This window comes from Kitasatospora sp. NPDC101183, from assembly GCF_044767945.1.
Taxonomy (GTDB): Bacteria; Actinomycetota; Actinomycetes; order Streptomycetales; family Streptomycetaceae; genus Kitasatospora.
This window is the reverse complement of record NZ_JBIWOW010000029.1, coordinates 1-104,788: the sequence shown is the minus strand read 5'-3', so window position 1 is coordinate 104,788 and position 104,788 is coordinate 1. Positions and strand designations below refer to the sequence as shown.

Annotated in this window: 97 protein-coding genes and 1 pseudogene; 55 read left to right on the top strand and 43 right to left on the bottom strand. The window is 73.2% G+C overall.

Annotation, left to right across the window (positions count from 1 at the left end):
- Window positions 1–97: 97 nt before the first annotated feature.
- The 3 genes from ACIRRS_RS31900 to ACIRRS_RS31890 form a co-directional block, all read right to left on the bottom strand.
- Window positions 98–2,041 (bottom strand): SpoIIE family protein phosphatase, encoded by a 1,944-nt coding sequence (locus ACIRRS_RS31900; protein ID WP_402978199.1) that lies wholly within the window; start codon window positions 2,039–2,041, stop codon window positions 98–100.
- A gap of 112 nt (window positions 2,042–2,153) precedes the next feature.
- Window positions 2,154–2,909 carry a methyltransferase domain-containing protein gene (locus tag ACIRRS_RS31895; RefSeq protein ID WP_402978196.1) on the bottom strand — a complete coding sequence of 252 codons (756 nt, stop codon included), beginning with the start codon at window positions 2,907–2,909 and terminating at the stop codon, window positions 2,154–2,156.
- A gap of 417 nt (window positions 2,910–3,326) precedes the next feature.
- Window positions 3,327–6,290 carry an AfsR/SARP family transcriptional regulator gene (locus tag ACIRRS_RS31890; protein WP_402978193.1) on the bottom strand — a complete coding sequence of 988 codons (2,964 nt, stop codon included), beginning with the start codon at window positions 6,288–6,290 and terminating at the stop codon, window positions 3,327–3,329.
- 215 nt (window positions 6,291–6,505) lie between these two features.
- Between ACIRRS_RS31890 and ACIRRS_RS31885 the strand changes: the two genes are divergently transcribed.
- The gene (locus tag ACIRRS_RS31885; RefSeq protein ID WP_402978190.1) at window positions 6,506–6,781 is read left to right on the top strand and encodes a hypothetical protein; all 276 of its coding nucleotides are present in this window, start codon (window positions 6,506–6,508) and stop codon (window positions 6,779–6,781) included.
- A gap of 235 nt (window positions 6,782–7,016) precedes the next feature.
- On the opposite strand, the gene ACIRRS_RS31880 is transcribed toward ACIRRS_RS31885, so the two are convergent.
- Window positions 7,017–7,244: a hypothetical protein gene (locus ACIRRS_RS31880; RefSeq protein WP_402978187.1), complete on the bottom strand. Its 228-nt coding sequence runs from the start codon at window positions 7,242–7,244 to the stop codon at window positions 7,017–7,019.
- A gap of 140 nt (window positions 7,245–7,384) precedes the next feature.
- On the opposite strand from ACIRRS_RS31880, the gene ACIRRS_RS31875 reads away from it, so the two are divergent.
- A complete protein-coding gene (locus ACIRRS_RS31875; protein WP_402978184.1) occupies window positions 7,385–8,143 on the top strand; it encodes a GntR family transcriptional regulator in 759 nt (252 codons plus the stop codon).
- A gap of 73 nt (window positions 8,144–8,216) precedes the next feature.
- Here ACIRRS_RS31875 and ACIRRS_RS31870 read toward each other — a convergent pair whose 3' ends face one another.
- Window positions 8,217–9,884 carry a fumarate hydratase gene (locus ACIRRS_RS31870; protein ID WP_402978181.1) on the bottom strand — a complete coding sequence of 556 codons (1,668 nt, stop codon included), beginning with the start codon at window positions 9,882–9,884 and terminating at the stop codon, window positions 8,217–8,219.
- A 206-nt stretch (window positions 9,885–10,090) separates the two neighbouring features.
- Here ACIRRS_RS31870 and ACIRRS_RS31865 point away from each other — a divergent pair, with 206 nt between their 5' ends.
- Window positions 10,091–10,831 (top strand): DUF1707 domain-containing protein, encoded by a 741-nt coding sequence (locus ACIRRS_RS31865; protein ID WP_402978216.1) that lies wholly within the window; start codon window positions 10,091–10,093, stop codon window positions 10,829–10,831.
- Window positions 10,832–11,149: 318 nt separating this feature from the next.
- Window positions 11,150–11,530 carry a WhiB family transcriptional regulator gene (locus ACIRRS_RS31860; protein ID WP_402978213.1) on the top strand — a complete coding sequence of 127 codons (381 nt, stop codon included), beginning with the start codon at window positions 11,150–11,152 and terminating at the stop codon, window positions 11,528–11,530.
- Between the two features lie 82 nt (window positions 11,531–11,612).
- Here ACIRRS_RS31860 and glpX read toward each other — a convergent pair whose 3' ends face one another.
- Window positions 11,613–12,653, bottom strand: a complete 1,041-nt coding sequence (gene glpX / locus ACIRRS_RS31855) for a class II fructose-bisphosphatase (RefSeq protein WP_402978178.1) — start codon at window positions 12,651–12,653, stop codon at window positions 11,613–11,615.
- A gap of 236 nt (window positions 12,654–12,889) precedes the next feature.
- Between glpX and ACIRRS_RS31850 the strand changes: the two genes are divergently transcribed.
- Window positions 12,890–13,405 carry a DUF4245 domain-containing protein gene (locus ACIRRS_RS31850; protein ID WP_402978175.1) on the top strand — a complete coding sequence of 172 codons (516 nt, stop codon included), beginning with the start codon at window positions 12,890–12,892 and terminating at the stop codon, window positions 13,403–13,405.
- A 71-nt stretch (window positions 13,406–13,476) separates the two neighbouring features.
- Here the strand turns inward: ACIRRS_RS31850 and ACIRRS_RS31845 are convergent, their stop codons facing one another.
- Both ACIRRS_RS31845 and ACIRRS_RS31840 read right to left on the bottom strand, forming a co-directional pair.
- The gene (locus ACIRRS_RS31845) at window positions 13,477–14,079 is read right to left on the bottom strand and encodes a malonic semialdehyde reductase (RefSeq protein ID WP_402978172.1); all 603 of its coding nucleotides are present in this window, start codon (window positions 14,077–14,079) and stop codon (window positions 13,477–13,479) included.
- Window positions 14,080–14,191: 112 nt separating this feature from the next.
- Window positions 14,192–14,449, bottom strand: a complete 258-nt coding sequence (locus ACIRRS_RS31840; protein WP_402978169.1) for an exodeoxyribonuclease VII small subunit — start codon at window positions 14,447–14,449, stop codon at window positions 14,192–14,194.
- Between the two features lie 84 nt (window positions 14,450–14,533).
- On the opposite strand from ACIRRS_RS31840, the gene ACIRRS_RS31835 reads away from it, so the two are divergent.
- Window positions 14,534–15,022: a GNAT family N-acetyltransferase gene (locus ACIRRS_RS31835; protein WP_402978166.1), complete on the top strand. Its 489-nt coding sequence runs from the start codon at window positions 14,534–14,536 to the stop codon at window positions 15,020–15,022.
- Between the two features lie 35 nt (window positions 15,023–15,057).
- Here ACIRRS_RS31835 and xseA read toward each other — a convergent pair whose 3' ends face one another.
- The gene (xseA, locus tag ACIRRS_RS31830; RefSeq protein ID WP_402978163.1) at window positions 15,058–16,278 is read right to left on the bottom strand and encodes an exodeoxyribonuclease VII large subunit; all 1,221 of its coding nucleotides are present in this window, start codon (window positions 16,276–16,278) and stop codon (window positions 15,058–15,060) included.
- Between the two features lie 38 nt (window positions 16,279–16,316).
- A complete protein-coding gene (locus ACIRRS_RS31825; protein WP_402978160.1) occupies window positions 16,317–17,669 on the bottom strand; it encodes an APC family permease in 1,353 nt (450 codons plus the stop codon).
- A 120-nt stretch (window positions 17,670–17,789) separates the two neighbouring features.
- Between ACIRRS_RS31825 and ACIRRS_RS31820 the strand changes: the two genes are divergently transcribed.
- Entirely contained in the window at window positions 17,790–18,764 is a 975-nt protein-coding gene (locus tag ACIRRS_RS31820; protein WP_402978157.1) for a 4-hydroxy-3-methylbut-2-enyl diphosphate reductase, read from the top strand.
- Between the two features lie 174 nt (window positions 18,765–18,938).
- Window positions 18,939–19,682, top strand: a complete 744-nt coding sequence (gene ppgK / locus ACIRRS_RS31815) for a polyphosphate--glucose phosphotransferase (RefSeq protein WP_402978154.1) — start codon at window positions 18,939–18,941, stop codon at window positions 19,680–19,682.
- A gap of 18 nt (window positions 19,683–19,700) precedes the next feature.
- Here ppgK and ACIRRS_RS31810 read toward each other — a convergent pair whose 3' ends face one another.
- Window positions 19,701–20,324, bottom strand: coding sequence for a DUF6542 domain-containing protein (locus ACIRRS_RS31810; protein WP_402978151.1), 624 nt, complete (start codon window positions 20,322–20,324; stop codon window positions 19,701–19,703).
- Between the two features lie 174 nt (window positions 20,325–20,498).
- Between ACIRRS_RS31810 and ACIRRS_RS31805 the strand changes: the two genes are divergently transcribed.
- From ACIRRS_RS31805 to ACIRRS_RS31790, 4 genes are all read left to right on the top strand, one after another.
- A complete protein-coding gene (locus tag ACIRRS_RS31805) occupies window positions 20,499–20,891 on the top strand; it encodes a glyoxalase (protein ID WP_402978148.1) in 393 nt (130 codons plus the stop codon).
- 84 nt (window positions 20,892–20,975) lie between these two features.
- The gene (gene ychF, locus ACIRRS_RS31800; RefSeq protein ID WP_402978145.1) at window positions 20,976–22,049 is read left to right on the top strand and encodes a redox-regulated ATPase YchF; all 1,074 of its coding nucleotides are present in this window, start codon (window positions 20,976–20,978) and stop codon (window positions 22,047–22,049) included.
- A 197-nt stretch (window positions 22,050–22,246) separates the two neighbouring features.
- Window positions 22,247–22,528 carry a type II toxin-antitoxin system prevent-host-death family antitoxin gene (locus tag ACIRRS_RS31795; protein WP_329927349.1) on the top strand — a complete coding sequence of 94 codons (282 nt, stop codon included), beginning with the start codon at window positions 22,247–22,249 and terminating at the stop codon, window positions 22,526–22,528.
- A complete protein-coding gene (locus tag ACIRRS_RS31790; protein WP_402978142.1) occupies window positions 22,525–22,779 on the top strand; it encodes a Txe/YoeB family addiction module toxin in 255 nt (84 codons plus the stop codon). The genes ACIRRS_RS31795 and ACIRRS_RS31790 overlap by 4 nt, the downstream gene beginning before the upstream one ends.
- A gap of 208 nt (window positions 22,780–22,987) precedes the next feature.
- Here the strand turns inward: ACIRRS_RS31790 and ACIRRS_RS31785 are convergent, their stop codons facing one another.
- The 4 genes and pseudogenes from ACIRRS_RS31785 to ACIRRS_RS31770 form a co-directional block, all read right to left on the bottom strand.
- Window positions 22,988–23,248 carry a Txe/YoeB family addiction module toxin gene (locus ACIRRS_RS31785; RefSeq protein ID WP_402978139.1) on the bottom strand — a complete coding sequence of 87 codons (261 nt, stop codon included), beginning with the start codon at window positions 23,246–23,248 and terminating at the stop codon, window positions 22,988–22,990.
- A complete protein-coding gene (locus ACIRRS_RS31780; RefSeq protein WP_402978136.1) occupies window positions 23,245–23,502 on the bottom strand; it encodes a type II toxin-antitoxin system Phd/YefM family antitoxin in 258 nt (85 codons plus the stop codon). The genes ACIRRS_RS31785 and ACIRRS_RS31780 overlap by 4 nt, the downstream gene beginning before the upstream one ends.
- A gap of 77 nt (window positions 23,503–23,579) precedes the next feature.
- On the bottom strand, window positions 23,580–24,248 hold the full coding sequence (locus tag ACIRRS_RS31775) for an HAD-IA family hydrolase (RefSeq protein WP_402978133.1): 669 nt from the start codon (window positions 24,246–24,248) through the stop codon (window positions 23,580–23,582).
- 70 nt (window positions 24,249–24,318) lie between these two features.
- Window positions 24,319–25,457 (bottom strand): annotated as a pseudogene (locus ACIRRS_RS31770) (dihydrofolate reductase family protein).
- 162 nt (window positions 25,458–25,619) lie between these two features.
- Between ACIRRS_RS31770 and ACIRRS_RS31765 the strand changes: the two are divergent.
- From ACIRRS_RS31765 to ACIRRS_RS31735, 7 genes are all read left to right on the top strand, one after another.
- Window positions 25,620–26,420 (top strand): methyltransferase domain-containing protein, encoded by an 801-nt coding sequence (locus tag ACIRRS_RS31765; protein WP_402978130.1) that lies wholly within the window; start codon window positions 25,620–25,622, stop codon window positions 26,418–26,420.
- Window positions 26,421–26,646: 226 nt separating this feature from the next.
- Complete coding sequence (locus ACIRRS_RS31760) at window positions 26,647–28,119, top strand: DUF4190 domain-containing protein (protein ID WP_402978127.1); 1,473 nt, start codon at window positions 26,647–26,649, stop codon at window positions 28,117–28,119.
- A 186-nt stretch (window positions 28,120–28,305) separates the two neighbouring features.
- Entirely contained in the window at window positions 28,306–28,473 is a 168-nt protein-coding gene (locus ACIRRS_RS31755) for an SPOR domain-containing protein (RefSeq protein ID WP_402978124.1), read from the top strand.
- A gap of 43 nt (window positions 28,474–28,516) precedes the next feature.
- Entirely contained in the window at window positions 28,517–28,945 is a 429-nt protein-coding gene (locus tag ACIRRS_RS31750) for a (deoxy)nucleoside triphosphate pyrophosphohydrolase (protein WP_402978122.1), read from the top strand.
- A 236-nt stretch (window positions 28,946–29,181) separates the two neighbouring features.
- The gene (locus ACIRRS_RS31745; RefSeq protein ID WP_402978119.1) at window positions 29,182–31,977 is read left to right on the top strand and encodes a SpoIIE family protein phosphatase; all 2,796 of its coding nucleotides are present in this window, start codon (window positions 29,182–29,184) and stop codon (window positions 31,975–31,977) included.
- 229 nt (window positions 31,978–32,206) lie between these two features.
- On the top strand, window positions 32,207–34,816 hold the full coding sequence (locus tag ACIRRS_RS31740) for a SpoIIE family protein phosphatase (RefSeq protein WP_402978116.1): 2,610 nt from the start codon (window positions 32,207–32,209) through the stop codon (window positions 34,814–34,816).
- 76 nt (window positions 34,817–34,892) lie between these two features.
- Entirely contained in the window at window positions 34,893–36,620 is a 1,728-nt protein-coding gene (locus tag ACIRRS_RS31735) for an ABC transporter family substrate-binding protein (RefSeq protein ID WP_402978113.1), read from the top strand.
- Here the strand turns inward: ACIRRS_RS31735 and ACIRRS_RS31730 are convergent.
- Window positions 36,617–37,723 (bottom strand): hypothetical protein, encoded by a 1,107-nt coding sequence (locus ACIRRS_RS31730; protein WP_402978110.1) that lies wholly within the window; start codon window positions 37,721–37,723, stop codon window positions 36,617–36,619. The two genes, ACIRRS_RS31735 and ACIRRS_RS31730, sit on opposite strands and share 4 nt — an antisense overlap.
- 264 nt (window positions 37,724–37,987) lie before the next feature.
- Here ACIRRS_RS31730 and typA point away from each other — a divergent pair, with 264 nt between their 5' ends.
- From typA to ACIRRS_RS31670, 12 genes are all read left to right on the top strand, one after another.
- On the top strand, window positions 37,988–39,895 hold the full coding sequence (gene typA, locus ACIRRS_RS31725; protein WP_402978107.1) for a translational GTPase TypA: 1,908 nt from the start codon (window positions 37,988–37,990) through the stop codon (window positions 39,893–39,895).
- Window positions 39,896–40,324: 429 nt separating this feature from the next.
- Window positions 40,325–41,977: an ABC transporter substrate-binding protein gene (locus tag ACIRRS_RS31720; RefSeq protein WP_402978104.1), complete on the top strand. Its 1,653-nt coding sequence runs from the start codon at window positions 40,325–40,327 to the stop codon at window positions 41,975–41,977.
- Window positions 41,978–42,114: 137 nt separating this feature from the next.
- Entirely contained in the window at window positions 42,115–43,044 is a 930-nt protein-coding gene (locus ACIRRS_RS31715; protein WP_402978101.1) for an ABC transporter permease, read from the top strand.
- Complete coding sequence (locus tag ACIRRS_RS31710) at window positions 43,037–43,984, top strand: ABC transporter permease (protein ID WP_402978099.1); 948 nt, start codon at window positions 43,037–43,039, stop codon at window positions 43,982–43,984. The genes ACIRRS_RS31715 and ACIRRS_RS31710 overlap by 8 nt, the downstream gene beginning before the upstream one ends.
- 19 nt (window positions 43,985–44,003) lie before the next feature.
- Window positions 44,004–45,056: an ABC transporter ATP-binding protein gene (locus ACIRRS_RS31705; protein ID WP_402978097.1), complete on the top strand. Its 1,053-nt coding sequence runs from the start codon at window positions 44,004–44,006 to the stop codon at window positions 45,054–45,056.
- The gene (locus ACIRRS_RS31700; protein WP_402978095.1) at window positions 45,049–46,065 is read left to right on the top strand and encodes an ABC transporter ATP-binding protein; all 1,017 of its coding nucleotides are present in this window, start codon (window positions 45,049–45,051) and stop codon (window positions 46,063–46,065) included. Before ACIRRS_RS31705 ends, ACIRRS_RS31700 begins: the two co-directional genes overlap by 8 nt.
- A gap of 189 nt (window positions 46,066–46,254) precedes the next feature.
- Window positions 46,255–47,877, top strand: a complete 1,623-nt coding sequence (locus ACIRRS_RS31695; protein WP_402978093.1) for an ABC transporter substrate-binding protein — start codon at window positions 46,255–46,257, stop codon at window positions 47,875–47,877.
- A 96-nt stretch (window positions 47,878–47,973) separates the two neighbouring features.
- Window positions 47,974–48,900 (top strand): ABC transporter permease, encoded by a 927-nt coding sequence (locus ACIRRS_RS31690; protein ID WP_402978090.1) that lies wholly within the window; start codon window positions 47,974–47,976, stop codon window positions 48,898–48,900.
- Window positions 48,893–49,891: an ABC transporter permease gene (locus tag ACIRRS_RS31685; RefSeq protein ID WP_402978087.1), complete on the top strand. Its 999-nt coding sequence runs from the start codon at window positions 48,893–48,895 to the stop codon at window positions 49,889–49,891. The genes ACIRRS_RS31690 and ACIRRS_RS31685 overlap by 8 nt, the downstream gene beginning before the upstream one ends.
- A gap of 17 nt (window positions 49,892–49,908) precedes the next feature.
- Window positions 49,909–50,964 carry an ABC transporter ATP-binding protein gene (locus tag ACIRRS_RS31680; RefSeq protein ID WP_402978084.1) on the top strand — a complete coding sequence of 352 codons (1,056 nt, stop codon included), beginning with the start codon at window positions 49,909–49,911 and terminating at the stop codon, window positions 50,962–50,964.
- Window positions 50,954–52,039 (top strand): ABC transporter ATP-binding protein, encoded by a 1,086-nt coding sequence (locus ACIRRS_RS31675; RefSeq protein ID WP_402978081.1) that lies wholly within the window; start codon window positions 50,954–50,956, stop codon window positions 52,037–52,039. Before ACIRRS_RS31680 ends, ACIRRS_RS31675 begins: the two co-directional genes overlap by 11 nt.
- Window positions 52,040–52,196: 157 nt before the next feature.
- Window positions 52,197–53,243, top strand: a complete 1,047-nt coding sequence (locus tag ACIRRS_RS31670) for an ABC transporter ATP-binding protein (RefSeq protein WP_402978078.1) — start codon at window positions 52,197–52,199, stop codon at window positions 53,241–53,243.
- Between the two features lie 18 nt (window positions 53,244–53,261).
- On the opposite strand, the gene ACIRRS_RS31665 is transcribed toward ACIRRS_RS31670, so the two are convergent.
- The 5 genes from ACIRRS_RS31665 to ACIRRS_RS31645 form a co-directional block, all read right to left on the bottom strand.
- Window positions 53,262–54,977, bottom strand: a complete 1,716-nt coding sequence (locus tag ACIRRS_RS31665) for an ABC transporter family substrate-binding protein (RefSeq protein ID WP_402978076.1) — start codon at window positions 54,975–54,977, stop codon at window positions 53,262–53,264.
- 136 nt (window positions 54,978–55,113) lie between these two features.
- Complete coding sequence (locus tag ACIRRS_RS31660; RefSeq protein ID WP_402978073.1) at window positions 55,114–57,393, bottom strand: peptidoglycan binding domain-containing protein; 2,280 nt, start codon at window positions 57,391–57,393, stop codon at window positions 55,114–55,116.
- A 265-nt stretch (window positions 57,394–57,658) separates the two neighbouring features.
- Window positions 57,659–58,141 carry a DUF6113 family protein gene (locus tag ACIRRS_RS31655; RefSeq protein ID WP_402978070.1) on the bottom strand — a complete coding sequence of 161 codons (483 nt, stop codon included), beginning with the start codon at window positions 58,139–58,141 and terminating at the stop codon, window positions 57,659–57,661.
- Window positions 58,138–59,040, bottom strand: a complete 903-nt coding sequence (gene mshB, locus ACIRRS_RS31650; protein ID WP_402978067.1) for an N-acetyl-1-D-myo-inositol-2-amino-2-deoxy-alpha-D-glucopyranoside deacetylase — start codon at window positions 59,038–59,040, stop codon at window positions 58,138–58,140. The genes ACIRRS_RS31655 and mshB overlap by 4 nt, the downstream gene beginning before the upstream one ends.
- Window positions 59,041–59,071: 31 nt before the next feature.
- On the bottom strand, window positions 59,072–59,266 hold the full coding sequence (locus ACIRRS_RS31645) for a DUF2304 family protein (RefSeq protein WP_031070925.1): 195 nt from the start codon (window positions 59,264–59,266) through the stop codon (window positions 59,072–59,074).
- A 310-nt stretch (window positions 59,267–59,576) separates the two neighbouring features.
- Between ACIRRS_RS31645 and ACIRRS_RS31640 the strand changes: the two genes are divergently transcribed.
- From ACIRRS_RS31640 to ACIRRS_RS31625, 4 genes are all read left to right on the top strand, one after another.
- Window positions 59,577–61,730 carry a prolyl oligopeptidase family serine peptidase gene (locus ACIRRS_RS31640; RefSeq protein WP_402978063.1) on the top strand — a complete coding sequence of 718 codons (2,154 nt, stop codon included), beginning with the start codon at window positions 59,577–59,579 and terminating at the stop codon, window positions 61,728–61,730.
- Window positions 61,731–61,900: 170 nt separating this feature from the next.
- On the top strand, window positions 61,901–62,845 hold the full coding sequence (locus ACIRRS_RS31635) for an ABC transporter ATP-binding protein (RefSeq protein ID WP_402978060.1): 945 nt from the start codon (window positions 61,901–61,903) through the stop codon (window positions 62,843–62,845).
- Complete coding sequence (locus ACIRRS_RS31630) at window positions 62,842–63,564, top strand: ABC transporter permease (RefSeq protein WP_402978057.1); 723 nt, start codon at window positions 62,842–62,844, stop codon at window positions 63,562–63,564. The genes ACIRRS_RS31635 and ACIRRS_RS31630 overlap by 4 nt, the downstream gene beginning before the upstream one ends.
- An 8-nt stretch (window positions 63,565–63,572) precedes the next feature.
- Window positions 63,573–64,835, top strand: a complete 1,263-nt coding sequence (locus tag ACIRRS_RS31625; protein WP_402978054.1) for a sensor histidine kinase — start codon at window positions 63,573–63,575, stop codon at window positions 64,833–64,835.
- 59 nt (window positions 64,836–64,894) lie between these two features.
- On the opposite strand, the gene ACIRRS_RS31620 is transcribed toward ACIRRS_RS31625, so the two are convergent.
- Window positions 64,895–65,368, bottom strand: a complete 474-nt coding sequence (locus ACIRRS_RS31620; protein WP_402978051.1) for a GNAT family N-acetyltransferase — start codon at window positions 65,366–65,368, stop codon at window positions 64,895–64,897.
- Window positions 65,362–66,300: a MerR family transcriptional regulator gene (locus tag ACIRRS_RS31615; protein WP_402978048.1), complete on the bottom strand. Its 939-nt coding sequence runs from the start codon at window positions 66,298–66,300 to the stop codon at window positions 65,362–65,364. Before ACIRRS_RS31615 ends, ACIRRS_RS31620 begins: the two co-directional genes overlap by 7 nt.
- 110 nt (window positions 66,301–66,410) lie before the next feature.
- Between ACIRRS_RS31615 and ACIRRS_RS31610 the strand changes: the two genes are divergently transcribed.
- Window positions 66,411–67,040 (top strand): response regulator transcription factor, encoded by a 630-nt coding sequence (locus ACIRRS_RS31610; protein WP_402978045.1) that lies wholly within the window; start codon window positions 66,411–66,413, stop codon window positions 67,038–67,040.
- A 16-nt stretch (window positions 67,041–67,056) separates the two neighbouring features.
- Here ACIRRS_RS31610 and ACIRRS_RS31605 read toward each other — a convergent pair whose 3' ends face one another.
- Window positions 67,057–67,908 (bottom strand): transglutaminase family protein, encoded by an 852-nt coding sequence (locus ACIRRS_RS31605; RefSeq protein ID WP_402978042.1) that lies wholly within the window; start codon window positions 67,906–67,908, stop codon window positions 67,057–67,059.
- A gap of 103 nt (window positions 67,909–68,011) precedes the next feature.
- Window positions 68,012–68,881, bottom strand: a complete 870-nt coding sequence (locus ACIRRS_RS31600; protein ID WP_402978039.1) for a GNAT family N-acetyltransferase — start codon at window positions 68,879–68,881, stop codon at window positions 68,012–68,014.
- Between the two features lie 265 nt (window positions 68,882–69,146).
- Here ACIRRS_RS31600 and fdxA point away from each other — a divergent pair, with 265 nt between their 5' ends.
- Window positions 69,147–69,473: a ferredoxin gene (fdxA, locus tag ACIRRS_RS31595; RefSeq protein ID WP_030061559.1), complete on the top strand. Its 327-nt coding sequence runs from the start codon at window positions 69,147–69,149 to the stop codon at window positions 69,471–69,473.
- Window positions 69,474–69,568: 95 nt separating this feature from the next.
- On the top strand, window positions 69,569–70,660 hold the full coding sequence (gene dapC / locus ACIRRS_RS31590) for a succinyldiaminopimelate transaminase (RefSeq protein ID WP_402978210.1): 1,092 nt from the start codon (window positions 69,569–69,571) through the stop codon (window positions 70,658–70,660).
- A 98-nt stretch (window positions 70,661–70,758) separates the two neighbouring features.
- Here dapC and ACIRRS_RS31585 read toward each other — a convergent pair whose 3' ends face one another.
- Together ACIRRS_RS31585 and ACIRRS_RS31580 are read right to left on the bottom strand one after the other, a co-directional pair.
- Entirely contained in the window at window positions 70,759–71,541 is a 783-nt protein-coding gene (locus tag ACIRRS_RS31585) for a hypothetical protein (protein WP_402978036.1), read from the bottom strand.
- A gap of 302 nt (window positions 71,542–71,843) precedes the next feature.
- Entirely contained in the window at window positions 71,844–72,908 is a 1,065-nt protein-coding gene (locus tag ACIRRS_RS31580) for a hypothetical protein (protein WP_402978034.1), read from the bottom strand.
- A 145-nt stretch (window positions 72,909–73,053) separates the two neighbouring features.
- Here ACIRRS_RS31580 and dapE point away from each other — a divergent pair, with 145 nt between their 5' ends.
- The gene (gene dapE, locus ACIRRS_RS31575; protein ID WP_402978031.1) at window positions 73,054–74,130 is read left to right on the top strand and encodes a succinyl-diaminopimelate desuccinylase; all 1,077 of its coding nucleotides are present in this window, start codon (window positions 73,054–73,056) and stop codon (window positions 74,128–74,130) included.
- 90 nt (window positions 74,131–74,220) lie between these two features.
- Entirely contained in the window at window positions 74,221–75,033 is an 813-nt protein-coding gene (locus tag ACIRRS_RS31570; RefSeq protein WP_402978028.1) for a TIGR00730 family Rossman fold protein, read from the top strand.
- A gap of 138 nt (window positions 75,034–75,171) precedes the next feature.
- On the opposite strand, the gene folP is transcribed toward ACIRRS_RS31570, so the two are convergent.
- Window positions 75,172–75,984, bottom strand: coding sequence for a dihydropteroate synthase (gene folP / locus ACIRRS_RS31565; protein WP_402978207.1), 813 nt, complete (start codon window positions 75,982–75,984; stop codon window positions 75,172–75,174).
- 179 nt (window positions 75,985–76,163) lie between these two features.
- On the opposite strand from folP, the gene ACIRRS_RS31560 reads away from it, so the two are divergent.
- Window positions 76,164–76,580, top strand: coding sequence for a DivIVA domain-containing protein (locus ACIRRS_RS31560; protein ID WP_402978025.1), 417 nt, complete (start codon window positions 76,164–76,166; stop codon window positions 76,578–76,580).
- The gene (locus tag ACIRRS_RS31555) at window positions 76,577–77,161 is read left to right on the top strand and encodes a DNA-3-methyladenine glycosylase I (protein WP_402978022.1); all 585 of its coding nucleotides are present in this window, start codon (window positions 76,577–76,579) and stop codon (window positions 77,159–77,161) included. The genes ACIRRS_RS31560 and ACIRRS_RS31555 overlap by 4 nt, the downstream gene beginning before the upstream one ends.
- Here ACIRRS_RS31555 and ACIRRS_RS31550 read toward each other — a convergent pair.
- Complete coding sequence (locus ACIRRS_RS31550; protein ID WP_402978019.1) at window positions 77,158–77,958, bottom strand: enoyl-CoA hydratase-related protein; 801 nt, start codon at window positions 77,956–77,958, stop codon at window positions 77,158–77,160. The two genes, ACIRRS_RS31555 and ACIRRS_RS31550, sit on opposite strands and share 4 nt — an antisense overlap.
- Before the next feature lie 303 nt (window positions 77,959–78,261).
- Between ACIRRS_RS31550 and ACIRRS_RS31545 the strand changes: the two genes are divergently transcribed.
- A complete protein-coding gene (locus ACIRRS_RS31545) occupies window positions 78,262–78,429 on the top strand; it encodes a DUF3117 domain-containing protein (RefSeq protein ID WP_402978016.1) in 168 nt (55 codons plus the stop codon).
- An 89-nt stretch (window positions 78,430–78,518) separates the two neighbouring features.
- Here ACIRRS_RS31545 and ACIRRS_RS31540 read toward each other — a convergent pair whose 3' ends face one another.
- A complete protein-coding gene (locus ACIRRS_RS31540) occupies window positions 78,519–79,151 on the bottom strand; it encodes an O-methyltransferase (protein ID WP_402978205.1) in 633 nt (210 codons plus the stop codon).
- A 173-nt stretch (window positions 79,152–79,324) separates the two neighbouring features.
- Between ACIRRS_RS31540 and sigE the strand changes: the two genes are divergently transcribed.
- The 4 genes from sigE to ACIRRS_RS31520 all read left to right on the top strand — a co-directional run bounded on the left by sigE (window position 79,325) and on the right by ACIRRS_RS31520 (window position 82,630).
- The gene (gene sigE, locus ACIRRS_RS31535; protein WP_402978013.1) at window positions 79,325–80,176 is read left to right on the top strand and encodes an RNA polymerase sigma factor SigE; all 852 of its coding nucleotides are present in this window, start codon (window positions 79,325–79,327) and stop codon (window positions 80,174–80,176) included.
- Entirely contained in the window at window positions 80,173–81,177 is a 1,005-nt protein-coding gene (locus tag ACIRRS_RS31530) for a zf-HC2 domain-containing protein (protein ID WP_402978010.1), read from the top strand. The genes sigE and ACIRRS_RS31530 overlap by 4 nt, the downstream gene beginning before the upstream one ends.
- Before the next feature lie 134 nt (window positions 81,178–81,311).
- Window positions 81,312–81,746 (top strand): sec-independent translocase, encoded by a 435-nt coding sequence (locus ACIRRS_RS31525; RefSeq protein WP_402978007.1) that lies wholly within the window; start codon window positions 81,312–81,314, stop codon window positions 81,744–81,746.
- A gap of 203 nt (window positions 81,747–81,949) precedes the next feature.
- Window positions 81,950–82,630 (top strand): hypothetical protein, encoded by a 681-nt coding sequence (locus ACIRRS_RS31520; RefSeq protein WP_402978004.1) that lies wholly within the window; start codon window positions 81,950–81,952, stop codon window positions 82,628–82,630.
- Window positions 82,631–82,685: 55 nt separating this feature from the next.
- Here the strand turns inward: ACIRRS_RS31520 and ACIRRS_RS31515 are convergent, their stop codons facing one another.
- The 4 genes from ACIRRS_RS31515 to ACIRRS_RS31500 form a co-directional block, all read right to left on the bottom strand.
- A complete protein-coding gene (locus ACIRRS_RS31515; RefSeq protein WP_402978001.1) occupies window positions 82,686–83,846 on the bottom strand; it encodes an Mrp/NBP35 family ATP-binding protein in 1,161 nt (386 codons plus the stop codon).
- Between the two features lie 67 nt (window positions 83,847–83,913).
- Window positions 83,914–84,429, bottom strand: a complete 516-nt coding sequence (locus tag ACIRRS_RS31510; protein ID WP_402978202.1) for a DUF1003 domain-containing protein — start codon at window positions 84,427–84,429, stop codon at window positions 83,914–83,916.
- 115 nt (window positions 84,430–84,544) lie between these two features.
- The gene (locus ACIRRS_RS31505) at window positions 84,545–85,852 is read right to left on the bottom strand and encodes a magnesium transporter MgtE N-terminal domain-containing protein (RefSeq protein WP_402977998.1); all 1,308 of its coding nucleotides are present in this window, start codon (window positions 85,850–85,852) and stop codon (window positions 84,545–84,547) included.
- A 129-nt stretch (window positions 85,853–85,981) separates the two neighbouring features.
- Window positions 85,982–86,518 carry a hypothetical protein gene (locus ACIRRS_RS31500; RefSeq protein ID WP_402977995.1) on the bottom strand — a complete coding sequence of 179 codons (537 nt, stop codon included), beginning with the start codon at window positions 86,516–86,518 and terminating at the stop codon, window positions 85,982–85,984.
- Between the two features lie 110 nt (window positions 86,519–86,628).
- On the opposite strand from ACIRRS_RS31500, the gene ACIRRS_RS31495 reads away from it, so the two are divergent.
- Window positions 86,629–87,567, top strand: coding sequence for a DMT family transporter (locus ACIRRS_RS31495; protein ID WP_402977992.1), 939 nt, complete (start codon window positions 86,629–86,631; stop codon window positions 87,565–87,567).
- Here ACIRRS_RS31495 and corA read toward each other — a convergent pair.
- Entirely contained in the window at window positions 87,564–88,679 is a 1,116-nt protein-coding gene (gene corA / locus ACIRRS_RS31490; protein WP_402977989.1) for a magnesium/cobalt transporter CorA, read from the bottom strand. The two genes, ACIRRS_RS31495 and corA, sit on opposite strands and share 4 nt — an antisense overlap.
- A 377-nt stretch (window positions 88,680–89,056) precedes the next feature.
- Between corA and ACIRRS_RS31485 the strand changes: the two genes are divergently transcribed.
- The gene (locus tag ACIRRS_RS31485) at window positions 89,057–89,695 is read left to right on the top strand and encodes a suppressor of fused domain protein (protein WP_402977986.1); all 639 of its coding nucleotides are present in this window, start codon (window positions 89,057–89,059) and stop codon (window positions 89,693–89,695) included.
- Window positions 89,696–89,703: 8 nt separating this feature from the next.
- On the opposite strand, the gene ACIRRS_RS31480 is transcribed toward ACIRRS_RS31485, so the two are convergent.
- The 5 genes from ACIRRS_RS31480 to ACIRRS_RS31460 all read right to left on the bottom strand — a co-directional run bounded on the left by ACIRRS_RS31480 (window position 89,704) and on the right by ACIRRS_RS31460 (window position 95,083).
- Window positions 89,704–90,564, bottom strand: coding sequence for a PHP domain-containing protein (locus ACIRRS_RS31480; protein ID WP_402977984.1), 861 nt, complete (start codon window positions 90,562–90,564; stop codon window positions 89,704–89,706).
- A gap of 49 nt (window positions 90,565–90,613) precedes the next feature.
- Window positions 90,614–91,252 (bottom strand): DUF6758 family protein, encoded by a 639-nt coding sequence (locus ACIRRS_RS31475; RefSeq protein WP_402977982.1) that lies wholly within the window; start codon window positions 91,250–91,252, stop codon window positions 90,614–90,616.
- 318 nt (window positions 91,253–91,570) lie between these two features.
- Window positions 91,571–91,729, bottom strand: coding sequence for a hypothetical protein (locus tag ACIRRS_RS31470; protein ID WP_402977980.1), 159 nt, complete (start codon window positions 91,727–91,729; stop codon window positions 91,571–91,573).
- A 383-nt stretch (window positions 91,730–92,112) separates the two neighbouring features.
- Window positions 92,113–92,994, bottom strand: coding sequence for an alpha/beta fold hydrolase (locus tag ACIRRS_RS31465; protein ID WP_402977977.1), 882 nt, complete (start codon window positions 92,992–92,994; stop codon window positions 92,113–92,115).
- A gap of 178 nt (window positions 92,995–93,172) precedes the next feature.
- Window positions 93,173–95,083 (bottom strand): DEAD/DEAH box helicase, encoded by a 1,911-nt coding sequence (locus tag ACIRRS_RS31460; RefSeq protein ID WP_402977974.1) that lies wholly within the window; start codon window positions 95,081–95,083, stop codon window positions 93,173–93,175.
- Between the two features lie 693 nt (window positions 95,084–95,776).
- On the opposite strand from ACIRRS_RS31460, the gene ACIRRS_RS31455 reads away from it, so the two are divergent.
- Window positions 95,777–96,505 carry a ferritin-like fold-containing protein gene (locus ACIRRS_RS31455; RefSeq protein WP_402977971.1) on the top strand — a complete coding sequence of 243 codons (729 nt, stop codon included), beginning with the start codon at window positions 95,777–95,779 and terminating at the stop codon, window positions 96,503–96,505.
- A gap of 4 nt (window positions 96,506–96,509) precedes the next feature.
- On the opposite strand, the gene ACIRRS_RS31450 is transcribed toward ACIRRS_RS31455, so the two are convergent.
- The 3 genes from ACIRRS_RS31450 to ACIRRS_RS31440 form a co-directional block, all read right to left on the bottom strand.
- A complete protein-coding gene (locus ACIRRS_RS31450) occupies window positions 96,510–96,827 on the bottom strand; it encodes a hypothetical protein (RefSeq protein WP_402977968.1) in 318 nt (105 codons plus the stop codon).
- A gap of 138 nt (window positions 96,828–96,965) precedes the next feature.
- Entirely contained in the window at window positions 96,966–97,193 is a 228-nt protein-coding gene (locus ACIRRS_RS31445; RefSeq protein ID WP_402977965.1) for a DUF3107 domain-containing protein, read from the bottom strand.
- Window positions 97,194–97,321: 128 nt separating this feature from the next.
- On the bottom strand, window positions 97,322–97,984 hold the full coding sequence (locus tag ACIRRS_RS31440; RefSeq protein ID WP_402977962.1) for a TetR/AcrR family transcriptional regulator: 663 nt from the start codon (window positions 97,982–97,984) through the stop codon (window positions 97,322–97,324).
- Between the two features lie 221 nt (window positions 97,985–98,205).
- On the opposite strand from ACIRRS_RS31440, the gene ACIRRS_RS31435 reads away from it, so the two are divergent.
- The 5 genes from ACIRRS_RS31435 (at window position 98,206) to moeZ (ending at window position 104,597) form a co-directional block, all read left to right on the top strand.
- Window positions 98,206–99,108 carry an alpha/beta fold hydrolase gene (locus ACIRRS_RS31435; RefSeq protein WP_402977959.1) on the top strand — a complete coding sequence of 301 codons (903 nt, stop codon included), beginning with the start codon at window positions 98,206–98,208 and terminating at the stop codon, window positions 99,106–99,108.
- 278 nt (window positions 99,109–99,386) lie between these two features.
- The gene (locus ACIRRS_RS31430; RefSeq protein WP_402977957.1) at window positions 99,387–100,979 is read left to right on the top strand and encodes a DUF3492 domain-containing protein; all 1,593 of its coding nucleotides are present in this window, start codon (window positions 99,387–99,389) and stop codon (window positions 100,977–100,979) included.
- Window positions 100,979–102,076 carry a hypothetical protein gene (locus ACIRRS_RS31425; protein ID WP_402977954.1) on the top strand — a complete coding sequence of 366 codons (1,098 nt, stop codon included), beginning with the start codon at window positions 100,979–100,981 and terminating at the stop codon, window positions 102,074–102,076. The genes ACIRRS_RS31430 and ACIRRS_RS31425 overlap by 1 nt, the downstream gene beginning before the upstream one ends.
- A 92-nt stretch (window positions 102,077–102,168) precedes the next feature.
- Window positions 102,169–103,191 (top strand): NAD-dependent epimerase/dehydratase family protein, encoded by a 1,023-nt coding sequence (locus ACIRRS_RS31420; protein WP_402977952.1) that lies wholly within the window; start codon window positions 102,169–102,171, stop codon window positions 103,189–103,191.
- 227 nt (window positions 103,192–103,418) lie between these two features.
- A complete protein-coding gene (moeZ, locus tag ACIRRS_RS31415) occupies window positions 103,419–104,597 on the top strand; it encodes an adenylyltransferase/sulfurtransferase MoeZ (RefSeq protein WP_402977949.1) in 1,179 nt (392 codons plus the stop codon).
- The last annotated feature ends 191 nt before the right edge of the window (window positions 104,598–104,788 follow it).

Here is a 104,788-nt window from a genome sequence, read left to right as displayed (position 1 = left end):
GGTCCGACAACCGCTCACCCGCAGGCGCCTTGACCTGCCCCACCCTCGCCACACCACAACCAACGAGGCTCAGGCACCAAAGTCACCGGCATTGGGTCTAGGTCTGGTTCGGCAGCGGCAGCCGCTGTTCGAACCAGACCACCTTGCCCGTGCCCAGCCTGGTCGCACCCCAGCGCTCCGCGCACCGGGCCACTATCTGCAGCCCGCGCCCGCGTTCGTCCTCCGGGCCGGTGCGGCGCGGGCGCGGCAGCAGCGGGCTGTCGTCCCCGACCTCGCAGCGCAGCCGGGTGGTGCGCACCAGGCTCAGGGTGACGGGGCGGGTCGCGTGCTGGACGGCGTTGGTCACCAGCTCGCTGACCATCAGCTCGGTGGCCTCGCTCAGCTCGTCCAGCCCCCAGCGGCGCAGCGTGTGCGCGGCCAGCCGGCGGGCCCGCCCGGGGGTCTCGTTGCGCGGCTGCAGGTACCAGTGCGCGACGTCCCCCGCCGGGATGCCGTCGAAGCAGGCGCCCAGCAGCGCGATGTCGTCGCCCCGGTCGCCGGGCGGCAGGATGCGCAGGGCCTCCTGGCACAACTGCTCGGGGGAGCGCCAGCGGGCGCTCTCGATCCTGGCGCGCAGCAGCTCCAGGCCCTCGCCGAGCGGGCGACTGCGGGTCTCCACCAGGCCGTCGGTGAACAGCAGCAGCGCCGAGCCGGGCGGGGCGGCCAGCTCCACCGAGTTGAAGTCCACCCCGCCGACCCCGATCGGGGCCCCGGAGTCCAGCTCCACCAACTCGGCCGTGCCGTCCGGCCGTACGAGCACCGGCGGGACGTGACCGGCGTTGGCCAGCACCAGCCGGTTGGCGATCGGGTCGTACACCGCGTACACGCAGGTCGCCAGGTGCTGCTCGCGGCCGAGCCGCTGCGCCTGCTCGTCCAGGTGGTAGAGCACCTCGTGCGGCGGAAGGTCGAGGGCGGCCAACGTCTGGGCGCTGGTGCGCAGTTGGCCCATGATGGCGGCCGAGGTGAGCGAGTGGCCCATCACGTCGCCGACGATCAGGGCGACGCGGTTGCCGGGCAGCGGGACGGCGTCGTACCAGTCCCCGCCGACCTGCGCGCCGCGCTCCCCGGGCAGGTACCGCTGGGCGAGGCGGACGCCGTGCGGCTGCGGCAGGCGCAACGGCAGCATGCTGCGCTGGAGTTCGTTGGCGATCTCCCACTCGCGGGCGTACCGCAGCGCGGTGTCCACGGCCAGCCCGGCCTGGGTCGCCAGCAGGGCGGCCGTCGCGGTGTCGGCGGCGTCGAACGCCGGACGGCCGGTGCGTTCAGGGGGCCGGCGTATCAGCACCAGCAGCCCGAGGACGGCCTTGCGGCCGCGCAGCGGCAGGGCGATCACCGAGGTGCCGGGCGCCAGCCGGGCCGGGCCCCGGGTGCCGTACAGCTCGCGCAGCAGGGCGGCGGTGCGCTCGGAGCCGGGGCTTCCGAGGACGGCGGCCTCGGCGGGGCGGCGGCTCAGCAGGGCGTGGGCGAGGGCGCCGCCGCGGGTGACCGGGGTGGCGGGGCCGGCGTCGGCGGAGGAGCGGGAGCCGTACCGGTGGCGGTTGCGGTCGTCCGGGCTGTTGCGCCGGCCGCGGCGGCCGATCCGGGTGCCGGCGCTGTGGTGGATGCGCAGCTCCTCCGGGAAGCCGGGCTCGCGCTCGACGTTGGGCAGCGGGTCGCGCAGGTGGATCACGGCGGCGTCGGCGAGGGTCGGCACCAGCACCCGGCCGATGTTGCGCAGGGTCGCGGCCAGGTCGAGGGCGGTGTTGATCCGGCGGGTGGCGGAGTCGAGGTAGGCGAGGCGGTCCGCCACCTCGGCGCGGGCCGGCTCGGGCCGCAGGTTCCCGACGCCGGGCGTGGCGGCGAGGGGCTTCCCGGCGCGGGGTTCCCCGGTGCCGCGTTCCTCGGTGCCGCGTTCCTCGGGGCCGGGTGCTTCGGCGTCCGGCGTCGCCGGTGCCGGGGGACGACGACGCGGGCCCGGGACGGCGGGCGGCTGCCCCGCCTCGGTCTTGAGCTGGTCGCGCACGGCTGCCTGTCCTGGAATCGGTGTGGTCGATGGGTCGTTCGGTGGTGCTCGTCCCTGCTGAGGTGCTGCTCCCGGCTGCCGTCCGCCACCGGCCGCCGTGGGTCGGCCGTGGTCAGCCGACGCGCCGACAGCACAGGAACAGCTGTTCCTCCGGCGGCAGCGCGGTACTGGCCGGAGCGTACGGGTGCCCCGAGCACTCCTCGACGGTGAAACCCGCGGCGACCAGAACCCGCTCCAAATCCTCCCTCAGATAACCACTGATCCGCAGCTCTCTGCCAAGGAACGGAAGCGGAACGTGATCCAAGTCGGTCTCGACCGTGCCGAGGGCCAGCAGTCCGCCCGGCCGCAGCAGGGTCCGCAGCCTGGTCAGGACGGTCGGGATGTCGTCCTGCGGCAGCATGATGAGCGAGAAGAAGGCGGTGACGGCGGCGAAGGAGCCGGCGCCCGCCGGGCCGAGGGCGGGGGCGTTCCAGGCGTCGGCGGCCCGCTCGGTGGCCAGATCGTAGAGGTCGATCCGATGGAATGCGGGCGGGTGCTCGCCCGGGTGCCCCGCCGTACGGGCCAGCTCCAGCATCCCGTCCGAGAGGTCCACACCGGTGACCCGCAGCCCGCCGGCCGTCAGCTGCCGGACCGTCGGGTCCCCGCTGCCGCAGCCGACGTCCAGGACGCGGGCGCCGGGCTCCAGCTCCTCCAGGAGACGCCGCCCGCAGGCCAGTTGGCCGTCCTTCGCGGGGAAGGCCTCGCCGTATCCGGCGCCGATCGAGTCGAATTCGGCGGCCTGCAGGGCCCGTGCGGCCCGGCGGTCGCGCTGGTCGGCGCCCTCGCCCTCGTCGACGGGGAACGCGTCGGATATCCGTCCGGTCGTCACGATGAGAGGCACCCTTCCACCCGTGGCCTCCGCCCGCACCGGCCCCGCCGGGGTGTTGCCGACAGACACTCGTGTGTGCACTGGCATCCGAGAATATGCGTGATCACTGCGCCATGGGGTCCCTTTCCGGCCAACTCGTCATGCTTGGACGGATGTGGGCGGGCTTGCGGAAGCACACGGTTGCGGCCAGGGTGGTGCGCCGGACCACGCGCGCCGGATGGCGCGCCGGGGTGGCGTTGCTGACCTGCGGAAATATGCGGTCCGCAGGCTGACAATAGGACGTTTATCGAACGTCAATCGGCGAGGTGCACAGTGATGTCAGCGCCGGGGAAGCGTTGAGGGCGCTCCCGCAGCCGGGGGGCTGCGGGAGCGCCGACACGCGAATCGGGGGAGGTGCTCCGTCGGGGGACGGAGGCCTCACGGCGCGGGGGGAGATGAGGGAGGCTCGGTGTGCTGCCGGGTGATGAGGTCCGCCACGGGGGAGGCCTCAGGCACACCGAGCCGCGTGAAGATCGCGTGGGCCTCCGAGAGGCACGCGAGTCCTCGGGCCGGCTGGGCGAGGGCCAGCAGTGCTTCGCCGAGCGCGGCGTTGGCGAGGCCCTGGCAGTAGGCGGAGTCGATCTCCTGGCCGATGGCCAGGGAGGTGTCGGCCGCCTCGGCCGCCTCGGCGTACAACTCGGACGCGAGCAGCGCGGAGGCGAGACGGGCGAGGGTGTAGCCCTCCCACAGCGGGTTCTGCTGGGACTGGTAGAGCGCGTGGGCCTCTTGGAGGTGGGGGACCGCCTCGGCGCCGGGGAGGATGACCCCGAGCTGGTAGAGCGTCTGGGCGAGCACCGGGCCGTTCCTGGACTCCCGGGCGGCGGCGACGCCGTCGCTGGCGGACTTGACCGCCGTCTCGGTCATGCCGAGCCGGTGCTGGACGCGCGCGATGTTGGCGATCAGCCGGGCTCCGCCGATCGGCGTGCCGACCCGCCGGTTGATGGCGAGCGCCTGTTCGAGGAACGGCAGGGCCTCGGTCGGGCGGTTCCCGATGCTCAGGATGATGCCCAGGGTGTTGGCCGTGGCCAGCCGGATCAGGGCCGGGTCGTCCGTCGCCTGGTGGTCGAGGCTGCGGCGCAACGACCGTTCGGCGCCGGGGAAGTCGCCGGTGACGGACTGGAGGGTGCCGAGGGCGAAATACGCCCGGGCGAGGACGACCGAGTCTCCGCGGCTCTCCGCGTCGCGGTTGATGCTCTCCAGGACACGGCTGCCCCGGGGGCCGCGGGTCGGGTCCGGGTCGATGCTGAACATGAGGTTCAGCAGGTCGATGGCGCGGCGGTGCAGGGAACCGGAACCGCGCGCGGCCGTCTCCACGGAGCTCAGCAGCAGGGAGCCCTCGGTGCGGAGCCAGTCCCGCGCGGAGCCGCTGGTCGCGAGGGGGATTCCCGAGGAGACGGGTGTGGTCATCAGCTCCGGCAGCGTTCCGTTCGGCTCGATGGCCTGGGCGGCGTTGCGCATGGTGGGGACCAGCAGGTCGAAGAGCCGGTGGACGGCCTCCGCCTGGGCCTCGGTGTCGCCGATCCGCTCGTTCTTGCGCTGCGCGTAGAGCCGGAGCAGGTCGTGGTACCGGTAGCGGCCGGGGGAGAAGCACTCCAGCATGTTCGCCTCGACCAGCGCCTCGGCGAGGTCCTCGGCGGTGAGGTCGTCCGTCCCGAGCAGCGCGGCGGCGGCGGAGAGCGGGATGTCCGGGGCGTCGATCAGCGCGAGAAACCGAAAGGCGCGGGCCTCCGCTTCGGAGAGCTGTCCGTAGCCGAGCCCGATGGTGGTCTCCACCGCGAGGTTGCCGAGCTGGAGCTCGTCCAGGCGTCGCCGCTGATCGGCTAACCGTCTGGCCAGGTCCGAGACGCTCCAGCGGGGGCGGCTGGCCAGCCGGGCGGCGGCGATGCGCACGGCCAGCGGCAGGAAGCCGCAGGCGGTGACGACGGTCATCGCCGCTTCGGGCTCGGCCTTGACCCGGCTCTCGCCGACGATGGCCGAGAACAGCGCCAGGGCCTCGTCGGAGGTGAGCTCCTCGACGTCGAAGAGCTGCGCCCCGGGGATCCCCGCGAGCCGGGACCGGCTGGTGGCGAGGACGGCCGAGCCGGAGACCCCGGGGATGAGCGGGCGGATCTGCTCGGCGTCGTGGGCGTTGTCGAGCAGGATGAGCATCCGCCGGTTGGCGAGCAGCGAGCGGTAGAGGGCGGAGCGCTGTTCGAGCGAGTCGGGGGTCTCGGCGACACCGAGGGCGTGCAGGAAGTCGCCCAGCACGGCCACCGGGTCGGCGGGCGAGGCACCGGCGCCGCGCAGGTCGACGTAGAGCTGGCCGTCCGGGAACACGGACCGCACCCGGTGGGCGACGTGCACCGCCAGGGTCGTCTTGCCGACACCGCCGATCCCGGCCAGCGAGGTCACCACGACGGCCTGGCCGGTGGCGCTCATCAGGATCTCGGAGAGGTCGTCCACCAGGTTGGAGCGCCCGGCGAAGTCCGAGATGTCGGCGGGGAGTTGGGCCGGTGCCGGAGGGGTGGACGGGCCCTCCTCGCGCGGTGCGGCGTCGTCCGCGGCCGACAGGACCAGCGTCGGGTCCGCGGCGAGGATGCGGTTGTGCATCGTGGACAGGCCGGCGCCCGGCTCCACCCCGAGCTCCTCGATCAGGAGCTTGCGGGTGTCGGTGTAGACGCCCAGCGCCTCGGCCTGGCGCCCGCAGCGGTAGAGCGCCAGCATCAGGAGTTCGCGGGGCCGCTCCCGCAGCGGGTGCTCCGCCGTCAGGTTGTTGAGCTCGCCGACGATCTCGGAGTGGAGGCCGATCTCCAGGGCGGTGGAGCAGAGTTCCTCGGAGGCGGTCACCTGACGCTCGGCCAGTCGCAGCCGCTGGGCGTCCGCGTAAGGCCCGGGGACGCCCGTGAGCGGGCGGCCGCTGAACATGTCCAGGGCCTGGGCCAGCAGCCGGTACGCCTCGTGCTTGTCGCCCGAGACGCGGGCGGCGGTGGCCTGGGTGGTGAGCCCTTCGAACACCGTCAGGTCGAGGGCGGGGCCGGGGACGCGCAGCGCGTAGCCGTCCGCCACGGAGACCAGTAGTTCGGCGGGCTTGCGGATCTCCCGGCTGGGTTCGATGACGGCGCGCAGGCGGGAGACGTACGTGCGGAGCGCGGCCACCGCCTGGGTCGGCGGCCGGTCGCCCCAGAGGCCGTCGACCAGGTCCTGCGTGGTGACCGGGCGACCGCCGTGCAGCAGAAGGGTGGTCAGAACGGCTTGCTGCTGGGGCGGTCCGAGGGAGAGCTCCCTGCCCTCCAGCCAGGCTTGAACCGGGCCCAGGACTTGGAAGCGCAGCGCAGGGGACGGCGGCGTCTCCCGAAAATCCATGAAAGTCCCCCGATGGCCTGTGGTGTCGATTCTGCGGAGGGCGTTCGGCGGTCCCGCCGTGGTGCCTCAGCCTAGGCGGGCGTCCGACTTGATCGATCGGCACCGCAAGCCGGGCGATGTTTATCGGACATTTAATCAACCCTACGATACTGTCCGCGCGCCCGCGCCAAGCAGGTCGGGCAGGACACAATTGATGACCGAAAGGCGGCCGCCCAATGGCCAACGACCAGACCGAGACCCCGGCACCGACGGCGCCCCACAACGGGACGACGGCCGCTGTCCCGGCCGCGGCCGCGGAAGCGGTCAAGACCGTCGAGGGCGCGGTGGCCGCGACCTCGAACCCCGCCGGGTACACCCCGCCGACCGCCGAGCAGAAGGCGGCGCTCGAGAACGGCGAGTTCGGTGACGAGGTCGACCACATAGTCGAGCAGGCCACCGATGAGCCGGGCAAGCCGTACGGCCCCCAGGACCTCATCGCCGGCCACCCGTAAGCCGGTTGTCCCACCGCCCCCGCGACCGCTTCGGACGCGGGGGCGGCGTGCGTTTCGGGCGGTCAATTCGGCGGCCCGGTTGACCGGGTGGCCGATTCGCGCCCGTAGTGCACGCAAGGTGACCGCCGATATCCGTAACGTGCCCGGCGGTGCGCGGGGGGTCTTCCGGAATTGCGGATTCACCCCAGGGGGCGGTAAAGCCCGAAATGCAGCTTTCGCCTGGATTTCGTCGTAATTACGAGACCTGATCGCATTCGGCTGAATCGTGGGGTTCGGGATCCGTGGCGGCCGGGGAGACGTGGTCGGGTTCGGCGGTCCATTCGCGGCCGCCGCCCTGGGGGCGGAGGTAGTGCTCGCCGCCGAGGGTGTCCATGTAGATGCCGGTGCGACCGGTTCTGCGGTCGAGGACGAGTTCGCCGGCCCGGGGCCGGTAGGCCGGGGCGCTGCGCTGCCGGATGTTCACCGCACTGCTCCTCGCTGTGGTGGGCGACTGGCCAGCATCTCTAGAGAAGCTAATATCTCTAGAGATGTCAACGGTTGTCGTATCTCCTTACCGGCAGCCGCGGGCGCGCCTACGATTCATCCGTGGCAGAGGGAGCGGCGATGACCGGAAGCAGTGGCGAGAAACAGCCCAAGTACCAGCGGATCGCCGACTCCCTCAAGGCGGCCATCGACGCCGGCCGCTACCGTGCGGGCGACCGCCTGCCCGGCGAGAACGACCTCATGGACGAGTACGGCGTGGCCCGGATGACCGCCCGCCAGGCGCTCGGCGTCCTGCAGAGCGAGGGCATCGCGGAGGCGCGCCGCGGGGCCGGGGTGTTCGTCCGGGACTTCCGGCCGCTGCGGCGGCGCGGCATCCAGCGGCTGGCGCAGGGGCAGTGGGGGTCGGGCCGGTCCATATGGTCGGCGGACATCGACAACCGCACCCTGGTGGTCGACCAGGTGTCCGTCACCGAGCAGGGCGCGCCCGAGCACGTGGCCCGGGTGCTGGGCGTGGACCCGGGGGCGCCGATGTGCGTACGCCACCGGCGCTTCGTCCTGGACGGCAAGCCGGTGCTGCTCTCCACCTCGTACCTGCCCGCCCTGCTCGTCGCCGGGACGGCCATCACCCGCGAGGACACCGGCCCCGGCGGCACCTACGCCCGGCTCGCGGAGATCGGCGCGAAGCCCGTCCACTTCCGCGAGGAGGTCCGCTCCCGGATGCCCAGCGCCGAGGAGTCCTCCCGCCTCGACCTGAGCGCGGGCACCCCGGTGATCCTCATCTGCCGCACCGCCTTCGCCGACGAGGGGCAGGTCGTCGAACTCAACGAGATGATCCTCGACGCCGCCTCCTACGTCCTGGAGTACGACTTCGACGCCTGAGCCGCGCCGGGAACGGAGACCGCCCCGGCCGCGCGGGGCGGCCGGGGCGAGCGGAGTGCGCAGTGGTGCGGGGCTACTCCTTGGAGCGCACGCGGAGGCTGGTGATCAGCGGGCCCTCGGTGGTCTCGCGGAAGAAGTCGTTGCCCTTGTCGTCGACGACGATGAAGGCCGGGAAGTCCTCGACCTCGATGCGCCAGACGGCCTCCATGCCCAGCTCGGCGTACTCCAGGACCTCGACCTTCTTGATGCAGTCCTGGGCGAGGCGGGCGGCCGGGCCGCCGATGGAGCCGAGGTAGAAGCCGCCGTGGGCGGCGCAGGCGTCGGTGACCTGCTTGCTGCGGTTGCCCTTGGCGAGCATGACCATGGAGCCGCCGGCGGCCTGGAACTGGTCGACGTAGGAGTCCATCCGGCCGGCCGTGGTGGGGCCGAAGGAGCCGGAGGCGAAGCCCTCGGGGGTCTTGGCCGGGCCCGCGTAGTAGACCGGGTGGTCCTGGAGGTACTTGGGCATGCCCTCGCCGGCGTCCAGGCGCTCCTTGATCTTGGCGTGGGCGATGTCCCGGGCGACGACCAGCGTGCCGGTGAGCGAGAGCCGGGTCTTGACCGGGTACTTGGACAGCTCGGCGCGGATCGCCGACATCGGCTGGTTGAGGTCGACGCGCACCACGTCGTCGTCGAGGTGTTCGTCGGTGGTCTCCGGCAGGTACTTCGCCGGGTCGGTCTCCAGCTGCTCCAGGAACACGCCCTCGGCGGTGATCTTGCCGAGCGCCTGGCGGTCGGCCGAGCAGGAGACGGCCATCGCGACGGGCAGCGAGGCGCCGTGGCGCGGCAGGCGGACGACGCGCACGTCGTGGCAGAAGTACTTGCCGCCGAACTGGGCGCCGATGCCGATCTTCTGGGTCAGCTCGGTGACCTTGGCCTCCAGCTCCAGGTCCCGGAAGCCGTGGCCGGTCTTCGCGTTGCCCTCGGTCGGCAGGTTGTCCAGGTAGTGCGCCGAGGCGTACTTGGCGGTCTTGAGCGCGAACTCGGCGCTGGTGCCGCCGATCACGATGGCCAGGTGGTACGGCGGGCAGGCCGCGGTGCCCAGCGAGCGGATCTTCTGCTCCAGGAACGAGAGCATGCTGGCCTCGTTCAGGATGGCCTTCGTCTCCTGGTACAGGTACGACTTGTTGGCGGAGCCGCCGCCCTTGGCCATGAAGAGGAACTTGTACGCGTCGCCGTCGGTGGCGTACAGCTCGATCTGCGCCGGGAGGTTGTTGCCGGTGTTCTTCTCGTCCCACATGGTCACGGGGGCCATCTGGGAGTAGCGCAGGTTCAGCTTGGTGTAGGCGTCGTACACGCCGCGCGCGATGGCGGACTCGTCGGCGCCGGAGGTCAGCACGTTCTGGCCGCGCTTGCCCATGACGATCGCCGTGCCGGTGTCCTGGCACATCGGCAGGATGCCGCCGGCGGAGATGTTGACGTTCTTCAGCAGGTCGAGCGCCACGAAGCGGTCGTTGGGGCTGGCCTCCGGGTCGTCCAGGATGCGGCGCAGCTGGGCGAGGTGGGCGGGGCGCAGGTAGTGCGAGATGTCGTGCATCGCCTCGGCGGTGAGCAGGCGCAGCGCCTCGGGCTCGACCTGGAGGAAGGTGCGGCCGCCGGCCTCGAAGGTGGAGACGCCTTCGGAGGTGAGCTTGCGGTACGGGGTCGGGTCAGCGCCCAGGGGGAGGAGGTCGCTGTACTCGAAGTCTGGCGTGGGAGCCATGGGGGCGGTCCTTAGGTGTCCAGGTGATCCGGCTGCGTCGGCGAAGCACCATCCAGGGTAGGACCCGGCCCCGGCGGGTTCGCGGACGGGGCACCGGGCGTGACCGGCCTCACTCGTGCTGGAGTGCGACCCACTAGGCTGGCCCCGTGGACAACTCGCCGCCGCAGGACGACCCGGGGCAGCCGCCGGTGCCGGCGCCCGTATCGATGAACAAGCCCGAAACCAGGCCTGAGTTCAGGCCCGAGCCGCAGCCCGTGCGCCGACCCGAGCCGGCCCCCGGGCCGCCGTCGCACGCCCCCGTCGCGCAGGCGGACATGCGCGTCTCGGACGCCGACCGCGAGCGTGTCGCCGAGCTGCTGCGCGACGCGTACGCCGAGGGCCGCCTGGACGCGGAGGAGCACGCGGAGCGGATCGAGGCCGCGTACTCCGCCAAGACCTTCGGCGAACTCGTCCCGCTCACCCGGGACCTCCCCGCCCACCGCCCGCTCTCCTTCGAGAAGCCGCCGCTGGACGCCCCGCGCCCCGCGCCGGCCCCCGCCGCCCCGCAACTGCCGCCCGCGCGCCAGGAGGCGCCGTCGATGGTGGCGGTGTTCGGCGGGGCCGCGCGCCGGGGCCGCTGGCGGGTGGGCTCGCACCTGAAGGCGTTCGCGGCCTTCGGCGGGGTGGAGATCGACCTCACGGACGCCGTGTTCGAGTCGCCCGAGGTGGAGATCGAGGTGACGGTGATCTTCGGCGGCTGCGAGATCCGGGTGCCGGAGAACGTCAGCCTGCACGGCAGCGGGGTCGGCATCTTCGGCGGCTTCGACGTCAAGGAGCAGACCGCGGCGGACCCGTACGCGCCGGTGGTCCGGGTCAAGGGCATTGCGGTGTTCGGCGGTTGTGACGCGAAGCCGCGCCGGGGCAAGAAGGTCAAGGAGTGGGTGCGCAAGCAACTCGGCTCCGAGTAGCGGGCGTTGCCGGAGGCGGGCGTCGGGGCGGGGATCAACTCCCGGTCGGACGCCCGCCGTTGCGTTCGGTGCACTCCGTAGCCGATTGCGTGCAGTGTGCATGAATCGAGGTTGATCGGGGTAGGTCATCCCGCACATCGCTTCTTGTACGGCTGTGCACCGGAGGCGGCCCAGCGGCCGGTTCGGTGCTGGACAGCGGGGGCTCGCAGCCGGGCAGGAGAGCGAGGTTCCCCCGTGTCCGAGAGCCTCGTCAGGAGTACGGCCGTGCTGCATCCGATCGAGTCCCGCACCACCTCGCCCGTCCTCGCCGCACAGGTCCTGGAGCGCCCCCCGGCGCCCCGGCCGCAGGCGCAGTCCCCGGGCGGCCCGGCGGGCGGGCCGCCCGCGGGGGAGGACAACCCCTGGCACACCGGGGCGGCCTGCCGCCGGGACGAGGTGGGGCTGTTCTTCGCTCCCTCCAAGGAGCCCACGGCGGCCCGGCTGTCGCGCGAGGAGCAGGCGAAGCGGGTCTGTGCCCGCTGCCCGGTGCTGCTGGAGTGCCGGGAGCACGCGCTGGCCCAGCCGGAGCCGTACGGCGTGTGGGGCGGGCTGACGGCCGCCGAGCGGCGGGTGGTGCTGGCCCGGCGCCGCCGCCGTGACGCGGAGCTGCGCGAGGCGGCCCGGGTGGCGGCCGCGGGGAGTCGCCGGATAGCGGGTTGAGGAGCGGTACGGGCGCCGGACGCGCCGCGGCCCCGGCGGAGGGGGGATTCCGCCGGGGCCGCCGGGACGCGGTGCCCGTGGCTCAGTTGGCGCGGTCGAAGTCGATCGCGCTGTAGGCCCGCAGCTTCGACAGCTTGTGCACCGAGTTGATCTCGCGGATGGTGCCGCTCTTGGAGCGCATCACCAGCGAGCTGGTGGTGGCGGTCTCCGAGCGGTAGTGCACACCGCGCAGCAGCTCGCCGTCCGTGATGCCGGTGGCGACGAAGAACACGTTCTCGCCGCTGACCAGGTCGTTCGTGGTGAGCACCCGGTCCAGGTCGTGCCCGGCGTCGAGGGCCTTCTGCCGCTCGGCGTCGTCCTTGGGCCACAGGCGGCCCTGGATCACGCCGCCCATGCACTTCATCGCGCAGGCGGCGATGATGCCCTCCGGGGTGCCGCCGATGCCCATCAGCAGGTCGACGCCGGTGCCCTCGCGGGCGGTCATGATGGCGCCGGCCACGTCGCCGTCGGTGATGAACTTGATCCGGGCGCCGGCCTCGCGGATCTCCCGGACGAGGCCGTCGTGGCGCGGGCGGTCGAGCACCATGACGGTGACGTCCTCGACGGCGCTGCCCTTGGCCTTGGCGACCCGGCGGATGTTGACGGCCGGCGGCGCGGTGATGTCGACGAACTCGGCGGCCTCGGGGCCGGCGACCAGCTTGTCCATGTAGAACACGGCGCTCGGGTCGAACATGGTGCCCCGGTCGGCGACGGCCAGAACGGCCACCGCGTTGGCCATGCCCTTGGCGGTCAGCGTGGTGCCGTCCACCGGGTCGACCGCGACGTCGCACTCGGCGCCGGTGCCGTCGCCGACCCGCTCGCCGTTGTAGAGCATCGGGGCTTCGTCCTTCTCGCCCTCCCCGATGACGACGACGCCGTTCATCGAGACGGTCGAGACGAGGGTGCGCATCGCCTTCACGGCTGCGCCGTCGGCGCCGTTCTTGTCGCCACGGCCGACCCACCGGCCGGCGGCCATGGCCGCGGCCTCGGTGACCCGGACGAGTTCGAGCGCGAGGTTCCGGTCGGGAGCCTCGGGCGCGACCTCAAGGGCGCTGGGAAGGTGGTGCGGGTACTGCGTGGTCATCGTCGTTACCTCTCTGTACGCGACGGCCAGTGAGCGCCCGACTACTGCCTGGTCGAACGCCGTGGTGAGGGTCCTGCGATCGTATCTGCCCACGAATGGACTGTCTGTGGCGCGGGTCCCCCTCGGAGGCCGGAGCACCCCGGTTCATCCCGCTTCACCCGTACGTGGGCACCCCTGCTGCCGGGCCCGGCGTGTGGATGGGTCACCATGTGGGGGTGGCTGGAGAGAAAAAGGGCATGAGGGGCCGGCAGACCGTACGGGACATGGTCCTGTCGATGCTGGCCGTCGGCTTCGTCGTCGGGATCGGGTACGTGTTCCTGCCGCACGACGCGAAGGGCGACGGCGTGCGCGTCGTCGACTACCGGGTGGAGACGAGCACCGCCAGGCGCGCCGCGCCGTACCCGCTGCTCGCGCCGGAGGGGCTGCCGGACAAGTGGCGGGCCACCTCCGTCAGCTACCGGGCGGCCGCGCTGGGCGAGGGCAAGGGCAACGCCTGGCACCTCGGCTTCGTGACGCCCTCCGGCCAGTACGCGGCCGTCGAGCAGAGCGACCTGCCGCGCGAGGCGATGCTCTCGGACAAGGTCGCCGGGGGGAAGCCGGACGGCACCTCCGAGGTGGCCGGCCGCACCTGGGACAGGGTGCAGGGCACCAAGGCCCGCGCGCTGGCCGTGCAGAACGGCGCCGGGACGACGCTGCTGACCGGCACCGCCTCGTACGAGGAGCTGGCCGAGCTGGCGCAGGCGCTCAAGTAGACCCGTTCACGCGGAAGGGCCCCGTACCGGATTCCTCCGGTACGGGGCCCTTCCGCGTGCGTGGCGCCGGATCAGACCGTGGTGACGACCTGGTCGTACTCCAGGCGCGGGGAGCGCGGGAACCAGGCCTCGTCGCCCGGCTTGCCGATGTTGACGACGGCCAGCACCGAGTGGTCGCCCTCGCCGAAGAACTCCTTGTCGATGCCCGCGGCGTCGAAGCCGGTCATCGGGCCGGCGGCCAGGCCGGCGGCGCGGACGCCGATGATGAAGTAGGCGGCCTGCAGGGCGCCGTTCAGCGCGGCCGAGCCCTCACGGACGGAGCGGTCCGAGAAGAACACGTCCTTGGCCTGCGGGAAGTGCGGGAACTGGGTCGGCAGCTCCTCGTGGAACTCGTTGTCCGCGGCCAGGATGGCGACGAGCGGGGCGGCGGCGGTCTTGGCCTTGTTGCCGTCCGACAGGTGCTGGACGAGGCGCTCGCGGCCCTCGGCCGAGCGGACCAGGACGACGCGCAGCGGCTGCTGGTTGAAGGCGGTCGGGCCGTACTTGACCAGGTCGTAGATCGCCTGGACCTGCTCCTCGGTGACCGGCTCGTCGGTGAAGGTGTTCGCGGTGCGGGCCTCGCGGAACAGCAGGTCCTGAGCGGCGGCGTCGAGTACCAGGGCGTCGGTGGTCATGCTTCTGCACCTCATGCGGGAGGGGGGGTTCGTCGGTGTGACCGGCCGTGGCCGATCGCTCTCTCCAACATAGGTGAAGATTCAACGATTCCCCAAGCGAATGTGACCTCCGTCACTCCCCGCCCGGGCCCTCGCCCTCCTCGGCGGCCAGCGCGGCGTCCAGTCGGGCCCGGGCGCCGTCCAGCCAGCGCTGGCACACCTTCGCCAGCTGCTCGCCACGCTCCCACAGCGCCAGCGACTCCTCAAGGGAGATTCCGCCGTTCTCCAGCTGCCGGACGACGTCCAGCAGCGCGTCCCGGGCGTGCTCGTAGCCCAGGGCGCCGTCCGCCGTCGGCGCCGCTGCGGTCTGGTCCTGCTGCTGCTCTGCCATGCCGGAAAGCCTAGGGGCTCACGCCGACAGAGCGGGTCCGAAACCCGGGTGCGCCGGACGCCGGGCGGCGCTAGCCTCCGCCGCATGATCGAGGTCCGCCCCGCCGCTCCCGCCGACGCCCCCGAACTCGTACGGCTGCGCAACCTGATGTTCGAGGCGATGCCGAGCATGGCCGCCCTGGCCGGGCCCGGGCCCTGGCAGGCCACCGCCGAGGAGGTCCTGCGCGAGCGCCTGGCCGTCCCGGCCGAGGAGCTCACCATGCCCTCCTTCGTCGTCGACGACCCCGGGCGGCCCGGCCGGCTCGCCGCCTGCGCCGTCGGCACGCTGGAGCGGCGGCTGCCCGCGCCGGGCAACCCGGAGGGGCTGTTCGGCTTCGTCTTCAACATCTGCACCGACCCCGGCCACCGGCTGCGCGGTTACGGCCGGGCCTGCACCGAGGAACTGCTGGCCTGGTTCGACTCCCGCCGGGTGGGCCGCATCGACCTGCACGCCAGCAGCGGCGGCGAGGCGCTCTACCGCAGCCTCGGCTTCGGCGAGCACTCCACCGCGCTCTCCCGCCAGCGCTCCTACTGAGGTGCTCCTGCTGAGGCGCTCCTGCTGAGGCGCTCCTACTGAGGTGCCGTCACGCCCACCTCGAAGCCGCCGCCCGCCACCCGGGCGTGCAGGGCCTCGCCGGCCTCGACCTGCGAAGGGTCCGTCACCACCGCGCCGTCCGCCCGCTGCAGCACCGCGTAGCCGCGCTCCAGGGTCGCCGCCGGAGAGAGCGCGACCACCCGGGCCAGGGTGTGCCCGAGGTCGCTCTGGGCGTGGTCCAGCCGGTGGCGCAGGGTGCGCCGGGCCCGCTCCAGCAGGCCCTCGACCTCCTGCCCGCGCCCGTCCAGCATCCGGTGCGGCGCGGCCAGCGCCGGCCGGCTGCGCACGCCGTCCAGCCCGTGCTGCTCCCGCTCCACCCGCGCCTGCACGTGCCGGCGGGCGCGGTCGCGCAGCTGGCGGACCTTGGCCAGCTCCTCGCCGACGTCCGGGACGACCCGCTTGGCGGCGTCGGTCGGCGTAGAGGCGCGCAGGTCGGCCACGAAGTCCAGCAGCGGCTGGTCCGGCTCGTGCCCGATCGCGCTGACCACCGGCGTACGGGCGGCCGCGACCAGCCGCACCAGCGACTCGTCCGAGAACGGCAGCAGGTCCTCCACGCTGCCGCCGCCGCGGGCCACCACGATCACGTCCACCTCGGGGTGCTCGTCCAGCTCCCGCACGGCCGCGCTCACCCGCTCCACCGCGCTGACCCCCTGCACCGGCACGTTGCGCACCTCGAAGCGCACCGCCGGCCAGCGCCGCCGGGCGTTCTCCAGCACGTCCCGCTCGGCCGCCGAGCCGCGCCCCGTCACCAGGCCGACGCACTGCGGCAGGAACGGCAGCGGCTTCTTGCGCTCCGCCGCGAACAGCCCCTCCGAGGCCAGCTTCCGCTTCAACTGCTCCAGCCGGGCCAGGAGTTCGCCCAGCCCCACCGGCCGGATCTCCGAGGCCCGCAGCGACAGCTGCCCGCGCGCCGCGTACCACTCCGGCTTGGCGTGCACGACGACCCGCGCGCCCTCCTGCACGACATCGGCGACCTGCTCGAAGACGGAGCGGAAGCAGGTGACGGTGAGCGAGACGTCCGCCTGCGGGTCCCGCAGGGTCAGGAACACCACGCCCGCCCCCGGCCGCCGGCTGAGCTGGGTGATCTGACCCTCCACCCACACCGCGCCGAGCCGGTCGATCCAGCCGCCGATCAGCGCGGAGACCTTGCCGACCGGGAGCGGGGCTTCGGGGGAGCTGGAGTTGGAGTTGGCCATGCGTACGAGGCTAGCGGCGCGCGCCGACACCGCGCCCGCTAGCGCCGCCCACCGACGGGGGCGCCGCCCTGCACGCCGAGCACCACCAGGCCGGCCGCCAGCCAGACCAGCCCGACCAACTGCGCCGTCGCCGAGGCCTCGTACACCACCGCCGCGATCACCGCGATGCCCAGCACCGGCACGACCAGGTGCGCCGGCCACCGCCGGGAGCCGTGCCGCACGGTGTACCAGCCGACCACCGAGGCGTGCAGCAGCGCGAAGGCCGACAGCGCGCCGACGTTGACCACCGAGGTCAGCTGGTCGAGGCCGTCGTCCCGGCCGGCCGCCCAGACGGCCGCCGCCATGGTGATCACCGCGGCCGCCAGCAGCGCCCGGCGCGGTACGGCGCTCCCCGGGTCGACGGAGCCGAGGGCGCGCGGCAGCCGCCCCTCCCGGCCCATCGCGAAGACCAGCCGCCCGGCCGCCGCCTGCCCGGCCAGGGCCGCGAAGGCCGCGCCGATCGCCTTGCCGGCCGCCACCAGCACGTGCAGCCAGTGCCCGACACCGCTCTCCACCGTGTCGTAGAAGGCCGAGCCCTGGGCGGCCGGGTCGGCGGCCAACTGCTGCGGGGTGGTGGGCTCCAGCACCGCCGCCAGGTACGTCTGCGCGACGAACAGCACCCCGGCCAGCGCCAGGCACCACAGCACCGCCCGGGCCACCGCCGCCGAGGCGCCGACGGCCTCCTCGACGAAGGTCGCGATCGCGTCGAAGCCCAGGTAGGAGAGCACGGCGACGGACACCGCCGAGACCACCGCCGTCATCGAGAAGTCCCCGACCGCCGTGAACGGGGTGTCCCAGCCGCGCTTCGCGCCGTCCTGGACGAGCACCACCACGGCCGCCGCCACGAACACCGCCAGCACCGCGACCTCCATCGCGAGCACCGCGAAGCCGACCGCCGCCGCCGTGCGCACCCCGACGAGGTTGAGCGCCGTGGTCACCACCACCGCCAGCGCCGTCCACACCCAGCGCGAGACGGAGGGCACCAGCGAGTGCAGCGCGATCCCCGAGAAGAGGTACGCGACCGCCGGGATGAGCAGGTAGTCCAGCATCGCCATCCACCCGGCGATGAACCCCGGCCCCTCGCCCAGCCCGGCCCGGGCGTAGGCGAACACCGAGCCGGTCCGCGGCACCGCGCGCACCATCTGGGCGTACGAGAAGGCGGTGAACCCCATCGCCACCGTGGCCGCCAGGTACACCGTGGCGACGGCGCCGTGGCTGCGGGCGTCCAGTACGCCGAAGACGCCGACGGGGGCCATCGGGGCGATGAACAGCAGTCCGTAGACCATCAGGTCGCGCACGCTCAGGCTGCGGCGCAGCCCGCCGGACCGTTCCGGTTCGCTCACAGTGCTCATGGACACCAGATTCGATCATCTGTGACCGGTTCCGCCCGGAAAGTTCCGCCAGTCGGTGTCGTACGGGCCCGGGACGGGCGGGGGGAGGGCCCGCCGCGCGGCCGCCCGTACGATGGAGCCATGTCCAACACCGCGCAGCGCCGTGTCCTGCTCGCCGCCCCCCGGGGCTACTGCGCGGGCGTCGACCGCGCCGTGATCGCCGTGGAGAAGGCCCTGGAGCAGTACGGGGCGCCCATCTACGTCCGCAAGCAGATCGTCCACAACAAGTACGTGGTGCAGACCCTGGAGAAGAAGGGCGCGATCTTCGTCGACGAGACGGAGGAGGTGCCCGAGGGCTCGATCGTGGTGTTCTCCGCCCACGGCGTCGCCCCGTCCGTCCACGACGAGGCCGAGGCCGGCAGGCTCGCGACCATCGACGCCACCTGCCCCCTGGTCACCAAGGTGCACAAGGAGGCCGTCCGCTTCGCCGACGAGGGCTTCGACATCCTGCTGGTGGGCCACGAGGGCCACGAGGAGGTCATCGGCACCATGGGCGAGGCCCCGGACCGCATCCACCTGGTGGACGGTGCCGAGGACGTGGCGAAGGTCCAGGTCCGGGACGAGTCCAAGGTCGTCTGGCTGTCCCAGACCACCCTGTCGGTGGACGAGACCATGGCCACCGTCGGCGAGATCAAGAAGCGCTTCCCCGGGCTGGTCAGCCCGCCCAGCGACGACATCTGCTACGCGACCCAGAACCGCCAGGTCGCCGTGAAGCAGCTGGCCGAGGAGACCGACCTGCTGATCGTGGTCGGCTCCAAGAACTCCTCCAACTCCGTCCGCCTGGTCGAGGTCGGCCTGGAGTACGGCGCCAAGGCCGCCCACCTGGTGGACTTCGCCGAGGAGATCCGGGAGGAGTGGCTGGAGGGCGTCACCACCGTCGGCCTGACCAGCGGCGCCTCGGTGCCGGAGATCCTCGTCGAGGGTGTGCTGGAGTTCCTGGCCGCGCGCGGCTACGACACCGTCGAGACGGTCAAGACCGCCGAGGAGCACCTGACCTTCTCGCTGCCCAAGGAGCTGCGCCGCGACCTGCGCGCCGAGGCGGCACGCAAGCTCTGACCCGAGGCCTGTCGGCCCGGTTCCCCTCTTCCCGGGGAGCCGGGCCTTCTGCTGTTCCTTCTGTCGTTCCTTCTCCTGTTCCTTCTGCTGTGCGCCGGCCGGGTGCCTCTCGTAGGTTGGTTGCCCAGGCCGGGGACAGGAAGGTCCGCGGCCGGACGGCGGAGGGCGGACGCGATGACGGCGGTATTCGGCGTGGACATCGGCGGCTCGGGCATCAAGGGGGCGCCGGTCGACCTCGCCCGGGGCGCCCTCGCCGAGGAGCGGCACAAGGTGCTCACCCCGCAGCCGTCCGCCCCCGAGGCCGTGGTCGAGGCCGTCCGCGAGGTGGTCCGCGCCTTCGACCACCAGGGCCCGGTCGGGCTCACCTTCCCCGGCGTGGTGGTCGGCGGCCGCACCAGGACGGCGGCCAACGTCGACAAGGGCTGGATCGGCCTCGACGCCGCGGGCCTGTTCGGCGAGGCGCTCGGCCTGCCCGCGACCGTCCTCAACGACGCGGACGCGGCCGGCCTCGCCGAGACGGCGCACGGCGCGGGGCGCGGCGAGCGGGGCGTCGTCCTGGTGCTCACGTTCGGCACGGGCATCGGCAGCGCGCTCTTCGTGGACGGCGCGCTGGTGCCCAACACCGAGCTGGGCCACCTCGAGATGCGCGGCAAGGACGCGGAGCGCCGGGCCTCCTCGGCCGCCAGGGAGCGGCACGGGCTGGACTGGGAGCAGTGGGCCGGGCGGGTCGACGAGTACCTGGACCTGGTGGAGGGGCTGTTCTCGCCGCAGCTGATCGTGATCGGCGGCGGGGTGAGCCGCAAGCACGAGAAGTTCCTGCCGCTGATGCGCGAGCGCGAGGCGCGGGTGGTGCCGGCCGAGCTGCGCAACGACGCCGGGATCGTCGGGGCCGCCATGGCGGCGGCCCGGGCGGCCTGACGTCCGTCGGCGGGCTTCCTAGCGCGAGCGGTGGATGCGGCGCTGGGCGATGAAGCGGGCCAGCACGATCAGCGCCGCCAGCCCCGTGCCGGAGAACAGCCAGCCGGCCCGCAGCGCCAGGCCGGTCGCCAGGGCCACCACCTGGGCGGTGACGCCCGGGGAGTTGACCGGCGCGAGCGCGAGCATCGCGACGGCGAAGGCGATCGGCCCGCTGATCGGCGCGGCCAGCAGGTCGGCGTAGCGGACGCGGACGGCCAGCTGGAAGCAGACCACCATGTACCCGAGGCCGAACAGCCAGCCCAGGCCGCCGAACAGCAGCCGGTCCACGCCCGCCACGGCGAGCGTGGCGAGCACGGCGGCCACGCCGGTGCCGATGGCGGTCAGCCGGGTCGGCCGCCCGGTGCGCTTGCGCCCGTACATCGGGGCGCCGCCGCGCCCGCGCAGCGGCAGGCGCAGCCGCAGCCGGGGCGTGGCCGGGCGGGCGGCGGGCTGGCCGGCCACCGGGCGCAGCCGGGAGGGGCGGGCGGCGGGGGCTCCGTCGGTCTCGGGAGCCCGGCCGGGCCCGGGCACGGCGGCACCGGCCGCGCGGTTCGGCGGCCTGCGTCTGGGCCCTGGCGTCTGGGTACGGATGCTCTGCTCCACTCGCCCAACGTACGGTCCGATCATCGCCACACTGTGTAATGGACCGTTCAGGTCTTGTCCCGTGTCCCCGGATGGCGTACTCATATGATGATCGATTGATCGTTGATCAGGTACCTGCCCTGCTCAGCCGAGTCAACGACACCTGATCATCTGATGATTGCCACGGGGGTAGGCATGACCGAGGACTTCGCGTTCGTCCGGCTCGACCACGTCCAGCTCGACATCCCGGCGGGCGCCGAGGACGAGTGCCGCGCCTTCTGGACCGGCGTCCTCGGCATGACCGAACTGCCCAAGCCCCCGGTGCTCGCGGCCCGCGGCGGCTGCTGGTTCCGCGGCGGCGGCGTCGAGGTCCACCTCGGCGTCACCCCGGACTTCCGCCCCGCCCGCAAGGGCCACCCCGGCATCCTGGTGCGCTCCCTCGACGCCCTCGCCGAGCGGCTCGCCGCGCACGGCCACGCGGTGGTGTGGGACGACAACCTGCCCGGCCACCGGCGCTTCTACGCCGACGACAGGCTGGGCAACCGCCTGGAGTTCCTGGAGCCGAGGACGGCCCCGACCGAGGCGTGAGCCCGGCGGGGCGCTGCCCGTAGACTTGGGGGTCGGCCCGCCCAGGGCCTGCCCAACTCCTCCAAGCCCCCGGGACCGCACTTCATGTCGCTCACGATCGGAATCGTCGGCCTGCCGAACGTCGGCAAGTCGACCCTGTTCAACGCCCTGACCAAGAACGACGTGCTGGCGGCCAACTACCCGTTCGCCACCATCGAGCCGAACGTCGGCGTCGTCGGCGTCCCGGACGAGCGGCTGACCAAGCTCGCCGAGATCTTCGGCTCGCAGCGCATCCTCCCGGCCACCGTCGACTTCGTCGACATCGCCGGCATCGTGCGCGGCGCGAGCGAGGGCGAGGGCCTGGGCAACAAGTTCCTCGCCAACATCCGCGAGTCGGACGCCATCTGCCAGGTCGTGCGGGCCTTCACCGACCCCGACGTGGTGCACGTGGACGGCAAGGTGTCGCCCAAGGACGACATCGAGACCATCCACACCGAGCTGATCCTGGCCGACCTCCAGACCGTCGAGAAGGTCCTGCCCCGGCTCCAGAAGGAGGCGCGCCTCAAGAAGGAGACCGCCTCCGTCCTGGCCGCCGCCGAGGCCGCCCAGGCGATCCTGGAGACCGGCAAGACCCTCTTCGAGGCCGGCTTCGACACCGCCCCGATCCGCGAGCTCCACCTCCTCACCGCCAAGCCCTTCCTCTACGTCTTCAACGTGGACGAGGACGAGCTGGCCGACGAGGACTTCAAGAACGTCCAGCGCGCGCTGGTCGCCCCGGCCGAGGCCATCTTCCTCAACGCCAAGATCGAGTCCGAGCTGATCGAGCTCGACGACGCCGAGGCCCTGGAGCTCCTCCAGTCCATGGGCCAGGACGAGCCCGGCCTCGCCACCCTCGCTCGCGTCGGCTTCGACACCCTCGGCCTGCAGACCTACCTCACCGCCGGCCCCAAGGAAGCCCGCGCCTGGACCATCAAGAAGGGCGCCACCGCCCCCGAGGCCGCCGGTGTCATCCACACCGACTTCCAGAAGGGCTTCATCAAGGCCGAGGTCATCGCCTTCACCGACCTCGTCGAGACCGGCTCCACCGCCGAGGCCCGCGCCAAGGGCAAGGCCCGCATCGAGGGCAAGGAGTACGTCATGCAGGACGGCGACGTCGTGGAGTTCCGCTTCAACGTGTGATCAATTCACTGCTGCATGTCACTTGATTTGACAAGTGTGCAGGTCGGAGAGGGTCGGACTCCATGGAGTTCGACCCTCTCCTCGTTTCCGTGCTGACTTGGTGCTGACCTGCGGGAGTCCATGCCGGTCATCGATGCACCCGAAGCCCGAATGAGTGGTACGTTATTCGGTACCACTTGCCTAAGGGGGTTCGCGCCATGTCCATCACCGCGAGCGAGGCCCGCAGGGATCTCTTCCCGTTGATCAAGAAGGTCAACGAGGATCACGACGCCATCGAGATCGTGTCCAAGCACGGAAATGCCGTGCTCGTCTCCGCCGAGGATTACGCCGCCCTGCGTGAGGGCTCGTACCTCCTGCGTTCGCCGGCGAACGCGCGTCGCCTTCTCAAGGCGTACGACAACGCACTGAACGGCATAGGGCTCTCCGAGCGCACGCTCATCGACCCCGACTCGGCTGATGCCGGGCGGGGTGTCGAGTGAGGCTCGTCTTCGAAGAGCAGGGTTGGGAGGACTACACCTCCTGGCTCAAGAACGATCGCAAGATGCTCGCGAGGATCAACAAGCTCATCGAGGACGTCCTGCGCGATCCGTTCACCGGGATCGGCAAGCCCGAGCCACTGAAGTACCACCTGCCAGGGGCCTGGTCGCGGCGGATCGATGACGAGCACCGCCTCGTCTATCTGGTCACCGACCGGGAGGTCATCATCCTGGCGGCCCGCTACCACTACTGATTCCCGGTCCTGGTGTGCTGCCACGGTGCTGATTCCGTGCTGACTTGGCTCCTCGAAATCAACGTTTCCGTAGGTCGCAGCGCTGTGGTGGAAGTTCCGCTTCAACGTCTGACCGGGCCAACGGGAGGTGGGGGGGGGGGGGGGGGGCCCCGCCGCCCCCCCCCCCCCCCCCCCCCCGCCCCACCTCCCGTTTCGGTTTCCCGTCGGCTCAGTTCTCGTAGTGGTAGCGGCACTGGGCGATCAGGATCGAGTCGTCGGTGACCTTGTGGATCAGCCGGTGCTCATCGTTGATCCGGCGCGACCAGTAGCCCTGGAACCCGTGTTTGAGCGGTTCCGGTTTGCCGATCCCCTCGTTGCCGTTGCGCGCGACATCGGCGACGAGGGTGTTGATCCGCTTGAGGATCTTGCGGTCCTGGACCTGCCACCACAGGTAGTCCTCCCAAGCCCGGGAGGCGAAGGTGACCTTCACTCCGGGTCCGCCAGCTCCCGTACGGTTCCTCCGCCGTTCTCCAACTCGTCGATGGAGGCCAGCAGGCGGCGGGCGTTGGCGGGGCTGCGCAGGAGGTGGGCGGTCTCCTTGAGGGACTGGTAGTCCTCCAGCGAGACGATGACCACCGGCTCGTGCCCGGCGCGGGTGATCACTATCTCTTCACGGTCGTCGGTGACCGCGTTGAGCACCTCGGCGTAGCGTGCGCGGGACTCCGAGCAGGTCATCGTCTTCATGGGTCGCCTCCTCCGCTGCGTACAAGAAACTGTACGCCGGGCCGGTGGGGCGACAAGGCGGGATTCCCGCCGGCGCCTCAGGGGTGGACGGTGACGGTGAGGAGGCCGTCGGGGGTGGGGGTGACGGTGAGGGTGGTGAGGTCGGGGGTGTGGGCGTCGGGGTGGTGGGCGGCGGCGCGGGGGCCGATGCCGATGACGCGCATGCCGGCGGCGCGGGCGGCGGCGATGCCGGCGGCGGAGTCCTCGAAGGCGAGGCAGTCGGCGGGGGTGAAGCCGAGGGCGGCGGCGCCCTTGAGGAAGCCCTCGGGGTCGGGCTTGCTGGCGCCGACGGATTCGGCGGTGACCAGGACGGGCGGGAGGGGGAGGCCGGCGGCGTCCATGCGGACCCGGGCGAGGGGGAGGTCGGCGGAGGTGACGAGGGCGTGGGGGAGGCCGGCGAGGGAGGCGAGGAAGGCGTCGGCGCCGGGGATCTGGACGACGCCCTCGGTGTCGGCGCGCTCCTCGGCGAGCATCTGCGCGTTCTCGGCGAGGTTGACCTCGACAGGGCGGTCGGGGAGGAGTTCGGCCATGGTGGCGTGGCCCTGGCGGCCGTGGGCGATGGCGAGGACGGCGGCCGGGTCGAGGCCGTGCCTCACGGCCCAGCGGGTGAAGCAGCGTTCGACGACGGCGTCGGAGTTGACCAGGGTGCCGTCCATGTCGAGGAGGAGGGCCCGGGTGGTGAGCCGGATCGGGGCGGGGCTGGGCATGAGGCGTCTCCTTGAGGAGAATGGCGGTGGCAGCGAAGCCGAGTCTTTTGTTTTGAAATGATACAAAAGATTAGCGGAGCAGGTGGGCGTTGACCGCCCGCGCCTCCTCGGCCAGCTCCGGCAGCTCCACCACCTCGACCCCCGCCGCCTCCAGCAGGGCCGTCCCCTGGCAGTCGGCGACGAAGAGGTCCGGCTCGCGCCAGGCGACCACCACGCGGGGCACGCCCGCCGCGATCAGCAGCCGGGCGCACGGCGACGGGCGGGAGGCGCGCTGCCCGCAGGGCTCCAGGCTGCTGTAGACCGTCGCCCCGCGCAGTCGGGGGTCGCCCGCCGGGAGCTTGGCCAGGGCCGCCTCCTCGGCGTGGTCGTGCGGGTCGCCCTCGCGGCTGAAGCCCTCGGCGAGCACCTCGCCGTCCGCGCCGACGATCACCGCGCCGACGGAGAAGGCCGTCGTGGAGGGCGGGCAGCGTCGGGACAGCTCGACCGCCCGGCGCAGGTGGGCGAGGTCGGTGGCGGGGCTGGTCACGGGGCGGGCTCCTTGGGGGCGTACCTGAGCAGGACGACGTCGCCCACCGTACGTGCCTCCAGCAGGCGCATCCGCCGGGCCGGGCCGCCGGGGAAGGCGGCCGGGCGGACGAACCTCGGCGCCTCGGCCTGGCCGACCAGCAGCGGGGCGACGGCCAGCTGCAGCTCGTCCGCGAGGCCCTGCGCCAGGAACTGGGTGTGCACCCCGCCGCCGCCCTCGACCATCAGCCGGCGCACCCCGCGCGCGCCCAGGTCGTCCAGCACCGCGCCGAGGTCCACCGCGCCGCCGAGCGCGACCACCTCCGCCAGCCCGTCCAGCCGGGGGCGCAGCACGGACGCGCCGGCCTCCGTGGTGTACGCGAGCTTGGCGCCGCCGGTGTGCCAGAACCGCAGGTCGGCATCGAGCGCGCCGCTCGCGCTGAGCGTCACCTTGAGCGGGTGCTCGGGGCGGCCGGCCGCGATCCGGTCGGCGCGCCGGGCGGGGGAGTTGACCAGCAGGCGCGGGTTGTCGGCGCGCAGGGTGTTGCCCCCGACCAGGATCGCGTCGGCCGCCGCGCGCTCCTCGTCGACCCGGTCGAAGTCGTCGGCGTTGGAGAGCAGCAGGCGCTCGGGGGAGGCGTCGTCGAGGTGGCCGTCGAGGGACATCGCGGCGCTCAGCAGGACGAAGGGGCGCTGGCCGGGCATCGGCGGACCGTTCTCTCGGGGGAGGGGTTCCCACGGTACGGCGGGTGGGTGGCACGCCGGACGGTGATCGAAATGTGAGACGAATCTTCTCGGGATGTGGATCGTTCGCTAGCGTCGGGGGAGAGCGGGCAGGGTGCCCGCTCTCAACCGCAGGGGGACGTCATGACCGTCTACACCCACGGCCACCAGGAGGCCGTGCTGCGCTCGCACCGCTCCCGTACGGCCGCCGACTCGGCCGCCTACCTGCTGCCCGAACTGCGGCCCGGGCAGGCGCTGTTGGACATCGGCTGCGGCCCCGGCACGATCACCGCCGACCTGGCCGAACTGGTCGGCCCGCAGGGGCGGGTGGTCGCGGTGGACGCCTCCGCCGAGGTGCTGGCGCAGGCGGCCGAGCACGTGGCCGGGCGCGGTCTGTCCAACGTCGAGTTCGCCTGCGCGGACGCCCACCGACTGCCGTACCGGGACGGGGAGTTCGACGTCGTGCACGCCCATCAGACGCTGCAGCACCTGGCCGACCCGGTCGGCGCGCTGCGCGAGATGCGCCGGGTGACGGCGCCCGGCGGGGTGGTCGCGGCCCGGGACGTCGACTACGCGACGATGACCTGGTACCCCGAGGCGCCCGCGCTGGAGCGCTGGTCGGAGCTGTACGCGCAGGTCGCCCGCGCCAACGGCGGCGAGCCGGACGCAGGGCGGCGCCTGCTGGCCTGGGCCCGGGAGGCGGGCTTCGCCGAGGTGACGGCGAGCGCGAGCACCTGGACCTTCGCGACGCCCGACCGGCGCGCCTGGTGGGCCGAGATGTGGGCGGACCGGGTCACCGGCACGGCGTTCGGACGGACGGCGGTCGAACGCGGCCTGGCGGACCAGGGGGAGCTGGAGCGGATCGCGGACGGCTGGCGGGAGTGGGCCGCCTCCGGGGACGGCTGGTTCTCGATGCTGCACGGCGAGGTCCTGGCGCGCGGGTGACGCGGAGGCGGCGGCGGGGCTGCCGACGGGCGGCAGGGGAACGGCGACGGGGCGGCGGCAGGGCGGCGGGCGTAATGGCGCGGCGAATGGTTGGGATGATCCGATAGAGTCGCGCGTCCGCTCGCACCGGGCCGGTTCGGGTCCGTCCGATCCGGCGGCGGGGGCCGAGCCGACGAGTCGAACCACCGGAGCTGAGGTCCGTCGCGGCGGGCCGGGGGAGTCCAACGTGTCGAAGTCCGAGCTGCCCGGCCCGGAGCCGGAGTCGCCCGCCGGGGAGGCCGGGGAGGCCGTGCCGCAGCGGGATCCGCGCATCGACCTCCTCGCCTCCCGCCCGGAGGAGGCCGACCCCGACGGGGCGCCCGCCGGCAAGGACCCGGCCCAGGCGGCCCCGGCACCCCCGGAGCCCGCCGCGCCCGCCGCGCCCGCCCCCGCCCCCGAGCCGGCCAACCCCTGGGCCCCGCCCCAGGACACCCCCGCCCCGTCCGTCGCCCCGCCCCAGCCGCCGCCCCCGCCGCTGCCCGCCGGCGGCTGGGCCTCCGTGCCGCCGTCCGCGCAGTCCGGTCTCCAGCCGGGCATGCCGGGCACCCAGCCCCCGCTCCCGTACGGCCAGCCGTACGGTCAGCCCTACGGCCCCCCGTACGGCGCCCCCGCCACCCCGGGCACCAACGGCCTCGCGATCGCCTCGCTGGCGACCGGCCTGACCCTGCTGTCGCCCGTGGCCCTGGTGCTCGGCATCGTCGCGATGTTCCAGATCAAGCGGAACCGCGAGCGCGGCCGGGGCCTGGCCGTGGCGGGCGTGGCGCTCGGCGCGGCCGGCACGCTGCTGTTCGCCCTCGTCGTGGGCGCGGCCGACTTCAGCTCGCCCCGCAGCACCGACCGGGCGGCCCGGGGCGGTGGCGGCGGTGTGCCGGCCGGGATGGTGCACTGGTCCGACCTGAAGACCGGCGACTGCTACAGCACGCCGGAGGGCGGCAGCTCCGCCGATCCGAGCGGCGACGAGACGGTGTACTGGGTGCGCAAGGTGCCCTGCACCGAGGCGCACCACGGCGAGGTGGCCGGCGCCGCCCAGTTCCCCGCCGCGGAGGGCCGGACGTACCCGGGCGAGAGCGTGGTCCGGGAGCGGGCCTCCGAGCTGTGCCGCCCGGTGCTCGACGAGTACGCGCTCGACCAGTGGGCCGTCCCGGACGGCATGGACGACGTCTACCTCTACCCGACCAGGCTCAACTGGGCGCGCGGCGACCGGTACGTCACCTGCGCCTTCGAGGACCGCGACGACCAGCACCGGGGGACGGTCCGCACCGACCGCACGAAGCTGAGCGCGGCCCAGCTGGCCTACCTGGAGGCCGTGCGGGACTTCAACGGCGTCTCGACCAACCGCCCGAAGAAGGACGCCACCGCCGACCCGGCCGCCAACCGGGACTGGGCCCGGCGGATGGCCGCCGCCTCCCGCGCCGAGGCTGGGGCGCTGCGCAAGGCCTCCGGGAGCTGGTCGGCGGAGGTCGCCCCGAAGGTCGCCAAGCTCGCCGCGGCCCAGGAGCAGGCGGCCTCCGCCTGGGACGACGCCGTGGACGGCTCGGACCTGGTCGGCGACATCCGCCGCGCGCAGGCCCTGGTGGGCAAGACCGTCCCGCTGAGCGTGGACGTCCGGCGCGCGCTGGGCCTGGCCACCGGGGAGCAGGCGCCCGACCTCCGGGTGTGAAGGCCCGAGGTGTGAAGGCCCGAGGTGTCCCGAGGTGGGAGGACTCCGGGTGTGAAGGCCTCGCCCGAGCCCCCGTTACCCGTCGTTAACCGTGCCCGAACCCCGTGGTAGCGCTGCGGGCGTATGGTCGCGGGCGAGCCCCGGCCCGACCCCCACGCGGGCCGGGGCCCTCCTACCCTTGCCCCCATGGGCGATCACCGGGTGATGCGACAGGACGACAACGGCAACCGCTTCCTGGTCGCCGCCGGTCTCGACCGGGCGGAGGCGGAGCGCCTGGCCGCCGAGTTCGAGGCGCGCGGCCACAAGCAGCTGTACTGGGTGGAGGCGGAGGACGGCCCGGCGGGCCACCCGTAGAAGTCCCGGACGGCCCCGTCGGCTCGGGCCGTAGGGTCGGGGCATGGACGAGGCCCCCGAGAACAGCACCGCGCAGACCCCCGCCCCCCGGATCGTCGTCGGAGGCGCCCTGGTCCACCGCGGCCGGGTGCTCGCCGCCCGCCGCAGCACCCCCGAGTCGGTGGCCGGCCGCTGGGAGTTCCCCGGCGGCAAGGCCGAGCCCGGCGAGACGGAGGCGCAGGCGCTGGAGCGCGAGCTGATGGAGGAGCTGGGCGTACGGGCCCGGGCGCTGAACAGGCTGCCCGGCGCGTGGACCGTCCGGCCCGGCCTGGAGCTGCGGTTCTGGACGGCCGAACTGCTGGACGGCGATCCGCGCCCGCTCCTGGAGCACGACGAGCTGCGCTGGCTGGGGCCGCAGGAGCTGGACTCCGTCGACTGGCTGGTCCACGACCGCGAGGTCCTGCCGCACGTCGAGCCGCTCCTGCACGGCTGACGGCCGCCGCCGACGCACTCGCCCGGAACCGCCGCCCCCGTCGCCCGGAACCGCCGCCCCCGTCGCCCGGAACCGCCGACGCGCACTCGCCCGGATAGGTCAATCGGACAAGTCGGCCCGGCAGCCGGGATAGCCTGGGTGCTGCTGGGTATGTCACTTTTCGGCCCAATTCGTCACCATCGGTGAGCCGCCCCAGCCGGCGGCGCCGATCCCGAGCAGAGCCGGAGGCCTCGACGGTGCCGAGTACCGGGAACGGCCGCGGGGGAGCGCGACGGACGGCGGGCTCCGCAGGGAGCGCCGCCGCCCGCGCACGGCTGCGCCGGGGAGCCCGTCCGGCCGCGCCGCCGCCCCCGCCCGCCCGCCGCCGCTCCGTCCCGGAGCCGGTCCCGGACCCGGCGGGAGCCCAGGAGAACGCCACCACCCCGGCGCCCGAGGCCACCCCGCACGCCCCTCCCTCGCACCCCGCGCCGACCCTCACCACCCCCGCCGGCGCACCCGGCCCCCGCAGCCGCCCCGGGCGCCCCTTCCCGGGAGGCCCCGCCGACGCCCCGTACGGCCTCGCCGAGCCCCCCGGGGGCGGCCTGCTCGACATGCTCAAGGTCGCCATCGCGATCCTGGACACCGCCGGCCGGGTGGTCCTCTGGAGCCCCGCCGCCGAGGAGCTGCTCGGCTGGCCGAGCGAACTGCTGGTCGGCCGCCGCATCGAGGAGCTGATCCCCGACCAGGAGCAGGTCGGCCGCATCCGCGCCGCGATCCAGGACACCCTGCGCCACGGCCGCTGGGCCGGCCTCGCCGAGCTGTTCGACCGGGACGGCCGGCCCGTCGCCGTGGACGCCCGGATCTCCCTGCTCGTCGACGGCGACGGCACCCCGTTCCTCCAGGCCAACCTGGCCGAGGCCGCCGCCGTCCGCGCCGTCGAGCGCGACCTCGCCGTGCGCGACGCGCTGTTCGAGCAGTCCCCGCTCGGCATCGCCATCATGGACACCGACCTGCGCTACACCGCCGTCAACCAGACCCTCGCCGAGATGAACGGCGTCGCCCTGGAGGACCACGTCGGCCGCACCACCGGTGAGACCCTGCCCGAGCGCGCCGCCGACGAGATCACCGCCATCCAGCGCCAGGTGCTGGCCACCGGCGAGCCCGTCATCGACGTCACCCTCGCCTCCCCGGTCACCGCCCGCGCCGGCTACCGCTCCATCTCCTACAGCCGGATGACCGACCGCGCCGGCCGCGTCCTCGGCATCTCCGGCACCGTCATGGACGTGACCGAGCGCTACCGGGCCGTCGCCAAGGTCGAGCACGCCCGCCGCCGGCTCTCGCTGCTCAACGAGTTCGGCTCCCGCGTCGGCGACCTCCTCGACGCCTCCCGCATCGCCCAGGAGCTCGCCAGCTCCGTCGTCCCCCGCCTCACCGACCACTCGGCGGTCATCCTGCTCCAGGCCGTCGCCCACGGCGACGACCTGCCCCGGCACGGCCACGACCGGCGCACCTCCCTGCTCCAGCTCGGCACCGCCTCCGTCCAGGACGGCCCCGAGGTCGAGGTGATGCTGCGCCGGGGCGCCCGGATCACCTTCGCCGAGGACTCCGCCTGCGGACGGGTGCTGCGCACCGGCGTGCCCGAGCTGCTCTCCGGCGCCGACCAGCTGGACGACGTCACCTACTCCGGCGACCCGAAGATGCAGGCCGCCCACGATCTGGGCGTGCACTCGATGCTGGTCGTCCCGCTGCGCGCCCGCGGCATCGTCATCGGCCTGCTGCTGGTCAGCCGGGCCGGCTACCGCGAGGGCTTCGACCGGGACGACCTCGCCTTCACCGTCGAACTCGCCGACCGCGCCGGCAGCTCCCTCGACAACGCCCGCCTCTACGCCCGCGAGCGCACCGCCGCCCTCACCCTCCAGCGCACCCTGCTCCCGCAGCAGGTCCCCCAGCCCACCGGCGTCGAGGTCGCCTACCGCTACGTGCCCGGCAGCAGCGGCACCGAGGTCGGCGGCGACTGGTTCGACGTCATCCCGCTGCCCGGGGACCGCACCGCCCTGGTCGTCGGCGACGTCATGGGCCACGGCCTGCGCGCCGCCGCCACCATGGGCCGGCTGCGCACCGCCGTCCGCGTCCTGGCCGCCCTCGACCTGCCGCCGGACGTCCTGCTGCGGCACGTCCACGAACTGGCCGACGACCTCGCCCAGGGCCCGGACGAGGCGCTGCTGGCCACCTGCATCTACGCCGTCTACGACCCGGGCACCTCGATGCTGACCGTCGCCAAGGCCGGGCACATCCCCCCGGTGCTGGTCGTGCCCGGCGAGGAGGCCGAGGAGCCCACCCGCACCGGCAGCCCGCTGCCCGGCGGCCGGGGGCGCATCCTCGACCTGCCCTCCGGCGCCCCCCTCGGCGTCGGCGGCGTCCCGTTCGAATCCGTCGAACTCAAGATCCCCGAGGGCAGCCTGCTCGCCCTGTGCACCGACGGCCTGGTCGAGTCCCGGGACAAGGACCTCGACGTCGGCCTCGGCCGGCTCGTCACCGTGCTCCAGGAGCCGCACGCCTCCATCCAGGCCGCCTGCGAGGCCGTCCTCGACACCATGGAGCAGGGCCGCGAACCCGACGACGTCGCCCTGCTGCTCGCCCGGCTCGGCCACGGCCAGGCCGGCACCCCCACCGCCGGCTGGACGCTGCCCGCCGAGCCCACCGCCGTCTCCCGGGCCCGCCGGCTCGTCCGCGGCACCCTCGCCGAGTGGGGCGTCGAGCAGCTCACCGACACGGCGGAGCTGCTGGTCAGCGAGCTGGTCACCAATGCCGTCCGCTACGCCAGCGCCCCGATCGGGGTCCGGCTGACGCTCGGTGAGACGCTGCTCGTCGAGATCTCCGACCCCCTGCCCGACCCTCCCCGGGAGCGGCACGCGGCCGAGGCCGACGAGGGCGGCCGTGGCCTGGAACTCGTCCGCCGCCTCGCCCTGCGCTGGGGCGCCAGGGCCGAGGGCATGGGCAAGGTCGTCTGGTTCGAACAGGCTCTGCCGGGCGACGAGGGCGACGGCGCCTGACCCGCGCGGGGCGCCCTCGGCCGGGCGCCGCATATGCCATCACGCCCCCAGGGGGAGCGCGGACCCCGGAAGGGGGCGCGGACGTGGCATTGTGGTTGCGCGGGCGGTAGGACAAAAACCTTCGCCCGATCTGATGTTGTGATGTTGAGGGCGTGTGAACGTACCCCTCGATGATGAATACTCGGTCTTCTCGACATCCGGACGGTCGCGGGTTGGAGGGGTCGGTCCGTTGAACAGCACCCCGGCGCGGAGCGCGCCGAGCAGCAGCGGTCATGCCGCTGTTCCCGGGCAGGCCGGTGCCTCGCACCTGCCACCGCCCCCGGCACCGCCGGGGACGGACCCCGCCCGGCCCCGCCCGGGCCACGAGTCCGGTGACCGGACGTGGGGCGCGGGCGACCCGGGGTCGATCTACGACTACATCCGCGTCGCCACCTTCGCGATCGGCCCGGACGGGCGGATCAGCCAGTGGAGCGAGCGCGCCGCCGAGTTCTTCGGCGTCCCCGCCGCCGAGGCCGTCGGCGCCGATCCCATCACCACCTTCGTCCCCCGCGAGCTCTGGCAGCGCGGCCGCGCCCGGCTGGAGCGCACCCTCGCCGGCGAGGAGTGGGTCGGAACCACCCCCTACCGCGAGGCCGGCGGCAGCGAGGGGCTCGCCGAGCTCTACCTGATGCCCGACAGCGCCCTGCCCACCGCCGGCGCCACCTGCCTGGCCGTCGACCTCGGCCGGCTGCGCCGCATCGAGACCGACCTCGCCGCCTCCGAGGCCGTCTTCGGGCAGACCCCCACCGGCTTCGTGCTCTTCGACGACCGGCTGCGCCTCCAGCGCGTCAACGACGCCTTCGCCTCCGGCATGGGCCTCGCCCCGGCCGACCTGGAAGGCCTCACCGCCCACGACATCTTCCCCGCCGGCGAGGCCGACCGCCTCGCCGCCGCCCTGCGCAAGGTCCTCGCCACCGGCGAGCCCGTCTTCGACCTGCGCTTCCACGGCACCGTCCCCACCCGCGACGGCAACCGGCTCTGGGCCGTCTCGCTCTACCGCCTCAACGGCTCCGCCGGGCAGACCATGGGCGTCGCCGGGCAGGTCTCCGACGTCACCAGCCGGCACGTCGCCGAGCGCGAGGCGGACGGCGTGCGCCGCAACCTCGCCCTGCTCAACGAGGCCAGCGCGCACATCGGCTCCACCCTCGACCTGGAGACCACGGCCAAGGAGCTGCTGGACGTCGTCGTCCCGCCGTTCTGCGACCTCGCCACCGTCGACCTCTACACCGCGCTGCTCTCCGGCGAGACCGTCCCCAGCGCCGGGCGTCTGGGCGACACCGTCCTCACCGACGGCAGCGGCGAACTGCGCCGCGTCGCCGTCTCCAGCGTCATCGGCGGCGCCTCCTCGGTGCTCGGCTCCGTCACCGGCCTGCCGATCGCCGAGGCCGGCGGCACCCTCTGTTACCCCCGCCGCTCCCCGCACGCGCGGGCGCTGCGCACCGGCCGCAGCGTCGTCCCCGAGCCCGGCCCGGACCCGCTGCTGCGCTCCACCCTGATCGTGCCGCTCGTCGCCCGCGACCAGGTGCTCGGCCTCGTCCAGCTCTCCCGCGCCATCGGCAGCGAGCCCTTCGACGCCCGCGACGTCGCCATCGCCGAGGAACTCGTCGCCCGCGCCGCCGTCTGCATCGACAACGCCCGGCTCTACCGCCGCGAGCACGAGCGCGCCCTCATCCTCCAGCGCAGCCTGCTGCCCCCGGGCAACCCGGCCGCCAGCGGCCTGGAGATCGCCTGCCGCTACCTGCCCAGCAACAACAACACCGAGGTCGGCGGCGACTGGTTCGACGTCATCCCGCTGCCCGGCAACCGCACCGCCCTGGTCATCGGCGACGTCATGGGCCGAGGCCTGCGCGCCGCCGTCGCCATGGGCCAACTACGCACCGCCGTACGGACGCTCGCGATGCTCGACCTCGACCCGGCCGAGGTGCTCACCGCCCTCGACGAGATCGCCCGCGGGCTCGGCGACGACTCCGTGCCCGTCGGCCCGCCCACCCCGTACGGCCGGCTCACCTCCTCGGCCGACGAGGGGGCCCGGGAGGTCTACCTCGCCACCTGCGTGTACGCCGTCTACGACGCCGTCACCCGCCGCTGCGTCTTCGCCAACGCCGGCCACCTGCCGCCCGTCCTGCTCAGCCCCGGCGAGCCCGCCCGGATGCTCGACGTGCCGCCCGGCCTGCCGCTGGGCGTCGGTGGCGAGCCCTTCGAGGAGGTCGAACTGACGCTGCCGGACGGCGCCGTGCTCGGCCTCTACACCGACGGCCTGGTGGAGAGCCGCAAGCACCAGCTGGACGAGGGGCTCAAGGCCTTCCGGATCGCGCTCTCCGCCGAGGAGAAGGGCCTGGAGGACCTCTGCGACCACGTGCTCGGCGAGCTCGACCCGCACCACGGCGAGGACGACATCGCCCTGCTGATGGCCAAGGTGCACGCCTTCCCCGAGGACGCCGTCGGCAACTGGTTCCTGCCGCCCGAGCCCACCTCCGTCGCCAAGGCCCGTGAACTGGCCTGCAGTTGGCTGCTCTCGCGCGGCCTGGAGGAACTGGTCGACACCACCGAGCTGCTGGTCAGCGAGCTGGTCACCAACGCGCTCAAGCACGGGCGCGGCGAGATCCGGCTGCGGCTGCTGCGCGAGCGCGGCCTGGTCTGCGAGGTCTGGGACGACGGCTACGCCCAGCCCCGCCAGCGGCGCGCCCAGGAGACCGACGAGGGCGGGCGAGGCCTGCAGCTGGTCAGCCTGCTGGCCGAGCGCTGGGGAAGCCGGCGCACGCCCAAGGGCAAGATCGTCTGGTTCGAACTGGCCCTGTAGGCCGTACGGGTGCTCCGGCGCGGCGGCCCGCCGTGTCGGAGCGGGCCCCGCGGGCGCCCGGTGTTGCCTGACCGCCATGCGCGTCCGCCAGCTCACCGCCGCAGCCGCCGCGCTGCTGCTCGCCGCCGGACTCGGCGGCTGCACCGGGGGCCACTCCCGCACCCCGGCGCCCGCCCCGATCCCGGCGGACCCGACCGCCACCACCGGGGACGTCCGCCCCGCCGAACGCGCCTCCGTCCGCGACGGCGGCACCGTGCGCTGGGCCCTGGACGGCGTCCCGGCCACGCTGAACGTCTACCAGCGCGAGGCGAACGCGGACTCGGCCCTGCTCGCGCACGCGCTCTACCCCTCCCTGTTCCGGCCCGACGAGCACGGCCGGCTCGCCCCCGATCCGGACTACCTGGCCTCCGCCGAGTCCACCCCGCCCGGGCAGCAGCCGCAGGTGGTCACCTACCGGCTCAACCCGCACGCCGTCTGGAGCGACGGCACCCCGCTGTCCGCCGCCGACCTCACCGCCCAGCGGGCCGCCCTCTCCGGCCTCGACCCCGCCTACAGGGGCGGCCGCCCGGCCGGGTACGACGCCGTCGACTCGATCGTCCAGGGCGCCGACCCGCGCGAGGTCAAGGTGACCTTCCGACGGCCGTACGCCGAGTGGCGCTCCCTCTTCGCCCCGCTCTACCCCGCCGCCGAGACGGGCACCCCCGGCGCCTTCAACCGGGCGCTCACGGGCGGGAGCCACCTGAGCGCCGGGCCGTACGCCGTCGCCCGGTACGACGCGGACGGGGGCCGGGTCACCCTGGCCCGCAACCCGCTCTGGTGGGGGGACCGGCCCAAGGCCGACCAGCTCGACTTCCAGGCCGCGCCGCCCGAGCGGCGCCTCGACGCCCTCGACCAGGACCGGCTGGACGTCGCCCCGCTCACCGCCGTGGTCGACCGGGCGGGCACGGGCGCGGGGACGCAGGCGCTCCAGCGGGCCGAGCGGCTGCCCGGGATCACCGTGCACCGGGCCGCCGCGCCCTCGCTCACCCAGCTCACCGTCAACGCCGCCCGGGGCCCGCTCACCGACCCCGCCGTGCGCCGGGCCCTGGCCCGGGCCGTCGACCGGCGCAGGGTCGCCGAGGCCGCCCTCGCCCCGCTCGGCCTGCCCGGCGCCCCGCTCGGCAGCCACCTCCTCGCCCAGGGGCAGGAGGGCTACCGCGACGACAGCGCGGCGGCCGGGCCCGAGGACGCCGGGCGGCAGCTGGACGCGGCGGGCTGGACGCGCAAGGGCGGCGGCACCCGGGCCAAGGACGGCAAGGAGCTGGCGCTGACCCTCCTCGTCCCCTCCGGCTCCGCCGCCGCCGAGCGCACCGCCGACGCCCTGCGCGTCGTCCTCGCCGAGGCCGGCGTCGCGGTGAAGCCGGTGACGGCGCCCGGCGAGACCTTCGTCCAGGAGGAACTGGTAGCCGGGGACTACGACCTCGCGCTCTTCTCCTGGCCCGCCGGCCCCAACCCGGCCGGCGAGCAGCGCCCCGCCTACGCCAAGCCCCGCCCCGACCCGGACGGCGCCCTCGCCCCCGGCGCCAACTACGGCCGCAGCGGCACCGAGGAGATCGACCACCTCTTCGACCGCGCCGCCGCCGAACTCGACCCGGCCGCCCGCGCCGACCTGCTCCAGGAGGCGGACGTCCGGATCTGGCAGCTCGGCCACTCCGTCCCGCTCTACCAGCGCCCCGACCTCGTCGCCGTCCGCACCGGCCTCCGGGGCGTCGGCGCCTTCGGCTTCGCCTGGCCGCGCTTCCAGGACGTGGGGTGGAGCGGTTAGGCCGTCGGCAGCATCCGCTCCACGTCGGCGATGCGGGCCAGCCCGGGGCACTCCCGGCGGGCGCGGGCCAGCGCCTTGCGGGCCTCCTCCGGGCGGCCGTCCGCGATCAGCGCGGCGGCGAGGGAGCAGCAGGCCTCGGCCCGCCAGAAGGGGGAGCTGGCAAGGGTCGAGAGGCGGCGGGCCACCCGGACGGCGGTGCGGTGGTCGCCCCGGAACCGGGCGAGGTCGGCGGTGGGGAGGAAGTCGGGGAGCAGGGCCGGATCGGGGATGTTCCACAGGTTGAGGAACGGCTCCAGTCGGGCCCCGGCCAGCTCGGGGGGCAGCTCCCCGGAGTCGGCGTGACTGATCAGCACCATCCCGATGGTCCAGCACGCCGAATACTCCGAGCAACCCCGCTCCAGGTCGGCGAGGACGAGCTGCTGCGCCTCCTCGTGGCGGCCCTCGGCCAGGGTGACCACAGCGGCGGTGAGGAGCGGGCCCCCGCCCTCGTCCAGCTTCCGGCGGGCCTGCGGGATCAGGCCCCGTACGAGGAGCCGCTCGGCCTCGGCGGCGGTCGGCGACGGGAGGTCGATCTTCACGCCGTCCGGGCGGAAGGGCAGGACGAAGACGGCCCAGAGGGAGTCGATCGGCCGCGCCGCGTAGACCACGGCGGTCATGACGAGGGTGACGAGGAGGCCGTAACCGATGCCCTGGGGCAGGCCGGTGCGGGAGGTCGCCAGCCAGGCGCCGAGCCCTCCGTGGAGGGCGAACAGCGCGGTGGAGGCGGCCCAGGTCCGCAGCCGGACGGCGGGGACGGCCCGCTGCCCCCAGTGGAGCAGGAGTCCGCTCGCGGGCCGCGTGCCGAGTTCGACGAGGGCACCGGCGATCGAGCCGCTCCAGAGCTTCCGGCCCCTCCCGTACTTCACCGCGTACAGGCGTCCGCCGTAGAAGCGGTGGGTGAGCAGGAACCAGAGGTCGCCGAGCGGTTCCTGGCCTATCAGGAAGCCGGCGATGCAGCCGATGGCGGTCTCGGGAGCGAGTCCGTTCTTGAGGGCGGCCCACAGGGCGACTGCGGCGGCGGCACGGAAGGTCCAGGGCAGCGAGGCCAGGATTCGTTGGATCACGGACGGAAGCGTGGCGCACGCCGCCGACGGTGTGGAGACCCGTGGAGAGGGTGTGATCCAGATGTGATCTTGGTCCCCCGAGCTGCCCGTTTCTGCCCCCCTGGGCGCTTCCCCGTACGATAGGGGGAAGCCGCGCATGTCCAGATGCCCGGCGGGTGGACCGGTAGTAGCAGGCGGAACGGGCGGCGGCGATCGACAGCGATCGCAAGTGCGCGTCACGCAGCCGGGCGCCGCAACCCACGATTCCGGGAGAATCAGCAAGGCATGCCCACGCGCAACGACATCCGTAACGTCGCCATCGTCGCCCACGTCGACCACGGCAAGACCACGCTGGTCGACGCCATGCTCAAGCAGGCCGGCGCCTTCTCGGCCCACCAGCAGCTCGACGACCGCATGATGGACTCGAACGACCTGGAGCGCGAGAAGGGCATCACCATTCTCGCGAAGAACACGGCGGTGAAGTACCACCCCAAGGACGGCGGGGCGCCGATCACCATCAACATCATCGACACCCCGGGCCACGCCGACTTCGGTGGCGAGGTCGAGCGCGGTCTGTCGATGGTGGACGCGGTCGTGCTGCTCGTGGACGCCTCCGAGGGCCCGCTGCCGCAGACCCGCTTCGTGCTGCGCAAGGCGCTCTCGCAGCGCCTGCCCGTCATCCTCTGCATCAACAAGACGGACCGCCCGGACTCCCGGATCGACGAGGTCATCAACGAGACCTACGACCTGTTCCTGGACCTGGACGCGGACGAGGAGCAGATCGAGTTCCCGATCGTCTTCGCCTGTGCCCGTGACGGCGTCGCCTCGCTGACCAAGCCGGAGAACGGCACCGTCCCGGCCGACAGCACCAACCTGGAGCCGTTCTTCTCCACCCTGCTGGAGCACGTCCCGGCCCCGACCTACGACGAGGACGCCCCGCTCCAGGCCCACGTCACCAACCTGGACGCCGACAACTTCCTCGGCCGCATCGCGCTGCTGCGCGTCGAGCAGGGCGAGCTGCGCAAGGGCCAGACCGTGGCCTGGATCAAGCGCGACGGCACCATCTCGAACGTGCGCATCTCCGAGCTGCTGATGACCGAGGCGCTCACCCGCAAGCCGGCCGAGGTGGCGGGCCCCGGTGACATCTGCGCCGTCGCCGGCATCGGCGAGATCATGATCGGCGAGACCCTGGCCGACCCGGAGAACCCGATCGCCCTGCCGCTGATCACGGTGGACGAGCCGGCCATCTCGATGACCATCGGCACCAACACCTCCCCGCTGGTCGGCCGCGGCGGCTCCGGCAAGGGCGCGGACGCCAAGTCCGGCGCGGGCAAGGTGGACCGCAAGGTCACCGCCCGCCAGGTGAAGGACCGCCTGGACCGCGAGCTCATCGGCAACGTCTCGCTCCGCGTCCTGGACACCGAGCGCCCGGACGCCTGGGAGGTGCAGGGCCGCGGTGAGCTGGCGCTGGCCATCCTCATCGAGACCATGCGCCGCGAGGGCTTCGAGCTGACCGTCGGCAAGCCGCAGGTGGTCACCAAGCAGGTCAACGGCAAGACCCACGAGCCGGTCGAGCGCCTCACCGTGGACGTGCCGGAGGAGCACATGGGCGCGGTCACGCAGCTCATGGGCATCCGCAAGGGCCGGATGGACAACATGTCCAACCACGGCTCGGGCTGGGTCCGCATGGAGTTCGTCGTGCCGTCGCGCGGCCTGATCGGCTTCCGTACGGAGTTCCTCACCAACACCCGCGGCACCGGCATCGCCCACTCGATCCACGAGGGCCACGAGCCGTGGTTCGGCCAGCTGACCACCCGCAACAACGGCTCGCTGGTCGCCGACCGCTCCGGTGTGGTCACCGCCTTCGCGATGACCAACCTCCAGGAGCGCGGCGTGCTCTTCTGCGAGCCGGGCACCGAGGTGTACGAGGGCATGATCGTCGGTGAGAACTCGCGTGCCGACGACATGGACGTGAACATCACCAAGGAGAAGAAGCTCACCAACATGCGTTCCTCGAACGCTGACGTGGCCGAGTCGATCGTCCCCCCGCGCAAGCTCTCGCTGGAGCAGTCGCTCGAGTTCTGCCGCGAGGACGAGTGCATCGAGGTGACCCCGGAGACGGTTCGCATCCGTAAGGTCGTTCTCGACGCGAAGGACCGCGGACGCACTGCCTCGCGCGCCAAGAAGGCCTGAACCTGATGGCATAGAGGGCCTTTGGCCGGAATGCCCGCCCCCCTTTCCGATGGAGAGGGGGGCGAACTTTTTCAACTACTCCAAGTTGTCGGGGCCGCTATTCCGTGAATAGCGCTCATCACGTCAAGGTGTCCGCTGAGCGAACGTGACAGTTCGTCATCCGTGACGACTGTCCGTTTGGTGCCTGTCTGGCTATGTCTCATATGTCCGGTTTTCGAAACTAACCCACTGTTCATGTGACCTAATTGAGATCGTCACTGGTCACTTTCGTGTCCGTGCGTGACGGATAGTGGGTGCAGTCAGGCTCGGGTCAAGGGTGAACGCGCAGGGGTGCGCGCCGAAACCACGAGCGCGGACGGCACAGCGGGCCCGGTTTCAACCGTCCGCAGTGCTCTCCTCGTTGCAACGTCGAATTCAGGAGGCACACCGATGCGTGGTGGGAGCCAGGCCAAGTGGGTTGTCGCAGCTGTTGCTGTCGCCCTTGCCGCGACCGCTTGCGGTAGCAACGGAGGCGGCAGCAGCTCGTCCGGCGGCTCCGACGGCGCCGCCGTCAACCCGACGGGCGTGTTCAGCTACCAGAGCGGTGAGCCGCAGCGTCCGCTGCAGCCGGCCAACGCCATGGAGAACCAGGGCGGCCGCATCGTCAAGCAGCTCTTCATGGGCCTCGTCGACTACGACCCGGCGACCGGCGCCCTGCGCAACCAGGTGGCCGACAAGATCGAGACCACCGACGCCAAGCACTTCACCGTCACGCTGAAGCCGAACTGGACCTTCCACGACGGCACCAAGGTGACGGCCAAGTCCTTCGTCGACTCCTGGAACTGGTCGGCCAACACGGCCAACAACCAGATCAACTCGGACTGGTTCTCCGACATCGTCGGCTACGACGCCGTCCACCCGGAGAAGGGCGACCCGACCGCGAAGGAGATGTCGGGCCTCAAGGTCGTCGACGACACCCACTTCACGATCGACCTCTCGTCCCCGGTCTCGTACTTCACGTACAAGCTCGGCTACTCGGCCTTCTACCCGCTGCCCGAGGGCTTCTTCAAGGACCCGGCCGGCTACGGCGAGAAGCCGGTCGGCAACGGCCCGTACAAGTTCGTGTCGTGGGAGCACAACAAGGCCATCACGCTGGCCGCCTACGACCAGTACGCCGGCAGCAACAAGGCGAAGAACGGCGGAGTGGTCTTCCGCAACTACACCGCCGGCGAGGCCGCGTACAAGGACCTGATGTCCGACACGCTGGACGTGCTGGACCAGGTCGACTCGACCGACCTGCCCAAGTACAAGGACGACCTGGGCAAGCGCGCGGTCGACCAGCCGCAGGGCGCCATCCAGAACATCTCGTTCGCGCTGTACAACGCGGACTGGGCCGCCATGGACAAGGACAAGGCGGCCAAGGTCCGCCAGGGCCTGTCGATGGCGATCGACCGCGACACCATCACCAAGACCGTGCTGAACGGCAACCGCCAGCCCGCCGACGCGTTCGTGGCGCCCGGCGTCATGGGCTTCAAGGCCGGCGCCTGCGGCGACGCCTGCAAGTTCGACCCGGCGAAGGCCAAGCAGCTCATCACCGAGAACGGTGGCGTCCCCGGCGGCAAGATCACCATCCTCTACAACTCCGACGGTGGTCACAAGGAGTGGGTGGACGCGGTCTGCAACAACATCCGCCAGAACACCGGTGTCGAGTGCCTCGGTGACCCGAAGCCCGACTTCAAGACCTCGCGCGACATCGTGACCAAGAAGCAGGTCGCGAGCATGATGCGTACCGGCTGGGTGCAGGACTACCCGCTGAACGCCAACTTCCTGCGCGACGTCTACGGCACCGGTGCCGCGGCCAACGACGCCGGCTACTCCAGCCCCGAGTTCGACAAGCTCGCCAAGGACGCCGACGCGGCCACCACGGTCGAGAAGACCGCCGAGCTGTACCAGCAGGCCGAGGCCGTCCTGGCCAAGGACATGCCGGCCATCCCGCTCTGGTACTACAAGACCAGCTCCGGCTACTCGAACAACGTCCAGAACGTGAAGTTCGACTCCTTCGGCAACCCGGTCTACACCGACGTCGAGGTCAAGAAGAAGTAATCGGTCGGCACCGCCTGACCCGGTGACAACGGCCGGTGCCCGTCCATCCCCACAAGGGCGAGGACTGGCACCGGCCGTTGGCACGCCGACTTATCTCTCCGGGTTGACGGGCCCGGCAGAGCCAACATGGAGGCACGATGGGGCGCTTTGTCGCGAGGCGACTGCTCCAGATGATCCCGGTGTTCATCGGAACCACCGCGCTCATCTTTTTCATGGTGCACGTGCTGCCGGGTGACCCGGTGGCCGCGATGTGGGGCGACAAGGCACCGGACCCGGTCCAGCTCGCCTCCCTCAGGCACGAGATGGGTTTCGACAAGCCGCTGATCCAGCAGTACCTCGATTACATGGGGAACATGCTGACCGGCGACTTCGGAACCACGCTGGGGAACAAGCGCCCAGTGCTCGACGTGATCACCGAGGCCCTGCCGGTCACCATCCGGCTCGCGCTGCTGGCGTTCGCCATCGAGATCGTGCTCGGCGTCGGCATCGGCCTGGTCTCGGGCCTGCGCCGCGGGAAGCTCTTCGACAAGGGCACCCTGATCATGACGCTGCTGCTCATCTCGATCCCGGTGCCGGTGCTCGGCTTCGTTCTGCAGACGATCGTCGGCCAGAACCTGGGCTGGGTCACCCCGACCGTGCAGGACAGCAACGACATCACCCAGTTGATCCTGCCGGCCGTCGTGCTCGGCTCGCTCTCGCTGGCGTACGTCGCGCGTCTCACCCGTACCTCCATAGCCGAGAACATCAAGGCCGACTACGTGCGCACCGCGGTGGCCAAGGGCCTGCCGCGCCACAAGGTGATCACCACTCACCTGCTGCGCAACTCGCTGATCCCGGTCGTCACCTTCCTGGGCACCGACCTCGGCGCCCTCATGGGCGGCGCGATCGTGACCGAGGGCATCTTCAACGTCAAGGGCGTCGGCAACGCTCTCTTCACGGCGATCAACCACAAGGAGGGCTCGACGGTTTCCGGTTTCGTCGCCTTCCTGGTGCTGGTGTACCTGGCCGCCGGATTGATCGTCGACCTGCTCTACGCGGTCCTGGACCCGAGGATTCGTTATGCCTGACCTGACCGAGAAGAAGGACGCGGGGATCCCCTCCCCGCGGGACGGGGCCGTCGCGGCCGCCGCGCCCAAGCCCGAGAAGGCCCGCAGCCTCGGCTCCGACGCCTGGCACGACCTGCGCCGCCGGCCGATCTTCGTGATCTCCGCGGTGCTGATCCTGCTGCTGATCCTCATGGCGATCGCCCCGAGCCTGTTCACCTCGGTGGACCCGCGCGCGGCCGACCTGCGCAACCACTACCTGGGCAAGCCGAACTACACGAACTTCTTCCAGGCGGACTGGTTCGGCTACGACGTCCAGGGCCGTTCGATCTACGCGCGTGTCCTCTACGGCGCCCGTGCCTCGGTCATCGTCGGCATCTGCGTCACCGTCGGCGTGACCATCCTCGGCGGCCTCACCGGCATGCTGGCCGGCTACTTCGGCGGCTGGGTCGACACGATCATCTCCCGCGTGACCGACATCTTCTTCGGCATCCCGCTGCTGCTCGGCGCCCTGGTGATCCTCAACGCCTTCACCTCGCGCACGATCTGGAGCGTGGTGTTCGCCCTGGTCGTCCTCGGCTGGACGCAGATGACCCGCGTCATGCGCGGCTCGGTCATCACCGTCAAGCAGGCGGACTTCGTGACGGCCGCGAAGGCGCTGGGCGCCAGCACCGGCCGGATCATGTTCCGGCACATCCTGCCGAACGCGATCGCCCCGGTGATCGTCGTCGCGACCATCGCCCTCGGCGGCTACATCGCCCTCGAGGCGACGCTGAGCTTCCTCGGCATCGGTCTCCAGGACCCGACCATCTCGTGGGGCATCGACATCGCCTCCAACCAGAAGTCGATCCGTACGGCGCCGTTCGCCCTGTTCTTCCCGGCCGGCATGCTGAGCCTGACCGTGCTGGCCTTCATCATGCTCGGCGACGCGGTGCGCGACGCCCTCGACCCGAAGCTCCGCTGAGAGAAGAGGTGACGACCCGATGACCACCGTGATCGAGAACAACAACCAGAACAACGACCGTCTCGAAGTCGGAACCCCGCTCCTGGAGGTCAAGGACCTCCACGTGGAGTTCCACACCCGGGACGGCATCGCCAAGGCCGTGAACGGCGTCAACTACTCCGTCGCGGCCGGCGAGACCCTCGCCGTCCTCGGCGAGTCCGGCTCCGGCAAGTCCGTGACGGCGCAGACCATCATGGGCATCCTGGACATGCCGCCGGGGAAGATCACCAAGGGTGAGATCCTCTTCCGCGGCAAGGACATGCTCACCATGAGCAACGAGGAGCGGCGCAAGATCCGCGGCCGGAAGATCGCGATGATCTTCCAGGACGCGCTCTCGGCGCTCAACCCGGTCCTGAGCGTGGGCTACCAGCTCGGCGAGATGTTCCGCGTGCACCAGGGCGCCTCGCGCTCCGAGGCCAAGGCCAAGGCCATCGAGCTGATGGACCGCGTGCGCATCCCCGCCGCGGCCCAGCGGGTCAACGACTACCCGCACCAGTTCTCCGGCGGCATGCGCCAGCGCATCATGATCGCCATGGCGCTGGCCCTGCAGCCCGACCTGATCATCGCCGACGAGCCCACCACCGCCCTGGACGTCACCGTCCAGGCCCAGGTGATGGACCTGCTCGCCGAGCTGCAGGCCGAGTACAACATGGGTCTGATCCTGATCACCCACGACCTCGGCGTGGTCGCCGACGTCGCGGACAAGATCGCCGTGATGTACGCCGGCCGGATCGTCGAGACCGCCCCGGTGCACGACCTGTACGCCAAGCCGGCGCACCCGTACACCAAGGGCCTGCTCCGCTCGATCCCGCGCCTGGACCAGAAGGGCCAGGACCTGTACGCGATCAAGGGCCTGCCCCCGAACCTGCTCAAGGTCCCGACGGGCTGTGCGTTCAACCCCCGCTGCGACGTCGTCACCGACCTGTGCCGCACCGACACCCCGGAGCTGCACCAGGTGACCGACAAGGACGGCGTGGAGATCACCGGCCGCCGCAGCGCGTGCCACCTCTGGAAGGAGACCCTCCATGGCTGAGCCCATCCTGGAGGTCAAGGACCTGGTCAAGCACTACCCGCTGACCCAGGGAGTCCTCTTCAAGAAGCAGGTCGGTGCGGTCAAGGCCGTCGACGGCATCTCCTTCGACCTGGCCAAGGGCGAGACCCTCGGCATCGTCGGCGAGTCCGGCTGTGGCAAGTCCACGCTGGCCAAGGTGCTGATGAACCTGGAGCGGGCCACCTCCGGCCAGGTGCTGTTCAAGGGCGAGGACATCTCCACGCTGCAGGGGGCGGCCCTCAAGGCCGTCCGCCGCAACATCCAGATGGTGTTCCAGGACCCGTACACCTCGCTCAACCCGCGCATGACGGTCGGCGACATCATCGGCGAGCCCTTCGAGATCCACCCCGAGGTGGCTCCCAAGGGCGACCGCCGCAAGGCCGTCCAGGACCTCCTGGACGTCGTCGGCCTGAACCCGGAGTACATCAACCGGTACCCGCACCAGTTCTCCGGCGGTCAGCGCCAGCGCATCGGCATCGCCCGCGGCCTCGCGCTCAAGCCGGAGATCATCATCTGCGACGAGCCCGTCTCGGCCCTGGACGTGTCCGTCCAGGCGCAGGTGATCAACCTGCTGGAGCAGCTGCAGGGCGAGTTCGGCCTCTCGTACATGTTCATCGCGCACGACCTCTCCATCGTCCGGCACATCTCCGACCGCGTCGGCGTGATGTACCTGGGCAAGATGGTGGAGATCGGCTCCGACGAGGAGATCTACGAGAACGCCACCCACCCGTACACCCAGGCGCTGCTCTCCGCGGTGCCGGTGCCGGACCCGACGGCGCGCGAGTCCCGCGAGCGGATCATCCTGAGCGGTGACATCCCCTCGCCGGCCAACCCGCCGTCCGGCTGCCGCTTCCGCACCCGCTGCTGGAAGGCGCAGGACCGCTGTGCCGAGGAGATCCCGCTGCTGGCGATCCCGACCACGCTGGAGGGCCACGCCGCCCACGAGTCGGCCTGCCACTTCCCCGAGGTCCGGGAGTCGGCCGCGGCCTGACGCTCCCGTACGGTACCCGGAAGGGCCCGCGGCTGTTGCCGCGGGCCCTTCCGCGTTCCCCGGCCCGTCGGCGCGTCAACTCGGAGGGGCTGGAGGGCACCCATCCGGGTGCTCCCGACTCGCGCCGTCGACGGGGCGACCTTCTCATGGGGTGTGATGCGACACACACCACCGAGGAGGGACCTCTCCATGCCCGTAGCCGCCCGCGCCCGTTGGGTCCTCGCCACCGCTACCTCCGTGGCCCTGGTGGCCACCGGTTGCAGCAGCAGCGGCGGAGGAGGCAGCAGCTCGTCGGACGCCAGCAAGACGTTCAGCTACCAGAGCAGTGAGCCGCAGAACCCGCTGCAGCCGGCCAACGCGAACGAGGTCGGTGGTGGTCGCATCATCCAGAACCTCTTCAAGGGGCTGGTCGACTACGACCCGAGCAACGCCAAGATCCGGATGCAGGTCGCGGACAAGATCGACACCAGCGACTCGCAGACCTTCAACGTCACCCTCAAGGACGGCTGGAAGTTCCACGACGGCACCCCGGTGCACGCCAAGAACTTCGTCGACTCCTGGAACTGGTCGGCGAACCCGAAGAACGCGCAGATCAACAGCTCCTGGTTCTCCGACATCGAGGGCTACAAGGACGTCCACCCCACGACCGGGCAGCCCACCACGGACAAGATGTCCGGCCTGACCGTCGTCGACGACCTGCACTTCACGGTCAAGCTGGCCAACAAGGTCTCGTACTTCGAGTACAAGCTCGGCTACATCGCCTTCGCCCCGCTGCCGGACGCCTTCTTCAAGGACCCGGCCGGGTTCGGGCAGAAGCCGGTGGGCAACGGCCCGTACCAGTTCGTCAGTTGGACCCACAACACCGAGGTCGTCACCAAGGCGTTCGCGGACTACCAGGGCGTGGACAAGCCGAAGAACGGCGGCATCGTCTTCAAGATGTACACCACGTCGGAGGCGGCCTACGCGGACCTCCAGTCCAGCAACCTCGACGTGATGGACCAGGTGCCGCCCTCCGCGCTGGCCACGTACAAGAACGACCTCGGCGACCGGGCGATCGACGCCCCGCAGGGCGCCATCCAGAACATCGGCTTCACGCTCTACCAGGCCGACTGGTCCTCCCCGGACAAGGCCAAGGTGCGCCAGGGCCTGTCGATGGCGATCGACCGGGACACCATCACCAAGACGGTGCTCCAGGGCTCCCGCAAGCCCGCCACCGCGTGGGTGGCCGAGGGCGTCGAGGGCTACAAGGACGGCGCCTGCGGCGACTTCTGCAAGTTCGACCCGGCCAAGGCCAAGCAGCTGATCCAGGAGGGCGGCGGCGTCCCCGGGAACAAGCTGCTGATCACGTACAACGCGGACGGCGGCCACAAGGAGTGGGTGGACGCGGTCTGCAACTCGATCCGCCAGAACACCGGCGTGGACTGCCTCGGCGACCCGAAGTCGGACTTCAAGACCGCGCGGGCCGCGATCACCGGGCACACCATCAACGGCGCCTTCCGCACCGGCTGGGTGCAGGACTACCCGCTGAACGCCAACTTCCTCAACGAGGTGTACCGCACCGGCGCCGCCTCCAACGACTTCGGCTACAGCGACCCGAAGTTCGACGAGGCCGCCACCAAGGCCGACGAGGCCGCCAGCGTCGCCGACACGGTGGCCGGCTACCAGCAGGCGGAGGCGGTGCTGCCGAGCGGGATGCCGGCCATCCCGCTCTGGTACTACCGCACCAACTCCGGCTACTCGAACAAGGTGCAGAACGTCTCGTTCGACTCCTTCGGCAACCCCGCCTGGACCCAGGTCCAGGTCAAGGGCTGATTCCCCGGTCCCGCCGGCCCCGCCCTCCCCGCACGGGGGGCGGGGCCCGGCCCTCCCGGCCGGTCCGGCCGGCCGGTCCCAGGTAAGGAGGCCCGGATGGGCAGTTACGTCCTGCGGCGGGTGCTGCAGATGATCCCGGTGTTCTTCGGCGCCACACTGCTGATCTTCCTGATGGTCTACACGCTGCCGGGGGACCCGGTGTCCGCGCTCTTCGGTGAGAAGGCCGCCGACCCGGCCATCGTCGCCAGCCTCAAGCACCGGTACTACCTCGACCAGCCGCTGTGGAAGCAGTACCTGCACTACATGGGGAACCTCTTCCAGGGGGACTTCGGCACCAGCTTCACCGGGCGGTCCGTCGCGGACATCATGAAGGACGCCTTCCCGGTGACGATCCGGCTGGCGCTGATGGCCTTCGTCTTCGAGATGGTCCTCGGCCTCGCGCTCGGCGTGATCTCCGGGCTGCACCGCGGCAGCATCGCGGACACCCTGGTCCTGGTCATGACCCTGGTGGTCATCTCGGTGCCGGTCTTCGTGCTGGCGTACATCGCCCAGACGATCTTCGCGACGAACCTGGGCTGGGTCACACCGACCGTGCAGGACTCCCGCGACCTGTCCCAACTCGCCCTGCCCGCCGTGGTACTGGGCTCGTTGTCGCTCGCGTACGTGGCCCGGCTGACCCGGACGTCCATCGGCGAGAACCTGCGGGCCGACTACATCCGCACCGCGGTGGCCAAGGGCCTGCCCCGGCGGACCGTCATCGTGCGCCACCTGCTGCGCAACTCGCTGATCCCGGTGGTCACCTTCCTCGGCACCGACCTGGGCGCCCTCATGGGCGGCGCGATCGTCACCGAGGGCATCTTCAACGTGCAGGGCGTCGGCAACGTCCTGTACCGGGCCATCAACCAGAAGGAAGGCCCGACCGTGGTCGGCATCGTCACCGTCCTGGTGATCGTCTACCTCGTCGCCAGCCTGCTCGTCGACCTGCTCTACGCGGTCCTGGACCCGAGGATTCGCTATGCCTGACATCCACGACGAGGACTCGACGCGGCCCAACCCCAAGCCCGGCGTCTCGCACCTCGACTACGCCGGCGAACAGGGCATGGCGGTCGAGCAGGAGACGCTGGTCGAGCGCAGCGCCGAGAAGCGCGAGGAGGCCCGCAGCCTCTGGGGCGACGCCTGGCGGGACCTGCGGCGGCGGCCGATCTTCCTGATCTCGGCGGTGCTGATCCTGCTGCTGGTCGTCATGGCGGTCTTCCCGTACGCCTTCACCGACACCGACCCCCGCAAGGCCGACCTGGTGCACGACTACCTGCGCCGCCCCGACTGGGGGGACGTCTTCGGCGGCGGCTGGTTCGGCTACGACGCCCAGGGGCGCTCGATCTTCGCCCGGGTCGTGTACGGCGCCCGGGCCTCGATCACCGTCGGCATCTTCGTCACCGCCGCCGTCACCGTGCTCGGCGGGCTGACCGGCATGGTCGCCGGGTACTTCGGCGGCGCGGTGGACGCGGTGATCTCCCGGATCGTCGACATCTTCTTCGGCATCCCGCTGCTGCTCGGCGCCCTGGTGCTGCTCAACGCCTTCTCCACCCGCACGGTGTGGAGCGTGGTCATCGCCCTCGGCGTGCTCGGCTGGACGCAGATCGCCCGCGTCATGCGCGGCGCGGTGCTGACCGTCAAGCAGGCCGACTACGTCGTCGCCGGGCGGGCGCTGGGCGCCGGGACGGGCCGGCTGATGTTCCGGCACATCCTGCCGAACGCGATCGCCCCGGTGATCGTCGTCGCCACCATCGCGCTCGGCGGCTACATCGCGGCCGAGGCGACGCTGAGCTTCCTCGGCATCGGCCTGCAGGACCCGACCATCTCCTGGGGCATCGACATCTCCTCCGCCCAGAAGGTGATCCGCACGGCGCCGTACGTGCTGTTCTTCCCGGCCGCGGCGCTGTCCGTCACCGTGCTGGCCTTCATCATGCTGGGCGACGCGGTGCGCGACGCCCTCGATCCGAAGCTTCGCTGAGCGAAGGGGAGCGCCTCGTGAGTACAGCTGTGGACAGGACCCCCGAGCGCGGGCGGGAGGCGCCGGACGACGGGCCGCTGCTCGACGTCAGGGACCTGCACGTCGAGTTCGTCACCCGGGACGGCGTGGCCAAGGCCGTCAACGGCGTCGACTACTCCGTCCGGGCCGGGGAGACGCTGGCGGTGCTGGGGGAGTCCGGCTCGGGCAAGTCGGTGACGGCGCAGGCGATCATGGGCATCCTCGACATGCCGCCGGCCCGGATCCCGCGCGGGGAGATCCTCTTCCGGGGCCGGGACATGCTGACGATGAGCAAGGACGAGCGGCGCAAGATCCGCGGCCGGAAGATCGCGATGATCTTCCAGGACGCGCTCTCGGCGCTCAACCCGGTGCTGAGCGTGGGTTTCCAGCTCGGCGAGATGTTCCGCGTGCACCAGGGGGCCTCGCGCTCCGAGGCCAAGGCCAAGGCCGTCGAGCTGATGGACCGGGTCCGCATCCCGGCCGCGGCCCAGCGGGTGAACGACTACCCGCACCAGTTCTCGGGCGGCATGCGCCAGCGCATCATGATCGCCATGGCGCTGGCGCTGGAGCCGGACCTGATCATCGCGGACGAGCCGACCACGGCGCTGGACGTCACCGTCCAGGCCCAGGTGATGGACCTGCTCGCGGAGCTCCAGGCCGAGTTCCACATGGGTCTGATCCTGATCACCCACGACCTCGGGGTGGTCGCCGACGTCGCGGACAAGATCGCGGTGATGTACGCGGGGCGGATCGTGGAGACCGCGCCCGTGCACGAGCTGTACGCGCGGCCGGCGCACCCGTACACCCGGGGGCTGCTGGACTCCATCCCGCGCCTGGACCAGAAGGGCCAGGAGCTCTACGCGATCAAGGGCCTGCCGCCCAACCTGCTGCGGATCCCGCCGGGCTGCGCCTTCAACCCGCGCTGCCCGCGGGCCCAGGACCGCTGCCGGGCCGAGGTGCCCCCGCTGTACCCCGTCACCGAGGAGGACGGCGCCCCGCTGGAGGGGCGCGGCAGTGCCTGCTTCTTCTGGAAGGAGACCCTCCATGACCGTTAACGGGGCCAGTGCGCTGGGCGCGGCTCTGCCCGAGGAGGTGGCCTTCTCCCAGGAGGTGCCGAGGGGCGAGCCGATCCTTGAAGTCCGGGACCTGGTCAAGCACTTCCCGCTGACCAAGGGCGTGCTGTTCAGGCGGCAGGTCGGGGCGGTGAAGGCCGTCGACGGGGTCAGCTTCGACCTGATGCAGGGCGAGACGCTGGGCGTCGTCGGCGAGTCCGGCTGCGGGAAGTCCACGCTGGCCAAGGTGCTGATGAATCTGGAGCCGGCCACCGGAGGGTCCGTCCGGTACAAGGGGGAGGAGATCTCCCGGCTGAGCGGCGGCGCGCTGAAGGCCGTGCGGCGCAACATCCAGATGGTGTTCCAGGACCCGTACACCTCGCTCAACCCGCGCATGACGGTCGGCGACATCATCGGGGAGCCGTTCGAGATCCACCCCGAGGCGGCGCCGAAGGGTCAGCGCCGCAAGGCCGTTCAGGACCTGCTGGACGTGGTCGGGCTCAACCCCGAGTACATCAACCGGTATCCGCACCAGTTCTCCGGCGGGCAGCGTCAACGCATCGGCATCGCCCGGGGGTTGGCGCTCAAGCCGGAGGTCATCATCTGCGACGAGCCGGTCTCGGCGCTGGACGTGTCGGTGCAGGCGCAGGTGATCAACCTGCTGGAGCAGCTCCAGGGGGAGTTCAACCTCTCGTACATGTTCATCGCGCACGACCTCTCCATCGTCCGGCACATCTCGGACCGGGTCGGGGTGATGTACCTGGGGAGGCTGGTCGAGATCGGCAGCGACACCGAGATCTACGACCACGCCACGCACCCGTACACCCAGGCGCTGCTCTCGGCGGTGCCGGTGCCGGACCCGACGGCGCGGGAGTCGCGGGACCGGATCGTGCTCACCGGGGACGTGCCCTCGCCGGCCAACCCGCCGTCCGGGTGCCGGTTCCGGACGCGCTGCTGGAAGGCGCAGGAGCGCTGCGCGGTGGAGGTGCCGCTGCTGGCCGCGCCGGCCGGGCTGGAGGGGCAGGCGGCGCACGACTCGGCCTGCCACTTCGCGGCGGAGCGGACGAACGGCGGCTGAGGGGCCCGTACGGCGAAGGGCGCGCTCCCCCGGGGGAGCGCGCCCTTCGCCGTGATGGAACCGAGATCCACCGTGGGCTCGCCAAGTGCCCGGGGCTCCCTGATAGTTGCTCTGCGCCTGGCACCGGCCGGGCGGCGCGGAGGAGAGGGGGCCCTTCATGGACGGGCTGGAGGTGGTCGGCGGGCGGGAGCGGCTGGTGCCCGGGACGCCGCTGCTGGAGGTCGAGGACCTGCACGTGGAGTTCCGCACCAGGGACGGCGTGGCCAAGGCCGTGAACGGGGTCACCTACGCGGTGTCCGCCGGGGAGACGCTGGCGGTGCTGGGGGAGTCCGGCTCGGGCAAGTCGGTGACGGCGCAGGCGATCATGGGCATCCTGGACATGCCGCCGGGCCGGATCACCGCCGGGCGGATCGTCTTCCGGGGCGAGGACCTGCTGACGATGCACCCCAGGGACCGTCGGTCCGTCCGGGGCCAGCGGATCGCGATGATCTTCCAGGACGCGCTCTCCGCCCTCAACCCCGTGCTGAGCGTGGGCTACCAGCTCGGAGAGATGTTCCGGGTGCACCAGGGCCTGACGCGCTCGGAGGCGCGGGACAAGGCCGTGGCGCTGATGGACCGCGTGCGCATCCCGGCGGCCCGGCAGCGGGTCAACGACTACCCGCACCAGTTCTCGGGCGGCATGCGCCAGCGCATCATGATCGCGATGGCGCTCTCCCTCCAGCCGGACCTGATCATCGCGGACGAGCCGACCACCGCCCTGGACGTCACCGTCCAGGCCCAGGTGATGGACCTGCTGGCCGAACTGCAGCACGAGTTCCGGATGGGGCTCATCCTGATCACCCACGACCTCGGGGTGGTGGCCGACGTCGCGGACAAGATCGCGGTGATGTACGCGGGGCGGATCGTGGAGACCGCGCCCGTGCGCGACCTGTACGCGCGGCCGGCGCACCCGTACACCCGGGGGCTGCTGGACTCCATCCCGCGGCTGGACCAGAAGGGGCACAACCTGCACGCGATCAAGGGGCTGCCGCCGAGCCTGCTGAAGCTGCCGGAAGGCTGTGCCTTCCACCCGCGCTGCCCCCGGGCGCAGGACCGGTGCGTGGGCGAACTCCCTCCGCTGGCGCCGGTGGTGGCCGAGGACGGCCGCGAGCTGCCGGGCCGGCACAGCGCCTGCCACTACTGGCGGGAGACGCTGCGCGGCTGACGGCCTCGGCCAGGGCGCCTACTTGGTGAAGCCGACGTTCTCCCAGACGATGTCGGACAGGCCCTGCGCGCCGATGTTGGCGAGGTCGGGCTTGGCGCCGAACAGCTGCGGGCGCTGGTAGAGGGGCAGGACGCCCGCCACCTTCCACAGCTCGGCGTCGGCCTGGTTGATCGCCTCGGAGGCGGAGGCGGCGTCCGTGGCGGCGGCGGCCCGTTCGAGCGCGGAGTCGGCGGCCGGGCTGCCCGCGCCGACGTGGTTGGTGCCGCCGTTCTGGGCGAAGTTGGAGCGGTTGCCGCTGGCCGGGAACGGGGTGCCCATCAGGGAGTAGGCCGCGATGTCGAAGTCGTTGCGGTTGACGTACTTGTCGAAGAACTCGTTGATGGGCGCCGTCACCGTGGTGACCTTGACGCCGACGTCCTTGAGCATCTTCGTGGCGCTGGTGGCCTCGTTCTGGGCCTGGGTGACGCCGGCCGGGATGACCATGCGCAGGTTCAGCTCGCGGCCGTCCTTCTTCCGGACGTCCCCCTCCAGCCGCCAGCCCGCCGCGTCCAGCTTGCGGGCGGCCTCGGCGGGGTCGTAGCGGGCCAGGCCCAGGGAGTTGTCGCGGTAGGCGTTCTGGTTGGCGACCAGCAGGTGGTTGTTGAGCGGGACGGCGGGCCAGTCCAGGCCGCCGAGGTCGGAGCGGATGACGGCGTCCCGGTTGATCGCCTGGAAGACGGCCTGGCGCACTGTCGCGTCGGAGAGCGCGGGGGTGCGGGCGTTGAGGGTGAACTGGCGGAAGTCCGGGCCGCCGGCGCGGCGGACGACGGCGCCCTTGGTGGCGCGGATGGTCTGGTAGCCCGCGACGTCGGGGCCGTTGTTGACGAGGTCGATCTCGCCGCGGGAGAAGGCGGCGGGCATCGCGGTGGGCAGCATGACCTTGAAGACGATCCGGTCCAGCACCGGCTTGTCGCCCCACCAGTTCGGGTCGGCGACCAGGGTGACGGTCTGGGCGGCGCGGTCCAGCTTCTCCAGCTTGAACGGGCCGGCGGTGACCGGGATCGCGTCCAGGTAGGCGGTGTTGAACAGGTCGGGGGTGGAGACGAGGGAGGCCGGCAGCAGCGGGGCGTTGGCGGCGCCGTTGAACATCGACTGCCACTCGTTGAACGGGCGCTCGAAGGTCATCACCGCCTGGTAGTCGTCCTTGCCGCGCTCCACCGAGGAGACCAGCTCGAAGCCGGTGAGGCTGGACGGCTTGAAGGCCGGGTCCTTCCCGTTCATGGCGCGCCAGTTGGCCTCGATGTCGCGCCAGGTGATCGGGTTGCCGTCCGACCAGTGGGCCTTCGGGTTGAGCGTCCAGACGACCACCTGGCGGCCGTCCCTGAGCTCGGCGTGCGCGTCCTGGAGGTAGGCCGGGTTGGCGGTCTGGGTGCCGGCCGAGTCCGAGCGGAAGAAGGTCGGCAGCAGCGGCTTGGTGACGTTGACGGTCGAGGTCTCGCTGCCGTCGGTGTGGATCGGCGACCACTGGTGGGAGAACTGGGGGATCGCCAGGTTCAGGGTGCCGCCCTTGCGCAGCTGGGCGCGGTCGTGCGGGTTGATGTCGATCGAGGTGAGCTTGGGGGCGTCGGCCGCGCCCGGCACCGCGTCGGCCGCGCCGCCCTGGCCGGAGGCGCAGGAGCAGAGGGCGAGGGAGAGCGAGACGGCGGTCAGACCGGCGAGCAGCGCCGTCCGGTGGTGCTGGAGGCGGCGGCCCATCGGCGTGCTCCCGGGGTGCGTGTGACGGAAGGTGAGGCGACACATCTTGCTGACCGGGAGGGGGAGTTGTCGAGGGCCGGGACCCGTCGTAACCGATCGGAGACGACGGGGCCCGGCCCTGAAGGACGTACGGGCGTCAGGCGACGGTGAACTTGAAGGTGCGGTCCTTGTCGCCGGTCTTGTCGAACAGCGAGGCGACGGCGTCCGCGACGTCCTGCGGGGTGATCGCGGCGGTCTGGCCGTTCTTCTTGACCTTCACCTTGTCGAACACGCCGCCGAGCTGGCCGTTCAGCGCGTCCAGGTCCCACTTGGGCACGATCTTGCCGGAGGCGTCCGGGACGAGCGTGAGGACCTTGGAGGCGGTCTTGGGGCCGAAGTCCCAGGTCTTGGCGCCGGCGAGGACGTGGATCTTCCCGCTGGTCACCTGCTTGCCGAGGCCGTCCGCGGCGGCCTGGAGGGCCTGGGTGGAGACCTTGGGCTGGGCGGCGGTCAGGGCGAGCGCGACGGGCTGCTCCGGCTTGCCGGCGGCGCGGTCGCGGTAGGCCTGCTCGACGGCGTCCAGGGCGTTGGCGGAGTCCACGGACTGGCCGGCCTTGCCGGGCACCACGACGGGGTCGCCGGTGTCGGAGAACTTGACGTAGCCCTCCTGGAGGCCCTGGCCCGAACCGGCGGCCAGTGTGTCCAGCGCGGCCTTCAGCTTGGCCCGGTCGACCCGGACCTCCGGGGCGACGGCCTTGTTGCCGCCCTTGATCGACTTGATGACGTCGACCGGGTTGTAGCTGTGCTGGGCGAGGCCGTCCACGGTGGCCGTGGTGTCGAAGCTCAGCCCGGCGGCCGTCGGGTCGAGGTCCACGCTCTGGTCGCCGACCTTGAGCTTGAGCGGCAGCGCGCCGGTCTTGCCGATCGACTCGTCCAGCGCGTGGATCGCCTGGTCGCGGCTGTTGCCGCCGATGTCGGTGCCGAGGACCACGGTGCCCTTGGGGACGTCCGACTGGTTGAGCATCAGGCCGGTGCCGTACGCGGCGGCGCCGAGGAACAGCACGCCGACGACGGCGTACACGCCGAGCTTGACGACCTTCTTGCCGCCGCCGCCCTTCTTCTTGCCCTTGCCGGGCGCCTCCGCCTTGGCGGGAGCGGGGGCCGGGGCGGGCGGGGGCACCGGCGAGGGCGCGGCCGCCGCCGCGGGGGGCGGGGTCGGGCCGCCCGGCGGCACGGGCAGCGGGATGGCCTCGGTGGCCTCCGGGTCGAGCCCCGGCTGCGGACGGGCCGCGGCGCCGGGCGGGTGGGGGAAGAGCGCGCCGGGGGCGGCGCCCTGGGGGGCGAAGGCCTCCTGGCCGGGTGCGGGGGTGCGCTGCTGCTGCTGGGTGCCGAACGGGTCGGTGCCGGTCGGTGCCGAGGCGAACAGGCCGGGCTGCGGACGGCCGTCGGCCGTGTGCGGGGCCCCGCCGGGTATCGAGGCGGGCGCCGGGGTGTCCTCGCGGATCGGCTCGAAGCCGTCGACGGACGTGTCCTCCGGGTTCGGCGCATTGGCGGCCGGGCCCTGCGGACGGCCCTGGCCGCCCGGCTGCTGCCGTCCGTCCGGCCGGCCCTGCCCAGGCTGGGGGCGGCCGGGGCGGGGGCCGCGCGCGGCGAAGGGGTCGGCGGGCGCGAACGGGTCGGCCGAGCGGTAGACGCCCTGGTCCTCCACCGGGGCCTCGGCCCCGTACGGCGTGGCGGGGGCGCCGGCCTGACGGGGGGCCTGACCGGGGCCCTGGGCCTGGGCGGGCACCGGACGGCCGCCGGGCCGGGCCTGGCCCGTACCGCCCGGCGAGGGGCGGTGGGCGGCGGCCGGGGCGGCCTGGGGGCGCGCCTCGGCGGCGGGCGCGGGCCGGGCCTGCTGCGCGCCGGGGGCGGCCGGGGCCGTCGGGGCGGCGGCCTGCACGGCGGCGGGGGCGTCGCCCGGCTGGGTCTTCTTCTGCCGGGGCCGGAACCAGGCGCCGGTCGACTCGGACTCGGAGGTCGCCGGCGGGATCGGCGGGATCTGCCACTCCGGCGGCAGGTTCGGCGGCGCGGCCGCGCGGCCGGCCTCGCCCTCCATCACGCCGAGGACGGGCGAGGCGGGCGCCGAGCGGTGGCGGGGGCCGCCCGGCTCGGCGGCGGCCGGGGCCTCCTCGGGCGCGGCGTCCTCGTTCTTGACGGTGCTGCGGACGACGACCGGGGGGATCGGGCGCGAGCCGGGGATGTTGATCCGGACCCGGGTGGTCAGCGTGGTCTCGGTCTTGGGACCGTCGTCCTCGCCGCCCGACGCGGCGCCCTGGGCGGCCCCGGCCGCGGAGCCGCCGGACGGGGTGCCGTAGGGCGGGGTGCCCGACGGGTAGGCGTCCGGGCCCGTGCGCCGGGGCGTCGGGTTGGCGTTGTCAGATTCGCGGCTGCTCAATGCTGCTCTGCTCCGGGTTCGCGGGCGGGCCGTGCGGCGCGACCGCGGTTCGTGGTCGCCGGGCCTGGGGGTCGGTCTCGCAGGTGTCCCACCCAGGCGGGCGGCGGTCGGGTACGACGTTCTGCGGGACCACCATACTGGGAAGAACCGAGCGGCGAACGGCTTCGGACAGATCCTGATACGTCCGAATCCTCCCGTATGAGAGTACGGCCGAACGCTCCTGACTGCGCGTCGTGTGCGGTACCGTACGCCGCCCCGCCGGGGGTCAGCGCGGCGGGCCCGGCACCCCCGGGAACCAGCTGGTGCGGGTGGGCAGGGTGGCGCAGATCACGCCCAGCACCGAACCGGCGAACAGCCAGGCCAGCGAGGTGGCGTTGGACCACAGGACGTTGTCCCCCTTGGGGCGGGGGACCATGACGACCAGCATCGCCAGGAACCAGCCGGCCGCCGGGAACGCGGCGCCCAGCCGGGTGCCGGTGATCCGCAGGCCCGCGTAGAAGGTCGCGCCGGTGGCGGCCAGGGTGAGCAGGACGCCCACCGGCGGCCACAAGGCCTGCACGAATGCTCCGCACACCGACACCGCGACGCCGAGGGCGAAGAACAGGACGTACACCGCGATCCGGGCGGCGCGCGGCGGCTGGGGCTCGGCCAGCCGCTGGGCGCGGGTGCCGAGCACGGCGGCCGTCAGGGAGGGCCGGGGCGCCCGGGGTTCGGGCCTGGTCGGGGTGATGTCGGTGGGCCCGCTCATCGGGCGCTCCCCTCGGTGGCGTCGTGGTCCAGGCCCGCGAACAGGTCGTCCTCCGGCTCGCCGGGCCCGGCCTGGCCGTGTACCAGCTGGTAGTACTCGGTGGCGAGCAGCGGCTGGCCGAGGTGGTTGGAGAGGGCGAAGGAGTCGCCGTCCACGGTGATCTGGGTGGCGTGCGCGGCCATCGCGGCGCTCTTGCTCGCCGCGTACGCCCTGCCGTCCAGCACGGTGGTGACCAGCCCGTCGGGCACCACCCCGGGGACGTCGGCGGTCGCGGCGACGCCGGGGAAGGCGCCCCGGGCGGCCGTCGCGGCGAGGGCGGCCTCGATCACCGTGCGGGGCATCCGGTTCCAGTACACCTTGGCGATCCGCCAGGCCGGGCCCAGCTCCGGGCGGAACCCCGGCTCGGCGGCCAGCTCGTGGGCGCGCATCGCGACCCGGTGCGCCTGGATGTGGTCCGGGTGGCCGTAGCCGCCGTTCTCGTCGTACGTGACCAGCACCTGCGGCCGGGTCTCGCGGATCACGGCGACGAGGTGGCCGGCCGCCTCGTCGACCCCGGCCCGCCAGAAGCAGCCGGGGGCGTCGTTGTCGGGCACGCCCATCATCCCGGAGTCGCGGTAGCGGCCGGGGCCGCCGAGGAAGCGGAAGTCGGCGACGCCGAGGGCGCGCATCGCCTCGGTCAGCTCGCCGATCCGGTACGGGCCGAGGGCGTCCTCCCGATCGGCCGTCAGGTGCGCGAGCTCCGGGGGGATCACCTCGCCGCCCTCGCCGAGGGTGCAGGTCACCAGCGTGACGCGGGCGCCCTCGGCGGCGTACCGGGCCATGGTGGCGCCGTTGCCGATCGACTCGTCGTCGGGGTGCGCGTGCACCAGGAGCAGGCGGCGTCCGGTAGTCGCGGTCATGGGAGGAAGCCTAACGACCGCGGGTGAGGGGTCAGAGCTTGAGGCCGTTGATCATTCCGGCCAGGTTGCTGGTGACCTGGCTGATGGACGGCGCGATCGAGCTGGAGGCCAGGTAGAAGCCGAGCAGCGCGCAGACGATCGCGTGCGCCAGCTTCAGGCCGGAGCGGCGGATCAGTACCACCACGATGATCAGCATCAGCACGACGGCGGAGATGTTCATGGCCATGTCGGCTCGTACCCCTCTCGGGTACGCCGCCCCGGGGGAGGGCGACGGTGGGACCGTACGGGAAGTGCGGCCGGGTGGCCGGGGGCGGGACGGGCCCGACGGTCACCCGCTCGACCAGTCATACCCGATGGGTAAGGGGAGCATTACATTCGGTGAGTCCGCGCGCGCCGGGGCATCGGGGCACTTCGGGAGCGCATGGGCCGGTCGGAGGCGGTTTGCGCCCCTTTGGGGCGTACCTGGACACGATGCTCCGAACGAGTGATCAGCACACCCGGGGGGACGGTGGTTCGGCGTCGTAGGGTCTGGTGCCATGACCTCCCACACCCCTGCGGACACCTTCCCCCGGCAGTACGCGCGGACCCTGCGCTACACCGTCGGCGCGCCCCGATCGTTCTCCGTCGCACCGGACGGCTCGCGGGTCGCCTTCCTCCGCTCGAAGTCCGGCGCCGACAGGGCCAACCTGCTCTGGACCCTCGACACCGCCACCGGTGAGGAGCGGATCGCCGCCGACCCGGCCGCCCTGCTCGGCGGCGGCGAGGAGGACCTCTCGCCCGCTGAGAAGGCCCGCCGCGAGCGCAGCCGCGAGGGCTCCGCCGGCATCGTCGGCTACGCCCTGGACGGCGCCGGCCGGCTCGCCGCCTTCGCCCTCTCCGGGCGGCTGTTCACCGCCGACCTGGTCACCGGCGCCACCTCCGAACTGCCCGCCCGCGGCCCGCTGTTGGACCCGCGCCCGGCCCCGGACGGCAGCGTCGTCGCGTACGCCAACACCGCCGGCGAGCTGCGGCTCACCCGCGCCGACGGCAGCGGCGACCGGGCGCTCGCCGAGCCCGACGGCCCGAACGTCACCTGGGGGCAGGCCGAGTTCATCGCCCAGGAGGAGATGAGCCGCGACCGCGGCTTCTGGTGGTCCCCCGACAGCGACCGCCTGCTCGTCGAGCGCGCCGACGACACCCCGGTGCGCCGCTGGTGGATCGCCGACCCGGCCAACCCGCAGAGCGAGCCCGCCGAGGTCGCCTACCCGGCGGCGGGCACCGCCAACGCCGAGGTCGGCCTCTGGGTGCTCGACCTGGACGGCGGGCGCACCGAGGTGGCCTGGGACCGTACGGCGTTCCCCTACCTGGCCCGGGTCCACTGGTCCACCGGCGGGGTGCCGCTGCTGCTCGTCCAGTCCCGCGACCAGCGCGTCCAGCGGATCCTCGGCCTCGACGTGGCCACCGGCGCCACCGAGGTGCTGCACGAGGAGAAGGACGAGGTCTGGCTGGAGGTCTTCGACGGCGCCCCGGCGTGGACTCCGGACGGCAAGCTCGTGCGGATCTCCGACGAGGGAGGGGTTCGGGCGCTGGTGATCGGCGACCGGGCCGTCACCGGGGCAGACCTGCACGTGCGGTCCGTGGTCGCCGTGACGGCCGAGGAGGTGTTCTTCTCCGCCTCCGGCGGTGCCGAGGAGACCGACCCCGAGCCCGGCTGGATCGCCGTCGGCCGGATCGGCCACGACGGGAAGCGGCTGGCCTGGGAGGCCGCCAACGGCCGTCCGTTCACCTCGGTGACCGGCGCGGTGCACGCGGGCGGGATCACCGTGCGCTCCACCGCCGAGCCGGACCTGCCCGGCAGCCTCGTCCAGGTCGCCCGGGACCTGCCGGAGGGCGTGGTCGTCGACGACGTGGCCGTCATCGCCTCGTACGCCGAGACGCCCGCCCTCACCGCCCGCCCCGTCTTCCGCTTCGCGGGCGAGCGCCGCATCCCCGCCGCCGTCTTCCTGCCCACCGGCTACGACCGCGAGCGGGACGGGCTGCTGCCCGTCCTCATGGACCCGTACGGCGGGCCGCACGGCCAGCGCGTCGTCCAGGCGCACAATCCGCACCTCAACTCGCAGTGGTTCGCCGACCAGGGCTTCGCCGTCGTCGTCGCGGACGGGCGCGGCACGCCCGGGCGGGGGCCGGCCTGGGAGAAGGCCATCGCCTTCGACTTCGCGGGCGCCACGCTGGACGACCAGGCGGACGCGCTGCAGGCGCTCGCCGAGGAGTTCCCGCTGGACCTCGGCCGGGTCGCCATCCGCGGCTGGTCGTACGGCGGGTACCTCGCCGCGCTCGCCGTGCTGCGGCGGCCGGACGTGTTCCACGCGGGTGTGGCCGGGGCGCCGGTGACGGACTGGGAGCTGTACGACACCCACTACACCGAGCGCTACCTCGGCGACCCCAATGAGCGGCCCGAGGTGTACGCCGCCAACTCGCTGGGCGGGTACGCGGCCGGGCTGGAGCGCCCGCTGATGATCATCCACGGCCTCGCCGACGACAACGTGGTGGCCGCCCACACCCTGCGCCTGTCCTCCGCCCTGCTCGCCGCCGGCCGCCCGCACACCGTGCTGCCGCTGTCAGGCGTGACGCACATGACGCCGCAGGAGGAGGTCGCGGAGAACCTGCTGCTGCTCCAGGTGGACTTCGTGAAGCGGTCGCTGGGCATCTGACCTGCCCCTTCCGGAGGCCGGTACCCGTGAGCCGGGTACCGGCCTCCGGCATGACATCCGTCATACCGAAGGCACGACGGCCGACACTGCCGCCGGCGCCCGGCCGCGCGGGACTCTGTGGGGGTGCGAACAGCACCGATGTGAGACCGACAGGGGAGAGGAGCGGTTCGATGGTTGCCGAAGTGGCCGCCTTCCGGGGCGTGGGCAAGAGTTACGGGAAGGTGCGGGCCGTGGACGGGCTGGACCTGGTGCTGAGGCCGGGCGAGACCGTCGCCCTGCTGGGCCCGAACGGGGCCGGGAAGTCCACCAGCCTGGACCTGCTGCTCGGCCTGCGCGAGCCCGACCAGGGCTCCGTCTCCCTGTTCGGCGGTGCGCCGCGCGCGGCGATCGAGTCCGGCAGGGTCGGCGCGATGCTGCAGAGCGGCGGGCTGATGGCGGACGTCAAGGTCCGCGAGATCGTCCGGCTCGCCTGCGCCGTGCACCCGCGCGGCCGGTCGGTCACGGGGGTGCTGACCGACGCCGGGATCACGGAGCTGGCGGAGCGCCGGGTCGACAAGCTCTCCGGCGGCCAGGAGCAGCGTGTGCGCTTCGCCCTGGCCATCGCGGGCGACAGTGACCTGATCGTGCTGGACGAGCCCACCACCGGCATGGACGTCAGCGTCCGGCAGGCGTTCTGGGCGAGCATGCGGGCGCAGGCCGACGCCGGGCGCACGGTGCTGTTCGCCACCCACTACCTGGAGGAGGCCGACTCCGTCGCCGACCGGGTGCTCGTGCTGCACCGGGGCCGGCTGATCGCGGACGGCACCTCCGCCGAGATCAAGGCCCGGGCCGGCGCCCGCCGGATCGCCTTCGAACTCCACGACGGGGACGGGCTGTTCGAGGAGTCCCTGCTGCGCACCCTGCCCGGGGTGAAGTCGCTGGACGTCACCGCCCGGATCCCGGGCGTGCGCACGGTGCGCATCCGTACGGCGGACGCCGACGCGAGCGTCGCCGCGCTGTACCGGGCCGGGCTCTACCCGCGCGGCCTGGAGGTCACCGGGCTCGGGCTGGAACAGGCGTTCCTCACCATCACCGGGGAGCAGGACCGCGAGGACGAGAAGGAGACCGTGCGATGACCACCCTGATCGAGCTGGAGATCCTGCGGACCCTGCGCAACCGGCGCTACCTGTTCTTCACCGTCGTCTACCCGGCGCTGATGTACGTGTTCTTCATCAACGCCTACGGCTCCACCAACACGGCCGGCGGCCTGCCCGTGAAGACGTACTTCATGGTCTCGATGGCCACCTTCGGCGCGGTCGGCGCGGTGCTCACCGGCAGCGCGCAGCGGATCGCGATGGAGCGCAAGAGCGGCTGGGTACGGCAGTTGAGGCTCACCGCGCTGCCCGGGAGCTCGTACACGGTCGCCAAGATCGCGGCCACCGCGGTGACCACGCTGCCGTCGATCCTGGCGGTCTTCGCGGTCGGCGTCGTCCAGGGCGTCTCGCTGGGCGCGGCGCAGTGGCTCGGGCTCGCGGCCGCGCTGTGGGCGGGCAGCTTCGTCTTCGCGGCGCTCGGAGTGGCGCTCGGGTACGCGGCGGGGCCGGACGCGGTGCAGCCGATCGTGATGATCACCTACATGGCGATGGCGCTGCTGGGCGGCACCTGGTTCCCTGTGAGCGGGACGCTGGAGAAGTTCGCCCGGTTCAACCCGGTGTTCCTGTACAACAAGCTGGCCACCTTCACCCAGCCGGGGCACTCCCTGGACGTGGTCGCCGTCGCCGGGCTGGCCGCGTTCTTCGCGGTGTTCGTCGCCGCCGCGGCCGTACTGTACCGGCGTGACACACGGCAGGCATGATGATCGACATGAGTGACACGGGCCGCACCGACCTCCGCGACGATCAGCCGGAGGCGGGTGCGGCGCGCGCCTCGTTCATGAACGTCCCCGGCGGCCCGGTGGAGACCAAGCGGCAGCTGCTGGTCAAGGTCGCCTGGATGCTGCTGTGGATGCTCTACCTGGCCTACCCGGCGAGCGACCTGCTGAACGGGGGGCACACCACGCTCGGCCGGGTGCTCGGCTGGTGCTGCCTGGCGGGGTTCGTCTCCGCCTACGTCCTGCTGGTGATCTTCCGCTCGCAGGCGGGGATGAGGCCGCGGGCCTGCCAGGTCGTCGTCACGACGATGATCGTCCTCGCCGTCTTCGCCTCCTTCGCCCTCGGCGGCGCCTTCCTGACCCTGTTCATCTACGCCTCGGTGTGCGTCGCGATCATCACACCGACGCGGTACACGGTGCGGGCGCTCGGCGCCATGGCCGCCCTCACCGCCGGAACCGGCCTGCTGATCCACGCCGGCTCGGACAACATCGCCACCTTCGCCCTCAGCGCCTTCCTCTCCGGCATCGCCATGGCCGGCCTGCAGAGGCTCGTCTCCACCATGAAGGAGCTGCGCGAGGCCCGGGCCGCCGTCGCCCACCTCGCCGCCTCCGAGGAGCGGCTGCGCCTGGCGCGGGACCTGCACGACCTGCTGGGGCACTCGCTCTCGCTCATCACCCTCAAGAGCGAGCTGGCCGGGCGGTTCATGGACGCGGGCAAGGACGAGGCGGCGCGGGCACAGGTCGCCGACATCGAGCAGGTCGCCCGGCAGTCGCTGATCGACGTCCGCGAGGCCGTCACGGGCTTCCGCCGCCCGACCCTGCCCGTCGAACTGGCCGCCGCCCGTACGGCGTTGGCGGCCGCGCAGGTCCGCCTGGAGGCGCCCTCCGGCCTCGCCGGTACGTGGCCCGCCCTCGCCAACGAGGAGGCCGGCGCGCTCGCCTGGGCCCTGCGCGAGGCCGTCACCAACATCGTCCGCCACGGCGAGGGCGCCACCGTGTGCACCGTCCGCGCCGACGAGAGCTGGGAGGCCGACGGCCGGCGCTACGCCGTCCTGGAGATCACCGACGACGGCCCCGGCCCCGGAAAGTCCCACCCGGGCAACGGGCTCTCCGGTCTCGCCGAGCGCCTCGCCCTCGTCAACGGCCACCTCAGCACCGGCCCCGGCCCGCACGGCAAGGGCTTCCGCCTGCGCGCCTCCGTCCCTCTCAGCCTCACGACGGCTCCGGCGCCGGGAGCGCCGCAGGCGCAGGGCTGAGATCGCGCCCTCGCGGCGGGCCGCTTCACCCGGTAAGGGTTTCCGCCTCCGCCCAGTCGCTACGGCAGGTCGCGGTGGAAGCGGAGGGCGGGGTTGCCGGAGAGGGTGAACCGCTCCGTGACGGTGAAGGCGTTGTGGGTGAGGACGGCGATCGAGGCGGGGTTGTCGAGGGTGGTCCTGGCCGTGAGGGCCGTCAGGGCGTAGGCGGTGGCGGCGAGGTGGCAGACCTGGGCCACGGCGGCCTTGGCGTAGCCCCGGCCGGTGGCGGATTCGGCGAGGCGGTAGCCGAGTTCGGCGGTGCCGTCGACGGCGTCGATGAGGTTGACGCGGCCGATCAGCGTTCCGGAGGCGTCGCGGACGACGTGGAAGTGGCAGGCTTCATCCGCGAGCGCGGCGGCGTGGCGGGCGGGGAAGTCGGCGAAGTAGGCGTCGCCGCGGTCGGGGATGGTGCGGGTGAACCAGGCGCGGTTGGCGAGTTCGAAGTCGTAGAGGGCTTCCGCGTGGTCGGGGCGCAGGCGTTCGAGGGTCAGCATTCCGCGATTGTGGCTCGCAGCGCGGCCGTGAACCACTGGAATACCTCGGCGAGGCTCTCGGGGACGGGCCAGCCGTTGATGACGGCCAGCAGCTGCCAGTAGCGCTCGGCGCGCGGGTCGTCGGCGGCCTCCAGGCGGGCGAGGAGCCAGGTGCGCAGGGCGGCGTCGTCGGGGCGGGTGAAGGTCTCGGCGTAGGCGGCGGTGAGGGTGTCCAGCACGGGCCCGGCGGCGGGGGAGCCGGGGGAGACACCGGCGGCGAGCGCGCCGCCGACGACCTCCCGGACGGTCGCCGTGAGGGCGTGGTGGAGGCCGCCCCGGTCGCCCTCGGCGCGTTCCGCGGCCTGGTGCTCGGCCATGGCGCGGATGGCGGCCCGGAAGTCCTGGTCCTGGACGAGTTCGCCGAGTTCGACCCAGGCCTCGACCTGCTCCGCCCGTGGCTCGTCCGGCAGTTCGGGCACGGCGCCGCGCATCATGGCGACGAACTCGGGGTTGGCGTCGAGGCCTCCGAAGGCCTCGTCGACGAAGTCCTCTATCAGGCGCCGGCGTTCGGCGTCGGAGAGCTTGGCGAGCTTGTGCATGAGTCTCATCTCCTCGGGGGTGGAACCGCGTTGGGCGACGGCGAGCAGGACGGCCCGGCGCAGCCGGAGTGTCCGGATCTGCACCTCCAGCGCCTCGGCGTGCGCCGCCGCGACCTCGGCCAGCGGCGCCTCGCGCTCCAGCACCCGCCGGACGGCGGGCAGGTCGAGGCCGAGGTCGCGCAGGGTGCGGACGAGGTCGAGGCGGGCCATCGCCCGTACGTCGTACAGGCGGTAGCCGGCCGGGGAGCGGTCGGTGGGCGGGACGAGCCCCGTGTCGGCGTAGAACCGGATGGTCTTGACGGTGAGCCCGGTGCGCCGGGCGAGGTCGCCGATCGAGTACAGGTCGTCGTCCATGGCTCCACCCTCTCGTCTCCCCTTGCGGGAGACGCAAGCCTCCAGGGCGTGTCTTGTGGGTCTTGTCGGACCCGGCAAAGATCCGCAAGACACGCCCTAAGGTCGTGGCCATGAGTGAGAACGAGAACGGCCCCTCGATCCGCGTGCTGCTGGCCGAGGACCAGGGGATGGTCCGGGAGGCGCTGGCGGCGCTGCTCGGGCTGGAGGGGGACCTCGACGTCGTGGCCCAGGTGGGGCGCGGGGACGAGGTGGTGGAGGCGGCGCTGGCGCACGGGGTGCAGGTGGCCGTGCTGGACATCGAGATGCCGGGGATGACGGGCATCGAGGCGGCGGCCGAGCTGCGGCGCCGGGCGCCGGGCACCAAGGTGGTGATCGCGACGACCTTCGGGCGGCCGGGCTACCTGCGCCGGGCGATGGAGTCCGGCGCGGACGCGTTCCTGGTGAAGGACGCCCCGGCCTCCGAGCTGGCGGAGGCGATCCGCCGGGTGCTGCGCGGCGAGCGGGTGATCGACCCGGCGCTGGCGGCGGCCGCGCTGGCGGAGGGCGCCAACCCGCTGACGCCGCGCGAGCGGGACGTCCTGGGCGCGGCGGCGGACGGCGCGGTGAACGCGGACATCGCCAAGCGGCTGCACCTGTCGGAGGGGACGGTGCGCAACTACCTGTCGATGGCGATCCAGAAGACCGAGGCCCGCAACCGGACCGAGGCGGTGCGGATCGCCCGCGAGAAGGGCTGGCTGTAGGGCGTGTCCCGCGCGGTCAGTTGAGCCGGTGCCGGGCCGCCCGCGCCTCCTGGCGGACCTTGGCCGCCGTGTCCGGGTCGAAGGTGTCCAGGATCTGCGCGTAGTCGTCCATCTCGGCGGAGCCGCCGAGGAAGTCGCCCATCCGGACGAGCAGTTCGGCCCGCTCCAGCCTCAACTGGGCGGGGTGGCGCGGCAGGAGGAGGGCGAGCTCGGTGGCCCAGAGCTGGGTGCGGGCGTGCTCGGGCCGGTCGGCGGCCCAGGCGCGGACGTTGCCCAGCACCCGCAGCACGATGTCCAACGGCTGGGCGGGGGTGAGGAGTTCGGGCCCGTACGCGTGCCCGGCCGCCGCCACCAGGTGCTCGACGTCGGCCGGGTCGAGCAGCCGGCCGCCGTGGAACGGGTCGGCGAGGACGAACTCCCCGCCGCCGCCCGGCCCGCCGACGGCGACGATGAAGTGCCCGGGCAGCGCGATGCCGTGGACGGCCACCCCGGCGCGCCGCCCGACCTCCATCCACACCAGGGACAGCATGATCGGCAGCCCGCGCCGCCGCCGCAGCACCTCGGGCAGCAGCGAGGACTCCAGCCGCCGGTAGTCGGACTGCCGCCCGTGGAAGCGCTCCCGCCCGCCGAGGACGGCCGCGAGCAGGGCGGCGGTCTCCTCGGGCCCGGTCGGGCGCCGTTCGTCGACGGCGCGGCGCACGGCGCCCGCGTGCCGGTCGAACGCGGCCTCGCAGGCGGCCAGCAGCTCGTCGGCGCTCACGCCGGGCGCGGGGCCGTGCTCACCGGCGGCGAGCAGGCAGAGCAGCACCGGATCGGGCTGCTCGGCGCGGGCGGCGGTCCGGAAGCGGTCTCTGTTCTGGTCGGTCACGGTGACGGCGACGGCTTTCGTACGGCGGGAAGGACGGCGGGAGGAACGGCGGGAGGAACGGCGGGAGGGACGGGCAACGAGCAGGACGGCCGGGCGGTCGGTACTACTGCGGAAGAAGCGCGTAGTGGTAAGTGTGACTGGTCGTGAACCCCAGTCCGTCGTACAGCGCGATCGCCCCCGCGTTCTCCGCCTCGACCTGGAGGTACGCCCCGGTCGCCCCCTCCTCGGCGGCCCGCCCGGCGAGCACCGCCATGACCGCCGTCGCCAGCCCGGCCCGCCGCGCGTACGGCTGCACCTCGACGGCGCCGAAGCAGGCCCAGGGCCCGTCCACCACGCAGCGCCCGATGGCCAGCGGCGGCTGCCCGGGCGCGCCCGGCGCGGTGGCGAACCAGACGGACGGCCCGCCGTGCAGCACCCGCCGTGCGGCCTCGTGGACCTCCGGGCCGTCACCGATGCGCCCGTACAGGGACATCCACTGCGCCCCGGCCGTCCGCGACAGCCGTACGCGCTCGTGCCCCGACCCGGCGCGGGTGAGCCCGGTCAGCGGCGCCGTACGGACCAGGGTGGGCGCGAGCGGCGCGCCGAGCAGCTCCCGCAGTTCGCCGGACGTCCCCGGCACGACCACCTCGACGTACGCGGGCAGTCCCCGCGCCGCGTACCACTCCCGGACGGCGTCCAGCGCCCGCGGCAGCGCCACGCCCGGGTCGCCGAGCGCCTGGACGGAGTTGGCCCGCCGGGTGAAGCCGGAGGCGGCCCGCAGCGTCCACTCCCCGAGCGTCTCCTGCTCGACGCCGGGCCATCCGCGCCCGGCGAGGCGCTGCAGCTCGACGGGCGTCGCGGGGGGCACCGGGGCACGCCGGGCGGGGAAGACCGGCACCGCCTTGCCCGCGACCAGCAGCCTCTCGGGGAAGGAGACTGGGGCCCCGTCCCGGGGGACGACGGTCAGCCCGTGATCATCCCACGATGTGAGCACGCCGATCGAATCGCGGAACACAGGCCGGTCGTCCACGAACTCCGAAAGCCTCCGGACGGAGACCCGTCGTCCCACGTCAGAGCGATCTATCCGGACCTCCGGACGGCTCTCCACCGGCCCTGCGGCGATCATCTGGCCACCTCCTGTGCATTTGCTGTCCTCGACCCGCGATACTAGGGGCGGGCATCGACGACGCCGCGCTCACCGCGCACGCGAGTAGAACAGAACGGGCCGCAACACGGCCCTTCCGAGGAGGAACGACAGCGTGACCTACGTCATCGCGCAGCCTTGTGTCGACGTCAAGGACAAGGCGTGCATCGAAGAGTGCCCGGTTGACTGCATCTACGAGGGCGAGCGATCGCTCTACATCCACCCGGATGAGTGTGTCGACTGTGGCGCGTGCGAGCCGGTCTGCCCGGTCGAGGCGATCTTCTACGAGGACGACACTCCGGAGGAGTGGAAGGACTACTACAAGGCGAACGTCGAGTTCTTCGACGACCTGGGCTCGCCCGGTGGCGCTTCGAAGCTGGGCCTGATCGAGCGGGACCACCCGTTCATCGCGGCCCTGCCGCCGCAGAACGCCGACCACTGACGATCGGTGGATTTCCAGCTGTGACTACCAACAGCACGCACGCGCCGTTCCCGGGCCACCCGGGAGCGGCGCGCCGCCCTTCTGGCCGAGGCAGGCTGTCCGACCTGCTCCCCGTGTTCCCCTGGGACAAGCTGGAGCCGTACAAGGCCACCGCGCTCGCCCACCCGCACGGCCTGTGCGACTTCTCCGTCGGCACCCCCGTGGACCCGGTCCCCGAGGTGATCCAGAAGGCGCTGGCCGCCCACACCGACACCCCCGGCTACCCGACCGTCTGGGGCCCGCTGGAGCTGCGCGAGGCGGTCTCCGGCTGGCTGCACCGCCGGGTCGGCGCCGAGATCGGCCCGCAGGGCGTCCTGCCGACCGTCGGCTCCAAGGAGCTGGTGGCCTGGCTGCCGACGCAGCTGGGCCTCGGCCCCGGCGACCAGGTCGCCTACCCGCGCCTCGCGTACCCCACCTACGAGGTGGGCGCGCGGCTGTGCGGCGCCGAGCCCGTCGAGTACGACTCGGTGGACGAGCTGGACGGCTCCCGGGTGCGCCTGATCTGGGTGAACTCGCCGTCCAACCCGACCGGCCGGGTGCTCGGCGCGGACGAGCTGCGCCGCCTCGTGGCCAGGGCCCGGGAGCACCGCGCGCTGCTGGTCAGCGACGAGTGCTACCTGGAGCTGGGCTGGGAGGCCGAGCCGGTCTCCGTCCTGCACCCCGAGGTGTGCGGCGGCGGCCACGAGGGCCTGCTGGCCGTCCACTCGCTCTCCAAGCGCTCCAACCTGGCCGGCTACCGCGCCTCCTTCGTGGCGGGCGACCCGGTGGTCGTCAAGGAGCTGCTGGAGGTGCGCAAGCACGGCGGCATGATCGTGCCGGCGCCCGTCCAGGCGGCGACGATCGCCGCCCTGGCGGACGACGCGCACGTGACCGAGCAGCGCGAGCGCTACGCGGCCCGCCGCGCGGCCCTGCGCACCGCCCTGGAGGCGTACGGCTTCCGGGTCGAGCACTCCGAGGCGAGCCTGTACCTGTGGGTGACCCAGGACCGGCCCTGCTGGGAGACGGTGGCCGAACTGGCGGCCCTGGGCATCCTGGTGGCGCCCGGGGACTTCTACGGGCCGGCGGGCGAGCGCTTCGTCCGCGTCGCGTTCACCGCGACCGACGAGCGGGTCGCCTCGGCCGTGGAACGGCTGAACGCCGCGCGTTAGCGGCGGGCACGCGTGTGGGCCGGTGTTCCTCGAGGAACACCGGCCCACACGCGTTTCCGAGACCTGCAGACCTGCAGTGGCAGACCTGCGGCGGCGACCTACAGCGGCAGGCCGCTGAGGCTGCCGCCGTTCACGCCGCCCAGCAGGCCGCCGATGGGGCCGAGGGCGCCGGTGAGGCCGCTGAGCGGGTTGTTCGGGCCGAGGTCGGCGCCGCCGAGGCGGTTGGCCGAGCCGTGCTGCGCCAGGCCCAGGACGTCGGTGGCGGGCAGGCCGCCGGGCAGCGGCAGGGCGCGCTCCACCGAGCCGAGCGGCAGCGCGTCGGTGACGGCGCTGGTGCTCGGGACGGCGCCCGCGAGCTTGTCGGCGCCGGGCAGGCCCTTGGCGACGGAGCCGGCCTGGGCCAGGCCGCCGACCGGGCTGGAGCCGGCGTTGGCGCTGCGGGTGCCCATGCCCTTGCCGGTGACGGCCTCGCCGAGCTTGCCGGCCAGGGCGGAGGTGACCTTCGGGGTCACGCCCGCGAGCTGGCCGGTGGTCGCGGCGGTCTGGTCGACCGGGGCGGTGACGGAGCTGGCCTTCTCGTTCGCCTCGGGGAGCTGGTGGGCGACGATGTTGCCGGCCGCGTCGGCCGAGGCCGGTACGCCCGCGGCGACGGTGGCCGCGCCGGTGTTCCCGGCCGCCTGGCCGAGCTGGTGGGTGGTGTGCTGGAGGGTGGAACCGGTGTCCGTGTTGGTCAGCTGGCCGAGAGGCGCCGCGAGGTCGCTCTTGGGCAGCAGGGCGTCTCCGCCCACGGCGGACGCGGAGCCGGCCGCGACCAGCGGGGTCGCTCCGGCCGCCACGATGAGCGCGGCCTGGGCGATCCGGCGCGTGAGGGGGTGAGACATGGGGCTCCTCGAAGGGTCTGGGTCCGTCCCGCCCGCCGGGGAGGGCCGAATGGACGACCGGGCGGACGACGTTGTTACCGCTTGAGAAGCCAGAAGGTTTCGGTCGGAGCAAGGAAACAGTCCGACTGATCGTCGGATCGTACGACCGCGCTTCGGGGTCGCTCCGGGGCCGTACGGGCGCCGCGGAACGGGCCCGGGCCAAGGGAAGTGACGGTTCTCCGCCCGGGGTCGCCGGAGCGGGTGCCCGGTCCACCGGGGTTGACCGGAATCACCCGCTCGGCCGTCACCCGAACACGAGTGCGTCAGCCCTTCCCGTACGGGGCCACGGTGACCTGAACGAGCTTGGTCGAGGTTCCGGAGGACTGCGCGCGCCAGCCGTCCTCGGACTTGTCCTTGCTCCAGATCTTCCCGTCGTAGGCCACCGTCGCGATGCCCAGCTGCTGCGCCTGGGCCACCGCCCAGTGCGCCACCGTCCAGCCGCTCGCCCGCTCCGCGTCCACCCCGCCGTCGGCGGTGCCGTCCGTGGAGGAGGTCAGCGCGGCGGCGGACGGGTCCGGGGTGAGGGAGACGGCGTTCTCCGCGCCCTTGATCGTCGAGGTGTAGCCGGTGGCCGGGGTCACCGTGCGCCCGAACTCCCGGCGCACCCGGTCCGAGAGCACCTGGGCGCGGTCCGGCTGCGCGGCCGGGGCGGCGCTCGCCGAGGAGGAGGCGCTGGGGGAGGAGCTGTCGCCCGGGTCCGGCTTGGCGTAGTCGTGCACCACGCAGGAGAAGGAGCCCGGCGCCCGCCCGGCCAGCGCCGAGGTCAGCAGCGTCGCCTTGGTCTCGTGCTTGGCGTACGCCTGCGGGTACCCGCTCTTCTGCACCGCCTGCGCGGCGTCGGTCAGCGGCAGCAGGGTGTAGCCGTTGACCTTCACCAGGCCGTCGAGGAACTTGTTGGTCGCGTACACCGGGTCGGCGATCTGCGCCGGGGTGCCCCAGCCCATCGACGGGCGCTGCTGGAACAGGCCGATCGAGTCCCGGTCGCCGCCCGCGAGGTTGCGCAGCTTGGACTCCTGCATGGCGGTCGCCAGCGAGATCGTCGTCGCCCGGTCCGGCAGGCCGCGCGAGCGCGCCACCGCGGCGATCGTCGCCGCGTTCGCCGCCTGCGGCAGCTCCAGCGTCCCGTTGCCGTTGGCCGTCTTGACCGTGCAGCCCTCGGACTCGCTCTGCTGGAACCCGAACCACCAGATGCCGGCCACCGCCAGCCCCGCGACCAGGGCGAGCCCCAGCAGGCCGATCAGCACCGACAGCAGCGCGCGCAGCGGACCGCGGCGGGCGGGCGCCGACTCCTCGTCGCCCAGATCCTCGCCGCTCCTTCTCCTGCCCACCGTCGCCCCTCTCGGCCCGTTTCCTTGATCCGACTGATCCGACGACACCGTACCCACTCGGACGGATGTGCGGCGCCGGCGGTTGCCGATCCGTTCCACAGCCGTGTCACAGAACGCTCATGGGTGGCCCACTAGGCTGACGCGCATGAGCAGCCCGAACCCGACGCCCCTGGACCTGACCATCGACGGCGGAGCGCTGACCGCCCGGCTCGTCGACTTCCCCTCGGTGAGCGGCGACGAGCAGGCGCTCGCCGACGCCGTCGAGGCCGCCCTGCGCGTCTACCCGCACCTCACCGTGGACCGCCACGGCAACAACGTGGTCGCCCGCACGAACCTCGGCCGCAAGGAGCGCGTGCTGCTCGCCGGCCACCTGGACACCGTCCCGATCGCCGACAATCTGCCCTCGTACGTCGACGGCGACCTCCTGTACGGCTGCGGCACCTCCGACATGAAGTCCGGCGTCGCCGTCGCGCTGCGCCTGGCCGCCACCCTGCCCGAGCCCAACCGCGACCTCACCTTCGTCTTCTACGACTGCGAGGAGGTGGAGGCCCACCGCAACGGCCTCGGCCACCTCGTCAAGGACCACCCCGACTGGCTGGCCGCCGACTTCGCCGTCCTGATGGAGCCCAGCGGCGCCATGGTCGAGGGCGGCTGCCAGGGCACCCTGCGCGCCCAGGTCCGCCTCACCGGCGTGCGCGCCCACGCGGCCCGCAGCTGGCTCGGCGACAACGCCATCCACCACGCCGCCGAGGTGCTCACCCGGCTCGCGGACTACGAGGCGCGCAAGGTGGAGATCGACGGCCTGGAGTACCACGAGGGCCTCAACGCCGTCCGCATCGACGGCGGCGTGGCCGGCAACGTGATCCCGGACGAGTGCGTCGTGACGGTCAACTTCCGCTACGCGCCCGACCGCAGCGAGGCCGAGGCCGAGAAGCACGTGCGCGAGGTCTTCGACGGCTTCGAGCTCACCGTCACCGACTTCGCCCCCGGCGCCCTGCCCGGCCTCGCCCAGCCCGCCGCGAAGGCCTTCCTGGAGGCCACCGGCGGCCGGGCCCGCGCCAAGTTCGGCTGGACGGACGTCGCCCGGTTCAGCGCCCTCGGCGTCCCGGCCGTCAACTACGGCCCCGGTGACCCGGACCTGGCCCACAAGCGCAACGAGCACTGCTCGCTGAGCGCCGTCGCCGAGACCGAGAACCGCCTGCGCGCCTGGCTGACCAGCTGATTCGAACACGGCGGGACGCAACCCTCCGGATGCCCAACCGACCTTCCCCCGTTGCCTGAAAACGGGGGAGGGCGGGCGTAGGGTTTCGTCATGACAGGCACAGGAGACGAGAAGCACTACGGACACGGCCCCGAGCAGGTCGGCGTGCCCCGAACCAAGAAGGCCTGGCCCGAGAAGCAGAAGGGCCCGGTGCTCGTGCGCCGGGACCAGGTCGGAACCAGCACGACGGACCAGCGCCTGCTGGACACCACCGGCCCCACCGACTGGCTGCACACCGATCCGTGGCGGGTGCTGCGGATCACCTCCGAGTTCGTCGAGGGCTTCGGCGCCCTGGCCGAACTCCCGCCCGCGATCAGCGTGTTCGGCTCCGCGCGGACGCCGGTCGACTCGCCCGAGTACGAGGCCGGCGTGGCCATCGGCCGGGCCCTCGCCGAGGCCGGCTACGCGGTGATCACCGGCGGCGGCCCCGGCGCGATGGAGGCCGCCAACCGCGGCGCCTCCGAGGCCGGAGGCCTGAGCGTCGGTCTCGGCATCGAGCTGCCCTTCGAGCAGGGCCTCAACGAGTTCGTCGACCTCGGGCTCAACTTCCGCTACTTCTTCGTCCGCAAGACGATGTTCGTGAAGTACGCGCAGGGGTTCGTCGTCCTGCCGGGCGGCCTCGGCACCCTGGACGAGCTGTTCGAGGCGCTCACCCTGGTGCAGACGAAGAAGGTCACCCGCTTCCCGGTGATCCTCTACGGCAGCGCCTACTGGGGCGGCCTCTACGAGTGGCTGAAGAACACGCTGGTCGCGCAGGGCAAGGCGGCCCCGCACGACCTGGAGCTGTTCCACATCACCGACGAGATCGACGAGGTCATGAAGATCCTCGCCGAGACCCGCCGGCCCGCCGCCGGCTCGATCTAGCGCGAGCGAGCCGAAGGGGCGCGACGGTGCCGAAAGGGAGAAGCGAGGAGGCCCCGAGGAACGAGGGGCATGGGAGCGCCGACCGTCGGCACCGGGTCAGAGCGCCCCGGAGGCGAGCCGAGCGCCGATGAGGGGGGCTTATGCCAGCCCCCGGCGGGCCACCGCCGGGGGGCGGGTGCCCCGGATCGAGGCGACCATGTCCAGCACCTGGCGGGTCTCGGCGACCTGGTGCACCCGGTAGACCCGCGCGCCCAGCCAGGCCGAGACGGCCGTGGTCGCCAGGGTGCCCAGCAGCCGCTCGTCCACCGGCTTGTCCAGCGTCTCGCCGACGAAGTCCTTGTTGGAGAGCGAGACCAGCACCGGGAAGCCCGTCGCCGTCATCTCCGGCAGCCGGCGGGTCGCCTCCAGCGAGTGCCGGGTGTTCTTGCCGAAGTCGTGCCCCGGGTCGATGATCACCGACTCCCTGGGCACGCCCAGCTCCACCGCCCGCTCGGCCAGGCCCACGGTGACCCGCAGGATGTCCGCCATCACGTCCTCGTACCCGGCCCGGTGCGGCCGGGTGCGCGGCTCGGCGCCGCCGGCGTGGGTGCACACCAGCCCGGCGCCGTACCGGGCGGCCACCTCGGCCAGCCGCGGGTCCACGCCGCCCCAGGCGTCGTTCAGCAGGTCCGCGCCGACCTCGCAGACGGCCTCGCCCACCTCGTGCCGCCAGGTGTCCACGCTGATCACGGCCTCGGGGTGGCGCTCGCGCAACGCCGCGACGAACGGCACCGTGCGCCGCAGCTCCTCCTCGACGGTGACCTCGTCACCCGGCCCGGCCTTGACCCCGCCGATGTCCAGGATCGCCGCACCGTCGGCCACCGCCCGGTCCGCGGCGGCGAACGCGGCCTCGTCCGCGAAGGTCGCGCCCTTGTCGAAGAACGAGTCCGGCGTCCGGTTGACGATGGCCATGATCACGAGCTCGTCGTCGCCGAATTCCCGGCGTCCCAGGCGCAGTGCCACCGATGTCTCCTCCACAGCTGCTGCGGGTGCGATGATGGCCCCCGGCCTCACTGGGAACCATGCTGTCATGATCAGTTTGCTCCCGGCACCGCAGCGGAGGGCCGTCCGGGAGTTCGGGAGGAGAGCTCGTGTTCTGGGTGATCGTGGTCGCCATGGCCGTGGTGGTCGGCGGCGCCGCTCTGGTGGCGCTCGGCGGAGGCGGCTCGATGCCGGAGGCGGTGCCGGACCGCATCGCGGCCCGGCTGCCGCAGGACCGTCCGCTGAGCAAGGCGGACGTGGACGAGCTGCGCCTGCCGATGGCCCTGCGCGGCTACCGGATGGACGAGGTGGACGACGTCCTCGACCGCCTCGGTGCCGAACTCGCCTACCGCGACTCGCGCATCGCCGAGCTGGAGGCCGCCGCCCACCTGCGCGGCGCCGTCGAGGCCGGCGACGGGCCGGTCGCGGACGCGGAGCCGCTGCCGGGCCTGGAGGCCTTCGCCAAGGTCGTCGAGCCGGCCGCCGCGCCGCTGATCGAGGACGCCAAGCCGGCGGCCGGTCAGTGACGGAGGGCGCCGTCCTCGGCACGGACGGGCTGCGCCGCTGCGGCTGGGGCGACTCGACGGACGACTACCGGGTCTACCACGACACCGAGTGGGGCCGCCCCGTCCACGGGGACGACGCCCTGTTCGAGCGGATCAGCCTGGAGGCCTTCCAGTCCGGCCTCTCCTGGCTGACGATCCTGCGCCGCCGCGAGGGCTTCCGCGCGGCGTTCGCCGGCTTCGAGATCGCGCGTGTCGCCCGCTTCGGCGACGCGGACCGGGAGCGGCTGCTCGCCGACCCCGGCATCATCCGCAACCGCGCCAAGATCGAGGCGACGATCGCCAACGCCGCCGTCGCCCGCGACCTGGACGGCGGCCTGGACGCGCTGATCTGGAGCTTCGCCGCCGACCCGGGCCGGCCGGCCCCCCGCACCCTGGGCGAGGTCCCGGCCGTCACCCCCGAGTCGACGGCGCTGGCGAAGGCGCTCAAGAAGGCCGGCTTCCGCTTCGTCGGCCCGACCACCGCCTACGCCCTGATGCAGGCCTGCGGCCTGGTCGACGACCACCTGGCGGACTGTCACGTCCGCACGGCGATCGAGGACTAGCGCCCGAGGAACTCCGGCTTCTCCTTGGCGATGAACGCCCGGACGGCGATCCGGTGGTCCTCGCTCTCCCCGGCGAGCGTCTGCAACTCGTCCTCCTTGTCGAGGAGTTCGTCCAGGGAGTGCGAAGCCCCGTACGCCAGCGACTCCTTGATGGCGCCGTAGGCGACGGTCGGGCCCGCCGCCAGCTCCTGGGCGAACGCCCGCGCGGTGGCGGCGAGTTCCCCGGCAGGCACCACCCGGGTGGCCAGGCCCAGCTCCATCGCCTCGGCGGCCTTGACCGTCCGGGGCAGCATCAGCAGCTCGGTCGCCCGGGCGTGCCCGACGAGCCGGGGCAGCGTCCAGGAGGCGCCCGAGTCGGCCGTCAGGGCGATCCCGGCGAAGGCGGTGTTGAAGCCCGCCCGGTTGGACAGGACGCGGAAGTCGCAGGCGAAGGCGAGGGAGGCGCCCGCGCCGGCCGCCACCCCGCCGACGGCGGCCACGGTCGGCTTGCGCATCCCGGCCAGCGCCCGCACCAGCGGGTTGTAGTGCTCGGCGACGGTGCGCAGCGCGCCCTCGCCCGTCTCCTCGGAGCGCTTGAGCTGCTCCAGGTGCTCGTTGAGGTCCTGTCCGACGCAGAAGGCGCGCTCGCCCGCCCCGGTCAGCAGCAGCGCCCGCACCGCCGGGTCCTCGGAGGCGCGCACCACCGCGTCGCGCAGGCCCACCTTGGTCGCGACGTCGAGGGCGTTCATCGCCTCGGGGCGGTTGACGGTGACGACGGCGAGGCCGCCGTCCCGCTCGTACAGCACGGAATCGGACATGGGCGAGGGTCTCCCTTGACGTGTCACGGCTCGGTCTTCGGTCCGGAGACAGGATGCCGCAGCGCCCGACCGACTGGGGAGTGTGAGCTATCGCACCTTCCAGCGGCGTCCGAAGCGCCGCCACGCCGGGGCTTATGACGCCAATTGCGACGGTTGGGGGCGGTCCGGCCGTGGTTGCACCGAGAGTGATGTTGGTCATCAGGCCGTGGCATGCGGGATAATGGCTTCCGATCAATGCGTTCGATACCGGCGGTGGACGGACTGCCGGTGCGTAGCTGAGCGGTTGCAGGAAGGGGAACGAGCATGGCGGCCATGAAGCCGCGGACGGGTGACGGCCCGCTCGAAGTCACCAAGGAAGGGCGGGGCATCATCATGCGCGTTCCGCTCGAAGGCGGCGGGCGCCTGGTGGTGGAGCTCACGCCTGACGAGGCCGCAGCCCTGGGCGACGCCCTGCTGGCGGTCACCAGCTGAGCCAGCGGGAGCTTCTCGGCTCCCGAGGTGTGTCGGAGGGCCCGGGTACGACGTCATGTCGGCCCGGGCCTTCCTGGTCCCGGGCCCGGTCAGCGCTTGACGGCGCAGAGCAGCCCGTCCGAGACGGGCAGCAGCGCCGGCAGCAGCGCGTCGCTCTCCCGCACGGCCTGGACGAGGTCGCGCACCGCGCCCGTCTGCGGGTCCTGGAGCTCGGGCTCGGCGAGCCTGCCCTCCTGGAAGACCCCCTCGAAGCAGACCATCCCGCCCTGCCGCAGCAGCCGCAGGGCCTCCAGCAGGTACTCCCGGGACTCGGCCGGGTCGCCGTCGCAGAACACCAGGTCGTACTGGCCGTCGGCGAGCCGGGGCAGCACGTCCAGGGCCCGGCCCGGTATGAACCGCGAGCGGTTCGCCGCGAACCCCGCCGCCTGGTACGCCTCCCGGGCCAGCTGCTGGCGCACGGGCTCGGAGTCCACCGTGGTCAGCACGCCGTCGGGCCGCATCCCGCGCAGCAGGTAGACCCCCGAGACGCCCGTCCCGGTGCCGATCTCGGCCACGGCCTTGGCGTCCAGCGCGGCCGCCAGCAGCCGCAGGCAGGCCCCGCCGCTCGGCCCGATCGCCCGTATGCCGGTGCGCGCGGACTGCGCCCGGGCGTAGGTGAGCACCGCGTCCTCGCCCACGTACGTGTCGGCGAGGGCCGCGCGTGCGGGCCCGAACTCGCTGATGGCTGCCTCTTTCGGAGCCCCGGGTGGCGGCCCGGTGCGGGGGAAGTCGATATTTCCTGCCACAGGTTACTGGCCGGGCGGGAACCGCGTACGGCGGCGGGCCGTTGTCACTGAGGACCGAGGGCGACGGACCTCCCGGGCACTTTTATCCGGGCTTGACGGGTGAGGTGGATATGGTGGTGGCCCTGCTGGGCAGAAGAGCCGACCGAGGAGGTGTGGCCGAGGGCGACGTCCCTGTGCGGCGGCACCACCGCAGCACCGCGTCGGCCCGTACGCCGAAGCCCGTGATGAACCAGCCCGCGCACTCCGACACGTACCAGCCCGCCGCCGCCGAGACGCCGGCCGCCGGTACCACCGAGGCCCCCGCCCTCGCGACCTTCGCCGAGGGCCCCGACGCGCAGAGCTGGACTCCGCCCACGTGGGAGGAGATCGTCGAGGCTCACAGCGCACGCGTCTACCGACTGGCGTACCGCCTGACGGGCAACCAGCACGACGCCGAGGACCTCACGCAGGAGGTCTTCGTCCGGGTGTTCCGTTCGCTGTCGACCTACACCCCCGGAACGTTCGAGGGCTGGCTGCACCGGATCACCACCAACCTGTTCCTGGACATGGTCCGCCGCCGCCAGCGCATCCGCTTCGACGCGCTCGGCGAGGACGCGGCCGAGCGGCTCCCCTCCCGCGAGCCCAGCCCGGCCCAGCACTTCAGCGACACCCACTTCGACGCGGACGTCCAGCAGGCGCTGGACACCCTCGCCCCGGAGTTCCGTGCCGCCGTCGTGCTCTGCGACATCGAGGGTCTCTCCTACGAGGAGATCGCCGCCACGCTGGGCGTCAAGCTCGGCACCGTCCGCAGCCGCATCCACCGCGGCCGCTCGCACCTGCGCGCCGCGCTCAAGCACCGCGCCCCGGGCCAGGCGCCCGGCCGCGAGCGCCGCGGCGGCTCGGCCGAGCCGGAGCCGGTGGCCGTCGGCGCCGCCGCCGAACCGGCCGTCGCGCCCGGCGGGCGCGGACGGAGGCGATCGTGAGCGGTACCGGCCGGTCCGGGCCGGGCCAGCCGGACGCGTCCGGCCGGTCCGCCGCCCGACGGGGCTGGGCCCTGCCGGGGCGCCGCGGCGAGGACGCCGGCGAGCCGGTCCTCCCGCCGCACCCGGAGTCCGCGCTGCGCCCGGTGCCCGTGCGCCCGGTCGAGCCGGCCGCCGAGGAGCACCACCTGGGCGAGCGGCTGTCCGCCTACCTGGACGGCGAACTCGGCCACGACTCCCGCGAGCGCATCCAGGCCCACCTGGCGACCTGTCCGGACTGCCTGGCCGAGGCCGACGAGGCCCGCGCCGTCAAGCACCTGCTGACCCGCACCGGCACGCCCGGCCCGTCCTCCGGGCTGATGGCCCGGCTGATGGCCGTCGGCGGCCTCCCCGACGGCGCTCCGACGGAGGCCGACCGGCCCGCCGGCCGGGGCCGCCGCGACGACGATGACGACCTCCCCGGCGGCGGGGTCGCCGCCACCGGCACGCTCGGCGGCAGCCGGCTCACCGGCGGCTCCTTCGGCCGCGGCGCCGGAGCCTCCTTCGGCGGGGGCGCGCTCGGCGCCGACACCCCGCTGCCCGGCGTCGACCCGCGCGCCTTCGGCCGCGGCGGCTCGGTGCTGCGCCCGCTCATGGGCCGGCGCTCGCCCCGCCCGGAGGCCGTCCTGCCCGAGGCCGTCCGGCCCCGCGCCGCGGCCGTCGTGGTCCGGCCCCCGGCCGCCCGCGGGCGCCGGCTGGTGTTCGCTGCGGCGGGAGCCTTCTCGGTGGCCGCCGTCACCCTCGGCGGCGTCGGCGGCATCGGCCTCCAGGGGGAGGAGGCGCCCGGCACCTCCGTCAGCCCGGCGGGCGGCGGTGGTGGTGGCGCCAGGCTCGTCCCGATGAACGCCCAGGTCCCCGTCGACTTCCCCGGCCGCCCGGTGGTCGCCCACCGCGAGGCCACCCCGGCGCCGACCCCGGAGCGCTACGCCGGCGGCCTCGCCGCGCTGCGCCAGCAGATCCGCTGACGGACCCTTCCGGGGCCCCGGTCACCGGCAGGTCTTCACCACGGCTTCATCACATCGTGGACCTCCGACCGGCCGGTGGCCATTACGCTGTAGGGACGTCGCAGGGACGTCGTCCGAAGAGCTAGGGAGCCTGGGTGTTCACCGATGTAGGCGGGTTGAAGCTCCTGACCCTCGCCGCCCTGGCGATCATCGTCTTCGGGCCGGACAAGCTGCCCAAGCTCATCCAGGACACCATGGGGTTCGTCCGCAAGATCCGCTCCTTCGCCGACACCGCGAAGGAGGACATCCGCAGCGAGCTGGGCCCGGACTTCAAGGACTTCGAGTTCGAGGACCTCAACCCCAAGACCTTCGTCCGCAAGCAGCTCATGGGCGGCGAGACGGACCCGCTGGGCCTCAAGGGCATGAAGGACACCCTCGACATCCGCTCGGTGCTGGACGACAAGCCCGCGGCCGCGGTGAACGCCGGAACCGTCAGCTTCCAGAAGGCCACCCCGGCCGCCGCCGCGCCCTCCACCGGAAGCCCCCTGGAGCCCGGCGAGCGCCCCCCGTACGACCCCGACGCGACCTGATCGCGCCCACCCACCGCCCCGCCCGGCCGCACGGCTGAGCGGGGCGGCGGCGTGTGCGCCGCTATTGTGCTGATTGCTCCCGCCGGAGCCGGCCGCCACGGTACGCCCCCAGTCGGGCGCCGGCGGCGGCCCGTGGGAGCGCCGCGGTCCGCCACCAAGGGAGCGCACCGCGGCAGGCGAACAGGCGTTGAGGAGGCCCGGGGATGGACGCGACGAGTCAGGCGGGAGGGGCGACGGCCACGGCCGGAGGCCCGGTGGTCGGCGGGCAGGCCGGTCCGGCGGACCCGCTGGTGCCCTACCTGTCCGCCGACTTCCCCTGGTACGGCCTGGACGAGGGCTGGACGGGCCGCCGCTACCTGATGCAGGCCGGGGCCGGAGCCCCGCGCGCGGGCGCGGCCGCCCCGAGCGTCGACTACGGCACCCTGGGCCACGGCGAGGAGCCGGCCCGCCAGTACGAGCCGCGCGACATGCGCCGCTTCGCCGTGGTCGTCACCGTGGCCCGCCGCGACAGCCGCCGCAGCGCCGACAACACCGGCACCCTGGAGGCCACCTCGGCCTCCTCCGCGGCCTGGCTGGCCGGCTCCGGCCTGCTCGCCGCCACCTGGCCGGGCCAACTGGACCGCGCCCTGCGCCAGGACTGGCTGGACCAGCAGAGCAGCCTCGCCTGGGACCTCGCCGACGACCTGGACGGCCCCGGCTGGTCCACGCTCAGCCTGCCCGTCAACGGCCTGCCGCAGCCCTTCCGCTACCGCGAGTCCGAGTACGGCTGGGTGCTGGCCGGCGAGGCCCCCGGCGTGCTGCTGGGCGCGTTCGGGCGCGGCGTCAGCGCGTACGGCGCCGGCTTCGCCACGGTGCCCGACCTGGCGGCCTACACCCGCCCCTGAGCCGGGTACGCGGACGGGCCGGGAGCGAGGAGCTCCCGGCCCGTCCGTACGCCGCTCAGAACTTGTTCTTGGGGGTCAGCCCCAGGGAGAGCCCCGAGAGGCCGCGCTGGCGGCCTCCCAGCTTGCCCGCGACGGCACGCAGTGCGGCGCCGGCGGGGGAGTCGGGCGCGGCGAGCACGACCGGGCGGCCGTCGTCGCCGCCCTCGCGCAGCCGGACGTCGATCGGGATCGAGCCGAGCACCGGGACGGTCGCGCCGACGGTGCGGGTGAGCGCCTCCGCGACGATCTGGCCGCCGCCGGTGCCGAAGACGTCGATCATCTCGTCGCAGTGCGGGCACGGCATGCCCGACATGTTCTCGATCACGCCGACGATCTTCTGGTGGGTCTGCACCGCGATGGTGCCCGCACGCTCGGCCACCTCGGCGGCGGCCATCTGCGGGGTGGTGACGATCAGGATCTCCGCGTTGGGGACGAGCTGCGCCACCGAGATCGCGATGTCGCCGGTGCCGGGCGGCAGGTCCAGCAGCAGCACGTCCAGGTCGCCCCAGTACACGTCCGCGAGGAACTGCTGGAGCGCGCGGTGCAGCATCGGGCCGCGCCAGACCACCGGCGCGTTGCCCGGGGTGAACATCCCGATCGAGATGACCTTCACGCCGTTCGCCTGCGGCGGCATGATCATGTCCTGGACCTGGGTCGGCCGGCCCTCGACGCCCAGCATGCGCGGCACGCTGTGGCCGTAGATGTCGGCGTCCACCACGGCGACCTTCAGGCCGTCCGCGGCCATCGCCGCTGCCAGGTTCACCGTCACGGAGGACTTGCCGACGCCGCCCTTGCCGGAGGCCACCGCGTAGACGCGGGTCAGGGTGCCGGGCTTGGCGAACGGGATCTCCCGTTCGGGGGCGCCGCCGCGCAGCAGCTGGGAGAGCTCCTTGCGCTGCTCGTCGCTCATCACGTCGAGCTCGACCTCGACACCGGTCACGCCGGCGACCCTGCCGACCGCCTCGCGGACCCGGGTCACGATGGTCTCGCGCATCGGACAGCCGGAGACGGTCAGGTAGACGGCGACGCGCACCGCGCCGTCCCCGTCGATCTCGACCGATTTCACCATGCCGATCTCGGTGATCGGGCGGTTGATCTCCGGGTCGTTGACGGTCGCCAGCGCCTGGCGTACGGACTCCTCCGTGACGCCGGCCGCGACCTCTGTCTCGTTGGCCATGCCTTGATGGTACGGCGCGGACGCACGGCGTTGACCCGCCGGTAACGTGCCGAGGGTCACAACCCCCTTACAGCGCCCCGGAGGCGTCCCGCCGCTCGTCCATCTCCTTGAGCAGGGCCTGGAGTTCGGAACGGACGAAGTCCCGGGTGGCGACCTCGCCCAGCCCGTGCCGCAGGGCGGCGACCTCGCGGGTCAGGTACTCGGTGTCGGCGATGCTGCGGTCGCTGCGGGCGCGGTCCTGCTCCATGTTGACGCGGTCGCGGTTGTCCTGGCGGTTCTGCGCCAGCAGGATCAGCGGGGCCGCGTACGAGGCCTGCAGCGACAGCACCAGCGTCAGGAAGATGAACGGGTACTCGTCGAAGCGCACGTCCGCCGGGAGCATCGTGTTCCAGATGACCCAGACGACGATCACCACCGTCATCCAGACGATGAACCGGCCGGTGCCCAGGAAGCGGGCGATCCGCTCGGAGAGCGCGCCGAAGGCCTCCGGGTCGTAGGAGGGCAGGGTGAGCAGGCCCGGGCGGGCGGTGCGCGGCTGGTCGAGCCGGGTGCGGTTGGAGCCGGTGATCGGGGAGGTCTCCAGACGCTCCCCGCCCCGGCCGCCGCGCTCGCGGCCGCGCAGTTCGCGCAGCTGCCGCAGCTCGCGCAGTTCGCCCTGGAGGCGCCGGCGCACGGAGTCGTCCGGCCGTCCGTTGCGGTCAGTGTCCACCGGTCACCTCTTCCTCGGTCTCCTCGTGCCCGGCCCCGTTGTCCTCGTGGGCGTGCAGCGCGGCGTCGCGCCAGTCCTCGGGCAGCAGGTGGTCGAGCACGTCGTCGACGGTCACCGCGCCGAGCAGGTGGTCCGCCTCGTCCACCACCGGGGCGGCGACGAGGTTGTACGTCGCCAGGTAGCTGGTGACCAGCGTCAGCGGGGTGTCCGGCGGCAGCGGGTCCAGGTCGTCGTCGACGATCGAGCCGACCAGGACGTACGGGGGCTCGCGCAGCAGCCGCTGGAAGTGCACGGTGCCCAGGTACCGGCCGGTCGGGGTCTCGTTCGGCGGGCGGCAGACGAACACCTGCGCGGCCAGCGCCGGCTTGTGGTCGCGCACCCGCACCCGGGCCAGCGCCTCGGCGACCGTCGCGTCCGGCTCCAGCACGATCGGCTCGGTGGTCATCAGACCGCCGGCGGTGTCCTCCTCGTACGTGAGCAGGCGGCGCACCGGCGCGGCCTCCTCGGGCTCCATCAGCTGGAGCAGGCGCTCGGCCTCGTCGCCCGGCAGCTCGGAGAGCAGGTCGGCGGCGTCGTCCGGGTCCATCGCCTCCAGGACGTCGGCCGCGCGCTCCTCCTGGAGCTTGCCGATGATCTCGACCTGGTCGTCCTCGGGCAGCTCCTCCAGGACGTCGGCCAGCCGCTCGTCGTCCAGCGCGGCGGCGACCTCGCCCCGGCGCTTGGCCGACAGGTGGTGCATCACGCTCGCGAGGTCCGCCGGGCGCAGCTGCTCGAAGGTGGCGAGCAGGTTGGCGGCGCCCTGGTCCTGCTCGGGCAGCGCGAAGCCGGTGACGTCCTGCCAGTCCAGGGTCAGCCGCTCGCCCTTGCCCTTGCGCAGCCGGCCGGCCCGGCCGACCTGGACGAAGACCTTGCTGATCTCCCACTCGCGCAGCCGGGTCTGCACCATGCCGACGTCCAGCACGGTGACCTCCTCGCCGGAGCGCGACCAGGTGACGGTGCGGTCCAGCAGCTCGGCGAGGACCAGCGTCTCGGAGGGGCGCTGCTCGAAGCGCCGCAGGTTGATCACGCCGGTGGTCAGCACCTGGCCGGACTCCAGGCTGGTCACCCTGGTCATCGGCAGGAAGATCCGGCGCCGGTTGATCACCTCGACCACCAGGCCCAGCACGCGCGGCGGGCGGCCGCCGAGCCGCAGCGAGACGACCACGTCGCGGACGCGGCCTACCTGGTCGCCGTTGGGGTCGAACACCGCGATCGCGGAGAGGTGGGAGATGAAGACCCTGGTGCCCGGACCCGCCATGAACTCCCTCGACTCGCTCGACGCCGTACGTGCAGGCGCCGCAGCGCACCGCCGACCAGGCTACCCGTGTGCCGGGGGCCCGGCCCGGCGAGGGACGCTATCGAGCGCAGGCGTCCTGGGCGTGAACCTTTAACGTCGCTTGAACAGCAGTTTGGGCAGCCCGGCGGGGATCGGACGGCGCGTCGTGGCCGTCGTCGGCATCGGCGCGGCGGCCTGCGAACCGTCCGGCATCGCGCCCGGGCGCTCGTCCAGGGGGCCTGCGGGCTCCAGCCGCAGCACCCGGCACTCGCGGGCCCAGCGCTCCGTCATCGCGTCCGTGTCCGGCGCGTTGAGCCGCTTGCCCTTCAGCTCCTCCACGGCCCCCGACCAGGCCTCGCCGCCCGGCGCCAGCTCCGACACCCGGGCGCGCCAGCCCGTCAGCCGTCCGCCCTTGTCCTTGCTGCGCACGGTGACCTGCGCGCCGGAGCCCGGCGTCAGGCCGTGCAGCGGCTGCTCGGCGCCGTCGCCGACGACGACCACGGCGCCGTCGTGCCAGGCGTGCCAGAGCGGGCGGGACTGCTCCTCGCCGTCGGCGCGCACCCACAGGAGGCCGGACTTCTTCGCGGCCTCCTCCAGCAGGGCCCGGTCGAGGAGGGCGTCGGCGGTGGCGGCGGGCGTACGGTCCATGGCGGACAGCGTACGGCTTTCGGTCTCAGCCGTTGAGAGTCAGTTCCGTCCGGGCGCCACGGGCCTTACGGTATGAGCGCCCAGATCCACGTGACCAGCGAAGGAGCGCCGTGCCCGCCGCCCGGCCCGCCCCCGCCCCCGAATCCGCGACCACCGCCTCCGCCGCCCTGCGGCCGCCGGCGCACCCGCTGCCCACCGTCGACCTGCTGCTGCTCGCGGTCTCCATCGCGGGCATCTCCATGTCCGGCCCGCTCATCAGCGCCACCGCCGCGCCCGCCCTGGCCATCGCGCTCTGGCGCAACGTCATGTCGGTGGGCGTGCTCGGCCCGTACGCGCTGCTGCGCCACCGCGCCGAACTGCGCGGCATCCCCCGGAGGGCGCTGCTGCTGGCCGTCGCCGCCGGGGTGCTGCTGGCCGTGCACTTCGCGCTGTGGATGCCCAGCCTGCGGATGACCTCCGTGGCCTCCGCCACCGCGCTGGTCACCACCACCCCGCTGTGGACGATCCTGCTGATGCGGTTGCTCGGCCACCGGGCGCCGCGGATGGTCTGGCTCGGCATGACGGTCGCCTTCGCCGGGGTGCTGGTGCTCACCGGCGTCGACCTGTCGCTCTCCCCGCGCGCCCTGCTCGGCGACGCCCTCGCCCTCGCGGCGGGCCTGGCCGCCGCCGGGTACATGCTGCTGGGCGCCGAGGTCCGCAAGACCGTCAGCACCACCGCGTACACGCTGGTCTGCTACGCCACCACCGCGGCCGGCCTGCTGGTCATCTGCCTGGCCACCGGCACGCACCTGTCCGGCTGGCCGGCCGGCGTCTGGTGGCAGATCGCGCTGCTCATGGTCACCGCCCAGCTGCTCGGCCACTCCCTGAGCAACCGGGTGGTGCGCACCCTCGGCCCGTCGATCACCTCCACCGCGATCCTGCTGGAGACCCCGGGCGCGGCCGCGATCGCCGCGCTCTGGCTGGGCCAGTGGCCCCCGGCGGCGGCCTACCCGGCGGTGGTGCTGATCCTGCTCGGCCTCGTCCTGGTCGCCAGGGGAGGGCGTCGTTAGAGCCAGCCGTTGCGGCGGAAGCCCCGGTACATGCCGACGCAGATCAGCACGATCCCGCCCAGCACCGTCGGGTAGCCGTACTCGCTCTTCAGCTCGGGCATGTGCTCGAAGTTCATGCCGTACACGCCGGTGATCATGGTGGGCACCGCGAAGATCGCCGCCCAGGCGGTGATCTTGCGCATGTCCTCGTTCTGCGCCACCGAGACCTGCGCGAGATTCGCCTGGAGCAGCGAGTTGAGCAGCTCGTCGAAGCCGTGCGCCTGCTCCGTCACCCGGGCCATGTGGTCGGCCACGTCGCGGAAGTACTTCTGCACCTCCGGGTCCACCAGGCTCTGCTGCGGCTCCGACAGCTGCTGCATCGGGCGCAGCAGCGGCACCACGGCGCGCTTGAACTCCAGGACCTCGCGCTTGAGTTGGTACACCCGGCCGACGTCCGAGCTGCGCCCGCCCTTGGCCGAGAAGACGCCGTACTCGATCTCGTCCACGTCCGTCTGCAGCCGCTCGGCGACGAGCAGGTAGTTGTCCACCACGTGGTCGGCGATCGCGTGCAGCACCGCGGACGGGCCCTTGGAGAGCAGCGCCGAGCCGTCCGCCTCCAGGCGGTGGCGCAGCTCCTGCAGCGAGCCGTGGCCGCCGTGCCGGACGGTGATCACGAAGTCCCGCCCGACGAAGGCCATCAGCTCGCCCGTCTCCACCACCTCGCTGGTGGGCGTGAGCTGGTCGTGCTCCACGTACCGGACGGTCTTGAAGACGGCGAACAGGACGTCGTCGTAGCGCTCGACCTTGGGCCGCTGGTGCGCGTGCACCGCGTCCTCCACGGCGAGCGGGTGCAGGCCGAAGCGCTGGGCGATGCCCTCGAACTCCTCCTCCGTCGGCTCGTGCAGGCCGATCCAGCTGAACGAGCCCGCCGCGTCCGGGAACTGGTGCGCCGCCCTGACCCGGCGGGCGGCCTCGCGCGGGCTGCAGCTCTCCCCGGCGCGCCGGCCGTGCTGGTACACCGCGCAGTCCACGACCGCCGAACCGGCGCCCTCGGGAAGGGCGTCGTACGAACCGGCCACCGGGCGGCGGCGGTTGGGGCGGACGGCGGCGCGCAGGTTGTTGATCATCGACAAGGCAGGCTCCCTTGGCAGGAGCCGTCGCGAAGCGGCGCGGGAACGAGGGGCGGCCGCGGAACGACGGCGAGAACACCGGGTGACGGGGACGAAGGTGCTCTCCCGACCGGGTCGTTCGCCGATCAGCCGCCCGGGCCTACCGCAGGATCAGCCTGCGGAGCGGGGGGTGCGGGGAAGACGGGGCCGGGCAGAGCTGCCGGTACTGCATGGTCGGCCGGTATCCACCGCAACCACCTCCTTCGCGCCGCCGCCCCGGGGCAGAGGCGTCCCGGTGGCCAGTCGCTCACCCTAACACCCGCCGGGCGGCCCTTGCCCCGGGGTTTACCCGGTCTTGACGCACGGGACGGGCCGAGCGGCAGCGGGTTACGCTCACCGGCATGGCGCACGACTTCCCGCTCTTCGGCGACTTCCACGGCGACTCCCCGGACCTCACCCGGGAGGCGGTGCTGGCCGCCGTCGAGGCCCGGCTGATTGCCACCTTCGGCGAACCGGGCGGCCGGGCCGCCGTCACCTTCCTCGGCGCCGACCGCATCGAGGTGCTGCGCTTCGGCCCGGACGCCGAGGGCCTGGTGCGCTACTCGACGCTCGGCATGGCCGCCGCCCCGATGGCCGACCCGACCTCGCCCGTCGCCGACCAGGTGCGCGGCCCGCGCGTCGAACTGCTGCTGACGGTGCGCGGGGGCCGCGACGACGTGCTGCGCTCCCTCGCCACCTTCGCCGCGACCCCGCAGGTGGAGGGCCTGGTCGTGGCCCCCGGCGGCTCGCTCGACCTCGGCGCCCCGCTCTGGGAGGGCGCCCCCTTCACCTCGGTGCTCGCCGCCGAGCCGGGCGGCCTGGTCGAGGACCTCGAACTGGCCGAACCCGCCGAGCCCGTACGGTTCCTGCCGCTGCTGCCGATGACGCCCAACGAGGCCGGCTGGAAGCGGGTGCACGGCGCGGCCGCCCTCCAGGAGCGCTGGCTCGAGCACGGCACCGACCTGCGCGACCCGCGGCGCCGGGGCGTCCCGCTGGACTGAGCGGGAGCCTACTTCCCGATCGGCTTCGCGCCGCTCGCCTGCGCCAGCAGCGCCTCGTAGACCTCCGGGTGGGTGGTGTGCTCGCCGAGGCGGACGACCTTGCGCCCGCCGTGGTAGTCGCTGGAGCCGGTGACCAGCAGCCCCAGCTCCCCGGCCAGGCCGCGCAGGTGCGCCCGGGTCTCCTCGTCGTGGTCGGTGTGGTCCACCTCCAGGCCGCCCAGCCCGGCCGCCGCGAGGTCGGCGATCACCTGCTCCGGCACCGTACGGCCGCGCTTGACGGCGCCGGGGTGGGCGAAGACCGGCACCCCGCCTGCCGCGCGGACCAGCCGGACGGCCTCCAGGGGGTCGGTCTCGTGCTTGCGCACGTCCGCCCGGCCGCCGTTGGCCAGCCACTCGTCGGTGAAGGCGTCCGAGACGGTGGCCACCACGCCCGCCTCGACCAGGGCACTGGCGATGTGCGGCCGCCCGACCGATCCGGCCCCGGCGATCCGCCGCACCTGCTCCCAGGTGATGTCGGCGCCGAGCGCGCGGCAGCGCTCGACGATCGCCTCCCCGCGCCGGAACCGGTCGTTGCGCACCAGCTCCCGCTCGCGCGCGAACTCCGGCTCCTCGGGGTCGAACAGGTACGCCAGCAGGTGCATGCTGACGCCGCCGACCACGCAGGACAGCTCGGCGCCGGGGACGAGCGTCAGCCGGGTGCCCTCCGGCAGCGCGTGCACGGCCCCGGCGGCCTCGGCGTGCCCGGCGACGGTGTCGTGGTCGGTCAGCGCGACGACGTCGAGTCCGGCGGCGACCGCCGCCGCGACCAGCTCGGCCGGGCTGTCGGTGCCGTCGGAGGCGTTGCTGTGGGCGTGCAGGTCGATGCGCACGGGGCGTACTCCTGGGGGCTCGTGGGTGCGGCCCAGGATAGGACAGGGGCTATCCGAGCAGGCGCGGGGAGAGCGCCCCGCAAGGCAGCAGGTCCAGCTCGGCGCCGGCCTCGCGCAGGTCGGTGAGCACCAGCTCGTCGTACATCACCAGCGCCGACTGCTCGGGCCAGGCGACCGCCCACAGCCAGAGCCCGCGGGCCTCGCCGACGAACACGGCGCGGTCGGCGGGGGCGTCCGCGACGTGGAACATCGGGGTGGGCCGGCCGGCGGCCATCAGCTTGGCGTCGGCGGGCTTGTACAGGCCGACGGAGTCGCCCGGGTCCGGCCCCGGGAGCCCGGCGTAGCGGGCGCCGAGCCCGACGCCCAGCTCCTCGGCGACGAGCACCAGCTCGCCGAAGCCGCCCAGCGGAGCGGGCCCGGAGCAGGCGACGGCGGTGGCCCGGGCGCCGGAGACGTCGTCCCCCACGTGCGCGATGCCGGTGTAGAGCCAGCCGACGGGGAGCGGCCAGGGAAGCCAGACGGGGACCTGGGAGCGGGCCACGGCCACGCCGAGGGCCTCCACGCTCGGGGGCAGCACGGGCTGCATCGGGTGCACGGCTCCGTGCAGGTCGCACTGCCAGGTGTCCGAAAACAGCCCGGGGGCGCGGACCCGACCGGCGCACCTCGGACAGCTTGGCTCGCCCCTCATAGCCGACAACGCTCCTCCCTCCGGACCGCCGCGTCAAGGACGATCACCCGTACGGAGGGCTCGGCGGCACCTGTCGGTGGCGAAGACCGGGCCGGCGCGGGGTGGGCGGAGTCCGGGCGGTTCCCGTTGGGGGATGTCCCGTCGTGGAGGGCGGCAAACGTGTGGGGCGGCGGGGGAGGGCGGAGTTCGAAACGGGCCCGAACGCACTGACGCCCCGTCGTCGGACGGGGCGTCAGTCGGGTATCGGAACGTCGGGATCGGATGATCCCGGCTCGTCGGCGGCGGGTGCGGCCTCGCGGTCGCAGGCGCCGCGCGGGGTCAGACGGTCGGGCACGGACGGATGAGCAGGCGCTCGCCGGTGCGGGCCGCGGCCTGGACGACCTCGCGGACGGTCTCGGCGTCGGCTATCAGACGGCCGGCGGCGGAGCCGTCGGCCTCGTCCAGACGGACGATCTCGAAACGCATGGACTTGGTCATGGGCGTCTCCTTTCCTGTCCCCGCGGGGCGGGGCGATCGCGGCTGAGTCGGAATCAGCCCTTTCGGGGTCCGGCGGGTCCGGCGGAGCGGCCGGACCGGACGGTTCGTACGTGGGGCGGTCTGCTGCGGCAAGGGCTCCCCCTGGGCTTGCCCGGTGCGTCTACTGCCTCTACTGCCTCGTGGAACCACGGTGCCGTGGTCGTGCTGCCGGGCCGTTGCCCGCCCGTTACGTCCAGGTTTCGACCGAAGGGCGACCTGGTGCGGGGCGGCGATTGATTCCCGGACAGAATCAAAGATTACCGTAACTAACGAATTTTGTCGCGTGATGAGAACGATCGGATCACGAGAAGTGGTTCAGACCACTGCGGTGGCGGCCGCCGGTTTCAGCCCCAGAACCCGGCCAGCGCCCGCGCCGTCGCCGCCGGCTCCTCGGCTGCGGGGGAGTGCCCCGACCCCTCCACCACGACCCGGCGGGCGCCCAGCCGACCGGCCATCGCGCCCTGCTCCGGCACCGGCCAGGCGTTGTCCCGCTCCCCCGACATCACCAGCACCGGCAGCCCCCGGGCCCCCGCGACGGAGGCCAGCTCGGCCACCCGGTCCGGCGCGGAGACGAGGTGGGCGCCGGTGACGGCCAGCGCCGTCGGCACGTTCGCCAGCCAGCGGCGGTGCAGGAACTCCTCGATCTCCGGGCGCAGCGGCGGCCTCGGCTCGGCGCTGCCCGCCTCCATCTGCCGCATCACCTGCCAGATTTCCTCCAGGCCCATCACCGGCAGCACCTCCAGCAGCAGCCCGGTGCGCGCCGCCTCCGAGGGGGCGATCGCGCCCGCGCCCGTGGACACCAGCGTCAACGACCGCCACGGCAGCGGGCCGGGCCCGGCGGCGAGCACCGCCTCGCGCACGACCTGCCCGCCCAAGGAGTGCCCCAGCAGGTGCACCGGGCCGGAGCCCTCGGCCACCAGCGCGTCGGTCAGCGCCCGGACGTCCTCGCCGAGCGCGCCCACGGCGTACGCGGCGGGATCGTCCGGCCCGCCCGTCTCGTACTGGCCCCGCTGGTCCACCGCCGTCACCCGGTACCCGGCCGCCGCGAGCGGCTCCAGCAGCGCGATGAAGTCCTCCTTGCTGCCCGTGAACCCCGGCACCAGCAAGGCCGACCCCCGCACCGCCCCCTCGGGCTCCGCCCGCAACGCCGCGAACGCCCCCCGACCGGTCACCACCCGCTCCACCCGGGCACACCCGGGCAACACCAGAAACGGCGGCGTACTCATCCCCCGCGCCTCCCACTCTCCACAACCCACGTAGCCCCCGAGCCTAGAGTCCCCACGCCCACCGGGCGGGCCCCACAGCCGCGCCACCCCCGGCCACACCTCACCAGGGGTGGGAACGGCCGCGCCGCCCGACACCAGGGGTGTCGGGCGGCGCGGCTGTGGGGCTGGAGCCCGGGGCTCAGCTCTCCGGGGTGGGGGTGGCCTTGCGGGCGCGGGTGCGCTTGCGGGGGGCCGGGACCTCGGCGGGCGCCTCGGTGGCCGGGGCCGCCTCGGGGGCGGTCTCGGCGGTGGCCTTGGGCTTGCGCGTCCGCGTCCGGGTGGCGGGCTTCGCCTCGGCCGCCTCCGCCACCGGGGCCTCAGCGGCCTCGACGGCCTCGGCCTTCGGCTTGCGGGTGCGGGTGGCCTTCTTGGCGACCGGCGCCTCGACGGCCTCGGCCGTTCCGGCGACCTCGGTGACCTCGGCGACCTGGGTGGTCACCTCGGCCACGGCGGCCTTGCGGGTACGGGTGCGCTTGCGGGGGGCCGGGGCCTCCTCGGCGACCGGAGCCTCGACCACCGCAGCGGCCTCGACGGTCTCGACGACCGCCTCCGCCGCGCCCGCACGGGAGCGGCGACGGCGGCGACGCGGGGCCTCCTCTTCCGTGCCGCCCTCGACGGCCGCGACCGTCTCGGTGGCGACGGCGGCCGTGGCGACGGCCTCGGCCGTGCCCTCCTCGTCGACCGCCGAGCCCCGGCGGGTGCGACGGCGCTCACGCGTACGGCGCGGCTTCTCCTCCGCCGCGGGCGCCTCGACCGCGGGGCCGCCGGAGCGCCCGCCCCGGCCGCCGGTGCTGCCGTTGCCACCGCTGCCGCCGTTGCCCCCGCGACCGCCGCGCCCGGTGCGGGCACCGCGACCGCCGGTCTCGCCGAGGTCCTCGATCTCCTCCGCGCCGAGCCCGGCCCGGGTGCGCTCCGAGCGGGGCAGCACGCCCTTGGTGCCCGGCGCGATCTTGAGCAGCTCGTACAGGTGCGGCGAGGTGGAGTAGGTCTCCTCCGGGTCGTTGAACGACAGGTCCAGCGCCTTGTTGATCAGCTGCCAGCGCGGGATGTCGTCCCAGTCGACCAGGGTGACGGCCGTGCCCGAGGCGCCGGCGCGGCCGGTGCGGCCGATCCGGTGCAGGTACGTCTTCTCGTCCTCGGGGCACTGGTAGTTGATGACGTGCGTGACGCCCTCGACGTCGATGCCGCGGGCGGCGACGTCGGTGCAGACCAGCACGTCGACCTTGCCGTTGCGGAAGGCCCGCAGGGCCTGCTCGCGCGCGCCCTGGCCGAGGTCGCCGTGGACGGCGCCCGCGGCGAAGCCGCGCTGGGTCAGCTGGTCGGCGACGTCGGCGGCCGTGCGCTTGGTGCGGCAGAAGATCATCGCGAGCCCGCGGCCGTCGGCCTGGAGGATGCGCGAGACCATCTCGACCTTGTCGAGCGAGTGCGCACGGAAGATGTGCTGCTCGGTGTTGGCGACGGTCGCGCCGGTGTCGTCCGGGGCGGTGGCCCGGATGTGGGTGGGCTGGCTCATGTACCGGCGGGCGAGGCTGATGACCTGGCCCGGCATGGTGGCCGAGAACAGCAGGGTCTGCCGCTTGGCCGGCAGCATGGTGATGATCTTCTCGACGTCCGGAAGGAAGCCGAGGTCGAGCATCTCGTCGGCCTCGTCGAGGACCAGCGCGCGGACCTTGGACAGGTTCAGCTTCTTCTGCCCGGCCAGGTCGAGCAGTCGGCCCGGGGTGCCGACGACGATGTCGACGCCCTTGGCGAGCGCCTCGACCTGCGGCTCGTACGCCCGGCCGCCGTAGACGGCGAGCACACGGACGTTGCGGACCTTGCCGGCGGTCTGCAGGTCGTTCGTGACCTGGGTGCACAGCTCGCGGGTCGGGACGACGATCAGCGCCTGCGGGAAGTCGGAGAGCTGCTCCTCCTTGGCCCGGCCGGCGTCGACGTCGGCGCGCACGATGGCGCGCTCGATCAGCGGGAGGCCGAAACCGAGGGTCTTGCCGGTGCCGGTCTTGGCCTGGCCGATCACGTCGTGGCCGGTCAGGGCCACCGGGAGGGTCATCTCCTGGATCGGGAAGGGGTGGACGATTCCGACGGACTCCAGGGCTTCCGCGGTCTCCGCGAGGATGCCGAGTTCTCGGAACGTGGTCTTGTTGGGTTCAGCGGTGGTGGACAGGGTGCTGCCTCTTCCGTGTGAAAGGGGCCGAGAGCGAGCGGCGGGCGGGCGCGCGCGGCTGTGTACGGGCCTGACGGCCTCGTACAGCTGCACGGACGCACAACCGCGCCGGTCCCTGCGGCCGGCCGGTGCGCGCGGCCCGTGGGTGCGGGGCGCGTCGCCGGCGGCGTCGGGGAGGATTCCCGTGAGGGACCTGCGCGGGACCTCCGCCAGGGGGCGGGGTCTCGGCGGCCCTCGCTCGGCCACTGATGCGGTGCCAAGGCTTGAGGTCCAAACCCTGGTCGGAGCCGATCGGCTCTCCGACCGGGCATCCGCGTACGTGAGTGCCCGTGCCTTCGGTGCGGACGCGTCCGAGGGGACGGCGCCGCCACCGGGCGGCCTGCGCGGGGGCACCGAGACGGCGGTGACTCCGTGCGAGCACGACGGGGCTCCGTACCACCATACAGTCAGGCGACGACTCGAACACGTGACGCGTGTGACATCGACCTCCGGGAGGGGGGCGAAACGGCGCGATCCGGCCGGTCACCCGGGTGCGCCCGCGGTGGGGAGGGGGCCCGGGCCGGACTAAGGTGGCGGGTCATGGAGACCCATGGTGAGACGCAGGACGGCGCGGTCGGCTCGATCGGCGACTGGGCGACGTGCTCGGCCGACCCCGGCTACCGCGCCGCGGTGCTGGATCTGCTCGGCGCGCTCGCGTACGGCGAGCTGAGCGCCTTCGAGCGGCTCGCCGAGGACGCCAAGCTGGCGCCGGACCTCGCCGACAAGGCGGCCCTGGCCCGCATGGCCTCCGCCGAGTTCCAGCACTACCAGCGGCTGCACGACCGCCTCGCCGAGGTCGGCGCGGACCCGCAGGAGGCCATGCGCCCCTTCGTCGAGCCGCTGGAGCTGTTCCACCGGATGACGGCGCCCTCGGACTGGCTGGAGGGCCTGGTCAAGGCGTACGTCGGCGACGCCATCGCCACGGACTTCTACCGCGAGGTGGCCGTCCGCCTCGACGACGACACCCGGGACCTGGTGCTCGGCGTGATGTCCGACACCGGCCACGGCCAGTTCGCCGTGGACAAGGTCCGCCAGGCCATCGAGGCCGATCCGCGCGCCGGCGGCCGGCTCGCCCTGTGGGGCCGGCGGCTCATGGGCGAGGCGCTGAGCCAGGCCCAGCGGGTGGTCGCCGAGCGCGACGCGCTGTCCAACCTGCTGGTCGGCGGCGTGCAGGTGCAGGGCTTCGACCTCGTCGAGGTCGGCAAGATGTTCAACCGGATCACCGAGGCGCACACCCGGCGGATGGCCGCCCTCGGCCTGGCGAGCTAGATGCTCACGCCGCCCGGTGCCGCCGCTGCGCGCGGTGGGCGCCCGGGCGGTGGCGGTGCGCCGGGGCCAGTCCGGCCGCGAGGTCGGGCCGGGCCAGCAGCGAGGTGAGCACCCCGGAGGCCAGGGCCGAGGCCACCACCGAACCGACCGGGTAGCGACCGTCCAGGCAGAAGTGCGCCACCGTCCCGCCCAGCAGCGCCGAGGCCAGGGCCGTCCCGACCGTCAGCGGCCGGGGTGCGCGGAAGTAGGCGGGCAGGCCCAGCAGCGCGAGCGCGCCCGTGGCCAGGCCGACGAGGGCGAAGGCGATCGATTCGACCAGCAAGGCGGCCTCCCGGGGGGACGGGCGTGCGGCCTGCGGTGCCGCAAGAGCGCCCGTACCCCGCCCGACCGGCCCGTACACGCGACGGTGCCCCGCTCCCACCGGGAACGGGGCACCGTGACGCGATGCTCACGCGACCTCTCAGAGGGCGCCGAAACCGACCTTGCGGACGGCCTGCTCGCCGATCTCCACGTACGCCAGGCGCTCGGCCGGGACGAGGATCCGGCGGCCGTGCTCGTCGGTCAGCGACAGCAGCTTCGCGTCGCCCTCCAGCGCCTTCGCGACCGCGCCCTCGACCTCATCGGCAGTCTGCGAGCTCTCGATCACGATCTCGCGCGGCGCGTTCTGCACGCCGATCTTGACCTCCACGGCTTCCCTCCGGGGTTGCACTCCACGCACGGGCACCGGACCGCCTGGGAACAAGCGTTCGCGGCGACCGCGCCGTACGGGCTTCACCATAGAGCACCCGATCACCGGCCAGGCGAAGGTCCGCCGGATCAGCCCTGCTGGGGGGTGCCCTCGGGGCCCAGCTCGCCCGGGTGCATGGGGAAGCCCTTGAGGCCGCGCCAGGCCAGGCTCGCGACGAGCCGCACCGCCTCGTCGCGCGGGATCTCCAGACCCTGCGACAGCCAGTACCGGGCGGTGATCTGCGCCAGGCCGCAGACGCCGGCGGCCAGGAGCTTGGACTCGGACTCGGGCAGGTCGGTGTCCTCCTGGATCACCTTGCTGACCAGCGTCGCGCTCGCCTCGGAGGCCCGCTCCACCCGCTCGCGCACGGCCGGCTCGTTCGTCAGGTCCGACTCGAAGACCAGGCGGAACGCGCCCGACTCGCTGGAGACGTAGTTGAAGTACGCCTCCATCGTGTTCGCCACCCGCTGCTTGTTGTCGGTGGTCGCCGACAGCGCGTCGCGCGTGGACTCGACCAGCGCGTCGCAGTGCTTGTCCAGCAGGGCCAGGTACAGCTCCAGCTTCCCGGGGAAGTGCTGGTACAGCACCGGCTTGCTGACCCCGGCGCGGTCGGCGATGTCGTCCATGGCGGCCGAGTGGTAACCCTGCGCGACGAACACCTCCTGAGCGGCACCGAGCAGTTGTTCACGGCGGGCGCTTCGCGGCAGGCGGGCACCGCGCGGGCGCTCCTGCGCCTCCTGGATGGCCGTCACGGCGCTCCTCACTTCGGGGTTCTACGGGGTCGACGAGACGGCCGATTCTACTTTTCGGTAACCGCGCCCGCGTTCGGGTGCGGCCGAGAAATCCGACCGGCAGGCTTGTCAGGAGCCCACAATACGGCGCTGACCTCGGCCCCGGCAGTGCTGTGACGAGGGAGAAGACGATCAGGGCCGCCCGGGGCGCCCCCGACCCCGGCTCACTACCATCGTCCTCCATGAGCACCCCCGAGCAGCAGGTCCGTACGGTCGAGGTCCCCGGAGCGGTGCTGGCGGTGCACCGGGGCACGGAGGGTGACGGCCCCGACGGGCGCGAGCCCGCCCTCTTCGTCCACGGCCTCGGGGGCTCGGCCGCCAACTGGACGGCCCTCATGGACCGCCTCGGCGACCGCCTCGACGGCGAAGCCGTGGACCTGCCCGGCTTCGGCCGCTCCGGCCCGCCCAGCGACGGCAACCTCAGCCTGTCCGGGCACGTGCGCGCCGTCATCGGCCTGCTGGAGGCCGCCGGGCGCGGGCCCGTCCACCTCTTCGGCAACTCCCTCGGCGGCGCCGTCTCCGTCCGGCTCGCCGCGCTGCGCCCCGACCTCGTGCGCAGCCTCACCCTCGTCTCGCCCGCCCTGCCGGAGCTGCCCCCGCAGCGCTCCGCCTGGCCGACCGGCCTGCTCGCCCTTCCCGGGCTGCCCGCGCTGCTGGGGCGGGTCTCGACGGGCCGGCGCGACGTCGAGGCGGCCACCGACGAGCTGCTGCGCCTGGTCTACGGGGACCCGGCGGGCCTGAGCCCCGTCGAGCGGGACCGGGCGGTGGCCGAGTACCGGCGCCGGCTGGAGGTGCCGCACGCCATGGCGGCGCTGATCGGCTCGGCCCGGGGCATCGTCTCCGCCTACACCGAGCGGGGGGAGCAGGCGCTGTGGCGCCAGGCCGAGCGGGTCGAGGCGCCGGTGCTGCTCGTGTACGGGCTGCGCGACAAGCTCGTCGCCTACCGCTCGGCCCGCCGGGCCTGCGCGGCCTTCGCGGACGCCCGGCTGCTGGTGCTGCCCGAGTCCGGGCACGTCGCGATGATGGAGCACCCGGACGCGGTGGCCCGCGCCGTACGGGAGCTGATCGCGCACACCGCGCGCTGACGGGCACGCCCCGCACGCCCCCTCGGGGAGGAACCGCCCGGTAACGGCCCGGCGCGGTGCGAGGTCACGCCGGTTCACTCGTTCAGGTGGCAACCAGGCAGGTGAGCGATGGTGGGCCGCGGGCCGGTCCTACCTTTCTGCTGCCGGACCGAACAGGTGTGGGGGAGGGCCGCGGACGCCGGAGGAATCGGCAGGCGGCGGCGCGAGGAAGGCCTCCGGCGTACGGCCCCGCGGCTCCCGTGGCCCCGTTCCAGGGGCGGCTGACTAGGAGGTCTCCCGTGCGCGTAGCCCTGCTCACCGAGGGTGCCCGACCCCATCCGAACCGTGGCGCCGGCCGCTGGTGCGACCGGCTCGCCGAGGGCCTGCCGGAGCACGGGTTCGAGCTGTACCTGCTCACCGGCCCGCAGGGGCCGACGGCCGTCGACCACCTCCCGTCCGTCTGGCGAGGGGCGCGCGCCCTCGCGCTGTGGGGCCGCCGCCCGCGCGGCCGCGCCCCGGGCGCCCTGCGCAGACGCCAGTACGCCCGGGCGTACGAACAGCTGGTGCGCGCCCTGGTGATGCCCCGCGAGCGGGGCGGGTTCGCCGCCGGGCTCTACGGGCTGGCCGAACTCGCCCGCGAGGACCGCGAGGACGCCACCCTGCCCGCCTTCCTCGCCTCCGCCCACGCCCGCCGCGTCCTGGAGCGGGTCTGGCGCCTGCCCGGCGCCGACACCTCCGCCGGCCACCCTCTGGTGCGGGACGTCCTCGTCGCCGCCGACCTGCTCGAACAGTGCCTGCGCCCGCTCTCCGCCCCCTGGTACGGCGCCGGGCCCGGCGGCCTCGGCTCCGCCGACCTGTGCCACGTCGTCGGCGCCGGCCCGGCCGCCCTGCCCGCGCTCGTCGCCCGGCACCTGCACGGTGTCCCCTTCGTCGTCACCGAGCACGGCCTGCACCTGCGCGAGCAGTACCTCGGCTACCGCGAGGCCCCCTACCGCTGGCCCGTGCGCGCCCTGCTGCTCGCGTTCTTCCGGGCGCTCACCGAGGAGACGTACCGGCAGGCCGCGATACTGACCCCCGGCAGCGACCACGACCGGCAGTGGCAGCGCCGCTGCGGCGCCGACCCGGCCCGCACCCGGGTGGTGTACGAGGGCACCGAGGCCGTCGAGCGCCCGGCCGCCGGGGCCGAACCGCAGGCGCCGACCCTGGTCTGGGCGGGGGCCCTGGAGCCCGGCCGGGACCTGGAGCTGATGCTGCACGCCTTCGCCGAGGTGCGCGCCGCCCTGCCCGGGGCCCGGCTGACGGTCCACGGCGAGGAGGCCCGGCCCGGCTACCGGGCGCACTGCGAGGCCCTGGCCGAACGCCTCGAGGTGGCCGGGGCCGTGGAGTTCGCCGGCCGGCCCGCCTCGCCGGCCGAGGCCTGGGCCGGCGGCACCGTCGCCGTCTTCTCCGCCCTCTCCCAGCGCTCCCCGGCCCTGCTCGCCGACGCCATGCTCAGCGGCCGGGCCGTCGTCTCCACCGACGTCGGCGTCGCCCGCGAGGTGGTCGGCCCGACCGGCCTGCTGGTGCCCGCCCGCGACCCCCGCGCCCTGGCCGGCGCCTGCCTGGCGCTGCTGCGCGACGAGGAGCGCCGCGACCGGCTGGGCCTGGCCGGGCGGCTACGGGCGCAGGAACGCTTCGCCGTCGAGCCCGTCATCGGCGCCTTCCGGGAGATCTACCTGGAGGTCGTCTCCCAGTACCCGGCCTTCCCCACAGGCGCGGGCGGCGAGGGCGGCGGCTCCCCGCGCCCCTTCGCCCGGCCCGCCGAGTTCTGGCTCGCGGACGGCCCGCGCACCCCGGGGGCCGAGGGCGCCGACGGCGCGTCCGCGAGCCCCGAGTACGCGGAGGCCGTCTGATGGCCGGCAGTGCGGCGGCGGGCGCCAGCGCCGACCCGGTGCGCGAACTCATGGCCGGGCACCGGGAGTTGTGCGAGCACGCCGTCGACCCGCTGGAGATCGCCGCCGGGCTGGAGGAGGCCGGGCTCGGCCCCGAGGCCGCCGCCCGCTGCCGGCACGCCGACCTCTTCTCCCTCGCCGAGGAGCTGTACGCCAGGGTCCCGCGCCGCCCGCCGCCGCCCGAGCCGGCCCCGCCGCGCGAGTGCGCCGCCGCGAGCCGGGCGACGCTGCTCGCCGCCGCCCTCGCCGCCCTGCCCTGCGCGGCGGTGGCCGCGCTCGGCGCCGGCCCGGCGGTCCTGCTGCCCGCCGCCGTGCCCCTGGCCCTGCTGCCCGCGCTGAGCGCCGACCCGCCCGCCGAGCCGGGCCCGCCCTGGTACGGGCCCGCCGGTGCCGGGCGGCTGGGCCCGTACCGTCCGCCGTGCTCCGGGCCCGGCTCCCGCTGGAGCCCGGCGCTGCTCGGGTACGGGCTGGGGCTGGCCGCGCTGCTGCTGCTCCCGCTGTGCGCGCCTGGCGGGGACGAGCCGCTGGCCGCCGCCCTGGTGCTGGCGGCCGCCCTGTCGGCCGGGGCCGCCGAGCGGGCCGCCCGCTGGTACCGGCAGGTCGGGCGCGGCCACCTCGGCGCGGCCGCGACCCTGGCCGAGTTCCGGTCCCGGATGCGCCCGGTGCTGCCCGTCGCCGTGGCCCTGCACCTGGCGGTGCTCGGGGTGCTGACCTTCGCCGCGCTCGCCGTGCTCACCGCCCTCGCCCCGCGCCCCGGGCCCGGCCACGCCGGCGGCCTGCTGCACCTGGCCGCCGAGCGGGCCGGCCCCTGGCCCTGGGCGGCGCAGGGCGTGCTCGGCCTGCTGCTGGTGCTGCCCGCCCTGCTGGCCCGCTGCGGCCGGGCCCCGGCGGCGGCGCTCGGCACGACGGCCTCGGCCGCCGCCACCGGCGCGCTGCTCGCCCTCGGCCGGGGAGCCCCCGAGGCCCTGCTCCTGGGCGGCGGCCCCGTCGCGGCGGTGCTGCTCGCCCACGCCTGGGCCGTGCTCGGCCGGGCCGGCTCGCACCGCTGGGCACGATAGCCGCCCAGGCACCAACTCCCTTGACGTTCCCGTACGTTCGCTTGTCAGTCCGCAGGTCGACCCCGACCTCGCTTCGTGGAAGGACACCCCCGATGAGGGTGCTGCTGCTCGGCGCCGACGGCTTCATCGGCCGCCGGGTCACCGACCGTCTGCTGATGGACCAGGAGTTGCAGGTGACGGTGCTCGGCCGGCGCGACTCGGCCGACATCCGCTTCGACCTGACCACCGGGAGCCCGGGCGCGCTCGCCCGCTTCCTGGACGCGGTCGTGCCGCAGGTGGTGATCAACTGCGCGGGCGCCACCTACGGCAGCTCGCGCACCCTGATCCGGTCGAACACGCTGGCCGTCGCGACGGTCTGCGAGGCGATCCGCCGCAGCCGGGAGCCGGCCCGGCTGGTGCACGTCGGCTCGGCCGCCGAGTACGGGCCGGTGCCCGGCGGCGTGCCGGTCTCCGAGCAGGCCGAGCCGCGCCCCGTCGGCCCGTACGGCGTCTCCAAGCTCGCCGGGACGGAGCTGGTGCTCGCCTCGGGCCTGGACGCGGCCGTGCTGCGGGTCTTCGACGTGGTCGGGCCGGGCGCGCCGACGGCCTCGCTGTTCGGGCGGCTCGCGGAGGGGCTGCGCCGGGCGCTGGAGCGGGACGAGAGCCAGGTGCGGATGCCGGACCTGTCCGGATACCGGGATTTCGTCGACGTCCGGGACGTCGCCCGGGCGATCCAGGCGGCGGCGGTCTCGGCCGCCACCGGGGTGATCAACATCGGCAGCGGGCACGCCGTCCGGGCCCGGGACGCGGCCCAGCTGCTGGTGCGCGCCTCGGGCTTCGAGGGTGCCGTCGTCGAGGAGAACCGGCAGGTCCTGCTGCCCGCGCAGGCCGCCGGGTCGCACGGCGACCACCTGCCCGGTCACCACCTGCCGGGCCACCGGCCGGAGGGTCACGCGCCGGGCCACGTGACGGGCCACGGGCCGGGCCAGCGCCCCGAAGGACGGCCCTCGGGGGAGCCGGTGCCCTGGCGCCAGGCCGACGTGCGCACCGCCAGGGACCGTCTCGGCTGGCGGACACAGGTCCCGCTGGAGGAGTCCCTCGGCGACGTCTGGCTGGAGACGGCCTGCCGCGTCTGACCGCCCGTCGGAGGCGCCCCGGGCCCGAAACCGCAGGCCCGGGGCGCCTTCCGCGCGGTTCCCGCCGGTCTCGGATACCGGCGCGGCCCGTCTCGCCCATCGGACGGGCTGTCTCGGAATACCGGAGGGGCGTGACACTGTTGGCCTAAACAGCCACCCGCGTGGCGGAGCAACCACCCGTACGAGGCTGGCCCTGGCCACCTGAACGAGACACCATCGGAGTCCCCGTGTCGTTGCCACCCCTGGTCGAGCCGGCCGACGAGCTCACCGTCGACGAGGTCCGCCGGTACTCCCGCCACCTGATCATCCCGGACGTCGGGATGGCCGGGCAGAAGCGGCTGAAGAACGCCAAGGTGCTGTGCGTCGGCGCCGGCGGCCTCGGCTCGCCCGCCCTGCTGTACCTGGCCGCCGCCGGTGTCGGCACGCTGGGCATCGTCGAGTTCGACGTGGTCGACGAGTCCAACCTGCAGCGCCAGATCATCCACGGCCAGTCGGACATCGGCCGCTCCAAGGGCGAGTCCGCCCGGGACTCCGTCAAGGAGATCAACCCCTACGTCGACGTGGTCCTCCACGAGGAGCGCCTCGACAACTCCAACGTGATGGAGATCTTCTCCGGCTACGACCTGATCGTGGACGGCACGGACAACTTCGCCACCCGGTACCTGGTGAACGACGCCGCGGTGCTGCTCGGCAAGCCGTACGTCTGGGGCTCGATCTACCGCTTCGACGGCCAGGCCAGCGTCTTCTGGGCCGAGCACGGCCCCTGCTACCGCTGCCTCTACCCGGAGGCCCCGCCGCCGGGCATGGTCCCCTCCTGCGCCGAGGGCGGCGTGCTGGGCGTGCTGTGCGCGTCCATCGGCTCGATCCAGGTCAACGAGGCCATCAAGCTGCTCGCCGGCATCGGCGACCCGCTGGTCGGCCGCCTGATGATCTACGACGCCCTGGAGATGAACTACCGCCAGGTGAAGGTCCGCAAGGACCCGAACTGCGCGGTCTGCGGCGAGAACCCGACCGTCACCGAGCTCATCGACTACGAGGCCTTCTGCGGCGTCGTGTCGGAGGAGGCGCAGGCCGCCGCCGCCGGGTCGACGATCACTTCCAAGCAGCTCAAGCAGTGGCAGGACGACGAGGAGGACATCTACCTCATCGACGTCCGCGAGCCCGGCGAGTACGAGATCGTCAACATCCCGGGCGCGGTGCTGATCCCCAAGAACGAGTTCCTGATGGGCGACGCGCTGGAGAAGCTGCCGCAGGACCGGAAGATCGTCCTGCACTGCAAGTCGGGCGTGCGCTCGGCCGAGGTGCTGGCCGTGGTCAAGGCCGCGGGCTTCGCCAACGCCGTCCACCTCGGCGGCGGCGTGCTCGGCTGGGTGAACCAGATCGAGCCGCACAAGCCGGTCTACTAGACGACCGTCCGGCGGGCCCCTTCACGTCTGGGGCCTGTCCGGCGGATCTTGCCCGGCGTCGTGCGCCCGGCAAGATCCGCCGGACAGGCCCTAGAACCAATGCCGGTGACTTTGGTGCCTGAGCCTCGTTGGTTGTGGTGTGGCGAGGGTGGGGCAGGTCAAGGCGCCTGCGGGTGAGCGGTTGTCGGACC

Bases quoted from the DNA above. Each gene is read 5' to 3' on its own strand.
- glpX (WP_402978178.1), bottom strand. From the start codon at position 12,653: ATGACCACGCAGTACCCGCACCACCTTCCCAGCGCCCTTGAGGTCGCG.
- ACIRRS_RS31685 (WP_402978087.1), top strand. From the start codon at position 48,893: ATGCCTGACATCCACGACGAGGACTCGACGCGGCCCAACCCCAAGCCC.
- ACIRRS_RS31485 (WP_402977986.1), top strand. From the start codon at position 89,057: ATGGCGCACGACTTCCCGCTCTTCGGCGACTTCCACGGCGACTCCCCG.
- ACIRRS_RS31465 (WP_402977977.1), bottom strand. From the start codon at position 92,994: ATGAGTACGCCGCCGTTTCTGGTGTTGCCCGGGTGTGCCCGGGTGGAG.
- ACIRRS_RS31475 (WP_402977982.1), bottom strand. From the start codon at position 91,252: ATGAGGGGCGAGCCAAGCTGTCCGAGGTGCGCCGGTCGGGTCCGCGCC.
- ACIRRS_RS31505 (WP_402977998.1), bottom strand. From the start codon at position 85,852: ATGGCGGGTCCGGGCACCAGGGTCTTCATCTCCCACCTCTCCGCGATC.
- ACIRRS_RS31835 (WP_402978166.1), top strand. From the start codon at position 14,534: ATGATCGAGGTCCGCCCCGCCGCTCCCGCCGACGCCCCCGAACTCGTA.
- ACIRRS_RS31805 (WP_402978148.1), top strand. From the start codon at position 20,499: ATGACCGAGGACTTCGCGTTCGTCCGGCTCGACCACGTCCAGCTCGAC.
- ACIRRS_RS31500 (WP_402977995.1), bottom strand. From the start codon at position 86,518: ATGGACCGTACGCCCGCCGCCACCGCCGACGCCCTCCTCGACCGGGCC.
- ACIRRS_RS31735 (WP_402978113.1), top strand. From the start codon at position 34,893: ATGCGCGTCCGCCAGCTCACCGCCGCAGCCGCCGCGCTGCTGCTCGCC.
- ACIRRS_RS31625 (WP_402978054.1), top strand. From the start codon at position 63,573: ATGAGTGACACGGGCCGCACCGACCTCCGCGACGATCAGCCGGAGGCG.
- ACIRRS_RS31550 (WP_402978019.1), bottom strand. From the start codon at position 77,958: ATGTCCGATTCCGTGCTGTACGAGCGGGACGGCGGCCTCGCCGTCGTC.
- xseA (WP_402978163.1), bottom strand. From the start codon at position 16,278: ATGGCCAACTCCAACTCCAGCTCCCCCGAAGCCCCGCTCCCGGTCGGC.
- ACIRRS_RS31655 (WP_402978070.1), bottom strand. From the start codon at position 58,141: ATGAGCGGGCCCACCGACATCACCCCGACCAGGCCCGAACCCCGGGCG.
- ACIRRS_RS31765 (WP_402978130.1), top strand. From the start codon at position 25,620: ATGACCGTCTACACCCACGGCCACCAGGAGGCCGTGCTGCGCTCGCAC.
- ACIRRS_RS31670 (WP_402978078.1), top strand. From the start codon at position 52,197: ATGGACGGGCTGGAGGTGGTCGGCGGGCGGGAGCGGCTGGTGCCCGGG.
- ACIRRS_RS31690 (WP_402978090.1), top strand. From the start codon at position 47,974: ATGGGCAGTTACGTCCTGCGGCGGGTGCTGCAGATGATCCCGGTGTTC.
- ACIRRS_RS31675 (WP_402978081.1), top strand. From the start codon at position 50,954: ATGACCGTTAACGGGGCCAGTGCGCTGGGCGCGGCTCTGCCCGAGGAG.
- dapE (WP_402978031.1), top strand. From the start codon at position 73,054: ATGAGCAGCCCGAACCCGACGCCCCTGGACCTGACCATCGACGGCGGA.
- ACIRRS_RS31420 (WP_402977952.1), top strand. From the start codon at position 102,169: ATGAGGGTGCTGCTGCTCGGCGCCGACGGCTTCATCGGCCGCCGGGTC.
- ACIRRS_RS31715 (WP_402978101.1), top strand. From the start codon at position 42,115: ATGGGGCGCTTTGTCGCGAGGCGACTGCTCCAGATGATCCCGGTGTTC.
- ACIRRS_RS31720 (WP_402978104.1), top strand. From the start codon at position 40,325: ATGCGTGGTGGGAGCCAGGCCAAGTGGGTTGTCGCAGCTGTTGCTGTC.
- ACIRRS_RS31775 (WP_402978133.1), bottom strand. From the start codon at position 24,248: ATGCCCAGCCCCGCCCCGATCCGGCTCACCACCCGGGCCCTCCTCCTC.
- ACIRRS_RS31755 (WP_402978124.1), top strand. From the start codon at position 28,306: ATGGGCGATCACCGGGTGATGCGACAGGACGACAACGGCAACCGCTTC.
- ACIRRS_RS31515 (WP_402978001.1), bottom strand. From the start codon at position 83,846: ATGGCCAACGAGACAGAGGTCGCGGCCGGCGTCACGGAGGAGTCCGTA.
- ACIRRS_RS31635 (WP_402978060.1), top strand. From the start codon at position 61,901: ATGGTTGCCGAAGTGGCCGCCTTCCGGGGCGTGGGCAAGAGTTACGGG.
- ACIRRS_RS31705 (WP_402978097.1), top strand. From the start codon at position 44,004: ATGACCACCGTGATCGAGAACAACAACCAGAACAACGACCGTCTCGAA.
- ACIRRS_RS31750 (WP_402978122.1), top strand. From the start codon at position 28,517: ATGGACGAGGCCCCCGAGAACAGCACCGCGCAGACCCCCGCCCCCCGG.
- ACIRRS_RS31630 (WP_402978057.1), top strand. From the start codon at position 62,842: ATGACCACCCTGATCGAGCTGGAGATCCTGCGGACCCTGCGCAACCGG.
- ACIRRS_RS31455 (WP_402977971.1), top strand. From the start codon at position 95,777: ATGGAGACCCATGGTGAGACGCAGGACGGCGCGGTCGGCTCGATCGGC.
- ACIRRS_RS31890 (WP_402978193.1), bottom strand. From the start codon at position 6,290: ATGGATTTTCGGGAGACGCCGCCGTCCCCTGCGCTGCGCTTCCAAGTC.
- ACIRRS_RS31885 (WP_402978190.1), top strand. From the start codon at position 6,506: ATGGCCAACGACCAGACCGAGACCCCGGCACCGACGGCGCCCCACAAC.
- ACIRRS_RS31795 (WP_329927349.1), top strand. From the start codon at position 22,247: ATGTCCATCACCGCGAGCGAGGCCCGCAGGGATCTCTTCCCGTTGATC.
- ACIRRS_RS31700 (WP_402978095.1), top strand. From the start codon at position 45,049: ATGGCTGAGCCCATCCTGGAGGTCAAGGACCTGGTCAAGCACTACCCG.
- ACIRRS_RS31585 (WP_402978036.1), bottom strand. From the start codon at position 71,541: ATGTCTCACCCCCTCACGCGCCGGATCGCCCAGGCCGCGCTCATCGTG.
- ppgK (WP_402978154.1), top strand. From the start codon at position 18,939: ATGACGGCGGTATTCGGCGTGGACATCGGCGGCTCGGGCATCAAGGGG.
- ACIRRS_RS31845 (WP_402978172.1), bottom strand. From the start codon at position 14,079: ATGACCACCGACGCCCTGGTACTCGACGCCGCCGCTCAGGACCTGCTG.
- ACIRRS_RS31545 (WP_402978016.1), top strand. From the start codon at position 78,262: ATGGCGGCCATGAAGCCGCGGACGGGTGACGGCCCGCTCGAAGTCACC.
- folP (WP_402978207.1), bottom strand. From the start codon at position 75,984: ATGGCCATCGTCAACCGGACGCCGGACTCGTTCTTCGACAAGGGCGCG.
- ACIRRS_RS31520 (WP_402978004.1), top strand. From the start codon at position 81,950: ATGGACGCGACGAGTCAGGCGGGAGGGGCGACGGCCACGGCCGGAGGC.
- typA (WP_402978107.1), top strand. From the start codon at position 37,988: ATGCCCACGCGCAACGACATCCGTAACGTCGCCATCGTCGCCCACGTC.
- ACIRRS_RS31780 (WP_402978136.1), bottom strand. From the start codon at position 23,502: ATGAAGACGATGACCTGCTCGGAGTCCCGCGCACGCTACGCCGAGGTG.
- ACIRRS_RS31825 (WP_402978160.1), bottom strand. From the start codon at position 17,669: ATGAGCACTGTGAGCGAACCGGAACGGTCCGGCGGGCTGCGCCGCAGC.
- ACIRRS_RS31640 (WP_402978063.1), top strand. From the start codon at position 59,577: ATGACCTCCCACACCCCTGCGGACACCTTCCCCCGGCAGTACGCGCGG.
- ACIRRS_RS31865 (WP_402978216.1), top strand. From the start codon at position 10,091: ATGAACAAGCCCGAAACCAGGCCTGAGTTCAGGCCCGAGCCGCAGCCC.
- mshB (WP_402978067.1), bottom strand. From the start codon at position 59,040: ATGACCGCGACTACCGGACGCCGCCTGCTCCTGGTGCACGCGCACCCC.
- ACIRRS_RS31875 (WP_402978184.1), top strand. From the start codon at position 7,385: ATGACCGGAAGCAGTGGCGAGAAACAGCCCAAGTACCAGCGGATCGCC.
- ACIRRS_RS31850 (WP_402978175.1), top strand. From the start codon at position 12,890: ATGAGGGGCCGGCAGACCGTACGGGACATGGTCCTGTCGATGCTGGCC.
- ACIRRS_RS31570 (WP_402978028.1), top strand. From the start codon at position 74,221: ATGACAGGCACAGGAGACGAGAAGCACTACGGACACGGCCCCGAGCAG.
- ACIRRS_RS31615 (WP_402978048.1), bottom strand. From the start codon at position 66,300: ATGGACGACGACCTGTACTCGATCGGCGACCTCGCCCGGCGCACCGGG.
- ACIRRS_RS31840 (WP_402978169.1), bottom strand. From the start codon at position 14,449: ATGGCAGAGCAGCAGCAGGACCAGACCGCAGCGGCGCCGACGGCGGAC.
- ACIRRS_RS31620 (WP_402978051.1), bottom strand. From the start codon at position 65,368: ATGCTGACCCTCGAACGCCTGCGCCCCGACCACGCGGAAGCCCTCTAC.
- ACIRRS_RS31470 (WP_402977980.1), bottom strand. From the start codon at position 91,729: ATGACCAAGTCCATGCGTTTCGAGATCGTCCGTCTGGACGAGGCCGAC.
- ACIRRS_RS31610 (WP_402978045.1), top strand. From the start codon at position 66,411: ATGAGTGAGAACGAGAACGGCCCCTCGATCCGCGTGCTGCTGGCCGAG.
- ACIRRS_RS31820 (WP_402978157.1), top strand. From the start codon at position 17,790: ATGTCCAACACCGCGCAGCGCCGTGTCCTGCTCGCCGCCCCCCGGGGC.
- ACIRRS_RS31710 (WP_402978099.1), top strand. From the start codon at position 43,037: ATGCCTGACCTGACCGAGAAGAAGGACGCGGGGATCCCCTCCCCGCGG.
- ACIRRS_RS31870 (WP_402978181.1), bottom strand. From the start codon at position 9,884: ATGGCTCCCACGCCAGACTTCGAGTACAGCGACCTCCTCCCCCTGGGC.
- ychF (WP_402978145.1), top strand. From the start codon at position 20,976: ATGTCGCTCACGATCGGAATCGTCGGCCTGCCGAACGTCGGCAAGTCG.
- ACIRRS_RS31460 (WP_402977974.1), bottom strand. From the start codon at position 95,083: ATGACCCTCCCGGTGGCCCTGACCGGCCACGACGTGATCGGCCAGGCC.
- ACIRRS_RS31425 (WP_402977954.1), top strand. From the start codon at position 100,979: ATGGCCGGCAGTGCGGCGGCGGGCGCCAGCGCCGACCCGGTGCGCGAA.
- ACIRRS_RS31695 (WP_402978093.1), top strand. From the start codon at position 46,255: ATGCCCGTAGCCGCCCGCGCCCGTTGGGTCCTCGCCACCGCTACCTCC.
- ACIRRS_RS31665 (WP_402978076.1), bottom strand. From the start codon at position 54,977: ATGGGCCGCCGCCTCCAGCACCACCGGACGGCGCTGCTCGCCGGTCTG.
- ACIRRS_RS31435 (WP_402977959.1), top strand. From the start codon at position 98,206: ATGAGCACCCCCGAGCAGCAGGTCCGTACGGTCGAGGTCCCCGGAGCG.
- ACIRRS_RS31645 (WP_031070925.1), bottom strand. From the start codon at position 59,266: ATGGCCATGAACATCTCCGCCGTCGTGCTGATGCTGATCATCGTGGTG.
- sigE (WP_402978013.1), top strand. From the start codon at position 79,325: ATGGTGGTGGCCCTGCTGGGCAGAAGAGCCGACCGAGGAGGTGTGGCC.